Origin of the sequence: Pseudonocardia sp. CA-142604, assembly GCF_050948475.1 — a bacterium.
GTDB lineage: Bacteria > Actinomycetota > Actinomycetes > Mycobacteriales > Pseudonocardiaceae > Pseudonocardia > Pseudonocardia alaniniphila.
Genome location: NZ_CP192045.1, coordinates 56987 through 172329, shown reverse-complemented (window position 1 = coordinate 172329; position 115343 = coordinate 56987). Strand labels below are relative to the sequence as shown.

Below are 115343 nucleotides of genomic sequence, written 5' to 3'. Positions count from 1 at the left end.
GCCACTGGTGGGTAGCGGCACCGGGGGCGCCGCTACCCACCCCTGTGGGCCTCAGGACAGGTGGTGCACCTCCTGAAGTCCGTACACGGGCGTCGGGATGCCTTCGTGGCGGGCCTTCAGCTGCAGAGCCAGATAGAGCGAGTAATGGCGGGACTGGTGCAGGTTGCCCCCGTGGAACCACAGCCCCTCCTGCTGGGTGGGCTTCCACATGTTGCGCTGCTCGCCCTCCCACGGCCCGGGGTCCTTGGTGGTGGCGGAGCCCAGACCCCAGACCTTGCCGACCTTGTCGGCCACCTCCTGGCCGATCAGGTCGGCGGCCCAGCCGTTCATCGAGCCGTAGCCGGTGGCGTAGACCACCAGGTCCGCGGGCAGCTCGGTGCCGTCGTCGAGCACCACGGCGTCCTCCGTCAGCTCACGGACCGTGCCACGCACGAGCTTGATGTCCCCGTTCGCGACGAGGTCACCCGCGCCGACGTCGATGTAGTAGCCCGAGCCGCGCCGCAGGTACTTCATGAACAGGCCCGACTCGTCGTCACCGAAGTCGAGCCAGAAGCCGGCCTTCTCCAGCCGCTCGTAGAAGTCGGCGTCACGCTCGCGGATCGCGTCGTAGATCGGCTTCTGGAACTCGTGCATGATCCGGTACGGCAGCGATGCGAAGATCATGTCCGCCTTCTGCGTCGTGATCCCGCTGGCCACCGCCCGCTCGGAGTACAGGTCGGCCAGTCCCAGCTCCATCAGCGAGTCCGACTTCACGATGTGCGTCGACGAGCGCTGCACCATCGTCACGTCGGTGCCGTGCTCCCACAGCGCCGCACAGATGTCGTGCGCCGAGTTGTTCGAGCCGATCACCACCACGCGCTTGCCCGCGTAGGCGTCCGGCCCGGGGTGCTGGGAGCTGTGGTGCTGCTCGCCGCGGAAGCGGTCCTGGCCGGGGATCGTGGGCACGTTCGCCTTGCCGGACATGCCGGTGGCCAGCACGAGCTGCTTGGGGTGCAGCACCACCTGCTCGCCTGCCCGGTCGAGCACCACGGTCCACTCGCCGGCGGCCTCGTCGTACGACGCGCTGGTGGCGGTCGTGGAGGACCAGTAGTTGATCTCCATGACCTTCGTGTACATCTCCAGCCAGTCGCCGATCTTGTCCTTCGGCGAGAACACCGGCCAGTTCTTCGGGAAGTCGATGTAGGGCAGGTGGTCGTACCAGACCGGGTCGTGCAGGCAGAGCGACTTGTAGCGGCTGCGCCACTGGTCGCCCGGACGCGGGTGGCGGTCCACCACGACGTGCGGGATCCCCAGCTGACGCAACCGCGCACCCAGCGCGATCCCGCCCTGACCGCCCCCGACGACCACCACGTAGGGCTCGGTGGTGCGGCCCATCTCGGCCTGCTCCGCCTCGCGGGTCTCCTTCCAGGTGATCCGGTCGCGGCGGGCCCCGTGCTCCACACCCATGGGCCGCTGTTCGCCCTGGGGCTCCTCGTGGCCCTTCAGCTCGTAGAGCGTGGTGAGGAAGGTCCACGCCCCCTCCTCGACCAGCCGCAGGTGCCCCCGGCCGCGCCCGACGGCCGTCTCGAACTCCAGCCACGCCTCGACGACGCCGCCGGCCTCCGTCGGCTCCTCGGTCGTACGGAAGCCCCGGGGGTCGGTGCGCTCGAGCGTGGTCCGCAGCAGCTCTGCCACGCCCTCGCGGCCCTCGACCGTGGTGATGTTCCAGGTGAACGCGATGAGGTCGCGCCAGAACGAGGTGGTCGCGAACAACCCGGCCGCGCGCTCGGCGTCCCGCGCGGCCAGCGCCGCCTCGAAGTCCGCCAGCCACGTATCGACACGTTCACGCGCCGTCGTGCCGGACGCCGGCTCGAGCGTCTGCGTCATTCTCGCTCCCGTGGTCGTGCGCCCTCCTCGTCGACGGCGCCCTGGTTCGCAGGAAACACGGCGACGGAGCAACACAGCAGGGTTGCAAGGGGTTGCAACCGGTCCCTTGTGCCCCGTATCGCGCGGGTTGCAGGATGGCGGCCGGAGGAACCCATGCCCCGTCCGGAGAGTGCAGTACGGCCCGGTGAGGACCCACGCGAGCGGGCCAGGGTGCTCGGCCGGGTACGGGATGCCGCCCTGAGCGGGGCCGCTCCCCCGGTCTCCCCACGGCCGGTGATCAGCGCATCGTGGCGGCGGGTGCGCGACGCCGGGCTCGACCCACGCGGGTCGGCCGAGCAACCGCTGCTCGACCAGGCCGACCTCGAGCAGCGCCGAGCGGCCAGCGGTCTCGCGCCCCTCCTTCCGTTGTTGCGCGCCCGGCTGCTCCCGGTGGCCGAGGCAGCCGCCCAGATCATGGTCGTGGTCGACGCCGAGGGGCACGTGCTGTGGCGAGAAGGCGGAGCCGCCGTCCGGCGCCGGGCCGACGACCTCCGGTTCGTCGAGGGCTCGGCGTGGGACGAGAACACCGTCGGCACCAACGCGATCGGCACGAGCCTGGTGGTCGAGGAACCGCTGCACGTCTACGCCGGGGAGCACTGGTCGGAGGGCCACCAGCCATGGACCTGCGCGGCAGCGCCCCTGCACGACCCGATCACCGACCGCCTGCTGGGTGCGGTCGACCTGAGCGGGCCAGCCCACACCGTCCACGCCAGCACGGTGGCACTCGTCGACGCCGTCGCCCGGCTCGTCGAACTGGAGCTACGGCTCACGCACGAGCGGGCGGTCGAGCGGCTGCGGGTGGTGGCGGCCCCGGTGCTCGCTCGGCTGTCCGGCCCTGCGCTGGTGGTGAGCCAGGACGGCATCCCCGCTGCGGCGGTCGATCTCCCCGTTCCGGCCAGGGTGGCGATGCCCGACGCACTGGCGGCGGGCGAGGTGTGGCTGCCGGGGCTCGGGCTCTGCAGCGCCGAACCGCTGCCGGGGGGATGGCTGCTTCGCCCCCGGACGGCGGGCGCGGACGGTCCCACCCATCTGCTGGTCGACCTCGCGAGCGTGCCACCTCAGATCCACGTGACCACCGCCAGCGGCTCCTGGCAGCAGACGCTGACCCCGCGCCATGCCGAGGTGCTCCGGGCGCTGGCCCGCAGCCCGGAGGGTCGCTCGGCCGCGCAGCTCGCCGAGGACCTCTTCGGCGAGGGCGGCAGCCGCGTCACCGTGCGCGCCGAGATGTCACGGCTGCGCCGGACGCTCGGCCCGCTGCTGCAGCACCGGCCGTACCGCATCGCCGCAGGGGTGCGCGTCGAGCTGCGGGAGCCGGCGGCGGGAGTCATCCACTCCTCGTGACGTCCGGCGCGACAGGAGCGCGCAGCAGTCGGGGCAAGGCCACGGCGATCAGCACGCCGAGGGCCGCCACCAGCGGAATCGCGCCGACGGCCCATGCCGCGTACACGCCGAAGGTGGCGATGTCGGTGCCGATGCCGGCCACCGAGGTGACCGTGGCACGCGACCGGCTCTCGATCCGCTCCTGCAGGCGTGCGTCCACCACCACGAGAACGCACCGGTACGCGCCGTAGAACGCGGCCAGCGCCGCGATCCCCGCCGGATGGTCGACGAGCCCGGCCGCTCCGAACAGGAGCATCGCAGCGCCGAGCACCACGGCGAGCGACACGGGGCCCAGCAGGCCTGCCCGCCCTGCGAGGGCGGCCCCCACCACCCCGGCCAGCACGATCGGCAGGTCGGCCACCGGGACGAAGGCCGTGGGCACCCCCCAGCCGACGACGATGAGCGGGAAGTACTCCTCCACCGCGTCGAAGGCTGCCAGCACGGCCGTGGCCACCACGACGGCACGGACACCGGGCCGGTTCGCGGCGACGACGAGACCGGCGCGCAGCGTCGCGAGATAGCTCAGCTCGTCCTCGTCCTCGTCGGTGCCGCTCCCACGCGGGGGCTCCGGCAAGCGCGACGCCATCACGGCCGCGGCCAGGCAGACGCCGACGCTCACCCACCCGACCAGCGGAAACCCGCCCACGGCGTACAGCACGGCGGCGGCGAGCGCTGCCGGGACCTGCGCGATCAGCTCCGCTGCGGAGACCCAGCCGTTGACCCGGGCGTACTGCTCCTCGGCTCCTGCGGCGACCAGCCCGTCGTAGAGCAGTGCCTCCTGTGCACCGGACACGAGCACGCCGCCGAGGCCCCAGAGGACGAACCCGAGCGCGAACCCGGCGAAGCTCGGCAACAGAACCCAGGCGCCATAGCCGCAGGCCTGCAGGACCCCAGCGGCAACCAGGCAGGCGCGCCGCGAGAAGCGGTCGGCGAGCGCACCGGACGGGACCTCGGCGACGACCCCGACGGCGGACCAGATCGCGAACAGCGCGGAGATCTCGGCGGCGGACAGGCCGCTGTCGGCGAACAGCAGCGCGTAGAGGGGGTAGAGCGGGATGACATCGGCCAACAGCGCCCACCCGAGCATGCGTCGGGCGAGGGGGCGGGCCGGGGGCGGCAAGGTGCGTCAACCGGGCATAACACCCAAGCTAACGGACCCCCGTCCCCTCGGCCCAACGCTTTTCGACGGGCGGTCGCGACATGGACACGTATCGCCGTCGCGCGCGCCCCGCATTCCGCGTCATGTGTCCACGAGACTGCCCGCGGGGCGGGCCAGCTCCCGTCCCAGGTGCGCCGGCGCCAGTCGGCCCCTGCGGATCAGCCTGCGGAGGTCGGTAGCGTTCTGGTAGCTGAGCTGGAGATGGAAGTAGTTGACGTATTCGGCCACGGCGAAGAGCCACACCGCCGCGGCGAACCACTGCGGAAAACCTCCACCGGTCACGATGTCGGCGACGACCACGACCAGCGTGACACCGAGCACGACGATCAGCCCCACGCGAGCAATGGCGAATGCGCGCAGGTTCGGGGTGCGCGCGAGACCCCGGCTCGCCTTGGCGGCGCGGGCGAACCAATAGCAGGCCCCGACGACGAGCGCCGCGTCGACCGCGACCCAGGCCGCGACGGCGCCCGCCGTCGGGCCGGTCACCCGTAGGAACACCGCGGGCAGCAGCACGGCGCACAAGAGCTCCACCGCACCCTGGACCCGCAACCGTCGTGCCATCGCTTCGCCTGCCACCTGCCAAGCATCTACTGCGCCACCCGGACATCTCGCTACGCCACCCAACAACTGCCTAAGTCGGTCAGATGGGATCATTCGGAGACGATCCTCGACCACCACGAGGCCTCGATGAGCCCGACGGGGCGGGCGAAACGCCAGGCCGACCGCTGAAGGAGCGCATGATGGGCACGATCAAGGTGCACGAGTTCACCACCCTCGACGGGGTGATCGACACACCGACCTGGACCTTCGGCTACGAGTTCACCGCCGGGATGAGCGACGCCCTCGGCACCGTCACGGGTTCGTGCACGGCCATCCTGCTCGGTCGCACCACCTACGAGATGTTCGCCCCGGCCTGGTCCTCCCGCACCGTGGAGGACGACCCCGGCGCCCCGTTCTTCAACGACACCCCCAAGTACGTCGTCTCCTCCACCTTGGAGCAGGCCGACTGGAACAACTCGAGCGTGCTCGGCGGCTACGACGCCGAAGCCATCCGCAAGTTCAAGGATGGCGTGGACGGCGGGATCTACATCAGCGGTAGCGCCACCCTCGTCCGGGCCCTGATCGCCGACGGCCTGGTCGACGAACTCCACCTGTTCGTCTACCCGGTCGCACTCGGCACGGGCCTGCGACTGTTCCCCGAGGGCACACCGAAGACGACGATGACCCTTGTCGGGAGCCAGGCCTTCGACAACGGAGTGGTGCAGTTGACCTACGGCCCGGGCACCTCGGACTGAACCGATCGTCCCGCGTCACGGGTAGGACAACGCCCCCGGAACCCCGTCAGGTTTCGGGGGCGTTTGTCGCTCGTCGAACTCCCGGGCTTGCGCAGGCTCGTGCAGGCCGGCAAGTTGGCCATCCGGGGCGGCGTACTCACCCTGTCCAGCGGAAAGATCGACCTGCTCGCCTGAAGAATTGCCGGCGTGACGGCGAAAGCGACGGAACGCTCGTACGCACCACTGACCGATGCCCACCTTGCACGTCTGTCGGTGATCGCCGACGAGGACCACCGCCACTTCACCCGGAGGCAGGGTCGTCCGGAGTACTCGGCACGCCGGCTCTGCGTGGCGCTCGCGCAGGGAGCTGCACTCCACCGCCTCGATGGCACAACGGGCGTCAAGGACATCGACGTGTGGACGTTCTACGCGGCGATCCCGGGCGAACCGTTCACGTTCGGCCAGCGCAAGCGGCACGTCGACTTCGGGGTGTCGGAGCACGGCCGGAACTCCTACCCCGACCACTTCGAGCACCGCCAGTTGCCGCGATGGTCACGGTTCGCCGGGCGACGAGTCGATCTCATGATCCGAAGCCTTCCCGTCCTTCCCGGGGCATCCTCCGACGCGATCGTCGATGCGCTTCGCCGGTGGCTGACCGCCGGCGCGCAGCGGCGCCGGGCCGACCCGGACGAGCGGATGCCGTCGAACTGGTGGCTCGCACAGAAGGCCGTCGTGCTGATCGATCCCATCACGGATCGCGGGCGGGTCATCTGGCCGGCAGGGCCCACGCCTCCAGATCATGCTTGCACCGGCTTGCTTGGCTGAGCTAATTTCTGTTCGTGCAAGCAAGGACGTTCACCGGGTCGGGCAGGCGAGCCCAAATCGTGACGGCGGCGATCGAGGTGATCGCCGAGGTCGGCTACGCCAAGGCGTCGTTCAGCCGGATCGCGAAGCACGCGGGCCTGTCGAGCACCGGCATGATCAGCTACCACTTCGCGGGCAAGGACGACCTGCTCACGGCGTGTGTCGCCGAGATCGAGCAGGTCACCGGGGCGTTCATGCAGCCGCGCATCGACGCCGCCGACGGCCACGTCGCGCAGCTGCGCACCTACGTCGAGTCGAACCTCGCGCTCGTGGGCGAGCACCCCGCGGCAGTCCGGGCGCTGATCGACATCGTGAAGAACGCCGCCTCCCAGAGCCCCGCCGTCAACGGCCGTCTCGCCGTGTTCGAGGAGCACTTCCGCGCCGGGCAGGCGGCGGGCGTCTTTCGCCCCTTCGACGTGCGGACCGTGGCCATCGCCCTCATCACCGGCCTCGACGCGGTCGTCGTCACCGCGGCCGACACAGCGCCTGAACCCACCGAGCTCGCCCGCCTGGGGCGCGAGCTCGCCGATCTGTACGTGCGGGCGACCGCACTCGATCCCGAGGGGGGATCCGCTTGATGATCGACGAGAAGACCGTGCCCGACGCGGGCCTACGCCGGGTGATCCGCGCCAACGTGATGACCGTCGTGTTCGAGGTGGTCGTGCCGATGGCGCTGTTCTACGGTCTGCGCGCCGCGGGCGTGAGCCAGTGGTGGGCGCTGATGGCCGGCGTCCTCGTGGCCGCGCCCTATGTGGTCTTGACCATCGTCCGCAACCGCCGGGTCGATCTCCCCGCCCTGGTCACGTTGAGCGTCCTGGTGCTCTCCGTCGTGCTCGGCCTGCTGTCGGACGACCCACGCACCCTCGCGATCCGGGAGGGGTGGACCGCCGCGCTGGGCGGCCTTTTCGGCGTGTGGATGCTGGTCACGGTCGTCGTCGGCAGGCCCGCCCAGCTGACGTTGGGCCGCACGATCGCCGAGATCAAGCGCGGCGCCGAGGGTGCGGCCGCGTGGGCGGCCCGCTGGGAGACCGATGCCCGGTTCCGGCGCGGGCTGCGCATCAACACGGCCGTCTGGGGCGCCGTGTTGCTGGCCAACGCCGTGGCGCACGTCGTGCTCGTCTACACGCTGCCCATCGACCTCATCTCCCTGGTCACCACCGTGGTGTGGCTCGCCGCGCTGGCGTGCCTGATCACCTGGCACGTCTGGTACCTCCGTAAGGAACACCTCGACGCCTGACGTCCTGGTGGCGGGCGGCGGACCGACCGGCCTGCCGGCCGCGGCGTGCTCGTGGCGCGTCACTGCCTGTGGGCCGGGCCGACCGCGTCGAAGCCCGTGACGGCCCGGAGCCCCAGCTCGTCCGCCCCGACGGCTACGTGGCGTGGGCAGGCGGACCGGGCCTGGACGCGGCGCTGAGCCGATGGTTCGGCCCCGAACTGCCGTCAGCGCGTGGAGCGATCGTCGGCGTCGGGAAGCCCGGACCGGCCGAGCCCGTCGGGAACCCCGGCCGGTCCTCGACCGGAGAGCAGGTCGGCAGCGCGCTCCGCGATGGCGTAGACCGTGGCGTTGGTGTTGGCGGAGACGATCGAGGGCATCACCGAGGCGTCGGCGACGCGGAGCCCGACGATGCCGTGCACCCTGAGGTCAGGGGCGACGACCGCACCGTCGTCGATCCCGATCCGGCACGTCCCCACACCGTGGAAATACGTCAGCAGGTTCGTGCGGAGGAAGCTACGCATGCCGCGCTCGTCCCGGACCGAAGGATCGGGTAGCACCTCCTCGCCCCGCCAAGGATCCAGCGCGGGAGCCCGGCCGATCTCGCGGGCGATCTCCAGCCCCGCGATCATGACGTCCATGTCTCGCTCGTCCGTGAGATAAGCGGGGTCCACAAGAGGGACGCCGGTGGGAACGGCGCAGTTCAGCCGAACCGTCCCCCTGCTGTGAGGAAGCATGGCCGAGAACCCGATCGAGTAACCGTTCTCGGGCCCGACGAGCACCGGGGCGTGGTGCGGGATCACCGTGAAGAGAAGCTGCAGGTCGGGAACGTCGGCGGCCGAGCTGCTGCGCACCAGGCCGATCGCCTCTGCGTGGTTGTACCGCCCCGGGGGCATCGGCCGCGGCGCGCTGTGGACGACAGTCGATATCGGGTGGTCGTGCAGGTTCGAGCCGACACCCTGAAGGTCCAGCGTCACGGCGATGCCGGCCTCACGGAGGTGGGCCCCCGGGCCGATCCCGGAGAGCAACAACAGCTGCGGCGACCCGACGACGCCCGCCGTGAGCACGACCTCCTCCGAGCAGGCAGCTCTGAGGACCTCGTTTCCGATCGTGTACTCCACGCCGGTGCAGCGACCCCGTTCGACGGTCAGCCGACGGGCCGTCGCCCCTGTCACCACGTCGAGGTTCGTTCGGTGAAGCGCAGGCGCCAAGTACGCGTCCGCAGCACTCTGCCGGGCTCCGTCGACGATGTTCAGATCGGCAAGCCCCACGCCCTCGGTCACGCCGGCACTGACGTCCCTCACGCGCGGAAGGCCGCGTTCAACCGCCCCGTCCAGGAGCGCCACTGTCACCGGATGTGGCTCGTTCGCCGGAGCGACCGTCAACGGTCCACCTCGCCCCCGCAGTCCCGGGGCGCGACCCGTGGTGTTCTCGATGCCCATTGCGTAAGGGAGCAGGTCGAGGAAGCCCCACCCCTTCGCACCGTTCTCGACCCAGGCGTCATAGCTGGAGGGGTGGCCGCGAGTGAAGACCATGCCGTTGATGGCCGAGGACCCTCCGAGACCGCGCCCGCGCGGCCACGGCATCGGAGCCCCGGTGGCCGCGAGCTCAACGGTGCCGGTACCCCAGTCCATCGACGAACTTAGCAGACTGAGCCATTCATGCGGTACAGCGGCACGGTCAAGACCCGGGCCGCCTGCCTCCAGCAGGAGAACACGGACGTTCTCGTCCTCCGACAGCCGGGCCGCGATGACGCACCCCGCGCTACCTCCACCCACGATGACGAAATCGTGAGTCGATGTCCGAGCAGCCAATCCTTTCAACCTTTCGAATTACAAAAGTATGAAATCACGCGAACTACGGCTTTTCGCCGGTGACTTTTGGCGGTACTCACAGAGCGCGCAGGCGGCGTGCTCGATCGGCGATTGCTCGTTGCGAGACATCCGCTCCGCGCGCCAGCACATCGAACGCATGCATGCATCCCGGACGCAGGTGAAGCTCCGTCGGAACGCCGGCATCCGAGAGCTTCCTGGCGAATTCCACGTCCTCGTCGCGGAAGATGTCGAGACCACCGACGTCGATGTAGGTGTCGGGAAGACCGGTGAGATCAGTGGCCCGCGCCGGCGCTGCGTATTGCGAGACCGCATCGGTGCCCGCGACGTTGCCGAGCAGAGCGCTCCAGCCGGTGATGTTGTCGTCGTAAGTCCAGGTGAGAAACGGCAACAGCAGCGGATCCGGCGTGGTCGTCCGGTCGTCGAGCATCGGATGGATCAGAATCTGCTGCGCCACGCGGGGTCCGCCGCGGTCGCGCGCCAGTAGGCAGACGGCAGCCGCGAGGTTGCCGCCTGCGCTGTCGCCCATCACCCCGATCCGTTTCGGGTCCACCCCGAGCGTCTGCGCATGCTCGGCGAGCCAGTTCAGCGCCGCATAGCAATCCTCGACAGGCGTCGGGAACGGGTGCTCGGGCGCGATCCGATAGTCGACGACCAGCATCGGCACGCCCGACGTCGCGACGTAGTTCCGCACCATGAGGTCGAACAGTTCACCGACGTGCTCGAGGCCCAGGATCATTCCGCCGCCGTGCAGGTAGAGCGCGGCGCTGCCGGGGTGTTCCGCTGCGGGCGGGTAGTACCAGTCGAGCGCGAGTGTCGCGCCGTCATCGACGACGAGCTCATGGCGTTCGACGCCGACCGCTTCCGCCGGAGTCCAGTGCTCGGTGACGTAGGCGAACACCTGGCGGGCGTAGCGCCGGCAGCCGTCGACGTCGCCGGCGGCCGGAGGCTCGGATCCGCTGATCGTCTCGAGCAACGGGGCGAGCTCGGCGAGCACCTGAGGGTCGGGTGAGACACGCGTGAAGCTTCCGTAGATGAAGAATTCCGGGGACTCTCGCACCCACCCGCGCCAGCCGAGCGCGGCAAGCTCGGCCTCGAGTTCGTGCGGCACGAAGAAGTTCTTGACGACCGTGTAGCGGCGTCCGTCGTTCATGACGCGGGTTTCGATCTCGTCGGCACCGCTCTGCCGGTGATCGCTCGTGCTGATTCCGCCATCGGGATGCAGGCTATTGTCGATGAAGAAGATCGAGCCGCCGGGCGCCAGCGCATCGGCCAGCATCTTCCAGAAACCGAGCCACTGCGCACGCGGAATGTGCGAGATCCAGAATCCGAAGAAGATGAAGTCGTAACGTTCGCTCGGCCGCCACGAAAAGATATCGGCCTCGAGATAGGTCACGTTGGGCGCATTCACCCGTGCCCGCGCGATGGCCATCGGCTCCTCAGCGGCGTCGAGAGCGAGCAGCTGTTCGACCCGCGGCGCCAGATGCCGCGTCCACAGGCCCGTGCCGCAGGCGATCTCCAGTGCGTTGCCGCGCGGGCCGGCGGCAACCAGCGTCGCTTCCGCGTCGGCCACCTCGCGAAACCACGCAGCATTGCGCTCGACGCCCTGGTCGTAGCGGTTCCTGCGGAACCACCATTCGTCGTACTCGTCGGTGCGGGCGCGGTAATAGCCGATCTGGTCGGCGACGATATCGTCCATGACACTCAGGGGTCCTCTGCCAGCGCAGGTTTACAGTCGGAAGTAACTCGCCGAGATCACCTCACCGGTGGGCCACCACGGCGAACATCGTGACCGAGGCGTGGAACTCGCCTCGGCTCTGAGCGTCCGCCAGCCCGGCGAGGAACTGTTGCCGTTGCTCTGCCGTGATCTCGCCATGAGCGACGGCCAGGTCGATCAACGCCAGCAGCCCGGCGTTCAGGAACATGTCGTACGGCAGGAACATCGTGCGCGCCTCGTGGCCGGTGACCGTCAAGCTCGCTCCTGCCAGCCAGCTTCGCAGCTTCCGGCCCGCCAGCGGCTCTCGGGTATGGAGGCTGCCCGCCAGCATGGACTCCACGGCCCGCAGCACCTCGGGGTCGCCCGGGTACAAGGTCGCGCTGGACCAGTCGCTGTCGATCAACACCACTCGCCCGCCCGGCCGCAGCACTCGCGCGATCTCGGCGACGGCATGCTCGGGCCGGTCCAAGAACTGGAACACCCGTTCACACAGCACCGCGTCGACCGACCCGTCCGCGAACGGGGCCGCATAGACGTCTCCGTGCACGAACCGGGCCGCCGAGTCGGCGCGCCGCGCTCGGTCCTCCGCCACGGCCAACAGTCCCGCGTTCACGTCGAGACCGATCGCCTCTCCGTCCGGACCGACGGCAGCCGCCAGCCGCTGGACCGAGGGGCCCGTACCGCTGCCGACCTCCACCGCACGTTGCCCGGGGCGCACCGCCAAAGCCTCATGCGCCCAGTCCCGTAATTCGCTCACGGCCGACATCGCCGCCTGCCGATCGAGCAACTCGACGAGGTATGAAACCTCCTTTTCGTCGACCCGATCCGACTGGAACGATCGAACCCTCAGTTCTCCATCCGACACACCACAGAAGTTACTTCACGGGATCCCGGCAGCTGACGACGTGAGCATTGTCACCGTGGATCCACCTCCGCTTCGACCTTCCACAAAAGAGACAGACTGCAACTGCAGGTCGCCGGAATCATCATTCCCCATGGTCTGCGAGGCCTCCTGATGTGTCGCCGCGTCACGAGCCTCGAACTGCCCCTCACCGACCGGCAATAACCCTTGGGAGTTATTTATTCAGCTCCCGGGGCACCCTTTTGCGATTGGTGGTGCGGCGCATTGAGGTATGGGTAGCCTCGGCCCATGTCGCAAGCACAAACACCGCTCGTCCGTCTGAACAGCGGCGTCGAGATCCCGCAGATCGGGTTCGGCTCCTGGCCGGTCGAGTCGGCCGTCGTCGTGCGCGACGCGATCGAGGCCGGATACCGGCACATCGACACAGCCGCGGCCTACGGCAACGAGGAGGGCGTGGGTCAGGCCGTCCGCGAGTGCGGGCTGCCGCGCGCAGAGCTGTTCGTCACCACGAAGCTGGCCGACGACCGTCACGGCTATGACAAGGCGATCGCCGCACTCGACGAAAGCCTGCAGCGGCTCGGCCTCGACCAGGTCGACCTCTACCTGATCCACTGGCCGCGCCCGCGGGCGGAACGCATTGTGGAGACCTGGAGGGCTTTCGAGAAGATCGCCTCGGACGGCAAGGCACGCGCGATCGGCGTCTCCAACTTCCGGATCTCCGACCTCGAGCGCCTCGCGGCGGAGACCGACACGCTGCCCGCGCTGAACCAGATCGAGCTGCACCCGTGGCTCCCACAGCGTGAGCTGCGCGCCTACCTCCGGGAGCACGCGATCGCGACCCAGGCCTGGAGCCCGCTTGCCAAGGGCGGCGAGCTGCTCGCGGACCCGACGATCGCCGGGCTCGCGGAGAGGCACGGCAAGTCGCCGGCGCAGATCGTGCTGGCCTGGCATCTCCGGCTCGGCAACATCGTGATCCCCAAGTCGGTGACGCCGTCGCGCATCAGGGAGAACATCGACATCTTCGACATCCGGCTGTCCGACGAGGACATGGCCGCGATCGCAAACCTCGAGAACGGTCGCCGCACCGGCCTCGACCCCGACGTCTTCCCCTGACCGCTCCTCACGCCGCAGGTTCAGCGGCCACCAATACTCGGAACTCGGCAGCCGTCATCACGTGCGCCGTGGTGCGCGCAAGTATTGCAAGTGTCGTGCGGTGGATATCGTCGGCTGACAGGGCACCCTGGCCGACCTCGAGGTAGTCGACCGTTCCCGTCACGTCAGCGAGGAATGCCACGCGATAGTTGTGGAACATCGCATCTCGTGCCGTCGCGTGACAGCAGCACTCGGTGGTCGTCCCGGAAATCACGACGGTGTCGATACCCCACTCGCGCAGTATCAGGTCGAGATCGGTGGCGAAAAATGCACTGTAGCGATGCTTCTTGATCACATGCTCACCCTCGGCCGGCGCGAGGCCAGGGAAGATCTCGGCACCCGGGCTTCCGTCCACCAGCGCGGCGCGCTCGGCGATCTCTGGGATGAGATCGTCGTACATGCCCATGTCCGAGCCGTCACTGCGGTGGACATGCGCGGTGTAGATGACCTTGATACCGGTGGTGCGGCAGAAATCCAAGGTGTCGGACAGCCTCCCGACCATCGCCGAGGCCTGCTTGACTTGCATGGACGCCCCTTCGGCGACGAAATCGTTCTGCATGTCCAGAACAATCATCGCGGTGCGGGACGGGTCGATCCTGTCGATCGCGTACGGCATGACATCTCCCGATCTCCTGGGACTGCAAGGTCGCTCTCAGGGCGCGGGAAAGTCGCGGTATCCCAGCGGCGCGCCGACCCTGCGGCAGTCGACAAACATGGCCTGTTGCCGAATCTGCCAGCACGGGTTCACGATCGGAAGATGACGAAGGTCATAAGTGGATCCAGCCGATGCCGAGCACGGCAGCACGTGATTGCGAATGCACCCCGACTCGGTTGTGGCACATCAATTCCGTATTGCTGCTGTCACTCAGCTCGACCGTCAACCTGGGGGTTGTCGCCACGCTGGTCACACAGCACGACGCGCCCGTGACACGAACCTGGTGCCGGGACGTGACGGAGGAGCGTCAGAGTGGGTTGAGGCGGGTCTTGAGCAGGCAGAACTCGTTGCCTTCGGGGTCGGTCAGGACATGCCACTGCTCCTCCCCCGTCTGACCGATGTCGGCCGGGCGCGCACCGAGCTCCAGAAGGCGTTCGAGTTCAGCGTCCTGATCGCGGTCGGTGGGGTTGACGTCGATGTGCAGCCGGGATTTTCCCTGCTCCGGCTCATCCCTGCGACTGAGGAAGATCGTCGGCTGCGGACCGCCGATCCCTTCACGCGGCCCGATCTCCACCGAGCCGTCGTCCTCGCGATCGAGCACGACGAAGTCCAGGACCTCGCACCAGAACCGGGCCAGCACCTCAGGGTCGCGGCAACCGAGCACGAGCTCACCGATACGACATGCCATCGGCGAAACCTACCCCCGGCCTGGGAACTGCCCGGGAAAGCTCCCGACGCCCGGGAACACCCGGCTTCCACGATCGTCGCCACACCGCTGTATCGCTGCTGCCGGCACACGTGGTGCGGGGGATCGCCGGGGTAACCCCGTGACCTGGCGGAAGCGGAGGGATTTGAACCCCCGGACCCTTGCGGGTCTCTCGCTTTCAAGGCGAGTGCATTCGGCCGCTCTGCCACGCTTCCGGAGAGAGCGTAGCCCGCTGCCGGCACCGCATTGCAGCTCCACCCGAGTCGCGCAACGACCTGGATCGTGAACGGAGGGTGACAGGCGCCCGACCGAGCAGGCGCACCCCCCATCAGGTGTGATGGGATCGGCGCCCGAGCACGGGAGGCTGCGATGCGGTTCGACGAGAACGCTGATCTCGACACCTCGAACATCGACGACCTGAGGGGCGGCGGTGGTGGCGGGGGCGTCGGCGGTCGGGTCGCGGTCGGGGGCGGCGGCCTCGGCATCATCGGGCTGATCCTGTACTTCCTTCTGTCCTCCCTCGGCGGGGGTGGCAGCGGGGGCGGTGGCGGGCTGGGGCTTCCGTCGGGGCTGGGCAGCCTCCCGCAGGGTCAGACGGCCGACACGTCCCAGGCCGCCTCGAGCTGCCGGTCGGGCGCCCAGGCCAACACGGAGCTGGACTGCGAGGTCGTGGCCGTCGTCAACTCGCTCGACGGCTTCTGGAGCGACACGTTCGCCCGGTCCAACATCAGCTTCCAGCCTCCGCGCACCAACTTCTTCAGTGGTTCGGTCAGAACCGGGTGCGGTGGCGCCACCTCCGATGTCGGCCCGTTCTACTGCCCCACCGACAACGAGATCTACATCGACCTCTCGTTCTTCCGCGAGCTGGAGACGCGCTTCGGTGCCGAAGGCGGCCCGTTCGCGCGGGCGTACGTGATCGCCCACGAGTACGGCCACCACGTCCAGGCGCTCCTGGGCACGAACCAGCGTGTGCGGGCGGGGGACGCGGGTCCGACCTCGGGCTCGGTGCGCCTGGAGCTGCAGGCCGACTGCTACGCCGGCGTGTGGGCCAACCACGCGACGTCGGTGCCGACGGCATCCGGACGCCCGCTCATCACCGACGTCACGCAGGAGGACGTCTCCGCCGCGCTCGACACCGCCGCCCGGATCGGCGACGACTACATCCAGAGCCAGCTCGGGGGCGGGCGCGTGGACCGGAGCCAGTTCACCCACGGCACCTCCGCCCAGCGCGAGCGCTGGTACGCAACCGGCTACCAGACCGGCGACCCGAGCCGGTGCGACACGTTCGCCCGAGGCGTCAACCTCGGCTGAATCCCGCAGTGATCGGTTCGAGATCCGCCTGATCGCCCCTCCGAGGGCGGAAAGCCGGATCTCGCGAGGGTGGGCTTCCGTCCAGCAGAACTGACGTGGCTCCGCCGGTCCGCTGATCCGTAGCGTTCGAGCGGACCTGCGACGGCGCAGCGGACGAGAGGACCACCCATGACCTCGACGACGGACCGTGCCCAGGAGCTGAAGGACCCGGGCTCGACGTCCGGCCTCCCGGCCTCCGACGAGTTCTCGATCTTCACCGGTGAGGCGGTGCATTCGCTGCGCGACATGCTCACCGAGGTCACTTTCACCCCAGGCCCCGGCGAGGAGTTCGCCGCGACGTCCATGTTCAACGGACTGCGGTCGCTCGTCCCGTTCTGCCACGCGGGGTCCGAGGGGTTCAGCATCGTGCGCGTCTACCTGGCGCCGAACTACATCCTCCCGGCGCACACGCACGACAGTGACTGCCTCTACTACGTGCTCCAGGGCCAGGCCATCCTCGGCAAGCGCGTGATCGAGCCGGGTGGCGGCTTCTTCGTCCCCGCCGGCAAGGCGTACGGCTACACGGCGGGCTCCGAGGGCGCCGAGGTGCTCGAGTTCCGGCACGCCACCACCACGGACTTCCACGAGACCGAGCGCAGCCCCGCCCGCTGGCAGAAGATCCTCGAGAACGCCGAGCGGAACGACGGCTGGAAGGACGCCGACCTGCCCTACTGAGCGGCGACGCCGAGGAGCGGGCGGCACGCGTCGACCCCCTCGACCCGCAGGGTCCAGGGCGGCCGCACGAACTGCTCGGACGTGACGAGCAGCCGAACGTCCTCCGTGGCCCGCCCGCGACGCACGATCGGCTCGGTGCCGTCAGGGCGATAGCCGAGCCGTTCCGAGACCCGCATCGACGCCGTGTTCTCCCGGAACGCCGAGGACCGGGCGCGCACGGCGCCGAGGTGGTCGAAGGCGAACGCCAGCACGGCGGCGCGCATCTCGGTGCCGATACCGCGGCGCTGGTGGCGCAGGCCGACCCAGGAGCCGGTGACGACCTCGCGCAGGATCCCGAAGTTCGCGCCTTTCAGCCCCTGCATGCCGACCACGCGCCCGTCGAGGCGGACGAGGAAGTTGACCGTCCACTTCTCGGGGGCCAGCTGCGCCCGCTCGGACCAGTAGTACTGCATCGTCTGGTGGCCGATGTTGTCGGTCCACGGGACGAGGAACGGCATCTCCTCGGGCGGGTGCACCCCTCGTTCCGCCTCCGCGACGAGCTCGAGCAGACCCTCGTCGTCGTCGGGACGCAGCACCAGCCGCGGGGTCCGCAAGGTCAGGTGGCGCAGCGGCCAGGGCTCCGGCGTCATGGCGGCACCCTGCCGGATCTGCACGGGTGAACTCGACCGAATAGTTTCGAGGCCATGCATGCGATCACGGTCAGTGCCCCGGGTGGTCCGGAAGTCCTCCAGTGGACCGAGGTCCCCGACCCCGTAGCGGGCCCCGGGGAGGTCGTCATCGACGTCGTGGCCAGCGCGGTCAACCGCGCCGACCTGCTGCAGCGTCAGGGCCACTACCCGCCGCCCCCCGGTGCGTCGGACATCATCGGGCTGGAGTGCTCGGGGCGGATCGCGCAGATCGGCGACGGCGTCGAGGGATGGCAGGTCGGCGACGAGGTGTGCGCGCTGCTCGCAGGCGGCGGCTACGCGGAGAAGGTGGCGGTGCCGGCGGCTCAGCTCCTGCCGGTGCCCTCCGGTGTCGACATCGTGACGGCAGCCGGCCTCCCCGAGGTGGCGTGCACGGTCTGGTCGAACATCGTGGGTGCGGGCCGGCTGAGCGCAGGCGAGACGTTCCTCGTGCAGGGCGGCAGCAGCGGGATCGGGACGCACGCGATCCAGGTGGCGAAGGCGCTCGGTGCGCGGGTCGCGGCCACGGCGGGGGCGCCCGACCGGCTGGAGCGCTGCCGTGAGCTCGGTGCCGACATCGTCATCGACTACCACGACGACATCCCCGCCGAGCTGAAGAAGGCCACCGACGGCTACGGCGCCGACGTCATCCTCGACAACATGGGCGCCAAGGGCCTGGCCGCCAACATCGACGCCCTCGCCCCCGACGGGCGACTGCTGATCATCGGCCTGCAGGGCGGCGCGAAGGGCGAGCTCAACCTCAGCAAGCTGCTGGTCAAGCGGGCCAGCGTCACGGCGATGGGGCTGCGCGGCCGCCCGGTGGACGGCCCCAACGGCAAGGGCGCGGTCGTCGCGGGTGTGCGGGAGCAGGTGTGGCCGATGATCGAGCAGGGGAAGGTGCGCCCGATCACGCACGGCAGCGTCCCGATGCCGGACGCCGGGAAGGCTCACGCGCAGCTGGAGGCCGGAGGTGTGGTCGGGAAGTTGCTGCTGGTGACGCCGGGCAACGACTGACGGTCGAGCACGCGCCTGCCCGTCGCAGTGCGGATACGGTATCGGGAAAACAGGACGTTGACAGTGATGCGGCGGGCATGGCATCTGCTCGCCGGGGAACACGGGGACCAATGAGCCAGCCATCGGAACAGAACGCGAACGACAGCGGCGAGCAGCAGGTCGTGGTCATCGGGCCGGACGGCCGTCCCGTGGGCATGGCGACGCTACCGCGGTCGGGCGAGGACGGTGGCGACCAGCAGGGCGGTATGGAAACCATGGTCGAACAGCCCGGCAAGGTCATGCGGATCGGCACGATGATCAAGCAGTTGCTCGAGGAAGTGCGAGCCGCGCCGCTCGACGAGGCCTCCCGCAACCGGCTCCGCGAGATCCACGAGAACTCGATCAAGGAGCTGGAGGACGGCCTCGCGCCGGAGCTGCGCGAGGAGCTGCACCGCCTCAGCCTGCCCTTCACCAACGACAGCACCCCGTCCGACGCCGAGCTGCGGATTGCACAGGCACAGCTCGTCGGCTGGCTCGAGGGACTGTTCCACGGCATCCAGACGGCGCTGTTCGCCCAGCAGATGGCTGCCCGCCAGCAGTTGGAGCAGATGCGCAGAGGGCTACCGCCCGGTGCCTCTCCGCAGCAGCAGGGCCCAGAGGGTCACCTCGGACGGGGGACGGGCCAGTACCTGTAAGCCGGACGACAACAACCCGTCACCGGAGAGGCGCGATCATGCCTCAAACCGGCGACGACCTCGCGTTGCTGCAATCGGGGCAGGCCCGCACGAGCCACCCACAACTCGTCGGTACCCTCGTCCGGTGGCTCAGACGATGACCACCGGTGACGACCGGGCCGAGGATGCGCCGTCCCTGCCGACGGTCATGCCCGACGCGCCTGCGTCCCGCAGTTGGCGCCGGGCATTCGACGACCTCGGGCAGGGATGGCGGCAGCGTCCGCTGTGGGGATATCTGGGCTGGCAGGACATCAAGCAGCGATACCGCCGCTCGGTGCTCGGGCCGCTCTGGATCAGCATCACCATGGCCGTTGTCGCCACGGCCATGGGCATCCTCTACGGCGCCCTCTTCGGCGAGGACATCCGCACGTTCCTGCCCTATGTCGCCACCGGCCTGCTGATCTGGTACTTCATCAACGGCTGCATCCTCGAGGGCAGCGAGGTCTTCATCGCCAACGAGGGGCTGATCCGGTTCCTGCCGGCGCCGCTGAGTCTCCACGTCTATCGGCTGGTCTGGCGCCAGACGCTGTTCTTCCTGCACAACCTCGTGGTGTGGGGCATCCTCGTCGCGATCTTCCGGCCGCCACTGGGCTGGACGCTCCTGCTGGCGATTCCCGCCTTCGCGCTGCTCATCGTCAACGGCGCGTGGATCTCGGTGGTCACGGGCATCATCGCCACGCGGTTCCGGGACATCCCGCCGATCATCGCCAGCCTCGCGAACCTGCTCTTCTTCGTGACGCCGATCGTGTGGCAGTACAACACGCTGCTCGAGAACCCGGCGGTCGCCGAGCGCGCCAGGATCGCCGAGCTGAACCCCGTCCTGCACTACGTCGAGATCCTCCGCGAGCCGCTGCTGGGCGAGCCGATCGTGTGGCACCACTGGGCCGTGGTCGGCGTCATCACTGTGGCGGGCTGCATCGCAGCGCTCGTCTGTCTCCGCAACTACCGCTCCCGCGTCGCGTACTGGGTCTGAGGACGGAATGGTCAGCATCGATCTCGACGGGGCCGCCGTCGACTTCCCGATCTTCGACGCGAAGACGCGCTCGTTGAAGAAGGCCGTACTCGGTCGCGCAGGCGGCCGGATCGGCACCGACTCGAAGGTGCCCATCATCGAAGCGCTGCGCGACATCACGGTGTCCCTGCGCAAGGGCGACCGCGTCGCGCTCGTCGGGCACAACGGAGCAGGCAAGTCCACGCTGCTGCGGCTCATGTCGGGCATCTACGAACCCACCCGCGGGCGCTCCTCCGTGATCGGCAAGGTGGCGCCGGTCTTCGACCTGGCAGTCGGGATGGACCCGGAGATCTCCGGGCTGGAGAACATCCTCATCCGCGGCCTGTTCCTCGGCATGACGCGCAAGCAGATGGAGGCGCGGGTCGACGACATCGCGGCCTTCACCGAGCTCGGCGACTACCTCAAAATGCCGCTGCGCACCTACTCCACGGGTATGCGCGTGCGGCTCGCGCTCGGCGTCGTCACGAGCATCGATCCCGAGATCCTGCTGCTCGATGAGGGCATCGGCGCCGTCGACGCGGAGTTCCTCGCCAAGGCGCGCGACCGGCTCAACGAGCTGGTGGAGCGTTCCGGAATCCTGGTGTTCGCCTCGCACTCCGACGAGTTCCTCGCCGACCTGTGCGACACGGCCATCTGGATGGACCAGGGCACGATCCGCGAGCACGGCCCTCTCCGCGAGGTGCTGCGCAGCTACAAGGGCCGTGACGTGCTGGCTGAGATCGAAGCGAGCCGGTGAACAACGCGCCGCTCGCGGCCGGCTCGGTCGTCGCGGTGGTGGTCACCCGCCACCGGACCGACATGCTGGTCGACTCGCTCGCAGCGCTCGCCAAACAGACCCACCCGATCGCCCACCTGATCGTCGTGGACAACGGGCCCGACAAGCCTGCTCGTGAGATCGTCGAGGCCTGTGGTCTGCCGGCCACCTGGCTGCCGTCCTGGAACAACCTCGGAGGTGCCGGCGGCTTCGCCCTCGGCATGCTCCATGCGCTCGCCATGGGCGCGGAGTGGATCTGGCTGGGCGACGACGACGGCCGGGCGGCCAACGAGACCGTGCTGGCCACCCTCGTCGATCTCGCGGAGCGCCGCGGGCTGGCCGCGGTGTCGCCCACCGTGGCCGACATGGACCATCCCGACCGCCTCGCGTTCGCGGTGCGCCGCGGCCTCACCTGGCACCGCTCGCGTGCCGCCCTCGCCGCCGACTCCGGGCACGGAGCCGACGACGAGCTGCTTCCCGGCGTCGCCGCGCTGTTCAACGGGGCGCTGTTCCGGGCTCGCACCCTCGACGTCATCGGGGTTCCCGACCTCCGGCTGTTCGTCCGGGGCGACGAGGTGGAGATGCACCGCAGGCTGGTGCGCTCGTGCCTGCCGTTCGGCACGTCGCTCCGCGCCGCCTATCTCCACCCGGCGGGCTCCGAGGACGACAAGCCGATGCTCGGCGGTCGGCTGCACGCCCGCGACCCCGACGACCCCGTGAAGCGCTACTACACCTACCGCAACCGCGGGTACCTCGTGTCCCAGCCGGGGATGCGCAAGGTCGGGCTGCTCGAGGTGCCGCGGTTCGCCTGGTACTTCCTGGTCACCAAACGCAGCCCGCGCCAGTTCGTGCAGTGGGTGCGCCTGGTGCGCCAGGGACGTGCGGAGCGTTTCCACCGCGCCTGACCCTCAGCGGGGCCGTCACAACTCGCCACAAGGCACTACACGATCGTGTGTGATGAGGATCACGACAAATTTATCGTATCTTTTTCTGCTGTTAGTCGTGCAGACGGTTGAACGTTAACGAAATGCGTCTAGTATCTCCAATACAGGCCTCCGACCTGCGGAGAAGCTCCGACTCGACCGATCAAGGTTAAACCCTCGTTAACACCTCTAACCACCACTCCAGGTGATCGCTGTCCGTACCCCGCTGCTAATTTCGTCCCTCGATAGTGGTCAGAATCGGGGGAAAACGATGTGGGATTGGCTCCGCTTTCTGGAGCACTGGCAGCTCTTCTTGCCGGTCGGCATCATCGGCGGGATCTCGTGGTCGGTATGGCTGATCCGCAAGGTCATGTCAGCCGGATATCGCCCCCTCGTCAACGACTTCCGGACCACCACCTCAGTGGTCGTCCCGTCGTTCCGTGAGGACCCCGACGTCCTGATGCGCTGCCTCGACACCTGGCTCGCTCAGGGACCCACCGAGGTGATCATCGTTCTCGACGTGGAGGACCTCGAAGCCCGCGACCGGCTCATGGCGCGCCACGACCGGCGCATCCACGTCATGATGTTCGCCCACGAAGGCAAGCGCTCCGCTCTCGGTGTCGGCATCCGCGCCGCCCGCCACGAAGTCCTCGTCCTCACCGACTCCGACACCGCATGGGAACCGGGTCTGCTCGCCGCCGTGCAGATGCCCTTCGCCAACCCCAAGGTCGGTGCCGTCGGCACCCGGCAGAACGTCCACGAGCCGCGCAGCAGCGTCTGGCGCCGCGTGGCCGACTGGATCATCGACCTGCGGTACATGGACTACGTGCCCGCCACGGCCCGCCGCGGCGGCGTCGTCTGCGTCTCCGGACGCACCGCGGCCTACCGCCGCGCGGCAGTGATGCCGGTGCTGGCGAACCTCGAGCACGAATACTTCCTCGGCAGGCGTTGTGTCGCGGGCGACGACGGCCGGCTGACCTGGCTGGTACTCGCGCAGGGCTACCGCACCGAGCACCAGGACTCCGCACGGGCCCTGTCGATGTTCCCCTCGACGTTCAAGGCGTTCTGCAAACAGCGCGTCCGCTGGAGCCGCAACTCCTACCGCTGCTACCTCACCGCTCTCTACAAGGGCTGGCTCTGGCGAGTCCCGGTGATCTCCCAGCTCACCGTGTTCCAGATCCTCTTCACGCCGGTCACCATGTTCGCGACGGTGTACTACCTCGTCGCGGCCTGGTTCAGCCCCCAGCGTGAGCTCGCTGTGATCCTCGGGCTCGCGTGGCTGTTCCTCGGGCGCGCCATCCGCAGCTTCTCCCACCTGCGCCGCACCCCGTCCGACATCGTCATCCTGCCGCTGGTCACCCTCGTGATCATGTTCGTCGCCCTGCCCATCAAGACCTGGGCGTTCCTGACCATGAACAAGCAGGGATGGCTCACCCGCCGCGCCGACCTCGTTGGCGGCGAGGGCCAGGACGAGGCCAGCCTGACGGAGGACAGCCGTGGCGCAGCCTGATCCAGCCGGTCCACGCACCGGCCGCAAGTGGTTCGTGCGGCTCGCAGCACTCGCCGTCGTCGGTGGCATCGCCGTGGCCGCCGTCCAGACGGGGATGGTCGAGCGGGTGCTCGGCCCCGACCTGTCCGACACCGGCAGCATGCTCGACGACGCCGAGGAGGCCGGAGTCGTCGAGGCGCCCACCGACGCCGAGGACACCAGCGCCCCCACCACCGAGGCGCAGCACCACCAGGCCACCCTCGTGGAGGCCGAGGACGACCGGCTCTTCGCGATCGTCAGCGACCGGCCGCCGTCCGATGTCCCCTACGAGGTGCCGGCCGCCGCCGGCCAGACCGTGTCGACCATGGTCCTCACCCCCCGCCCCCAGCCCTACGACATGCCGTCGTTGGAGCGCCTCGGCGCAGCGGCCCGGCTCCCCGACGGATCGTGGCTGCTGAACCGCTCCGTGGTGGTCGGACGCGGCGCGGAGCTGCGGGTCCAGGAGCCTGGTGCGACGCTCCGGATGGCCAGCGGCCCGAACGGGTTCGCCGCGCTGGTCGCGTTCAAGGGGACCTTGACGCTCTCCGGCGGCCCGGACGCACCGCTCACCGTCACGAGCTGGGATCCCGCGGCGAACGCGGCCGACACCGAGCGCAACGACGGCCGTGCCTACCTGCGTGCGGTCGGGGCCCGGATGGACCTCACCGAGGTCAACGCGGCCGACCTGGGGTTCTGGAGCGGCCGCACCGGCGGCGTGGCCTGGACCGGTAGCGCGGGCGCCCCGGCCACCGGCTCGGCCAACCACGTGAGCGTCGAACGCGGCCACTACGGGATCTTCACCAGCCGGGTCAACGACGTCGTCCTCAACGACGCGACGCTGCGCGACAACGAGCTCGACGGGCTGCTGCTGCACCGGGAGACGGGCGGCGTCGTCGCCACCGACGTCACGAGCACCGGGAACGGACGCGACGGCGTGACGGCCACCCGTGGGGCCGAGCGCATCACCCTCACCGAGGTAACCGCGGCGGACAACAAGGGCAACGGGTTCCGGATCGACGGCTCCCCGCTGGCCGCAGAAGCCACCGCCGGCGGGGCGAGCACAGCGCAGGGCGCCGGCTACACGATCGAACGCTCGACCGCCACGGGCAACGCCGAGGTGGGGATCCTCGCCGTCGAGGCGGGCGGGCTCGTCGTGCGCGACAACACCGTCTCGGGCAACCGCGACGGGATCGTGGTGCGGGGCGCCACAGAGCGGCCTGCGATCACGGGCAACACCGTGGACGCCACGGAGTTCGGCATCGCGGTGCGCGGCGGCATCCGAAACGCGCAGGTCACCGCCAACCGGGTCGGCTCCGCGGTCATCGCGGTGCAGGTCACCGACGCATCGGCGGCCGTCGAGCAGAACGAGGTGCGCGCCGCGTCCAGGTACGCCGTCTCGCTGGTCGGTGACGTCACCGGGTCGTCCGTCACCACCAACAAGCTCGGTGGCCGCGGCCTGGCGGCGCTCGACATCAACCGTGTCGGCATCACGGCCACCGTCGGCATCACGGCCAACGACGAGTCCCGGTGGACGGTCGACCGGGACGAGCTGCGCTACTGGCGCGACTACGCCGCCGACCACCCGCTGCTGCTGTTGTGGCTGCTCATCCTCCTGCTCCCGATCGCCGCCCGGGTGTGGCACAAGCGCCGTCGGCGGCTACGCGACGACCACGTGCACCCCTACGTCAACGTGCCGCCCGGCCCTCCGGTCCCGGGCAACAACAACGTGATCACCTCGGTCGGCCGGCCCGCCCCGGCCGCACCGCGGCCGATGCCACGCCCCGGCCCGCGGCCCCCCGTCCCGCCCCGCCCGGGGCCGGAGGAGGCGTCCGCCACCGTGGCGCTGCCGGTCACCCGCGTCACGGTCGTTTCCGGGAAGGGGGCGCGCAAGTGACGCCGGGGAACCGTTCCGGACGTCGGCTGGCGAGGCTGGCCGGCGGTCTGGCCGCCGCGGTGGTGCTGGCAGGGGTCGCCGCGTGCGGCGGCAGCCCAGGCCCGGCACCACCCTCGCCGCCACCGGCTCCCGCTCCGGCGCCCACGGCCGGATCCGCCTGCACCCAGAAGCCCACCACCGAGATCCGCACCTCGGACGAGCTCGTCGAAGCACTCGCGGGGGCCCACCCGGGCTCGGTGATCGCCATGGCTCCCGGCACCTACCCCGGCACGTTCGTGGCCGGTGCTCAGGGCACCCCCGACAAGCCGATCGCCCTCTGCGGTTCGCGCGAGGCGATCCTCGACGGCGGGGCCATCGACGGGGACTACACGTTCCATCTCGACGGAGCGGCCTACTGGCAGCTGAGCGGTTTCACCGTCCGGGGCGGCCAGAAGGGCGTCATGGCCGACCGTGCGCAGGGCAACCTCATCGAGGGTCTTCTCGTCGAGGGCACCGGCGACGAGGCCATCCACCTGAGGCAGAACAGCACCGACAACGTGGTGCGCGACAACACCGTGCGACGCACCGGGCTGCGCAACGGCAAGTACGGCGAGGGCATCTACATCGGCAGCGCCGAAAGCAACTGGTGCGACCAGACCAACTGTGAGCCGGACCGCAGTGATCGCAACGTGATCGAGGGAAACACCATCTCCGAGACCACGTCGGAGTCGGTGGACATCAAGGAAGGCACCACGGGCGGGACGCTGCGCGGCAACACGTTCTCGGGCATCGGGATGACCGACGCCGACTCCTGGGTGGACGTCAAGGGGAACGGCTGGCAGATCACCGGCAACGTCGGCACCGACAGCCCGGAGGACGGATTCCAGGTGCACGAGATTCTCGACGGCTGGGGCCTGGACAACACCTTCGAGAACAACAGCGCCACGGTCAACGCCGGTGGCTATGCGATCAACGTCACCAAGAACAAGGAGCGGAACCGAGTCGGCTGCGACAACCGCAGCGTCGACGCCGGCCGGGGGCTGAGCCCCGAGGACTGCGGCTGAGCCGCCACGACCTCTCCAGACCATCCGAATCGAATCGAGAGGAGCCGATGTGTTCGCTCGACGGATCGCCGTCATCGGCACCGGCTACGTAGGACTGACCACCGGCGCTTGTCTGGCCTCGCTGGGCCACCACGTGGTGTGCGCCGACATCGACCCCGACAAGATCGACCGCCTCAGACAGGGCGAGATCGACATCCTCGAGCCCGGGCTTCCCGAGCTCGTCTCCGAGGGGGTCGCCGCCGGCCGCCTCCAGTTCGTCCTCGGCGCCCGCAATGCGATCGTGCGCCCCGATGAGCCCGCCGTCGAGGTGGTGTTCCTCTGCGTCCCGACTCCGATGGGCGAGGGAGGCGCCGCCGACCTCCGTGCCGTGGAGGCGGTGGCCAACGAGGTGCGCCACCTGCTGCCGAAGGGCTGCGTGGTGGTCAACAAGTCGACGGTGCCGGTCGGCACCGCCGAGGCCACCCGGAAGATGCTGGGCCGCCGCGACGTGTCCGTCGTGAGCAACCCGGAGTTCCTCCGGGAGGGCAGCGCGGTGCATGACTTCCTCCACCCCGACCGGATCGTGGTCGGCAGCGACGCCCAGGACGCCGCGGAGCGCGTGGCCGCCCTGTACTCCAAGCTCGGCGCCCCCACCCAGCTCACCGACGCGGCCAGCGCCGAGATGGTGAAGTACGCCGCGAACTGCTTCCTGGCGATGAAGCTGTCCTACGTCAACGCGCTCGCCGACCTGTGCGAGCGGCTCGGTGCCGACGTCATCGAGGTCACCGAGGGCATGGGCTACGACCGACGTATCGGGCAGACCTTCCTCTCGCCCGGGCCGGGCTGGGGAGGCTCCTGCTTCCCGAAGGACACCCACGCCCTGCTGCAGATCGCCGCGGCCGCGGGGATGGACTTCGAGCTGGTCGGGGCGAGCCTGCGGACCAACGAGACCACCCAGCGGCGCGTGGTCGACAAGGTCCGCGCCGCCGTGGGGGGCCAGCTCGCCGGGAAGCGGATCGGGTTGCTCGGCCTCACGTTCAAGGCGGGCACCGACGACCTGCGCGACTCACCGTCGCTCGCCGTCGCGAAGCTGCTGCGCGACGAGGGGGCCGAGCTCTCCGGTTACGACCCGGCCTGCCCGCACGACGTGCCGGGGGTGACCAGCGGGATCACCGTCGTCGACGACCCGCTGGACGCCTCGAAGGACGCGGCGGCGCTGGTGGTTCTCACCGAGTGGCCGCAGTTCCGGTCGCTGGACTGGAATGCGCTGGGCGGCGTGATCGGGTCTCCCGTGGTGATCGACACCCGCAACCTGCTGGACCCCGACGTCCTCCGCCGGGCCGGTTTCGCGTGGATCGGGCTGGGCCGCAGCTGACGCACCACCGGTCCGGCGGCCGTGAGCCGCCGGACCGGAAACCGCGGGCCTAGTGTCGGAAGACGACCGTGCGGAGCATCACGAAGTTGATGGCCGTGGCCGTGCCCTGGGCGATCACCCAGGCGATGCTCACCCGCAGCGGGATGGCAGGCAGCACGGCGAGCATGAGCGCGTTCATCCCGATGTTCAGGGCGAACGTGGTGCCGTAGAGCAGTACGAAGCCCGCGAACCTGGCACGGCCCGCGCCGTCGACCGTGAACGTGAAGCGCCGGTTGAGCAGGTACGCGGTGGTGGTGCCGAGGATGAAGCTGATGGCCTTGGCGACGTGCACATAGGTGCCCAGCGCGAGGAGCCCCTGGTAGCTGCCGAAGTCGACCAGCGCGGACAGCACGCCGATGGCGACGAACCGGCTCAGCTGCGCAACCAGGCCGAGCTCGGCCGGTGCGGGGCGGGTCGCGGTCACAAGAGCAGAGTATCGGCCGGGTCCGCCCGCCCGGTCCCTCCCCCGGATGGGCCGGGTGCGCAGATCGCGCCGGAACGGCACGATCACCGGGTGACCACAGAGACCGTTGCCGGCACTCCCACCGGGGTGCGCACGCTCGCCGACGACTACGTGCGGCGCCTCTCCGACCTCGACCCCAGGGTCGCCACCATGCTGGGCTCCCACCCCGGCGACGACCGGGTGCCCGACCTTTCGCCCAGTGGCCAGGAGGCGCTCGACGAGCTCCACCGCTCCGTGCTGGCCGCCCTCCCCACCGCCGAGGTCGCCGGTGACGAGGACCGCCGCTGTGCCCGTCTGCTGCGCGAGCGCCTCGAGGCCCAGCTCGCGGCGAGCGAGGCCGGCGAGCATCTGCGGGCCGTCAGCAACATCATCGGTCCGCACGTCGAGGTCCGGCAGTTGTTCGAGCTGATGCCGACCGCCACCCCCGACGACTGGGCTGTGGTCGCCGGCCGGATGGCGGCGGTGCCACAGGCCTACGCGGGATACGTCGCGTCGCTCGACGAGGGGGCGCGCCGGGGTCTGTACGCGGCACCACGACAGGTCGAGACGGCAGTCGGTCAGCTCGACGAGTGGCTCGACGGCGCCCAAGGCTCCTGGTTCCACACGTTCGTGAGGCAGGCCCCGGAGGACACCGAACCGTCGGTACGGGCCGCGCTCGAGAAGGCTGCCGGAGCTGCGGCTGCCGCTGCTGCGGACCTGCGGGACCACCTCACGCGCGTCTATCTCCCCGCTGCCCAGGGCACACCCGATGCCGTCGGCGCCGAGCGCTACCGGCTCGGCGCCCGGCTGAACACGGGCTCGGACCTCGACCTCGCCGAGGCCTACGAATGGGGCTGGGACGAGTTCCGCCGCCTCGATGCCGAGATGCGCCACGAGGCCGAGAAGGTGCTGCCCGGGGCCACGCCGATCGCCGCAATGCGTCATCTCGACGAGAAAGGCGCCGCGGTCGACGGCGTCGAGGAGATCCGCATCTGGCTGCAGAAGATGATGGACACGGCGATGGACGAGCTGGACGGCACCCATTTCGACATCCCTGCTCCCGTCCGCGCCGTCGAGGCCATGATCGCCCCTGTGGGCAGCGCGGCAGCGCCGTACTACACGTTCCCGTCGCTCGACTTCTCCCGGCCCGGCCGCACCTGGCTACCGACACTCGGGGCGTCCCGCTTCCCGCTGTGGAACCTGGTCAGCACCTGGTACCACGAGGGCGTTCCCGGCCACCATCTGCAGCTGGCCCAGTGGACCTACCTCGCCGACAAGCTCTCGACCTTCCAGACCACGGTCGGGGCCGTGTCGGCCAACATGGAGGGCTGGGCGCTCTACGCCGAGCGGCTCATGGACGAGCTGGGATACCTCACGCTGCCCGGCACACGGCTCGGGTACCTCGACTGCCAGCAGATGCGCGCGATCCGAGTGGTGATCGACATCGGGATGCACCTGCAACTGGAGGTCCCCGCGAACTCGCCCGTCCACCCGGGGAAGTCCTGGACGCCGGAGGTCGCGCGTGAGTTCTTCGGTGCCTTCTGCGGACGACCCAGCGCGTTCCTCGACAGCGAGATCGTGCGCTACCTGAGCTGGCCGGGCCAGGCGATCAGCTACAAGCTCGGCGAACGCGCCTGGCTCGCGGGCCGGGACGCAGCCAGAGCCGCCCGCGGAGCGGACTTCGACCTGAAGTCCTGGCACGCCGCCGCACTGTCGCTGGGCAGCCTCGGCCTGGACGACCTCACGGACGAGCTCGCCCGACTCTGACTGTCCCGGTCCATACCCCGACGGGCCGGATGCGGAGATCGCCCCGGCCCGGCACGATCATCGGGTGACCACAGTGACCCCTGACGGCACCCCCACCGGGGTGCGTGCCCTCGCCGACGACTACGTCAGACGCCTCGCGGACCTCGACACGAGGGTTGCGACCTCGCTGGGCACCCACCTCGGCGACGACCGGGTGCCCGACCTCTCCCCCGACGGCCAGCAGGCCGTCGACGATCTCGCGAACACGGCGCTGGCGGGGCTGCCGACGGCCGCGGTGGCCGGTGAGGACGACCGGCGTTGCGCACGGCTGCTCCGCGAGCGCCTCGAGGCGCAGCTCGCCGTGAGCGACGCGGGTGAGCACCTGCGGCAGGTGCGCAACATCTTCGGGCCACACCAGCAGGTCCGGCAGCTGTTCGAACTGATGCCCACAGTCACGCCGGACGACTGGGCCGTGGTGGCGCGCCGGATGGCGAAGGTGCCGCAGGCGTATGCGGGGTACATCGCGTCGCTCACCGAGGGGTCACGTCGGGGCCTCCACGCTGCGCCGCGACAGGTCGAGACGGCCGTCGGCCAGCTCGACGCGTGGCTCGCCGATCCACGGGGTTCCTGGTTCCACGGCTTCGTCGCGGATGCGCCCGACGACGTCGCGCCCGCGGTGCGCACCGCGCTGGACGAGGCGGCCGGAGCCGCCGCAACCGCCGCCACCGAGCTGCGCGACCACCTCGCCCGCGTGTACCTCCCGGCGGCGCAGGGCACGCCGGACGCCGTCGGCGCCGAGCGCTACCGGCTCGGCGCCCGGCTGAGCACGGGCTCGGACCTGGACCTCGCCGAGGCCTACGAGTGGGGCTGGGACGAGTTCCGTCGCCTCGACGAGGAGATGCGCCGCGAGGCGGACACGATCCTGCCGGGGGCCGGGCCGATCGCCGTGATGCGCCACCTCGACGAGCACGGTGAGGCCGTCGACGGTGTGGAGGAGATCCGCATCTGGCTGCAGAAGATGATGGACACGGCGATGGACGAGCTCGCCGGCACCCACTTCGACATCCCCGCTCCGGTCCGCACGGTCGAGGCCATGATCGCTCCGGCCGGCAGCGCCGCCGCGCCGTACTACACGCGTCCGTCGCTCGACTTCTCCCGGCCCGGCCGCACCTGGCTACCGACACTCGGCGCGACCCGGTTCCCGCTCTGGGGCCTGGTCAGCACCTGGTACCACGAGGGCGTTCCCGGCCATCACCTGCAGCTCGCCCAGTGGGCGCATCTCGCCGACCAGCTCTCGACGTTCCAGACCACCATCGGGTCGGTGTCGGGCAACACCGAGGGCTGGGCCCTCTACGCCGAGCGGCTGGCCGACGAGCTCGGCTACCTGACCCTGCCCGGAACGCGCCTCGGCTACCTCGACGCGCAGCAGATGCGGGCGATCCGGGTCGTGATCGACATCGGGATGCACCTGCAGCTGGAGGTTCCGGCGAACTCGCCCGTCCACGCAGGCAGGACCTGGACGCCCGAGGTCGCGCGTGAGTTCTTCGGTGCCTTCTGCGGACGACCCAGCGCGTTCCTCGACAGCGAGATCGTGCGCTACCTCGGCTGGCCGGGCCAGGCGATCAGCTACAAGCTCGGCGAACGCGCCTGGCTCGCCGGGCGCGATGCAGCCAGAGCCGCACGGGGCGCGGACTTCGACCTGAAGTCCTGGCACGCCGCCGCACTGTCGCTGGGCAGCCTCGGCCTGGACGACCTCACGGACGAGCTCGCCCGGCTCTGACCGCTCGGCGGGTCAGAAGTAGTGGCCCGCCAGCCGGTAGCGCCTGCGCACCGTCACCGAGCCCATCCCGGCCCGGCCGTGCACCACGAAGTGGGGCACGCCGGGCCGCCGGATGGACGGGACGCTGCTCTTGACCGTGCCCATCGTGGCCACGACGCGATCGATGTCGGCGGTGGCCTCGTCGGGCACGAGGAGCCGAGCAGAGCCCGCACCGAGATCCACCTCGATGTCGATCACCGGGTGGCGCAGCGTTGTGTCGCAGAAGTCGAGGACCACCGAGCCCATCGCGCTCTGCAGGCGCAGCCGGGCCGGCACGTCCCAGGCGCCACGACGCTTGATGGTGGACGCTCCGGTGCGCAGCACCACAGCAGGCGCATCAGGCGCCTCGAGGGGCCGGGACGCGGCGATCGCCGCCTGGTGCGCTCCCGGTAGGTCGGCCAGAGGCGGGCGGAGATCCGCCTCGTATCTGGCCGCGTACACCACCGTGAGTCGCTCCTCCAGCTCCGAGACGGTGATCCGGCCCTCGGCGAGAGCCTGGTGGAGCAGGGCGGCCGCGCGCTCCCGGTCGGCGTCGGAGATCCTGAGTCCCGGCGGGTCCGGCGGCGTGCTCACCACAGCAGGATAGTGCTGACACCACGCCGGGTACTGATTACTCCCGGTGCGCAGATGCTGCTCCGCTGCCCGAGGGGCGGTCGGGCGTTCCACGGGGTGGAGCGGCGGCCGCGATCTCTACGGGGAGTAGCCTGACGCGGATGTCCGGAACGGCGAGTCTCCGCGGCTGGGGACGCACCGCGCCCACGATGGCGCAGGTGCTGACACCCAGGTCCATCGACGACGTCAGCGCTGCGGTCACGGCGGCGGGTCCACGCGGGATCATCGCCCGCGGCCTCGGGCGCTCCTACGGTGATCCCGCACAGAACGCCGGCGGCGTCGTGCTCGACATGACCGGTCTCGCCACCATCCACTCGATCGACGCCGGCAGCGGAATCGTCGACCTCGACGCCGGGGTCAGCCTCGACACCCTGATGCGCGCCGCGCTCCCGCACGGGCTGTGGGTCCCGGTGCTCCCCGGCACCCGGCAGGTCACGATCGGTGGGGCGATCGGGGCCGACGTCCACGGCAAGAACCACCACACCAAGGGCAGCTTCGGCAACCACGTCCTGTCGCTCGACCTGATCACCGGCGACGGATCGCTCCGCACGCTCACCCCGGACGGCCCGGACGCCGAGCTGTTCTGGGCCACCGTCGGCGGCATGGGCCTCACCGGCGTGGTCGTGCGCGCCAGTGTGCAGCTGCACCGCACGGAGTCGGCGTACTTCGTGGTCGACACCGACCGCACCGCCGACCTCGACGAGCTGATGGCGCTGCTCACCGACGGCTCCGACGACACGTACGGCTACTCCGCCGCCTGGTTCGACACCACCACCACCGGCGCCCAGCTCGGCCGGGCCGTGCTCACGCGCGGCTCGCTCGCCACCGTCGACCAGCTGCCGGTGAAGCTACGCAACGACCCCCTGAAGTTCGACGCGCCGCAGCTGCTGTCGTTCCCGGACATCTTCCCCAACGGCCTCGCCAACCGCTTCACGCTGCGGGCGTTCAGCGAGCTCTGGTACCGCAAGGCTCCCAAGCGCCAGCACGGCTCGATCCAGAACATCACGACCTTCTACCAGGTGCTCGACCTGTTCGGGGACTGGAACCGGGTCTACGGCTCGCGCGGCTTCCTGCAGTACCAGTTCCTGGTGCCGTTCGGCGAGGAGCCGACGTTCCGCCGGATCGTCGAGCGGATCGCCGGCTCGCCGCACGCGTCCGGACTCAACGTGCTCAAGCGGTTCGGCGAGGGCAACGCCGCACCGCTGTCGTTCCCGCAGCCGGGCTGGACGATCACCGTGGACTTCCCGATCGCCCGCGGCCTGCACCACTTCTGCGACGGGCTCGACGAACTCGTGCTCGCTGCAGGCGGGCGGCTCTACCTCGCCAAGGAGTCCCGGGCGAGCGCGGAGACGATCCGGCGTGGCTACCCGCGCTTCGACGAGTGGCGCAAGGTGCGCGACAACGCCGACCCCTCCGGGGTCTTCACATCCGACATGGCCAGGCGGCTGGAGCTGACGAACTGATGATCGACGCCGTGGGCAACCCCCAGAGCGTGCTGCTGATGGGCGGAACCTCGGAGATCGGGCTGGCCGTCGTGGAGGCCTTCGCCTCCGACCGGCCGCTGCGGGTGGTGCTCGCCGCCCGGCCGTCCGAGAGGCTGGACGCCGCGCGAGCCCGGCTGGAGAAGCTCGGCTGCGCCGTCGAGACGCTCCCGTTCGACGCCGTTGCCCTCGACACCCACGCGGACGTGGTGCGCAAGGCCTTCACCGGCGGCGACATCGACGTCGCGCTCGTCGCGTTCGGGCTGCTCGGCGACAACGAGCAGGCGTGGACCGACGTCGACACCGCCGTCGAGCTGGCGCAGGTCAACTACACGGCGGCGGTCTCGGTGGGTGTCGCGCTCGCCGAGCGGCTGCGCGCCCAGGGCCACGGTTCGCTGGTGGCGTTCTCCTCGGTCGCCGGTGAGCGCGCCCGCCGCTCGAACTTCGTCTACGGCTCCACGAAGGCCGGGATGGACGCCTTCTACTCCGGCCTCACCGAGGCCCTGCGCCCGTCCGGTGTGGTCGTCACGGTCGTGCGGCCGGGCTTCGTGCACACGAAGATGACCGAGGGCCGCAAGCCCGCCCCGCTGTCCACCACCCCCGGGGCCGTCGCCGCCGTGGTGGTCGACGCGGTGCGCAACCGTCACGAGCTCGTCTGGGCTCCCGCCCCGCTCCGCGTGCTGATGAGCGTGCTGCGCCACCTGCCTCGCGCCGTTTTCCGCCGCCTGCCGGGCTGACGCGTACACCCGCTCCGGGGGCCGAAGAGTTAACACTTGCCCGCGGCATGTGCGACTATCGCACATATGCAGGCGGTCCAGGGGTGGCCAGAGGTCGGGGAACGCGTACGCGATATGCGGCTTGCCCGCGGGCTCAGCCAGGCTGCGCTCGCGGAGGAACTCGGTATCGACCGCACCGCCGTCGTCCGCATCGAAGCCGGTGAACGCCAGGTCTCGGCCCTGGAGCTCGGGCATCTCTCGGATGTTCTTCGCGTCCCGATCGCTCACTTCGTGACCCAACCACCGGCCGCCGTCACCACGTATCGCACTCTGCTCGCCGACGACCCTGACCAGGGCTCGAGAGACCGGGTTCTGTTGGATGTGGATCTCGAAGCGCACGCGCGGGACGCCGAGTGGCTCAAGGACCAAGGTCTGCTCGACAGGGCCCAGTACCTCATCACACCTGGCCCGGTCGGCGATGCGGAAGCGGCGGTCGAACTGGCTCGTGACGTTCGGAGACAGATCGGCATCACGTCGGGCCCCTTGGGCCCGTTGGCGGAGGTCGGGGAACTCTTCGGGCTCTACATCGTCGTGGTCGACCGCGACGTGTCCGGAGCCTCACTCCAGCTGGAGCCAGGATTCGGTGTTGCCGTCATCGGTGGCCACGCACAACCGGGTCGGAGACGCTGGACCGCTGCACACGAGATCGGCCACCACCTCACAGGCGATGCGTACCACTCCGACGTGGGTGTGGCGGCGAGCGACGCCGAGAAGGAGAAGGTCATCGACGCCTTCGTCGGCGAGTTCCTGCTGCCGACCGACGACGTCCGAGCAGCATGGTCGAATGCAGCACGGGACGAGCCGTACTTACAGCTCGTCCGTATCGCTGCGGAGTACAGACTCTCCTGGTCGTCGACCATAGCTTCGGCCAGTGGGGCCGGCGTGATCGAGCGCCGGGACGTACAGGGTCTTCGTGCACGCACACCCACCCGTGGCGATTTTCTGGAGATCGTCGGGTACGAACCGCTCGCCGACCTCACCCCCGGGACAACGGGTCCTGGGTGGAAGAGGGCGGTGTTCGCTGCATGGCGGAACGGCCGCATTTCTGCCGAGCGCGCTGTCCAACTTGTTCACAACACGCTGACCGTCGGAGATCTGCCGCAGCTAGAGGTCTTCGACAGGCAATGACGTCATCTCGAGAGGCGGGCCCCAAGGCGCTGACCTGTGTGTGGGACACGTCTGCGCTCCTGCATGCGGCCAGGGCGAGCCGACTGGACGTCCTAGGCGATCTCGTGAAAGGAACATCCGAGCACCCGTGGAATCATTACATCCCGGCGACTGTCGCTGAGGAACCGGCCCAGTTGGGGGCCGCGCCCCCTGACTGGGCGAGCGTTGTCCATGTCGATGGGTTGAATGAGATCGTTGCTTTCGGTCAGTGGAGCCAGCGATTGGTTGCCGGACCGCATCATCGAGGCGAGGCTGCTGTTGCTGCATGGGCCCAGAGCCATGTGGCAACGGCGGTGATCGACGACAAGGATGCTCGCTTGGTCGCGCAACAGTACGGATTGGATGCGCACGGAAGCATCTGGGTGCTCTGCCAAGCGATCAGCTGTGCCGTCATCAGCGTGTATACCGCCACCAGCTATTGCGACGCGGTGATCAGCCATGGTGCCCGAATGCCGTTCGAGGTCGGAGGATTCGAGGCATGGGTCCGCCGACAAGGTTTGATCCGCTGACGAGGGCATCCCGTCACGGGACCGCCTGAACGCTAGTGCCCGGTCGGCCGGATTCGCTCGGCCGGCCATGACGGCGGTTCGGGCTCGCTCGCGTCGCCGGTCACCGGCTTCGCGTGGGGCACGACACCGTCCCAGAAGTACTCGATCCTGGCGACCCTCCCGGCTTCGGCGCCCGGGTCGTCCACGGGGTCGTAGAAGAGCGACTCGGTGTAGACGGGCAGGCGGGTCTTCGGGTCGACGTAGTAGACGGCCTCCACCTGGTTGGTGGCAACACCCGCATTGCCCGGCATGAGTACGTGCGACTTCCACCTCGCCCCGATTTCCCGGAACGACCAGATCAGGCGCATCATCCCGTCCTGGTTCCCGTCGCGGTCGAGAGACCGCAGGACGAACGGCGTCCGGACGTACTGCCGGCCGTCGCGCTCGACCAGCGAGAGCTTTCCGACGCCGAGGTAGTCCGGGTATTCCGTGTGGATCGCGCCCACGAACGCCGTCGCCTCGTCCGGTGTGAGGCCTGCGGTCAGCACCCCGTCGCTCACGGTGCCGATGATCTGGAGGGTGCTGCTCGCGTTACCGAACACGCCGTCGGTGCTGATCGCGCAGCTGCGATCCACCTCGGACCACGTCGCGTCGATCGTATCCAGCAGGTAGATCTCGCCGCCCTCGCAGATGGTGTTGAAGCCGTCCAGCTCGTGATAAGCGAAGTCGTTGGTGCGGAAGTCGATGCCACCGTCGCTGACCGCGGCACGGTAGTCGCCGCCGGTCATGTACAACGGCAGGTCCGCCGTGGTCTCCATCCGGACGTGCAGCACGGGTTGGGTGAGCAGGGCGACCATGCTCTCGTCGAGAAGCTGCCCCGCACTCACCTTGGCGAGATCGGCGTCGGTCAGTGACTCGGCCCCGTCCAGCGGGCCCGCCGTAGGGTGCACCAGGTCGACCGGCGCGGCCTGCCCGGGCACTTTCCTCTCCCACACGGAGCACGCAGTCGTGCTGCCGGCAACGAGAAGTGCCGCGATCAGCAGGACGAGCGGGCGGGCCCGTCCGCGGTTCCGAGGCGGGCGTCGCATATCGCCCATGCCCTTGCCGTCCTCCCGCGCCCGTGCAAACCCCACAAATGGATCTTGCGCTTCGGGTGAGGCGGTTATCGCACGGGGGTCGGAAGTTCAGGGACGGACCGATGTCGAGAACGTGGCGCCGCCTACGACCTGTTCGCGACGGTGCCCGCCCGGGCGGCCGCGATCCGGAGGAGTCGACCCGTGAAGTACATGCTGATCATGCAGGTGAACGCCGCGGCGCTCGATGCGCTGACCGAGGAGCAGCGTGAGCAGGTGATGACCGGCCACGGCACGTTCATGGAGACGATCAGGGCGTCCGGCGAGATGGTGGAGACGCACGCCCTCGCCGATCCCGCCCAGAGCGTCGTGGTGGGCGGGCGAGGCGGCGTGCCGGTGGTGACAGACGGCCCGTTCCTGGAGACCAAGGAGTTCATGGGCGGCTTCTACGTCGTGGAGTGCGCGACCCGTGAGCGGGCGATCGAGCTCGCCGGCCTGATTCCGGACTCCGCGGTCGACGGACTGGGCGTCGAGGTGCGGCCGATCGTGTTCTCGGCCGGTCCGCAGTAGCTGCGACGGTACCGGCCTCCTGCCCGCGGCACATCGGGCAGGAGGCCGGCTGCTCAGCCCCCCGCGTTCAGATATCCCCCGCGCACGTAGAGGGCACGTTCGTACTCGTCGACGTTCGCCGGCGCCCGCCGCTGGGCGTTGATCAGCGCGGCGGCCAGCACCCCGTTCCGGGTGCCCAGGGCGGGTCGGCGCGGCACGGCGAACTCGGCTGACTCTGCCGCCTTCTCGGCGGGGCGGATCTCGCTGTCCGTGCGGGCGGCGAGTGTGCGGCGCGCGGCCGCTATACGGGCGGCGGTAGCCGTCTGGTGGCCCACGCTGGGCCAGCCTGCGGCGGACCCACCGACGGCACGATGGCGTGGGGCCTTCGACGCCGATTCCACCTCGGCAGGCACCAGCTTGCGCATCCGCCGCCGAGCGGGCTCCTCCACCGCGTGGTAAGCGAGCGCCGCCACCGCGATGGTCGAGACGAGCACGAGCGCCCCGGCGACGTAGGCGAGGACGGTGTCCGGTCCGAGAATCGAGAACTTCCGCAGTGCCAGCCAGTAGATCTCGAACATCGGGATGTGCACGAGGTAGAGGCTGTAGGAGATGCGGCCGCCGTAGACGGCCCACGGGGCCGACAGCGCCAACGCCGGACCCCGGTCGGCCAGGGCCATCGCGCCTACCAGCAACGGGAACAGCAGGATCACCGCGCCGCCCCTGCCGGGACCGATCAGCTCGCCGAGCAGGAGCCCTCCCGCGATCATCAGCGGCAGTATCACCGCGAACGTCGACGCGCTGCGCCGTGCCCTCGACGACGTCCGGCGCGTCCGCCGGACGGCCAGGTACATCAGCGCCCCCGCGCTGAACCCGCAGAGGATGCGCACCACCCAGCTCCACGGGTAGTACGGGCTGCCGGTGGAGAGGTACGCCCACGCGATCGGAGCCATCAGCGCCACGGCTGCGACGCCGAGCACCGCGGCGGGGAGGTTGCGCAGCCGGAAGAGCACGAGCACGCCGATGGGGAAGAGCAGGTAGGCCAGCCACTCGGCGCTGATGGACCAGGTGGGCCCCACCCACGACGCCCCGTCGAAGAACGCGTTGTCCCAGAGCTGGACCATGAATAGCTGCTGGATGTACTGCCCGACCCCGAGCTCGGGCTGCACGGCCTGGAACGCGATCTCGGAGTCCGAGCCGAACACCATGCGGGCCATCAGCCACAAGCCGAACAGGTGGAACACCACCGCGTACACGGGCCAGATGCGGCAGGCCCGCGCCCAGACGAACCGCGCGGTGGCGCCGATGCGCAGCGCAGGCCCCAGCTTGTCCATGTACGTGTAGGCGATCACGAACCCGCTGAGGACGAAGAACAGGTCGACGCCGAGGGCGCCCGCTGTGACCAACGGCCCGAGCGTCGCCGCGACCTCGGCCACTCCCGGCAGCGGGGTGAAATGGAAGTGGAACAGCACGACCCAGATCGCTGCGACGATCCGCAGCCCCGTCAGACCCTTGAGCTCGCCGGTGAGAACACTGCGACTGCCGCACGGGGTGGTGACCTGCTGGCCTGCTCTCGTCACGCTGAGAAAACGAGGCCTTTCGTCGCAGCGGTTCGCCTACCAGCCAGAACGTACCGTGTTGGCCCGGGCTGTCACTGCGTGCTGGCGTGTCGTAGGGCCGACCGGGTGGCAGAACGGGGCCCTGTTCAGCACACTGTGCAACCGGCGACCACTCTCCGCTACCACCGGTCCATGTGCAGAACGGTATCCAGCGGCTCGCGTGTCGCGGGCTTGAACGTGTCGCCGGTGTAGTAGGCGGTGGGCAGGAGGACGCCCTGCCGCACGTTCGGCGGGATCCCGAGCAGCTCGGAGATCTCCTTCTCGTAGCGCAGATGCAGGGTGGTCCAGGCGCTCCCGAGCCCACGGGCGCGGGCGGCGAGCTGGAAGCTCCACGCGGCCGGGAGCAGCGAGCCCCACAGGCCCGCCTGGTTGCTCGCCGGCAGCTCCTCTCCCGCCTCGATGCAAGCGATGACGTGCACGGGGACATCGCCCATCCGCTCCGCGAGGTACTCGGCGGAGCTCGTCACCCTGGCCTGCACGGCGCGGCGCTCGTCGCTGTGCTGGGAAACGTCACCGCCGTAGGTCGGGGAGTTGCGGTAGCGATCGAACGCCTGCTGGTAGTACTTGCCGATCTCGGCCCGCAGCCCGGGGTCGGTGACGACCATCCAGTGCCAGCTCTGCCGGTTGCCGCCGGTGGGGGCCTGGACGGCGATGTCCACGCACTCCCGCACGAGCTCGATCGGCACCGGCCGGTCCAGATCGAGGCGCTTGCGGACGGAGCGCGTGGAGCTGAGGAGTTCGTCGGGAGACAGCGGCAGAGTCATGTGCCGATCATGCCTCCGCACCGTGCGGACCGTCAGCGTCATTCGGCTACGCGGCACTCCGCGGCAGCGCGTGGGTCGCGGGAGTACCGGTAGGACGTGCGCTCCCACGCCCCGGTCAGGTTGTCCCAAAACCGCTGTGCGGTGAGCGGAGCCCGCACCGAGTCGAGCAGTTCCTGCGTGCGCGGACACGCGAGGGCGGCGCGGGCCGCGGCGACACCGCCGGGGTCGACGAACCCGGTGTCGCCGGTGATGCCGCTGTCGGCGAGGAACCACTCGGGCGGTAGGTCCTTGTCGTGACCGATGCGCCCGTCCGGCAGGCCGGTGGCGTGCGCGGCGATCGGGTTGGTGAGTCCCACGCCGTCGAGCACGGTGGTGGACAGCGGCGCGAGCTCGCCCGTGACGCCGAGGTTCAGCCAGACGATCGTGTCGCGGGCCTGGTCGGCCGGTTTCGGGAACAGCCACCAGCGGAGCCCGTCGTCACCCGGCCCGGCCACTCCCAGCGATGGCGCAGACGCATCGCGAAGAGCTGCGACTCCCTCGGGTGCCACGGGGTGGTCGAGGAAGTCCTCGCTGGTCACGGGGTTGGGGTTGCCGACCAGCACCACGTAGTAGAGGCGTTCGTTGGCGATCCAGTTGGGACCGAGCGTGTCGTAGGCGGGCCGCATGCCCAGCACACAGGCCAGCGCCCACACCGCCATCCCGATCGCGGGGAGCGCGGTCCACCGGGTGAACGGCAGCGCCATGACCGGCAGCACCAGGCAGAACAGGGCTGGGAGCAACATCCGGCCGTGCATGAAGTCGCCGCCCACCCTTGTGACGTAGAGGGCGAGCAGCGCAGCGCCCAGCACGGGCACGACCAGCACCAGGACGGTGGCGAGGCGCATCCGGCCCGAGGGCCGCGGCACAGCACCCCGACGCCCGCACAGCACCGCCACCACACCGACGAGCAGCACCAGCAACGGGATCCAGAGGCGATACGGCTCGATCAGGTCGAGCAGGTAGTACACGCCCTGCTGCCAGCGAGCCACGCTCGCTTCCTTGGCCAGTGCCGTGGACGGCACCAGCAGTCCGTAGAAGCCCGCCCGGAACACCTCGTAGGCCAACGGCACCACGACGGCCACCGCCGCGAGCCCGATGAGGCGACGCCACCCCCGCCGGATCTCCAGCGCCACCAGCGCGACCGCCACGAGCAGCCCGAACAGCGCGAGGTCGGGGCGCACGAGCGGCGCGAGCCCCAGCACGAGGGCGAGCGGCCATGCCCGGCCCGCGTTCCCGGTGCGCGCGGCGACGAGGCGACCGACGAGCAACCACCACGTGAAACCGAGCCACCCGACGATCAGGCCGGTCTCCAGCCCCGACGTGCCGAAGTCCCAGAACGGCGGCAGGGAGACCACGACGAGTGCCCCGAACGGGATCATCAGCCGCCCGCCGGCGAAGAGCCTCCGCGATGCGTCGAGCCCGAAGCCGACGCCGGCGACCGACAGCAGCAGCCCGAGGACCACCGCGGCCCAGTTGAGCGACAGCCACGGCACCATGCCCGGGATCGCCAGGATCGCCGTCCACAGCGTGGAGGTGTTCGCCTCGACACGCTCGCCGACGTTGAAGACCGGTCCCTCGCCCGCGACCAGCTGGCGGACGGTCCGCAGGACGATCAGCCCGTCGTCACTCATCCAGCGGCGGTGCCAGATCAGCGTGGCGAAGACCAGCAGCGTCACGCCGAACAGCGCAAACGTCCACGGGGACCGGGCGGAGGGAATCGGCCTGGGGCTCGGTTCGGCGGCCGCTGGGCCTGCCTGCAGGACGGCGCTCATCGCTCGCCCTCGCTGCGCTCGGCCGACCCATCGGGAGACATCACCGTGCGCGGGCGCTGTGACGTTGGTTCGCTCGCAAGCTCGCTCACCCGGACTCCCCCCACGCGCCCTGATGCCCGACGCTCACCGAAAGCGGACATCGACATGGTGCCGGGCACCACTGGGAGGGGAACGTCCGGGTCAGGACGAAGCAGGAGCCTCCAGGACGAAGACGGACGATTCGCCGGATCCCGGGCGGAGGAAGAGGCGCCCGGCCAGGAACTGTGCGAGCGCCGGCACGGCGTGCAGCCCCGCGTCGACGAGCTTCGGGAGCTTGCCGTACGGCACGTTCCACAGCCCGTCGCTGCCCTCACGCACCACGGTGAAGCCCGCGTCGGCGAGGACCGTGCGCCACTCCCCGTGGGGCTTGAGGTTGACGTGCGTGGGGTCGCGGTAGCCGTTCCAGCCGTCACCGGCCAGGGCGCGGCCCTTGCCGGCAGGGTCAGGCATGACGACCAGCGCCCGCCCGCCCGGCACCAGCACCCGCCGCCAGCACGCAAGCACCGCCGCGACCGTCTCGTCGTCGAGGTGCTCCAGCACGTGAACGGCCGTGAGGCCACGGAAGGCGCCGCCCGGGATCGCGTCGAGCGTGGTGTGCACGTCGCATCCCGGCGCGGTCTCCCGGGCCATGCGGGCCGAGTAGGCCGAGATCTCGAAGCCGGACGCCGGTCCGTGCGCGGCGAGCCTGCGCAGTAGATGGCCGGTGCCGCAGCCGAAGTCGAGGTAGGGGCCCTGGCCGACGTAGCGCCGGACCATCCGGACGTACCAACGCAGCGCAGGCCGGTCGCCCGCCTGGCCGTTGTTGTCGTAGTAGTCCGCGTCGTAGTGGTCGGGCGAGCCGGCGACTGGCTCGAACTCCGTGCTCATCGGGTGCTCCTGAGGTGGTGTGCCGCCTTGTCGATCAGGACCTCGTAGCCGTCGAGCACTGCGGAGACCGAGAACGCGCGGTGTGCCTGTGCCGCTCCTGCCGTCCGGTCGGGCGGGTTGGCCTGGAAGGCCCGCAGCGCGCGGGTGATCGCCGCGGAGTCTCCGGGCGGGACGACGGTACCGAAACCGGTCTGCGCCACCGGCTGCCGGACGCCCGGGATGTCGCTGGAGAGCACGGGGACACCGGCCAGCATCGCGACGGCCTGCACGATGCCGAACGCCTCGAAGGCGTTGACCGACGGCAACGTGAAGACGTCCAGCGACGCGTAGAAGTCACCGATCCGCTGCTCGGGGACGAACCCCATCAGCCGGATCCGGTGGTCGTCGCCGATCGCCTCCCGCACCTGGTCGACGACGCTGCCGCCGGCGACGTGGGTGAAGTCGCCGCCGATCAGCAGGCGGGCGTCGGGATCGGGTAGCGCGCGGAAGCCACGGACCAGGTACTCGAGGCCCTTCTCACGCACGATCCGGCCCAGGAAGCCGACGTGCAGCCCGTCGGTCTCGCGGTAGCTCGGCTCGCCCGTGGGCGGCGGTGAGCACGGTGGCGGGACGACGACCATCGACGGCTCGATCGACGGCCACATGCGGCTGTTCCGGGCGTAGTCCTCGCTGGTGACGGTCACGACGGCCGAGCGGGACATCGCGAGCCGGTTCGACGCGTCGACGACGAGCCGCTGCGCGGTGTTGACCGGACCAGGCGGCAACGTCACGTCGCAGTGGTAGGTCGACACGATCGGGGTGCGCATCCCGGCGGCGATCGCCCCGGCCTCCAGCATGGGCAGCTGGAGCGAGCCCACGGCGGCCCTTCCCATCGCGGCGCGGGCCAGGCGCACGAACTGCGGGCTGATCACTCCGCGGCCGAGCCGGACGAGCACCGGGGCACGCAGCACGCGCACCCCGTTGATCTCCTCCTCGCGCGGCAGCGACGTGTCGTAGCGGCTGGTGACCACGGTGACCCGCTTGCCGCGGGCGGCGAGGCCCTCGGCGATGTCCCGCGCCATGTTCGTGAGGCCCGAGACGTACGGGGCGTAGTAGGTCAGCGCGATGACGAGGTCGTCGCGGCGCATGCCGACGCGGCGACCGGGGCGGTCTCGATGCGGCTCCTCAGGCGACACTCTGCAGCTCCCGTTCCCGTCGGCCGCTCAGCACCAGCGCGGTGGCCACGAGCCACCCCACGAGGGATCCGAGCAGGAAGGCCAGTTCGGCACGCAACAGCAGGTCCGGCACCAGCGCGAGCACCACCCCGGCGACGAGCAGGCCGGACAGCCAGCTCCACGCCACCAGCTTGTGTCGCACGGACGCGACGAGCACCTGCGTGACGAGCACCAGCCCGATGTAGGTCGCGACCCCTACGGCGAGCAGGGCGATGTGCGATCCGGGCAGGACGTACGAGGCACCGAAGATCAGCTGGACGAGCCACGGCCCGAGCAGGTACCCCAGCCCGAAAGCGGCTGCAGCCAGCACGAGCAACCCCAGCGAGAGCCTGCGGACCAGGCGGTGGAGCGCGACGCGGTCGCCCGAGTGCAGGATCGAGGTGAACATCGGCAGCAACGCGGTCTGCAGCGGCACCACCAGGAACAACGGAATGCGGGCGAGCGTGAACGCCGCCAGGAACTGGCCGGCGCGCGTGACGTCCACCTGGTTCTGCGCGAGCACCGGCACGAGCACCGGCGGCCCGTTGAGCAGCAGCTGCGCGCAGAGCGATCCCATCAGCAACGGCGCGACCGCGCCCCAGATCGTCCGGGGAGTGAGCCAGCCGGCGGCGGGGTCGGGTTCGGTGGCGGCACGGGTACGGCGGCGCAGCAGGGAGAGGAGCTGCGGGGCGTGCGCCAGCCCGATGGCCACCACCAGCGTCCACGCGAAGGCGGGGCTGCCCGGGGTGGCCACCAGCGACGCGACGAGCGCGGCCAGGCCGACCCTCAGTGCGGAGTCGAGGAGCATGATCGCCGCGTGCCGGCCCATCCGGTCCATCCCGATGAGCGCGCCGCGCACCACGAACTGACCGGCCGACACGAGGCACAGCACGCCCATCGCCACGACGGTGACGGCCTGGCCGCCGAACGCCCTCGACAGCACCGGCCAGCCGAGCGCGACCACCGCGAGCATGGCGACCGCCATGGTCGCCGCCGTGAGCAGAACGGCGCGGAGCACACCGAGCGGCCTGCCGGGCGTCTGCAGCAGGCGGGCGGTCTCCTGCTCGATGGACAGGAACATGCCGAACCCGGCCACCTGCGCGAGCGACCAGAAAGCGCCGAAATAGGCGTACTCGGCGGCCGTGAGACTGCGCGCGACGATCGCGAGATAGACATTGAGGAGCAGACCGGACGCCACGATCCCGAGGACGACGAGCCCGACAGACCGAAAACGGGTGCCGGGTGCGCTGGCCAGGACCGGAACCTTCCGCTCGAAGTCGTCAGGAGGCCTGATTATGCAACTTCCATCGGCGTGTTGCGGGTTCAGGCTCGGGGCCCCGGTCACCGTCGGGTCGCCGGTTGGGCCGGTCAGGGGTGGCTGCGCCGATGAGGCGGGCCGCTCACGTCCGCCTCGCCCGACCCGGTGACCGGAGGGGGCACCATCCGGGCGACGACGCGTCAACCGGGCACGCACCGCGTCCGGCAGGAGATCAACCACGCCGGAACTGTAGAGGCGTCAATCATCCAACCGGGCGGGGCCCGGTCCGGCCGCACAGATCGTCAGAACAGCGGCCATGGCCGTTCACCACCCGTTCGGGCGCCGTCCAACGCCCTGATTGCACCACCTTCGTGTGCATCTTGTTGCCAGAACGTGGCTTCCCCGCAATCGGCCCCGTTCGTGTTCATGCGGGAGCTCCTGACAGCATGCGGCTGTGACTGACGTGTCCGGTGCCGTCCGGGAGGACGACACGGCGCCGGCCGGAGAGGCGGTCGACCACGCCGGCCCCTCCGGTCCCCCGCAGCCCGCCCCCCGCAGGGGGCGGGGCACCGCCCTTCTGGCCGGCCTCGCCGCACTTGTCGCCGTCGTGTGCGCGGCACTGCTGCCGTTCGCTCCCGTCTCCGTCTCCGAACCCACGGTGAGCTGGCCGGTCGATCCGACGCACCCCGAGTCGACGCTGCTGTCGCTGACGGCGTACCGGCCGCTGACCCTCGACGTGCGGTTCAGCTGCGACGCCGTGCGCGCCGCGGAGGCAGACGGCGGGGTCGTGCTGTCGACCGCGGCGCCGGAGTCACCGGTGGCCGGCACCACCGGGATGATCGTGACGGTTCGCGAGGGCCGCGTGCGGGTGGGCGCGTTCGACCGGCTCCTGCTGGACGACCCACTACCAGCCGGCCCGTGCGAGTACCGGATCGCAGGCGACAGCCGGGGGCTCCCCCCGTTCGTCCGGGACGACCCCGACCCCGCCGACCCGGACGCCCCGGACCTCTCCTCCTTCGCCCACCGCGACAACGCCGAGCTCACCATCAGCCGCGACGGCACCGAGCTCGTACGCACCCCCGCGGAGGAGCTGCCCGACGTCGACGTGCTCGCCACCGACGCGACAGTGCTGCCCTCCGGCGGGCTCACCGTCTCGATGCGGGCGGACGACGAGTTCACCAGCAGTCCCACCGCCGTCAAGAGCGCGCTGATCTGGACACTGATCGCGGCCCTGCTCATCACCGCCGTGCTGTTGCTGCGCCTGGACCGGATGACTCCGCGGGTGCCGCGCGTGTGGCGGCTGGGATGGCCGCGGATCGTCGACTTCCTGGTGCCCGCGGTGATCGTCTTCTGGATGTTCGTGGCCCCGGCCACCGACGACGACGGCTACTACGCGGCGATGGCCCGCAACTCGGTGCTGTCCGGCGACGTCGGCAACTACTTCCAGCTCTACGACCAGAACTTCACTCCGTTCACCTGGTTCTACCAGTCGCTGGGCTGGTGGCAGCAGTTCGCCGGCAACGCACCGGTGATGCAGCGCATCCCGGCTGCGGTGTTCGGGATCCTCACGTGGTTCGCGCTGCGGCGGTTCGTCGCCGCCGCGATGAACGACTGGGCACCGCACCGGCGCGGGGTGCGGATGATCGCCCACGCGGTGCTCGCGGTGACGTTCCTGTCATGGTGGGTGCCGCAGGACATGGGCGTGCGCCCCGAGACGGTCGTGGCGCTGTGCGGCGCGGCCACGATGCTCGCCGTGCTCGCCGCGAGCCGCAGGCGCCGGCTCTGGTTCGCCTGGCTCGCCTTTGCGCTGGCCGGGCTCGGCTTCGCGACCCACCCCACGGGGTTCACACTTCTCGCCCCGCTGATCGCGGGGCTGCCGCTGCTCTGGCCGGTCGTCCGCGTGGCGGGCGACCGCATCGGCACGGCCCTGCGTGTCCTGGCCGTCGCCGCCGGCGGCATGGTCGCCCCGTTGCTGGCCTTCGCCGACGGCGGTCTGCGGGACTTCATCCGCGGGCAGACGATCTTCCTCTCGCTGCAGGGGCAGGAGAACTGGACCACCGAGATCCAGCGCTACACCTTCCTGTTCTCGCAGATCGCGATGGGCAACTACGCCAAGCGTGCCGCCGTACTGGTGTGCATCGTCGCGCTCGTCTGGTTCGCGGTGCTCGCCGTCGCGGCCCGGGCCCGCCGGGTCACCGTGCCGACGCCGCTGTGGCTGTCCGCCTCCACCACCGCGCTCGCGTTCGCCGCGCTGTGGCTCACCCCGTCGAAGTGGACCCACCACTTCGGTGCGCTCGCCGGCGTCGGTGCGGCGTTCCTGGCGCTGTTCCTGGTGATGTCGGTGCCGCTCACGCGGCGGGTGCTGCAGGGTTCGAGGCTGTCGATCGGCGTGCTGGTGGCGGCGGCCGCCACGTTCGTCGTCACGATCACGCTGGCCTGGCACGGCCCGAACCAGTGGGCGTACGCCTGGCTCGAGGGTGCCCACCGGCCGGAGCTGCCGCCCGCGGTGAAGAACATCTCGCTGGACCGTCCGCTGCTCTGGGCACTGGTCATGGTCGTCGCGGCGCTGATCGGCGGGCTGGCCGCGCGCCTGCTCGGCAGAGGCGACGTCCGGCTCGGGGTGCTGCGCGCGGTTCCCGCAGTCGTGCTGATCTCCCTGTTCGGCACCACCGTCTACACCGTCGGCACGTTCGGCGAGGCCGCCGTGATGGGCGTCCCCCGGGAGTCGATCTGGGCGCAGGGCTTCGCCGACCCCGCAGGCAAGCACTGCGGGGCGGCAGGCGCCGTGCGTGTGCTCGACCCCTCGACGGCGTCGACGCTGCCGGTCGCGGCCGGGCTGCCTGCACCCCCACCCCCCAACGGCTTCGAGCCCGGTGGCGGCTTCTACGTCGGCGACCCGCCGCAGGGGCCCGCCGGCGCGGAGATCTGGGGCAGTCTCCTCTTCCGCAACGGCCACGGCGCCGAGCGCAACTTCGGCGACATGACCACCTCCTGGTACTCGCTCCCCTCCGGACTGGAGGGCGGTGCTGCCACCACCGTGCTGGCGGCAGGCAGGCTCGAGGAGGGCAACAGCCTCACCGCGGTGTACGGCCGCAGCGCCGGATCAGAGGTCACCCGGGTCGGCGAGCAGGAGCTCACCGACACCGCGACCGAGTCGTCGTGGCGCACGTTCGTCCTGCAGCCGCCGCCGGAAGCCGATGTGGTGCGGCTCGAGGCGGTCGACGCGACCGGGATGGTCAACGGCTTCGTGGCCTTCAGCGCCCCGGCCGTCCAGCAGCCGACCGTGCTCTCGGACTACCTGCCGGCCGACGCTCCGGTGGCACTGGCGTGGCCGCTCGCGTTCGCGTATCCCTGCCAGCGCCAGCCGGCCATGGTCGACGGCATCACAGAGGCGCCCGAGTACGCCGTGCTGTGGGGCGACGGGGGCGCGCTCTCGGGCTTCGCGGACGGCACCTGGGTGCCCTCCCGCGGCGGCGCGTTCGCGCAGGTGCCACGCACCCAGGGCGTGCAGCAGCTGGCCGTGGTGGGCGGGGCCGACCCGCACATCCAGGTGTACGCGTTCAGCACCCCGCTCGCCCGCGCCGCGTACACCGTGACGAAGACGACCCGCACCGTGTCCGGGGCGTCCACGGCCACCGGGACCGGCCCTGCCCCGCAAGAGTGAGCCGGCATCCCCCGGCCTGGAACGGTAACCGGCTCCCCATAGGCTGCCCACGTGCTCACGCCCGCACGGTCGGTGACACCGCCCGAGCCGGACAGTTCTCGGAAACCGCAACCCGGCGGTCGTGGCAGTCATGACGTGACCCCACCCCTGCGCACATCGCGCGGGCCGCGCCGCGCCGTGTTCGTCCTGGGATTGATCGCCGTGCTGGCCGCTGTGGCGTTCCCGTTCGCGCCGGTGCACCAACCGGACGTCCGCTACAGCTGGACGGCATCGGACGGGCCTGCCGCGATCCCGCTCATGCCGTACCAGCCGGTCGATCTCACCGCCACGGTGAGCTGCGCAGTGGCACGCGTCGGCGGTGGCCCCGGCGGCCCCCCGGTGAGCCGGGAGCTGCTCTCCACGGTGCCTCTGCGACCCGACTCCACGGCGGAGCCGCTCTACGGCCTGCGACTCACCGCCTCCGGCGACGAGGTGCGGGTCATGAGCGCGGGCGTGGATCTCGGTGCCGTGCCCCTCCCGCGGGGCGCGTGCACCCTCACCGTCCACTCCGACCCGGAACGCACAGAAGTACTGGTCGACGGCACTCCGGCACTCACCCGCACCGGCGACGTGCGACCCGACGTGGCCGGTGCGTTCAGCGACGTGCAGACCGGCGTCACCTTGTCGCTGCGCACCGACACCCGCTTCCAGACCACCATCTCCGCGATCAAGGCCGCGCTGGCCGTGGTGTGCGTACTCGCGCTGCTCGGCATGCTCGTGGCGCTGCGCCGCGCCGACCGCGCGGTCACCCCGCCGGTGCGGTTGCTCCCACCGCGCTGGTGGCGGCCGCGCCCGGTCGACGCCGTGGTCGTCGCAGTGCTCGGGATCTGGTGGCTCGTGGGCGCGATCACCGTGGACGACGGCTATATCGCGGGCATCGTCCGCAGCATCGGAAGCAACGGGTTCATCGGCAACGTCTACCGCTGGCTGAACGCGCCGGAGGCCCCGTTCAGCTGGTTCTACGACGTCTATTACGCCTGGTCGCTCATCTCGCCCTCCACGTTGTGGATGCGGCTGCCGTCGGTCCTGCTCGGGCTGCTGTGCTGGTGGCTCCTCTCCCGGCTCGTGCTCCCCCGCCTGGGCCGCTTCGCCGCAGGCCGAGCCGCGCCGTGGCTCGCCGCGCTGGCGCTCGCCACCTGGTGGGTGCCGCTCAACCTCGGGCTGCGCCCGGAGCCGTGGGTCGCCGTCGGCACGCTCGCAGTGTTCCTGGCCGTCGAACGGGCGGTGGCCTGCCGCAGGATCACGCCGCTCGTCGTCGGCCTCCTCCTCGCCGGCGTCACCACCGCGGTGACGCCCGCCGGACTGATGGCGTTCACGCCGTTCCTCGCCGGCGCGCTGCCCGTGCTGCGGCTGTTGCGCGCCCGCCGCGACCTGCACGTCCTGCCGGTGCTCACCGCGATCGTGGCCGCTCCGGCCGCCGCGGTGCTGCTGATGGTGACCGACCAGAGCCTCGCCGGGATGCTCGAGGCCACGAGGGTCCGCACGCTGATCGGCGGCGGGATGCCGTGGTACCAGGAGTACGAGCGCTACTCCGCGCTGCTGGCGCCGGGCTCGTTCGAGGGCTCGATCGGGCGGCGCGCCGCGGTGCTCCTCACCCTGCTCGCAGCGGCGGGCGTGCTGTGGGCGCTGCGCGGATCGCGCACCGGCATCGCCACCGGCCCGGCGCGTCGGCTCGTGCTCGGCTTTCTGCTCTCCCTGGCCACGCTGACCGTCAGCCCGACGAAGTGGACCCAGCACTTCGGCGACCTCGCCGGCTACGGGGCGGCAGTGCTGGTGCTCGGGATGGTGGCGTGGTCGGCAGCAGCAGCGCGGCGAGCGAGCGTGGAGCGCCCATCCGCTGCGCAGGCGTGGGTACCGCGAGGACTGCTGGTGCAGCGCCCGGTCACCCTGCGCGAGCAGCCACACCGGATGCTCACCGCGCTCGGTGCGGTGACGGTGGTCGGGGCGTTGGTGCTGGCCGGCTACAACATCTGGCCGTACGCGAGCAACTGGTTCACGCCGAGCTTCTCCACCACGCCCCCGCAGCTGGCGAACATCCCGGTGGCCACGATCGCCCTCATTGCAGGCGGCGTGGGTGTGGGTGTGCTGATCGTGCGGTCGGCGTGGCTACGCGCCGGCGGGGCCACCGGTGTCGCCGTGCCGCGCTGGGTGCCCGGTCCCACGCCGCTGGTCGCCTTCCTCCTCGTGGTCGTGCTGGCGCTGCAGGTGCTGAGCTTCGTCCGGGTGGCCGTGGCACACCGCGACAGCTACACGCTCGCCTCCGACAGCCTCGCCACGCTGCGCGGCGAACCCTGCGGGCTGCAGCGCCTGCTGTCCGTCGAGACCGACCCCGTGGACGGGCTGCTGCCGATCGCCACCGGCTCACCGACCGGCCGCACCCTGCCCGTCGACGTCGGGGGGAGCACGATGCCCGGCATCGCGGTTGCCGGCCGCATGACCACGGCCTGGTTCCGCCTCGATCCACAACAGCGTTCCGGCGCCCTCCCCGTCGTCGTCACGACCTCGGGTGAGACCCAGCCGGGCGACGTACTCACCGTCGAGTTCGGGGTGGGCGACCGGGTGATCGAGGGCCGGCCCGTCACCGCCGACAGCCTCGGCCCGACCGACGACCGCCAGATGGCGCCGCCCGAGGCCGATACGGTGCGGCTCGCTGTGAACGCACCCAACGCGGGCCCGCGCTCTCCTGCCGTCGCGTCCCTCCCGCGGGTGCCCCGGCTCACCCCGATGACCGACGTCCTGCCGCCGGGTACCAGCGCGATCCTCGACTGGCCGATCGCGTTCCTCTTCCCCTGTCTCACCCCCGAACCGTTGCCACTCGGCACCGCCGGGCTCGCGCAGTGGCGCGTCGGGACACCCGCGTCCGATCCGTCCGCGGGAATCACCTATTCGGCTGGTTTCGGCGGTCCATTCGCAGCACCCCGGCTCCTCGTCACCGAGCAGCGGATGCCCACCTACCTGCAGGGCGATCCCACCCGCGACGCCGCGCAGCTCTACCGGTGGAATGTCGAGGAACCGCTGGCCAGGCCCGTACCGGTCATCACCGACCGCACGGTGGCGGGGTGGGAGCGCAACGGTCACGCGCGGGTGCCCGGACTCGATCCTGTGGGCTGACCCCCGTCGGGTCCGGCCCTCCGCTTGCTCCACAATGAGCCCACCAGCAACGCCCCCGACCGAGGACGAGGACGGCCGACTCCATGCTTCGGATACCGGAAATCACGGACACGGCGGTGCCACTGCACCCCGACGCCGAGCACGCGGAACCGGAGTCGACGGCCGACGGTCTACGGTCACGCCTCGTCGCCCAGCGCGGACTGTTCTTCGGTCCCTCGGCCCGGGTCCCGGAGGACCTGTACTCGGTCGTCGACAAGGGCGCCGCCCGTCGCGAGCGCACCCGCGTCACGCTAGAACCGAACACCCGTGTCAGCACCAACACCTACTTCGGCCGGCTCCACGCCACCTACTGGCAGCGGTGGACGGACGTCCGCGAGATCGAGGTCCAGGCGGTCGTCAGCGGCACGGGCCGGGTGCGCCTGATGGCCTCCGACACCAACAAGGTGTGGCGCATCGTCGAGGCCCAGGAGGTCCAGGACGCCGACGAGCGCACGATCCAGCTGACGGGGCCCGTCGACCGGTTCATCGACGGCGGCGGCATGTGGCTGGAGCTCACCACCGAGACCGGTCAGCTGACGGTGTCGGACGTCCGGTGGACCGTTCCCGACGCCCGCCCCGGTCTGCGCACCGACGTCGTGATCTGCACGTACAACCGGGTGGAGGACTGCCTCAACACGCTGGCGGCCATGGCCTCCGACCCGCAGGCCCTGAGCTGCGTGGGCGCCGTGCAGGTCGTCGACCAGGGCAGCGACCCACTGGAGTCCCGGCCCCGGTTCGCGGAGATCGCCGAGGCGCTCGGCGAGCGGCTGCGCTACGTGCGCCAGCCCAACCTCGGCGGTGCAGGCGGGTTCACCCGCGGGCTGTTCGACGCCACGAAGGGTGACCCGGAGGATCACGCGGACGTCCTGCTCATGGACGACGACGTGCTGCTCGACCCCGAGATCATCGTCCGGCTCACCGCGTTCGCGGCCAACACCCGCCACCCCACGATCGTGGGCGGGCAGATGCTCAACCTGCTGCACCCCGCCCACCTGCACATCTCCGCCGAGTACGCCGATCCGGAGCTGCTGCAGGTCGGCATGCCCGTCCCGGGCGCGCTCCGCGAGGCGTACCTGCTCGGGATCGACGAGCGGCAGCTGCCGATCAACCAGGAACGCCGCGTCGACACCGAGTACAACGGCTGGTGGTCGTGCCTGATCCCGGCCGAGATCGTGCGGACGATCGGCTACCCGCTGCCGCTGTTCTTCCAGTGGGACGACATCGAGTACGGCTATCGTGCCCGCTCCCACGGCTTCCCGACCGTCGCCCTGCCCGGCGCCGGCGTGTGGCACGCCGACTTCGGGTGGAAGGACTGGGACGAGTGGCACCGGTACTTCAACATGCGCAACGGCCTCATCACCGCGGCGCTGCACACCGACTTCTCGATCCGGCGCATTACCAGGCGCCTCGGGCAGCTGCTCTCGCAGTACGTGATCAGCATGCAGTACGGGCTGTCGGCCACACTGCTGCAGGCCGTGGAGGACTTCCTCGACGGCCCCGAGATCCTGCGCGACGGCTCGGCTGCCGCGGCCGCCGAGATCCGGCGGATCCGGGCCCAGTACGAGGAGACCGCCATGCGCCCGGTCTCGGAGGTACCTGACGACTTCCGCGAGCTGCAAGTCATTCGCGCCGCCAACCCGCCCGGCAGCGAGCGCCTCACGTGGATCAAGCGGGCCGCGTACCTGCTCACCGACCGGTCGGTGCACCGCACCGGGTTCGTCCCGGCGGGCGACGCGCACTGGTGGCACGTCTCCACGTTCGAGCGCGCCGTGGTCACGGACATGTCCGAGCAGGGCATCCGGGTACGCACTCGCGACAAGGAGCTGGCCCTGCAGCTCACGAAGCGTGCTGCGCGCACCTTCCGCCGCTTCGTGAAGGAGGGCCCCACGGCCGCGCGGCGCTACCGCGCGGAGATGGGCAACCTCACCAGCAGGGCGAACTGGGCGCGGCTCTACGGCCTCGACGACTGAGCACCTGACCAGCGTGGTCCGGACAGCCGGTGGCTGTCCGGACCACGCCGGCGTTCAGCGGTCGAAGACCTCGCGCTTCCAGGCATCGCGGCTGGTGAGCTCCGGCAACGCGGCCCGGTAGCGCCGGCGCAGCTCCGGCCACGCCTTGGCGATCTCTCGGTGCTGTGCCACCGCGTGCTTGATCATCGAACGGAACAGCTCCGGGTTGCGGCGCCGGAACGTCACCCCGCGTCCGTCGGGCGTGGAGACGGTGGCCGAGTCGAGCTGGGACAGCACGAACCACTGCGCCTGCCGGGACGGGATGTTGCGCTGGGGCACCATCTGGTGCTCCGGGTTCGGAGCCCGCAGGTTGTGCAGGACGCTCCGCGCGAGGCCCTTGGCGATCGGGATCTTGCGTGTGGGCGGTGGCGGGAACACCTGCGCCGCGAGCGCGTCGAGCTCCGAGAGCGGCACCTGGGTGGCCGAGTCCAGTGGCCTGCCGTCGTCGTACCTGGCGCGCTCGGCACGCACCTCGCCCAGCACCGTCGACAGCGTCGGGAACAACGCCTCCGGACCGGCCAGGAAGTCACGCAGGGCCATCGCCTGCAGTGCGACCGCCGAGTACTCCATCAGCAACAGGTGGCGCAGCGTGCGCTTGAGCGTGTCGCGCAGCAGCGCCTTGGGGCTGTCGGGCCCGTGCAGCGCGGCGGCGACCAAGCGGTTGCGGTAGTGGAAGTAGGCCTGCCAGTCGCTCGTGTCGTCCTTCTCGAGGAACGACATGTGCCAGATCGCGATACCCGGCACCGTGGCCGTGCGATAGCCGCGGCCGCGGGCCCGCAGGCCGTACTCGGCGTCGTCCCACTTGATGAACAGCGGGAGCGGCATCCCGAGGTCCTCGGCCACCACGCGCGGGATCAGGCACATCCACCAGGCGTTGTAGTCGACGTCCGTGCGCCGATGCAGCCAGGGCGTCTGGCGCAACGGGTACTCGGCCAGGTCGTGGTGCGGCTCGGTGCCGGGCGCGTTGCGCCAGAGGAAGGCGTTGCGGTCGACGACCTCACCCATGGTGGACAGCTGCGAGCGGGCCTGCAGCGACAGCATCTGCCCGCCGACGAGCATCGGCTCGCGGGAGAAGCGGGAGAACGCTATGGCCCGCAGCACCGAGTCGGGTTCGAGCAGGATGTCGTCGTCCATGAAGAGGATCTGCTCGCAGTCGGTGTCGAGCGCCTCGTACATCGCGCGCGCGTAACCGCCGGACCCACCGAGGTTGGGCTGGTCGATGATCCGCAGCTTCTCGCCGAGCACCGCCGCGGCAGCCTCGAAGCCGGGCTCGTCGCGCACCTTCTGCGTACCCTGGTCGGCCAGGATCACCGCGGTGACGGCCTCGAGCACCAGGGGGTCCTCACCGATGGCGGTGAGGGTGGCGACGCAGTCGGCGGGCCGGTTGAACGTCGGCATGCCGATCGTGACCGCGGCCCGGCCGGCGGCCTTCTCCGCCGCGTACCACCCGCCCGAGTGCAGCGTGAGGTCGTCGGTGTCGGTGGTGAGGTCGAACCAGTACCACCCACCGTCCTCGAACGGGCGCAGATCCAGGTCGAGGTCCAGCTCCTGGCGCCTCGGCCCGGTGATGACGACGCCGCGCACGAAGATCTGCGAGCCGTCGGCCTTCGTCCGGTAGACGTCGACCCTGCCGCTGCCCTCGACCTCGAGGCGCAGGTGCACCTCGGTGAGCCGGCTCCAGCGCCGCCAGTAACCGGCGGCGAAGGCGTTGAAGTAGGCCCCGAACGACACCTCGCTCTGCTCCGGCACCGTCAACGAGGTGCGCGAGACGACCCGTAGCCGCCGCGCGCTCACCGCCGATCCGGTGAGGTCCACCTTCCGGGTGGGCGCCGCTCCGATCGGCCCGGGCTGGGTGGTCAGGCGGATCCCGGTGCGTTCGTCCATGTATAGCGAGCGGACGCTCATCGGGTCGCCGGAGCGCGGCATGATCACCCGCTGCAGCAGGCTGCCTGCGGCCGCCTCCCCGCTGGGCGTGGCGATCTCCTCGGCGGTCACGATCGTCTGGGTCATCGGTTCGGGCCCTGCATGCTCGTCGTCAGTCCTCAGTGCTCTCGGTGCCGGCAAGCGCCCGGCCGTCGGTGAAGTAAGGAGCGATGCGGTTGTCGAACATGGTGAGCGCCGACCCGATCGCCATGTGCATGTCGAGGTACTTGTACGTACCGAGCCGCCCACCGAACAGCACGTTCGCGTTGGCGGTCTCCTTGCGTGCGAGGTCGCGGTAGCGCTGCAGCTTGAGCCGGTTGTCCGGCGTGTTGATCGGGTAGTACGGCTCGTCACCGGACTCGGCGGACCGGGAGTACTCCCGCACGATCACCGTCTTGTCCGTGGGGTAGTCCCGCTCCGGGTGGAAATGGCGGAACTCGTGGATCCGCGTGAACGGAACGTCCTCGTCGTTGTAGTTCATGACCGAGGTGCCCTGGAAATCGCCGGTGTCGTGGAGGACCTCCTGCTCGAAGTCCAACGTGCGCCAGCCGAGCTCGCCCTCGGAGTAGTCGAAGTAACGGTCCAACGCTCCTGTGTAGACGACAGGGGTGCCGGCCGGGATCTGATCACGAACATCGAAGAAGTCGACGTCGAGCCGCACCTCGATGTTCGGGTGGTCGGCCATCTTCTCCAGCCATGCCGTGTATCCGTCGACCGGCAGGCCCTCGTACGTGTCGTTGAAGTACCGGTTGTTGAACGTGTAGCGCACCGGTAGCCGAGTAATGATCGAGGGATCGAGCTGCGTGGGATCCGTCTGCCATTGCTTCGCCGTGTAGCCCTTGACGAACGCCTCGTAGAGCGGCCGCCCGACCAGCGAGATCGCCTTCTCCTCGAGGTTCGTCACGTTCTTCGGGTCGATCTCACCGGCCTGCTCCGCGATGAGCGCGCGGGCCTCGTCCGGCGTGTGCGACTTGCCGAAGAACTGGTTGATCAGCGCCAGGTTCATCGGGAACGCGTAAACCTGATCACTCACACGTGCGAACACGCGGTGCTGGTAGCCGGTGAAGTCGGTGAAGCGGTTGACGTAATCCCAGACGCGCTCGTTCGACGTGTGGAACAGATGTGCTCCGTAGCGGTGGATCTCAATGCCCGTCTCCGGCTCGGGCTCGGAGTAGGCGTTTCCACCGATGTGCGAACGCCGCTCGAGCATCAGGACGCGCTTGTCCAGCTCAGAGGCGACCCGCTCGGCCACGGTCAGGCCGAAAAAGCCCGATCCGACGATGACGAGGTCGTATCCCGCGTAACTCACGACTGCCGAGGGTAGCGGCGACCACACATGCGACGGGCGCCACCCTGCCCGCTGTGTGTCCGCCGCAGACACGCTGCTCCCGGCCTCGCGCCCATGCGTACCCATACCTGCCCGCTCCCTGACGGCCGGGCCGACTCGCCGTAACCGCGTATGACCTCGGTCACTCACGACGAGTGCTGGGAAGGCACCTCAGGCGTACACCGCGAGGACGAGGGTGCCCACCCAGAGCAGCGCCAGCACCTGCAGAACACGGTCGGCGAGCGCGATCTCCTCCGGCTCGCCGCCGTTGCCCGAGTCGACGTCCACCGAGTAGCGCAGCACGGCGATCACGAACGGCACGATCGAGATCACCGACCAGACCGTGTTGTGCTGCTCCTCGCGGATCTCGAAGGCCCACAGGGAGTACGTCGTGATCAGCACGGTGGCCGACAACGCCCAGACGAACCGCAAGTACGACGAGGAGTAGCTCTCCAGCGACTTGCGGATCTTCGCGCCTGTGCGCTCCGCCAGCATCATCTCCGCGTAGCGCTTGCCGGCCACCATGAACAACGACCCGAACCCGGCAACCAGCAGGAACCACTGCGAGAGCGCGATACCGGTGGCCGCACCACCCGCGATCGCCCTGAGCAAGAAGCCCGACGCGACGATGCAGATGTCGAGCACCGGCTGGTGCTTGAGCCAGTAGCAGTACGCCAGCTGCACGGCGATGTAGACGGCGAGCACGATCACCAGCTGCACGCTGGCCAGGAAGCTCAACGCCAGCGCGCCCAGCAGCAGCACGACGGCCACCGACTGCGCGAGCCGGGGAGCCACGATCCCCGCGGCGATCGGCCGGTTGCGCTTGGTCGGGTGCGCCCGGTCGGCGGCCACATCGTTGGCATCGTTGACGAGGTAGATGCCCGATGCGGCGATCGAGAAGGCCACGAACGCGATTGCGAGGTGGATCGCGATGCCCGTGGTGAACAGGTCGCCACCGACGAAGGGCGCCGCAAGCACCAGGACGTTCTTCACCCACTGGCGCGGCCGCATCGTCTTGAGCACACCGCGGGTGACGCTCACCGGCGTGCGCGGCGGTACGGCCTGCTGCTCGGTCGGCGCGTCGGTGCTCGTCATCGGTTTCCCTTCCGGGGACGCTGTGCGGTGGAGCGGTTCGCCAGACGCCGGACGCCGACCGCCACCGCGGCGCCTAGCACGGACCCCGCCACGACGTCGGTGGGGTAATGCACGCCGAGCACCATCCGGGACAGTGCCATCGGTGGCACCAGCGCTGCCACGAGCGGCTTGCGTAGCAGCGCCCCGAACACCACGGCCGCCGCTGTGGTGGACGTGGCGTGCGCCGACGGGAAGCTCAGCCTGCTGGGCGTGCCGACGAGCACCCTCACCCGAGGGTGCTGCGGGCGAGGCCTGCGCACCACCCGCTTCACTCCGACGGACGCGCCGTGCGCGAGCGCGACGGCGGCGGTGGCCGTCACCCAGTCGCGGCGCCTGCGGCGGTCGAGCACCGCGCCCACGGCGCCGAACAGGAGCCATCCAGCGGCGTGCTCGCCGAACAGCGACATGCCGCGCGCGACCCGCACGACCGGCGGGCTGGCGATGTTGTCCTGCACGGCCTCCAGCAGGCGCACCTCGAATGCGGCGGGTGGGACGTCGTCGGTACCCCCGGGGATGACGGCCGGGGGGCGCGTCGGGCCGGGGCGGTCGAGGAGCTCGGCCACGGGCGGGGGGCCTCCAGTGCGGCGTGGCGGGGCGTGGCCCGCGCCGGGTCAGTGCGTGTGACGGCGGCGCGGGGGTGGGCCGCCGATGCACAGGTGTGATGCGCTATCAGAGGCTGATGCTACGCCCGGTCACCTGGCGTAGCCGGGTGCGGTGTCCTCGGAGTGTCCTCGCTGCCGTCTCCCGCGCTCAGAACCAGCGCTCCAGCACGAGCGCCAGGCCGTCGTCGCGGTTGCTCGCGGTGACCTCGTCCGCAATCTCCAGCAGTGCTGGGTGCGCGTTCCCCATGGCCACGCCGTGCCCGGCCCAGCGCAGCATATCCAGGTCGTTCGGCATGTCACCGAACGCGATGACGTTCGCCGCATCGACTGCGTCACGCTGCGCCACCTCTGCCAGCCCGGTGGCCTTGGTGACGTTCGGTGACGAAATCTCGACGAGCCCTCGCGGATGCGAGTAGGTGAGGTCGGCCGCATCGCCCACCACCGGGGCGAGCGCGGCGACCATGGCGTCGCTGGAGAGGCCCGGGCAGCGGACGAGCATCTTCACCGCAGGCCGCGAGACCACTTCCGACCGCGTGACCACCGCGGCGTCGGACTCCGGCCAGGCGTGGCGGTACTCGGGCTCGGCGACGAACGCCGAGGGCTCGTCGAATCCGGTGGCCCCGACCCGCTCGACCGCCAGCCCGCAACCCGGCAGGGCCACCGTGACCACCTCCGCGAGGTGCGCGAGCGCATCCGGGCCGAGGGCGCGTGACCAGACCACGCGGTCCTCGGCGGCGTCGTAGAGCACGCCTCCGTTGGAGCACACCGCGAGACACGCCACCCCGAGCTCCGCCACGACCGGCGGGATCCAGCGCGGCGGCCGCCCGGTGACCAGTACGAAGCCGACTCCGTCCGCCACCAGCCGCTTGATCACGGCGACGGCGCGCGGCGAGACCCGATCGTCGGGATCCAGCAGCGTGCCGTCGACGTCGGTTGCGACCAGTCGGGGAGCCTGCACAACGTCCAGGGTACGGACACGGCGCCCACCGATCCCACAATCAGCCACGGGAGCGCGGAAGGCGCAGACGGGGTGGAGGAGGTCAGACCGGCCCCAGGTCCGCCGCGGTCACGACCGCACCGGCATCAGCAGCGACACCGACCGCGGCGAGCGGACCACCAGCGGGCTGATCGGGCCGTCCAGCGAGAGCAGGAGCTGCCCCTCGCCGCCCGCGTCGAGCGCCTCCAGCAGGAACTCGCGGTTCACGGCGACGCCCTCCCCGTCGGCGCCGACCGCGATCCCGTCGGGGCCGACGCTGAGCACTGCGACCTCGTACTCCACGCCGTCCGCATCGCGGCGCAGTGTGCGTGTCGGAGCGGCGGCGAGGGCAGCACGCAGGGAGGCGTCGACCGGCACCGACCGGTCGTTCTCGGGGACGAGGCGGCGGTAGTCGGGGAACGCGTCGGGGATCAGGTGGCCGGTCAGCTCCTCGGCACCGGCCCGCACACCGATCGTCGCGCCGTCCACGGTGATCACGACGGTCCCGGTCTCCGGGAACCGGTCGGAGAACGGAGCTGGGACGACGGCACCGACGGCAGGCCCGTCGAGCGCGATGAGGGGCACGGAGGCGATGGCCAGCCGGTAGCGGTCGGTCGCCACGAGGGTCACGGCGTCGGCGGCGACGTCCAGCAGCACACCGCCCAGCACGGGAAGCTCGGGATCCGAGCCGACGGCGAACCGGACGGCGCGCAGCGCAGCCGCCAGCTCGGGGCCTGCGACGGTGACGGTGGTCGGGGACATGGGTCGCTCCTCCTGCTCGATCAGTGATCGGACCGAGGAGAGCGCGCGGCGGGCGTCGACGAGCCCCTGCTCCAGCTGGTGCAGGTGCGCGGCGAGCAGTTCGTCGACACCGGCGGGATCGTGCCGGCGGGCCAGCAGCTCGCGGATCCCGGCGATCGGCATCCCCACCCGGCGCAGCACCGCGACCAGCCGGGCGACGAGCACCTGCTCGGGTGCGTAGGAGCGGTAGCCGGTCCGCGGATCGACGTGGGCCGGCACGAGCACCCCGGCGCCGTCGTAGAACCGCAGGGCACTGACGCTGAGGCCGCTCTCCCGGGCCATCCGCCCGATCCCGCGCAAGCTCTCCACGATCAGTGACCCTCGTGTCTCGACATGGTCGAGAGTCAACCGCGGATTCTCTCTGCCGCCACGGTGGCGGGGGAGCTCAAGAGCTCGTGGTGTCGAGAAGCCCTCTCATCGGATCGGTCCGAGGTCGTCCGTCGTCTCTCCGGCGAGCCGCGCGAGATCGGCGCGCAGCCCCGGATCGGCCTGGGCACGGCGCAGTCTGGCCACCAGGTCGTCACGCCTGATCCAGGATCGCCGGGCGCGCTCGAGCGGCACCAGCTCGGCCACCGCTCTGCCGTCGACCGTGATCGTCGGCCGCTCTCCCGCCTCGACCCGGCGCAGCAGACCTGCGGTGTCGCTCCGCAGCTCGCCAGAGGCCACCACGTCGCCAGGCATGCGTCGAGTGTCGCACTCGCGTAGTCGCATGTAGCCGGACGTCAGGGGGTACGCCGGGGTCGTGAGCGACGCCCGTGCCACCGTCCGTGCGCTGCTCGATCGCGCGGGCACCACCTACGCCGAGGAGGCCGGGATCCGGCTGCACGACACCCCGGCGCCGCTCTACCGGCTCCTGGTCCTCTCGGTGCTGCTCTCCACCCGGATCCGGGCGGACATCGCCATCAAGGCTGCCCGCGAGCTCGCCGGCGCCGGGATGGGAACGCCGGAGAGGATGCTCGCCGCGTCCTGGAAGCAACGGGTGGACGCACTCGGGAGCGCGGGCTACAAGCGCTACGACGAGAGCACCGCCACGGCCCTCGGGAAAGGTGCGGAGCTGGTGCAGTCGGAGTACCGGGGCGACCTGCGGCGGCTGCGCGACGCAGCGGAGGGCGATCCGGCGCGCGTCCGCACGGCCCTCACGGCGTTCCCCCGGCTCGGGCCGGTCGGCGCCGACATCTTCTGCCGGGAGGCACAGGACGTCTGGCCGTCGCTGCGGCCCGCCCTCGACGGGAAGGTGCTCGACGGGGCACGCACGCTCGGCCTGCCCACCGACCCGGATGAGCTCTCCCGGCTCGCACCGGGCGCGGCGCTCGCGCCGCTCGCCGCGGCGCTCGTGCGGGTGGCGCTCCATCGGGAGCTCGCCGAGGAGATCACCCGGGCGACCTGAGAACCGCCGAGGGGACTCGCGGGGTCAGAGGATCGCTACCGCCACCACCAGGCCCAGCGCGAGGTGCGCGGCACCCACCACGTACGCCTGGGGGCTCATGCGGTCGGCCGCCAGCACCGCGCCGATGTCGATGCCCGTGATCCACTCCAGCAGCCGCACCCCGCCGACCTGGGCGATGATGCCCACCAGCCCGAAGATCAGCGATGCGAGCAGCCCCTCGACCAGCAGGCCGGAGGACGTGTAGATCGCGACCACCACGATGAACGCCATGCTCACCATGCCTGCGGCGGTGACGATCACCGCGTTCGGCTTGCCGTCACGCACGAGGCGGTTGAGCTTGCCCGGCGTGGTGATGTCCACGCCCCAGAAACCGACGAGCATGAGCAGCACGCCGATCACCGCATATAGCAAGATCGCGCCGATCCCCCGTCCGACCACCGAGAAGAACCCCGGATCGATCTGGGCCAGCGTCACGAGAACCTCCAGGGAGCGTCAGGATTCGGGGATGCGGTGCGGGACGAACGCGGCCCCGTCGTCGGTCACCAGACCGACGGTCTCTCGGATGCCGAGCCCGGCCGCGGAATCGCCGACGATCCAGGCACCCAGCGCGGGCCGGAAACCGTCGAACTCGGGGAGCGGGTCGAAGAGCTGGTAGACGTAGCCTTCCTCGCCGTACACGCCGCCTGTCTGGTGTTCCATGCCCGGCGCGACGATCGAGATGTTGGCGCCCTCACGGCCGAGGCGGGGCTTGCGGACGTACTCGGTGAGAAGGCCCGGCTGGTCGAGGTATGCCGGCAACAGGTTGGGGTGCCCGGGGTACATCTCCCACAGCACGGCGAGCAGTGCCTTGTTCGAGAGCAGCGTCTTCCACAGGGGCTCGACCCAGAGCGTCTCGGGGAGGCTGCGCAGCACGTGCTTGCCGAACTGGTCGGAGAGCACCCACTCCCAGGGGTAGAGCTTGAACACCGCCCCCATCGGCGATTCCTCGAGGTCGACGAAGCGGTCGAGCGCGACGTCCCAGCCGATGTCCTCGATCGCGAGTCCGACCGTGTCCAGACCCGCCTCGGCGGCCGTCTCCTGCAGGTAGCCGACCGTGACGTGGTCCTCGCCCGTCGAGTCGCCACTCGACCAGGTGAAGTACACGTCGTCGGCGGGCAGGCGGCTCTTGATCATGCCCCAGCGCTCCACGAGCTTCTCGTGCAGCGAGTTCCACTGGTCGTCGCCCTCGTGGGTGTCCTTCAGCCAGTTCCACTGCAGGATCGACGCCTCGAGGAGCGTGGTGGGGGTGTCGGCGTTGTACTCCAGCAGCTTCGCCGGGCCGCCGCCGTCGTAGCGGAGATCGAACCGGCCGTAGACGTGCGGGTCGCTGCGCTTCCACGACGCCGCGACGCCCTCCCACGCCCACTCGGGCAGCGCGAAGTCGCGGAACCGCTCCGTGGTGACGACGTGGTCGACCGCCTCGAGGCACATCGAGTGCATGACCTCGACGTCGGCCTCGAGGGAGAGGATCTCGTCCATCGAGAAGACGTAGTGCACCGACTCGTCCCAGTACGCCCGGGGCGCGCCGCCCTCGCCGCGGCCGGGCGTGCCGTACACCATCCCCTGGTCGCGGACCGTGGTCTCCCAGTCCGGCCGCGGCTTCCCCCTGCGCCGTTCCATGTGCGTCCGTTTCCGCCTATGAGCCGCTCGAGCCGCGGTTCGAGACGCCGAAGCCGCCGCGTGACACCGAATCGCTCCCCGAACCGGCAACGGTCTTCCCGGACGGCGTGGAGATCCGGGTGCCCGACTTCGGCACCGTCGCGGTGCCGCCGCTCACCGGTTGGCCGATGTTGCCGGTACCGCCGTAGTTGTAGCGGTACTGGCGGCCGCCGCCGCCGATGAAGATCGGGTACGGGATGATCCCGCCCCCGGCGTGGTAGTTGGTGCCGGAACTCGCCGGCGTCACGCAGTTGGCGTCGTCGACGACGACGTTCGTCTCCTCGTCGACGCAACGGGCCTGCACGTCCTCGTCCGGCTGTGCGACCTGGTAGCCGATCGCGATCAGCGCGACGATCCCGACGGTCGCCCCCGCCCCGATGAGGATGCGTTTGCGCTTCTTGCGCGAGCGCTCGGCCTCCTCGGCCTTGCGGCGCTCGGCCTCCTCCGCACGCCGCGCGGCCTGCTCGCGCGCGCGGCGCTCGGCCAGCGTGGGTTCGCGGGGAGTGGTGGACTCGTCCTGGAAGCGCATGCGCCCGGTGGGTCGCTCGGCTGACTCCTCGGAGCGCTCGGGTGACTTGTCGGAGCGGTCGTCGGGCACGTCGCCGCCGGAACTGTTGTCATTCGTCGACATGCGGTCCCCCTCGGCCGTATTAGTCCGCCGTTCACAGTCTCCCCTGCGGGCGCACCGTACCGGGACCGCGCTCACCGGCAAACGTTGACGTTCGCAGCACGCCACCGACCGATGGTCGCGCAGTGCCTTACGAGCTCTTGGTGTCACCAGAGGTAACGGCATGATGACGCCCGACATGGACCGACTCCTCGCCGCTCCCCACCGGCCCACGAACCATGGCGCCGGCGCCGTGCGTCCCGCGCCCCCCCGTACCAACGGTGGGCCGCGCGTCGCACCTTCGTGGAACCCGGGCCGACCCACTGTCCCCGCCCCGGGCGCAGGCGTTCCCCCGCGCGCTGTCCCCGGCCCGGCCGTCGGCGCTCCCCCGCGCGCCGTCCCCGGCCCGGCCGTCGGCGCTCCCCCGCGCGCCGTCCCTGCCCCGGGCATCGGTGCTCCCCCGCGCGCCGCTCGCCACGTCTTCCCCCCGCCGCCGCCCCCCGTGCCCGCCGACCGGCGGCCGCCCCGCACACCGGCCGATCGGCCGCCGCTGCCCGCGGCGAACGCCTCCCGCCCCTTGAAGCAGCTGCCGGCACGCCGGATCGTGATGGGCGTCCTGATCGGCGCGCTCACCATGTTCGGGGTGGCCACTTTGGACACCTTCGCCGGCGCCACGGTGCCCGTCCTCGGCACTCTCGCGGCGCTGCCCGGGGTCGCGGGCGACCGGGACATCGTGGAGGTGCCCGCCCCGCCTTCCACCCCGGGCACCTGCCTGATGTGGACCCGCTCGGACGCCGCCGACACCAAGGTCGTCGACTGCGCCCAGCCGCACCTCTTCGAGCAGGCGGGCTCGGTCGCTCTCGTCGACCAGGCCACGCTGCCCGACGACCGGCAGTGGCGTCAGCTCGTCAACGAGCGGTGCACCCAGCTCGTGCTCGACTACATGGGCGGGAAGTTCGATCCCGACGGCCGTTACCGGGTGGGGGCTCTCAAGCCGTCCCCCACGAAGTGGGCCGAGGGCGACCGCGAGCTGCGTTGCGGGCTGCAGAGCTCCTCGCGCTCCGGTGCGCTCTACCCCCTGGCCGGCCGGGCCGCCGCGTCGGACCAGTCCGCGGTGCACGACCCCGGCACCTGCCTGGCCATCGACGGCCGCACGATCGGCGACCCTGTCGACTGCGCCGGGCCGCACGCGGTGGAGACGGTCGGCATCGTCGACCTCTCCCAGAAGTTCCCCGACGCCTTCCCCGCCGTGGGCGACCAGGACGCGTTCCTGCAGCCGGAGTGCGGGCGGATCGCCAACGAGTACGCCGGCAGCGCCGACGTCATCGCGGCGAAGAAGCTCACCGTGTACTGGGACAACCTCACCGAGGACTCCTGGAAGGCCGGCACCCGCAAGGTCAACTGCAACCTGGCAGCCCTGTTGCCCGACCGCAGCGGTTTCGCACCCGTCACCGGTCCGGTCCGGGGCGAGGTGGTGGTCGGCGAGAATCCCGCTCCGCCGGCATCCCAGGTCCCCGGTCCCGGAGTTCCGGCGCCCAGCACCACGGTCCCGGTCGAGCCGCCCATCGACGGGCCGCCCAACGAGCAGCCGCCGCCCAACGGCGAGCCCAGCGACGAGCAGCCGCCCGTCAGCCAGCCGCAGGTACCGCCGCAGCCATCCGAGCAGCCCGACGTGGATACGCCGGCCCCGCCGTCCCCACCGAGGATCGACACGCCGACCCCGCCGGTTCCGACCACTCGGCCCGGCACGGGGGCGTGAGGCCCACACCCGGATGGAGATGACGCGCCGGCGGTTCGAGGAAGCGGTCGCCGACGCGCTGGACTCCATTCCGCCACAGCTGACCGCCGCGATGGACAACGTCGTGGTGCTGGTGGAGGACCGCAACCCCGAGGAGCCCGAACTGCTGGGGCTCTACGAGGGTGTGGCGCTCACCGAGCGCACCTCCTCGTACGGCGGGGTGCTGCCGGATCGGATCACGATCTACCGGGACGCGATCCTTGACGTCTGTGACGACGTCGACGAGGTGGTGCACGAGGTGGCGGTCACCGTGGTGCACGAGGTCGCCCACCACTTCGGGATCGACGACGAGACGCTGCGCGAGCTCGGCTGGGGCTGACCTGCCCGGCCCGCGCGACGAGCGAGCTTGCGAGCTTGCGAGCGAATCAGTGTCACAGCGCCTTCGCGAAGCGCCGACCGAGCGCAACGAGGGCGTGCGACGAGCGTCAGCGGGGCGTGCCGCCCGCGGTGACGTCGCCCGGCACGGGCGGGGCGCTGTCCCAGTGGTCCAGCGCCCAGCCCCCGGGCATCGCAGGGTCGGGGACCAGCACCACGAGGCCTGTGTTCGGGACGTACAACGTCTCCGCCGTGTCGCCGAGAAGCGCCGCGGCCGCCAGCCGGATCGCCGCGCCATGGCTCACGAGCACGACGTCACCGTGTGCGCCGTCGGTGATCCGCTCGACGACCGGCAGGTACCGGGTCCGCAGATCATGGGCCGACTCGCCGCCGGGCAGACGCGCGTCCAGGTCGCCCTTCCACCACGCGCCGTAGACGACGTCGAACTGCTCGCGGGCCTCCCGGTCCGACCGGCCCTCGAGGTCGCCGATGAAGACCTCGTGCACGCCGTCGTGGACCACGACGTCGAGACCGTGCGCGGCTGCGATCGGGGCGGCGGTCTGCTGGGCGCGAGTGGCGCGCGAGGCGTGCACGGCGGTGACCGGATGCGTCGCGAGCCGCTCCCCCGCCGCCTGGGCCTGGCTCAGGCCGAGGTCGTTGAGCGGCGCTCCCGGAGGCACTGAGTCGAGCTCGCGGCGGACGTTGGCGTCGGTCTGCCCGTGCCGGACGAGCACGAGGCGTAGGGGGCCGGGGTTCACGCCACGTTCCCGGCGCGCAGACCGGCGAGCCAGCTCTCGGCGGCGGCGAAGGCCGCGGGGTCCGCCTCCCCCACAGGTCCGGGTGGTGAGGTGGAGGCCTGCGTGGAGTTGCCGTTGGCCGCCCGCGGGTAGGAGCCGAGGAAGCGAACCTGGTCGCACCGGCGGTGCAGTGCGGCGAGCGCCTCGCCCATGGCCGGCTCGGCGACGTGCCCGGAACAGTCGAGGTGGAACCAGTACTCGGCGTGCCGGTGCTTGATCGGCCGCGACTCGATCCTGGTCAGGTCGATGCCCCGCACGGCCAGCTCGGTGAGCAGCCCCAGCAGCGCACCGGGCCGGTTCTGGGTGGTGGCCGCCAGCGTGGTGCGGTCGCGACCGGTGGGGGCGGGCGGTGGGCCCGGGGGCGCGACCAGCGCGAACCTGGTGACGGCACCGGGGTTGTCGGCGATGTCGTCGGCGAGCACTTCGAGCCCGTGCTGCTCCGCCGCGATCGGGGCGGCCACGGCCGCATCGAACTCCCCGCGGGCCACCTGCGCGGCAGCCTCGGCGGTGGAGGTGGACAGGAGCACCTCGGCGTCGGGCAGGTTCGCGGCGATCCACCCGCGCGTCTGAGCGATGCCATGGGTGTGGGAGGCGACGGTGCGGATGTCGCCTGCCTTCGTGCCCGAACGCACCATCAGTGCGAACCGGACCTCGACCAGCGCCTCCCGGACGATCACCAGCGGCGGGTCGACGACCAGGCCGTCCAGCACTGCGGGCACAGCGCCTTCGACGGTGTTCTCGATCGGGACGCAGCCGGCGTCGACGGAGCCGTCGCGAACGGCTGCGAGGACGGCCGGACTTCCGGCGCAGGGCACCAGCTCGGCGCCGACGGACTCAGGAAGTGACCGCAATGCCTGTTCGGTGAAGGTGGCGTGCGGTCCGAGGAACGCGAGTCGGGGCACGAGAGACCACCCTACTGTCATTACGTGGGTGGGATCACGCCTGCCCGGTGCCGATCAGGCCAACAGGCCGAGACCGGCAAGCTGCACTCCGGGCACCGGTTCCGGGTCGGCCCCGCAGCGCCACAACAGCCCGCGCACAGCAGAGACGGACTTCTCCGACAGACCGCCGACCTCACCCGCGAGCGCGTCACCGTCGGTGCTCTCCAGCGCCGCACGGACGTCGCCACCGGCCAGCGCCCTGGCGACCGCGGCAACGAGGTTGAGCAGTCCGTGCTCGGCGGGGGTCGTCTCGCTGCGGACGACGTGCCGCACGCCGAGAGCGGTGAACCCGCGCCCCGTGTCGACCACGACGCGCACGAACTCCTCGATATCGGAGACGGACGGGATGTCGGAGGCGCGCGGTCCGCCGCAGCGCAGCTTCGGCGCGCAGCCGTGGGTAGCCACCCGGCGCACGGCGGTCAGCCACGCCCCGGTGCCCACCGGCTCGGCCACCGACGGCCGGCGCGGCTCGACGACCGCGACGACATCCTCCGGCACGAACTCGGCCACGCGCTCCAGCCAGATCGCGTCGACGTCGGGCGGCGCGGCCGTCTCGACGGTGCGCGGGGTGAGCAGGCTCGACCGGGAGAAGACCGTGGACAAGGCCTTCGGAACCGCGCCGAGCCCGGTGTCCACCACCAGTGACAGCTCAACGGGTCGAGAGGGGGCCGATCGCGCCAGCTCTGCGACGAGCGCAGAAAGTCGGGAGACCGGGCAGACCAGCTGCCCGACGAGCCCTCCGTAGCGACCATCCCTGGCACTCAGGTACCGCGACACCACCTCGTCGACACCGGGGGCAACCGACCGTGGCTGCAGAAGACTGGTGTCGTCGACGAGCTGGGCGAAGAGCGGTGGGATGGCCCATGGGGTAACACCAGCCGCCGTCGTCACGGGCACAGACGCTAACGGGTCGCCTCTCACGGCTTCACAACGGCTGCCGGTTCGCGCCTGCTGGACATCCACAACTCGCGGACGCTAGCTTAGCCTCACCTAACTCGGAGGTGACTTCGTTGGTATCCACCCGGCTGCGACGCCCACCGGCCCCCACCGATGCCGAGCGCGCTCGCAGCGTGGTCGCCCGCGGTGGCGTGGCCTTCCTCGTCGGCACCGGTGCACCGGAGACCGCACCCCTCGTGCACCACGTGCGCGCCGACGGATCCGCCGTGCTGCTGCTGCGCGACGACGACCCGGTGCTCGACCGGATCCGGGAGGCGCCCAGCGGGGAGAGCCCGGCGATGCTCGAACTCGCCGACCACGCGCCGGTCGACCTCCGGGAGCCGGTGCGCGCACTGCTCTGGATCACGGGACGGCTCCGGCTGCCGGATCCCTACTCGGCCCGCCGGATCGCGCTGCAGGTCGCCGACACACGCCCGCATCCCGACCTCCTGCTCCTCGGCCACGGCGCCACTCTGGTGCGGCTCGATCCCGGCTCCGCCGTCCTGTCCGACGCCGAGGGCAGCGCCGCGCTTGCCCCCGTCCAGCTGGCCGGAGCCCGCCCCGACCCGTTCTGTCGCTACGAGCGGCACTGGCTCGTCCACCTCGAGGAAGCGCATCCCGAGGTGCTCGCGATGCTCGCCCGTCACCTGCCGCCCTGGTTGCGCGACCTGCGCAGCTCGCGGCTCCGTCCGCTCGGGGTGGATCGCTGTGGCCTGCGGCTGCGCGTGGAGACCTCCGAGGACAACAGCCGCAGATCCGACCACGACGTCCGCCTGGCGTGGCGGGAAGAAGCCAAGACCGTGGACGACCTTCGTGTGCAGATGGGGTTGCTGATCAGCTGCCCGTTGCACGGCGACACGGACGCCGGCGCTAGCTGACCGGCGAACGGCCCACCCGCACGCGCTGGGTGACCCGGTGCTCCGCAACGAACGAGGCGAACGGGATGGTGCCGGCCACGAGAATGAGCAGCGCGTCGAGCGGCTTCCACCGGCACCGCTCCGCCAGCAGCAGCGTCAGGACGATGTAGGCCATGTAGAAGAAGCCGTGCATCATGCCGACCACCGCGACGAGCTGCGGCTGACCGAAGAAGTACTTGAGCGGCATCGCGATGAGCACGAGCACGAGCAGTCCGACGCCCGTGACCCACGCGGCCACCCGGTAGTTCCGTAGAGCGGTCTCGATCGACACGAACGTCCTTCGTCAGTGGGGGTCAGTCGCCCGCGTCGCGGGCGGCCAGCTGAGCCAGCATCTGGTTGTACTCGGCCAACGCGCGGTCGTCCCGCTCGTCGTCCTCCGTGACCACGGGCGGGGGCACCGACGCGGGTCTCGGCGTGAACGGCGAGGGGCCGTCGGGGATGACGGGCCGGGGCTCGGAGCTGCGGAGCGCTGCGGCGTCGGGAACGACGGCGCGCTGCTCCTCGGGAACGGCTGGGGCGGTGGGGCCTTCCTCGGCCTCCTGCAGCCTCGCGGCCTCCATCTTGAGCATCCGCCACCACATTGCCCCGAAGAAAAGGGCGAACACCGGCCACTGCAACCCGTAGCCGACGTTGAGCGCCGAGCCCATCGCCGAACCGGCGCGATGCCATTGCCAGGCCGAGAGGAACCCGCACGTGACCATGGCGCCCAGCGTGAGCACGTGCCACAGCATCCAGCGGGGGGAGAGAGCCAGCTGTCGCACGCAGGTCAGCTTACTCGCCGGGTACCGTCCGCCATCGTGTCCAGCCTCAGCTCGACGGCAGCCGGGCGGTGGCTCTCGCCGCCGTCGCCGGTGACCGTGCCGATCACCGACCCGCGGCTGCGCCGCCTTGTCGGCACCGAGGTGCTTGTCGTCCTCACCGTGACGCTCGGGCTGTCCGCGCTTCGCAGTGCGTTGAGCCTGATCGACGCGGTGTTGCAGCCGGTGCCACTCAGTCAGCAAGAGGTGGCGCTGAACGCGCCGCAGGCCCAGGCCGGGCTCGTCGATCTCGCGCTGCAGCTCACGCGGGTGCTGCAGCTCGTGGGCTGGGGAGCGCTGGGCGCCTACCTGTTGATCCGGGCAGGCGTCGCACTCCGCGACGTCGGGCTGGACCGCCGCCGACCAGGACGGGACGCGCTCGGTGCCGCCGGGCTGGCCGCACTGATCGGCGTTCCCGGCCTGGGTCTGTACCTCGTGGCGCGCGCGATCGGGGTGAGCCTCACCGTCGAGCCGTCCACGCTCGGCGACACGTGGTGGCGGCTGCCCGTGCTGGTCCTCTCGGCCGCCGCGAACGCGTGGGCCGAGGAGGTGGTCATGATCGGCTACCTCATCACGCGGCTGCGCCAGCTCGGCTGGTCGGAGAATCGCTCGCTCGTGGCCCAGGCGCTGCTGCGCGGCAGCTACCACCTCTACCAGGGGCTCGGCGGCTTCATCGGCAACATCGTCATGGGCCTGGTTTTCGGCCGGATCTGGCAGCGCACCAACCGGCTCTGGATGCAGATCGGTGCGCACACCCTGATCGACGTGGTCGCCTTCATCGGCTACGCCGCGCTGGCCGGCAGAGTGGGCTGGCTGCCGTGACGGCTAGGAGGGCGCGCTCCTAGCGCAGGGTGACCTGCTTGCCGGCCAGCGCGTCGCGGGCCCGGCGCTCGGCGTCGGTCAGCGGCGTCTCGTCGGCGAGCGCCTCGTCGAGCCGGACGGCGAACGCGGCCGTGGGCGCCGCCCACTCCTTGGGGTGCAGCTCCCGATCGAGGTCCCACACCGGCACGAGGATCCCGTGGGCACGGAAGACGCCGGCGAAGCGCGCGTCCTCGGTGAGGGCGAGCTCGCCGCGGGCGTGCAACCTGGCCATGGCCGCGAGCAGCTTCTCCTCGGGCTCCGGACGCACCCAGCGCAGGTGGGCCTTCGACCCGGTGTCCACCCAGTAGGCGGAGCGCACGCCGTCGGCGACGACCGCCTCCGTCGGCATGATGACCGAGTTGGCCCGCTCGAGTGCGGCCGTCACGTCGGCTGCCGGCTCCGTGCCGTCCTCGGACGGGACGACCCACCACCCGAAGTCGGTGTGCAGCGTGAGGTCGAGGGTGGCCTCGGGGTCGAGCAGATCCTGGAGCCGGACGAGCTCGCCGTCGCCGAGCCCGGGACCGACGACCGGGAGCGCACTGCCCGGCTCGGCGGTCTGCGCCCAGCGCAGCGCCTTGCCGAGGTCGGCCGACAGGTCGCCCGAGCGGGTCTGCACCTGCATGCCCAGCATGATCGTGCCGTCCGGACGGACCAGCGCGGCCGACGCACCCGGCAGAACCGTCGTGAGCGTCACTGTGACGTCGGACGTCTCCCGCAGCGGCAGCGGCGCCGTGGCCGACGGCAGGAACTCCCGCATCGCCACCAGGTCGCACTCCGCAGCCAAGCCGTCGAACGGCCGCAGGACGATCACGTCGTCCCCGGCGCCGTGACATGCCTTGTAGCGCTTCCCGGAGCCGCAGGGGCAGGGACGGCGCGGGTTCTCGCCCGCCGGCGCGTCGGTGTTGTGCTGCGTGGTGCCCTCGCGAGAACGGGCACGTGTCTTCTTGGCCATGGTCCCCCTGACGCTAGCGAATACGCCCCGCGCTGTCCGTTCGCCGTGCCGTCGCCGACGCTGCCACGGGTGGACGGTCATCGGCCACGCGATAGCTTCTCGCGCGACGGCGGATCGCCGTCCGCCGGGGCCGACTGGGAGGTTCTGCTGCATCCGTTCGATCCGGGCGACCCGCGCTTCCTGGCCGACCCGTACCCGGTCTTCGCGACGCTGCGCGCGCTCAGTCCTGTGCACGCCCATCCGCTGCTCGGCATGCCCGTCGCCGTCTCGCACGCCGCATGCTCGGAGCTCCTACGCAGCCGCAACCTCGGGCGCATCTGGGTCGACGCCAAGCCTGCCGCGGATTTCCCGGCCTTCAACCTGCTGCACCGCAACTCGCTGCTCGAGCGGGAGGGCCCGGCCCACGACCGGCTCCGCACCCTCGTGGCGAGTGCGTTCAACCGCGGCCACACGGCCCGGCTCGAGCCGTGGGTGCGTGAGCTGGCCCACCGGCTGGTGGGTGAGCTCGCGGAACGCATCGCAGCCGACGGCAGCGCGGACCTCATGTCGGGTGTCGCCGCCGCGCTCCCGGTCGAGGTGATCGCCGAGCTGCTCGGGGTGCCGGAACCGGAGCGCGGGGCGCTGCGGGGCTGGTCGAACGCGATCGTCACGATGTACGAGCCGGATCCGGGACAGCAGCGCAGGATGGCCGCGGAGCAGGCCGCCGCCGACTTCGTCGACGCCTTGCGCGGGCTGGTCGCGCACCGCCGCACACATCCGGGCGACGACCTCGTCACCGACCTCGTCGAGGCGGACGTCGACGCGGACGAGCTGGTGGGCACCGCGGCGTTGCTGCTCATGGCGGGCCACGAGGCAACCGTCAACGTGATCGGCAACGGGGTGTCGGCGCTGCTGCGTCACCCGGCACAGTGGCAGCGGCTGCGGGAGGACCCAGGGCTCGATGCGACGGCCGTGGAGGAGCTGATCCGCTACGACCCGCCACTGCAGCTGTTCGAGCGCACGGCGGTGGTCGACACGACCGTGGCCGGGCATCCCGTGCCTGCCGGCACCAAGATCGCCGCCCTGCTGGGGGCGGCGGCGCGTGATCCGCAGGCGTTCGACCGGCCCGACGAGCTGGACGTGGGCAGGCGACGCAACCCGCACCTGGGCTTCGGCGCCGGGGTGCACTACTGCCTCGGTGCCCCGCTGGCCAGGTTGGAGGTGATCGCCGCGCTCGACGCGCTCCGGGCGCGGCTTCCCGGTATGCAACTCGCGAGCGAACCGGTGCGCCGCCCGGACTTCGTCATGCGCGGGCTGCGGGAGCTGCGGCTGACGGCCTGACGCTCAGCACGAGCTCCCGGCGCCGGGGCCGGACCGGCGACAGCAGCCGCGTCAGCCTGGTGACGAGCCGGGCCGTGACGGCGGCGGTGACCGCGGCCAGCACGTCGAGCACGGCGTGCAGCACGACCCCGTCGGCACGGGCCTGAACACCGCTGCGCAGCGACCACAGCAGCACCACGGCGGACAGCACGACACTGCCCACCCAGAGGGCCCACCAGGCCAGCAGGAGCCGCGACGGGCGCGGGCGCAGGTCGGCGGGCAGCTCCAGCGCGCTGTGCTCGATCTCGCTGAGCACCGAGCCCGGCACCGAGAGATTGATCCCGGGAATGAGCCAGCCGAGCACGATCGCCCTGGTCGAACGGGACGGGCGCACGCCGGCTCGTTCGGCGGCGGCCTGCGAGGCCCGCACCGACCAGAGAATGAGCAGGGCGCCTGCCACCACGGTGAGGATCGGCGCAACGGTGCCCGCGGACCCGACGAACGCGTCGGAGGCCGCTACGGCGTCCGCGGAGAGCGCCTCGTTCCGGCTGGCCAGCAACAGGATGTAGCGCCACACCTCGGCGCCCGCCGCGAGCAGCGCCACCGCGACGGTGGCCCACAGCAGCGGCACGAGGGTGCCGAACGCCGAGCGGGCGCGCTGCAAGGGCTCGGGCCGCGGCGGCGTGGCAGGCACCGGCGGTTCCCACCTCCGCGGAGGGAATCCCCAGCGCGGCAACGACCGGTAGCGCGGTGGCCCGGAATAGCGCGCGGGGATACGCGCGGGCGGAGGAGGCGCGGCGGAAGCCGGCGGCTCGGCCACCCAACGCAACGCGGCGAGATAACGACCGCAGTACGGACAGAACGGGCCGTCCCCCGCCGGCGCCCGGCGGCCGCACCGCGGGCACGGCGGCCCGAGTGCCTGTGGGGGCGCGGACGGAGGCACGGGGCTAGATGATCTCGGGATTGCCGTTGTCGGAGACGATCGTGCGACCCTGCGCCGCCCAGGACTGCATGCCGCCGTCGACGTTGACCACGGGGTAGCCCTGCCCCGCCAGATAGGCGACCACGCGGGAGGAGCGGCCGCCCGAGCGGCACACGACGTAGAGCGGGTCGTCGTCGGGCAACTCGTTGATGCGGGCCGTGAGCTCGGACATCGGCAGGTGCCGCGCGCCGGGCGCGTGCCCGGCAGCCCATTCGTCGTTCTCCCGGACGTCGAGCAGCGCGGCGTCGACGGGGAGATCCGCCACCGAGACCGCCGGGACGGCTGGACCAGTCATGACCTCATCCTGCCACGCGCGGCGTGACGATCCGGTCAGGCGAACGGGACGAGGATGGCCCGATCGGGTGCGCGCACCCACTACGGTCGGATCTCGTGGAATACGCCGGTGTAACCGGGCAATGGGCGGTGTCCGTGGCGCGTCGCGTCCACCGCCGTGGCACCGGGGCATCCCCGCTGATCATCGAGGAGACCTGGGTCGGCACCGACCTCGCGCTCTATCTCCGGTACCGAGTGGACACCCACAAGCTCGGGGCACGGTTCCGCCTGGATCTCGATCCCGGCACGGGCACCCACCCCACCGACGCCGATCACCTGGCGTCCGCGGTGTTCGAGGCGCTACCCGATGAACCTCAGGCGGAGGCGTTCGTCGACGAGCTGGGCTACCGCTGGTGGAGCACGGCCGTTCCGCACAGCGGGTGGACCGCCGCGGTGCGCTCACTGAGGATCGTCACGATCTGCTGACACGCGGACGGGGCGGGCCTGAAGGCCCGCCCCGTCCGGTACTGCTGGGAGGAACGCCCGGCGCCAGGAGCGCGCTCCTAGTGCGAGATCGCCTTCTCGGAGCCGGCGCCGGTGAGCGACCGGACCTCCATCTCCGCGAACTTGCCCTCTTCCACGCGTCGGCCACCCACGTAGGTGCCGATGATGCCCAGGAGGAACGACGCCGGGATCGAGACCAGGCCCGGGTTGTCCAGCGGGAACCAGTGGAAGTCCACGCCCTGGAGCATCGACGCGCTCCGGCCGGTGGCAGCGTTGACCGGCTTGCCGGACACGGCGGGTGAGAACACGATCAGAATGATGCAGATCGCCAGACCGCCGTAGATGCTGAACAGCGCACCGGTGGTGTTGAACTTCTTCCAGAACAGGGAGTACAGGATCGTCGGCAGGTTCGCCGAGGCCGCCACCGCGAACGCCAGGGCCACCAGGAAGGCGATGTTCTGCCCGTTCGCGACGATGCCGCCCGCGATGGCGACGACCCCGATCACCAGTGCGGTCATGCGGGCGACCCGGACCTCGGAGTCCGGAGTGGCCTGACCGCGCTTGATCACGTTGGCGTACACGTCGTGTGCGAACGACGCCGACGCGGTGATCGTCAGGCCGGCGACCACCGCCAGGATCGTCGCGAACGCGATGGCCGAGATGATGCCGAGCAGAACCTCGCCGCCGAGCTGGTACGCCAGGAGCGGCGCCGCGTTGTTCTGGTTGGCGCTCGTGATGGTGCCCGGGGGCAGCAGCGCCGCGGCGCCGTAACCCAGCACGAGCGTGAACAGGTAGAACAACCCGATCAGCCAGATCGCCCACACCACGGAGCGACGGGCCTCCTTGGCCGTGGGCACCGTGTAGAACCGCATCAGGATGTGCGGCAGGCCCGCGGTGCCGAGCACCAGCGCAAGGCCGAGCGACACGAAGTCGATCGGGTTGGTGTACTGCAGGCCGGGGGCCAGCACGGCCTCGCCCTTGGGGCTGGCCGCGGCGGCGTCTCCGAGCAGCGACGACAGGTTGAAGCCCGCGATCCCGAGCACCCACACCGTCATCACCGCGGCGCCGATGATCAGCAGCACCGCCTTGATGATCTGGACGTACGTGGTGCCCTTCATGCCGCCGACCAGCACGTAGACGATCATCAGAATGCCGACGACGGCGATCACGGCGCCCTGGCCGAACGTGTTGCTGGTGGGGATCTGCAGTAACAGCGCGATCAGGCCACCGGCGCCCGCCATCTGCGCGAGCAGGTAGAAGAACGAGACGACGAGCGTGGACGTCGCCGCCGCCGCGCGCACGGGACGCTGCCGCATCCGGAACGCGAGGACGTCGCCCATCGTGAACTTGCCGGTGTTGCGGAGCAGCTCGGCCACGAGCAGCAGCGCGACGAGCCACGCCACCAGGAAGCCGATGGAGTAGAGGAAGCCGTCGTACCCGTTGAGCGCGATGGCACCGGCGATCCCGAGGAACGACGCGGCGGAGAGGTAGTCACCCGCGATCGCCACGCCGTTCTGCGGACCCGTGAAGGCACGGCCTGCGGCGTAGTAGTCGGATGCGGTCCGGTTGGTGCGGCTCGCCCGGTAGACGAACACGAGCGTCACGGCCACGAACGCCAGGAAGATCCCGATGTTCAGGCCGACGTCACCGACGGCAGTCGCAGCGGGCGGCGTAGGCGCCTGGGCGAGGACGGTCATTCAGCACCCTCGATCTGCTGACGGAGTTTCTCGGCCGCCGGGTCGAGGTGCTTGTTGGCGTACCGAACGTAGATGGTGGTGATAGCGAAGGTGCTGACGAACTGCAGCAGGCCGATGATCAGCCCGACGTTGATGTTGCCGAACACCTTGATCGCCATGAACCCCGGCGCGTACGAGGCCAGCACCACGTAGAGCAGGTACCAAGCCAGGAACAACACACTCATCGGGAACACGAATCGCCGTAGTCTTGAACGTAGGTCGGCGAACTCGGGACTTGCCTGCACCTGTTCGTATATGGTGTTTGTAGATCGCTCGCCTGTCGTGCTCACGGCGTCCTCCCCGCTCGTTTCCGGTTGCGCACCGCGTACCGTCACGCCACCCGGTTCCACAACGCAGCGAACGATAGATCAGTCACACTCTCCCGTCGGAATACTCCGGTGGGGTGAACGCGGGCGTCGCTCAACCCGCGCGACAAGGCCTCGATCAGCGGTCATTTCACCGGGACGAGCGGTCTACGAACGGTCGTCCAGCGACCGAGAGTCACCAACGTGACCTTGGGGAGACATCGCCGTTAGAGCTTTGGTATGTGTGTCGTCAACCACTTGCGCGTTTCACGCGCTCCTCGAGCCGGTCGCGGGTGAGCCCGAGCCGCTCCGGGGCGTGCAGCCGGAGCAGCAACTGGTCGACGTCGGCGGGCCGGTGCTTCTCGGTCAGCTTGCTCACCACGACCATCGTGATGAACGCCGCAGGCACGGTGACCAGCGCAGGCCGGTAGAGGAGCACGCCGATCGCGCCCGATCCGCCGTAGCCGGACAGGCTCACGGCAACCGCGCCCGCCGACGACAACCCGCCCACGAGCACACCCGCGATCGCGCCGACGTCGGTCAGCCCGCGCCACCAGACGCCCAGCACGAGCAGCGGGCAGAACGTCGACGCGGCCACCGCGAACACCAGCGCGACGGCCTCGGAGAAGTCGAGGCGCGTGACGGCGACGGAGAGCGCCAGCGGTACCGCCCCCGCCACCACGGCGGACATCCGGAAGTCGCGCACCCTACTGCTGCCGAGGATGTCGGTGGAGAGCACGCCGGCAACACTGACCACGAGCCCGGACGACGTGGACAGGAAGGCGGCCCACGCGCCCGCCGCCACCAGACCGCCGAGCAGGGCTCCTGCCCAGCCGCTGCCCAGCACCGCCGTGGGCAGGAGCAGGACCGCGGCGTCGGTGTCACCGCTCACCAGGAGCTGCGGGGTGTACAGCCGCGACAGCGCCCCAAGCAACGTCACGACCGCGTAGAACCCGCCGAGCAGGGCCAGCACGACCACCGCGCTGCGCCGCGCCGCGCGGCCGTCGGGGTTGGTGTAGAAGCGCACGAGCACGTGTGGCAGGCCCATCGTGCCCAGGAACAGCGCGATGATCAGCGAGTACGTGCCCAGCAACCCGTCGTCGCGGCCCTCCGGGAACGGAGTGAGCCAGCTCGAGTCGGACGCGGGAGCACCCGACGCCACCGGTACCGGCGACCCGGCCGGGAACTCGAGTTTCGTGCCGGCTTCCACGGTGTGGGTGCCGACTTCCCACCGGACGGGGGCGTCCCGCACGACAACCCCGTCGACCTCGCCGTCGGCGGTGAAGGTGACCGGCGAGGCGACGGTCAGCACGACGTCGGTACGGACGTCGACCGTGGTGCGGTCGGGGAACTGGGGCGGGGCGGGGCGGTCGAAGGTGTGATCGTCGCTGAAGAAGAAGATCAGGGCGATGATGGCCGGCAACGCCAGCGCGGTGAGCTTGAGCCAGTACTGGAACGCCTGCACGAAGGTGATCGAGCGCATCCCGCCCAGCACCACCGTGGCGACGACGACCACCGCCGCGACGACGACCCCGATCCAGGAGGGCAGTCCTGTGACCGTGGTGACGGTCAGCCCGGCGCCCTGCAGCTGGGGCAGGAGGTAGAGCCAGCCGATGACGACCACGAAGATCGTGCAGACCTTGCGCAGCGCCGGGGAGCGCAGCCTGGCCTCCGCGAAGTCCGGCACCGTGTAGGCGCCCGACCTGCGCAGCGGCGCCGACACGAACAGCACCAGCGCGAGGTATCCCGCAGTGAAGCCGACCGGGTACCACAGCGCGTCCACGCCGTCGCGCAGGATCAGCCCCGCGATCCCCAGGAACGACGCTGCGGACAGGTACTCACCCGAGATCGCGCCGGCGTTCGCGGCGGCACCGACGGTGCGGGAAGCCACGAGGAAGTCGGAGGTGCTGCGGACGACCCGGACGCCGAGCGAACCGATCACGGCTGACGCCACTGCCACAAGGCCCATTGCGAAGAGCGCGATCAGGCCGGTGGTTGTCACGCGCACCACTATGTCAACGGGTCGACTGCACTACCACATCGGCCGCGGCGCGCCGCGCACCGCATCGCGTGGCGCGTCGGGAGATCGCCCGGCTGTGAACCCCGTACGTCCCAACGGCCACATATCGGACCCGGCCTGCATCTCTCGGGATGCATCGGGATCCACCGCAGTGGCCACGATCGGGATGTCCCCCGGCGCTCCGCGAACTCAGTGAGCTCCGCGCGCGGAGCAAGCCGGGGGAACACCACCTCCACGACGACCTCGTCGTGGTCCGACGCCGTGGTGGTCACCCCTCGAATAGGGCTCGGTCGCCGGCACCGAACGCCGATCGCCCGAGCCCTCGATCACCACGGACTCATCGAGCAGGGCAGCGAACAGGCATTACTCGGAGGTGGGGTCGGCGTGCGCCAGGCTGCAGCGAGCTCGCTCGCTGATAGGGCGAACGTCACTGACTTCACCGGGCCTAAAGTAATCCGAACACTGATGATCACCGCGCGAACGCGACGACGGTCACATCCGGCGTCAGGGGATCAGTCGTCGATCAGGCTCTCCCAATGCTCCGTCAGCCGCAGAAGGCGCTTCAGCATGGCATCGGTCTCCGCGGCGTCATAGCCCTCCATGAGCAGGAGGTGGAGCTCGCCTGCCTTGCGGCTGACCTCTCGGCGCGCCGCCTCGCCCGCCGTGGTGAGGCGCAGGAGCCGCTTGCGGCCGTCCTCCGGTGGCGTCTCGCGGGTGATCAGCCCCCTGTCCTCCAGACGGCGGGCGACGCTCGCCATCGTGGAGCGGTCGAGCGAGACAGCGCGGGCCAGCGAGCCCTGATCGACGCCGGGATAGGCGTGGATCGCGACGAGCACGGCGCTCTGTGGCCCGGTCAGCACCGGGTCGACGCGCCGGACCCACGCGGCGACGTAGGCCTGGTGGAGTCGGCGGATCACGTAGCCGGGCGCGCCGAGGAGCTCCGGTGGCGCGGGTAGCGGCGGCGTGCCCGCTGCCCCTGCCGCCTGACCCATGACCTCAATTTGACCACACCAGCGCGCCGGCACCGGCGTAAGTGGCGCTGCCATTTCGCGCCGGCGTCAGGGCCCCCGCTGGAGCCGGTCGCGAGTGAGCCCGAGCCGTTCCGGAGCGTGCAGGCGCAGCAACGCGTCGTCCACATCCGGCGGGATCTCCGCACGGGTCAGTTTGCTCACCAGCACCATCGTGAGGAACGCGGCCGGCACCGTGGCCGCCGCCGGCCGGTACATCAGCACTTCCATCCACCCGCCCGGCGCCGCCCCGATCATCGTGAAGCCGACGGCGACGCCGGACAGCCCGCCGCCGACCAGGACGCCGGCGACGGCCCCGCGGGCCGTGAGCCCACGCCACCAGATCCCGAGCACGAGCAGAGGGCAGAACGTCGACGCGGCAACAGCGAACACCAGCGGCACCGTCAGCGCGAAGTCCAGGCGGGTCACGAACAGGGCGAACGGCAACGGCACCACGGACGCCAGCAGTGCGGCCAACCGGAAGTCGCTGAACCGCCCGCGGAGGATGTCGGTGAAGAGCACCCCGGCCAGACTCACCACGAGCCCGGACGAGGTGGAGAGGAACGCCGCGGCCGCGCCCGCCGCCACCAGTCCGCCCAGCAGCCACCCGGTCCACCCGTTGCCGAGCGCCGCCGTCGGCACCAGCAGCACCGCGGCGTCGGTCTGGCCGTTCACCAGCAGCTGCGGCGTGTACAGCCGGGACACCAGGCCGATGAAGGTCACCAGCACGTAGAACGACCCGATCATCGCGAGCACGACCACGGTGGTCCGCCGGGCGGCCCGGCCGTCCGGGTTCGTGTAGAAGCGCACCAGCACGTGCGGCAAGCCCATCGTGCCGAGGAAGCCCGCGAGAAGGATCGAGTAGATCTCCAGGAGTTGGTTGGAGGCATCACCTGACATCGGTTCCAGCCATGCCCGGTCGGTGGGCGGGGTGCCGACCGCGGTCGGCACCGGCGAGCCGGCCGTGAAGGTCAGCGTGGTGTCCGCGGCGACCTCGTGCCGACCCGGTTCCCAGGTGATGCGGCCCTGCACCGCCTGGCCGTCCACCTCACCGTCGGCCTCGAAGCGGACCCGCGCCGTGACCTCCAGGACCACGCCCGTGCGCACCTGGACCGTGGTGTTGTCCGCGAAGTTCGGCGGGGCGGGCCGGTCGAACGAGCGGGCGTCGGACAGGAACAGCCCCAGCACGACGAACGCGGGAACGGCGAGTGCGGTGAACTTGAGCCAGTACTGGAACGCCTGCACGAAGGTGATCGACCGCATGCCGCCGCCGAGCACCGTGAGCAGCACGATCACCCCCGCTGCGGCCACGCCGGACCACGCGGGCAGCGCCGTGAGCGTGGTGAGCGCCAGGCCCGCTCCCTGCAACTGCGGGAGCAGGTACAACCAGCCGATCACCAGCACGAACGCGGTGCAGATGCGGCGCAGCGCCGGCGAGAAGAGCCGGGCCTCGGCGAAGTCCGGCACGGTGTACGCCCCGGACCTGCGCAGCGGAGCGGCGACGAACAGCACCAGCGCCAGGTACCCCGCCGCGAATGCGATCGGGTACCAGAGCGCGTCCGCCCCCTCCCGCAGGATCAGGCCGGCGATGCCCAGGAAGGACGCCGCGGACAGGTACTCCCCCGAGATCGCGCTGGCGTTGGCCACCGAACCGACGGTGCGCGACGCGACGAGGAAATCCGACGTACTGCGCGCGACCCGGACACCGAGCGAGCCGATCACGGCGGACGCGATGCCGACGAGCGCGATCGCGACGAGCGCGACTAGCGCAGGGGTGTCCAACGTGCGTGCTCAGTCCTGCACGTGGTCGGCGAAGTTCTGCTCCACCCGCTCGGCCGTGCGCGTGTGCCACAGCCCGATCCCGAACAGGAACGGGTAGACCAAAACACCGAGGAGCAACCACGGCAGGCGAAGCCCGAACACCTCGATCCGACCGATCTCGGGGAACATGGCGAACAGCAGCGGGAGCACCCCGAGAGTGATCCCGGCCACGACGGCGAAGCGGAGTGCGACGGCGAGCTGGGAGCCGATGAGGTTGCTGCGCAGCAGCTCACCGACGCCCGTGCCCTCCTGGATGTCCACGACAGTGCGCACCGGCCGGGCCACACCCTTGCGCTCCGCCAGCACGACCCGGACCCGTCTGCTCTCGACGTCGTCCTGTAGGCCCGCGGCCGCTTCCTCCGCGTCGCGGGCGTCGGGCGGCAACGTCGTCGAACGGGTGCGGGATCCGGGCGCCGGGGTACGCGCGGTGAACAGCGGGTCGCCCGACAGCGAGGGATCGGGTTCGAGCACCGGGGACGTGGGATCCGTGGCGGGCGTGGGCTCCGCGGGGGTCGTGGGGGACTCGATCACGGCGGGTGCCACGATAGGGGTGGTGGCAGTTGTCGTTGCAACGATGGACGGCGCAGGCGGTGTGTCGGCGCGCAGCTCCACCCTGGCCGGAAGTTCAGGCAGCGCCGCTGGAAGGGCAGCGTCGGCATCCGCCGCGGGCGGTTCGGGTTCCGGATCGGCCGTCTCGGCCTGCTGTGGTCGTGACCAGGCCGGCGGCGCGAACGGCGGCTCGGCACCGGTGCGCTCCTGCCGGAGCAGGCCGCTGGGCCGCGGCCCGACGGCACCGATCGGTGGACCCGGCCGTGGCGCCCCGGGACCGGGCGTGGCCACGGAATGTCGGGGCACGTACCCCCAGGAGATGGTGGAGTCCACGCTCTCCCGGCGTGCGTGCCGGCCGCCGCTCGTGGAGTTGCCCTCGGCAATCCGGCGCTGGATCTCGTCGCGCAACCAGCCGGGGCCGGCATCCGTCCCGTCGTCCGCGTCGTCTTCTTCGCAGTGCTCCGCGGACTCCTCGACGACGTGGTCGGGAGCGTCGTCCTCGACGGACGCGTCCTCCTCGACCGGCGCAGCCTCCGGTGCGGGGGAACCGGTCCCGTTCCCCGGGTTCACCGACGGCTGGACGCCGTCGGTGAATGTGGTCACCGCTGGCTCCACGCCTGCTTCGTCGCCCGGACGAGCCGGTCCTTCAGCTCACGGGTGTGGCGGCGGCTGACGGGTAGCTCCGCGCAGTCGGGGCCGTTGCCGACTCGGACGACGTAGCCCGACCCGGACAGCCGCAGCTCGGTGACGAGCGGGAGCGACACCAGGAACGAGCGGTGGATACGCACGAAGCCGGCGTCGCGCCAACGGTCCTCGAGCACCGACAGCGGGATCCGGACGAGGTGGCTGCCCTCGTGGGTGTGCAGACGGGCGTAGTCGCCCTGCGCCTCGACGTAGCGCACGGCCGAGCGCGGCACGAGCTTGGTGGTGCCGGCGAGCTCGACGGGGATCACCTCGTCCTCGCCACCCTCCTCGCGCACCGGCTCCGGGGCTCCGGCGGCGCGGTTGGCGAGGATGCGGTCGATCGACGCGGCGAGCCGCTCGGCGCGCAGCGGCTTGAGCAGGTAGTCCACCGCGCCCACCTCGTAGGCGTCGACGGCACGGTCGTCGTGGGCCGTGACGAACACGACCGACGGCGGCACCGCCATCGACGAGAACACGCGCGCCAACTCCAGACCGTCGAGGCCCGGCATGCGGATGTCGAGGAAGACGACCTCGACGTCGGTGCGCTCCGCCACACGCGTGCCGGTCATCGGGTTGGAGAGGCCGCGGCTCATCTGGCCGGCGGTGGCTGCCTCACGCACGCCTTGTCTGCTGTTGAGGATCCGCAATGCGTCGGTGGCGTCGGAGGCCTTGAGCACGATCCCGACGCGTGAGTCTTCGCTCAGCAGGTAGGCGAGTTCTTCGAGAGCCGGCTCCTCGTCGTCCACCGCGAGAACGACCAGGCCGCCGGAGCTGTCGTTGCTGTCCACGATCTCCTCATCCTGCGTGTCCGGGACTCGCGCCGGGGCCGGGACGACCACGCCCCGGCTCCGCCGACCATGGTGACGGCGATTCCGTGTGAGTGCCAGGGGCCAGCACCAATCGGGATCGACCGGTCACACCGTGCTACAAACCGTACCGTGCCCATGTGGCCCGAATCTCGGCCGCCTGTGTGATGCCCAGCAGCTGATCAGCACCGAGCACCGAAGCGGCCGCCGGTGCGGGTCCGATGCCCAGCCGCGCGAGCAGAGGTCTACGCCCTTCGACGGCCACCAGCTCGGCATCGGGGAAGCGCTTGCCGAGCACCCCGCGTGCCGTGCCGAGGCCATCGACGAGCCCGATCTCGACCGCTCGCGCACCTGTCCACACCTCGCCCGTGAACGGTTCCGCCTCGACCTTGAGGCGGTCGCCACGCCGCTCGGATACCCACTTCTTGAACATCTCGTGCAACTCGCCCTGAAGATCGTGCAACCAGTCGACGTCCTCCTGCTTCTCCGGCAGGAACGGGTCGAGCCGGGCCTTCGAGGTGCCCGCGGTGTAGAGCCTGCGCTGCACGCCGAATCGCTCGATCAGGCCATCCAGCCCGAAGCCCTGACTGATCACCCCGATCGATCCGACGATCGACGTGGCATGGGCGTAGATCTCGTCGGCAGCGCACGCCAGCCAGTACCCACCGGACGCGGCGACGTCCTCGCAGAAGGCGAGGACCGGCACGCCCTTCTCCTCCGCGAGACCGCGGATCCGGTCGGCCACCAACGCCGACTGGGTGGGTGCGCCGCCCGGCGAGTTGACCAGCAGCGCGACCGCGGCCAGCCGATCCGGGGCGAACGCCCGCTCGAGGGTCTTCTCGATGGCGTTCGCATTGATCACCGATCTGGGCACAGGACCGACGGTCGCCGTGATGACGCCGTGGAGCCGGACCATCGAGACCACGGGCTGCTCAGTGCGCTCGCCGAGCCGCCCGGGCAGGCGGGAGGCGAACCGGTCGGGGAGGCGCAGCGCGTCCATACCGTTACGTTACGCGGTGGCCGCAACCCCCGCCGAACAAGATCCACAACTCCGCGGTGCGGCGCTCCGTCAGACGCGGATACCGGCGCGGAACTTCGGCACGCGCAGCGTGATCTTCATCCCCGCGCCCGGTGCGGTGTCCACCACCAGCCCGAAGTCGTCGCCGAAGGTGGAGCGCATCCGGTCGTCGACGTTGCCGAGCCCCACGTGCGCGCCGGACTGGTGCGCGTCGTCGAGGTCGTCGGTGAGCCGCGCAGGGTCCATGCCGATGCCGTCGTCCTCGACGATGATCACGCACTCGGCTCCGGCGTTCTCCGCCGTGATCGTGATGGTGCCGCCGTTGGGCTTGCTCGCCAGCCCGTGCCGCACGGCGTTCTCGACCAGCGGCTGCAGCGCGAGGAACGGCAGCACGACGGTGAGCACCTCGGGAGCGATCTGCAGCTTGATGTTGAGCCGGTTGCCGAAGCGGGCCTTCTCCAGCCGGATGTAGCGCTCGATGTTGGTGAGCTCGTCCGACAGGGTCGTGTACTCCCCCGCGGTACGGAACGAGTACCGGGTGAAGTCGGCGAACTCGATGAGCAGCTCACGGGCGCGCACGGGGTCGGTGCGGATGAACGACGCGATCGTGGTGAGCGCGTTGTAGACGAAGTGCGGGGAGATCTGCGCCCGCAACGCGCGTACCTCGGCGCGGTTGAGCCGGGCGCGCGACTCGTCGAGCTCGGCGAGCTCCAGCTGGCTCGAGACGTAGCGCGCGACCTCGGCGGTGGCGCGCAGGAGCACCGGCCCCGCCGTGGACGTGGTGAGCGCGGCCAGGGTGCCGACGATCGCACCGTCGGTCTCCAGCGGGACGACGACGATGCCGCGGACCACACAGTCGGGGTGGTCACAGATGATCGCCGTGTGCGACAGCACCTGCTGGCGCCCGGTGGAGATCACCTGGTCGGCGAGCGAGCGGACGTCGGGTTCGTGCTGGTCGGCATCGCCGTCCCAGGCGAGCGTCTGACCGCGGTTGTCGGTCATCGTCAGCGCGCAGGTGTCGAGCAGTTGGCGCAGGTAGGGCAGCGCGAACGCCGCCGAGTTGTGCGACAGGCCCTCGCGCAGGGCAGGCGCGGCCAGCGCGACGGTGTGCAGGGTGGCGAAGGTGGCCCGCTCCAGCGGGGTGGCGAAGGTGTTGCGGCGGTTGCGCAGGATCAGCACGACGACCAGCACGATCATCACCACGATCACGCCGCCGGCGATGAGCAGCGCCGTGGAGCTGCCGAGCAGCTCGGTCACGTCCAAATTTTCCTACCTCACCAGCCGCGACAGCCGCCGGTCGGCGAGGGGCTTGCCGCCGGTCTGGCAGCCGGGACAGTACTGGAAGGACTTGCTGGCGAACGACACTTCCCGCACGGTGTCGCCGCAGACGGGGCACGGCAGGCCGGTGCGGGCGTGCACGCGCAGGCCAGAGCGCTTCTCCCCCTTGAGCTGTGCCGCACCCTGACCCACCGAACGATCGACGGCGTCGGTGAGCACGGAGCGCATCGCCGCGTACAGCTCGTCGATCTGCTCGGCCTTCAGCCGGCCCGAGGCGGCGTAGGGCGAGAGCTTCGCGGTGTGCAGGATCTCGTCGCTGTAGGCGTTGCCGATGCCGGCGATCGCCTGCTGTTCCACGAGCAGCGTCTTGAGCCGCTCGCTTCGCCCGGTGAGCACCGCCGCGAACTCCTCACGTGTGAGCGCGAGCGCGTCCGGGCCGAGCCGCGCGATACCGGGGACCTCCTGGGGGTCGTGCACGAGGTAGACCGAGAGCCGCTTCTGGGTGCCGGCCTCGGTGAGGTCGAACCCCGGGCCGCCCACGGCGTCGAGGTGCAGACGCAGCTCGAGTGGCCCGCGGCCCGGCTTGGGCGGGGTGGTGGACGCGGAGTCGTGCCAGCGCATCCAGCCCGCCCGGGAGAGGTGCACCACGAGGTGCAGAGGGTCGTCCGGCCGGTCCTGGAACTCGACGGCGAGGAACTTCCCGTACCGGGCCGCACCCGTGACAACGCGTCCGACCAGCGCCGACACCGGAGGGTCGAAGGTCTTGACCGCGCTCATGCTCGCCACGTCCACGCGGGCGACGGGCCGGTAGAGCGCGTGCTCGCGCAGGTGGTGAGCCAGCGCCTCGACCTCGGGCAGCTCGGGCATCCGCTGGCTCCCGGAGGCCTAGTTCACCGGTTGCAGAGGGCTGTCGGCGTGCGCGGGCGTGCCCTGCATGCGCAGCCTGCGCACCACGATGCGCAGCTCCTCCTTGGCCTTCGACCCACCCCGCACGAGCCCCGTCCACTTCTCGGCGGGGAGGTCGTAGTTGCCGGCCGTCTCGGCGACGACCGTCCACGGCCTGCGGAGATACCACCGCACCGGGAAGAACCCCACCACGAGGAGGGCGACCGCCCACAGGAACCAGGGGATGTGCACCTGTGCGGGAGCCCACACGATGACGACCACCCAGAAGAAGAACAATGCCGACAAGATGAGGACCGCGGCACCCCGGCCGCCGTCGACGTCGTGCTCGAAGTCGTCGCCTGTGGCCGGAAGCGACCACTCGATGTTGCGGCGTACGGACCACATTCGCCCGTCGACACCCGCCACCGTCCTGCTCCCCATGTTCCCCGCCGTCGTGAGTCGGGCCCGTGCAACGTCCACTTTCCCACAACTTGGGGCCCCGGTGTTGTCCCTCAGCAGGCGGGTGCGACGGGGGTCTGTGATGGCGCGCCCGGGGCTAGCAGGCTGGTGACCATCAGCTCCGCGGGGACGCGCCCGTCGTTGCGGATGAGATGGGGCTGGCCGTCGGGGAAGAACACGGCCTCGCCCGGTGAGTAGCGGGTCGGCTCGCAGTCGTCCTCACGCAGCACCGTGATCTCGCCCGAGCGCACGGCCGTCAACTCCGGGCCGTCATGACGGTGCCATCCCGTGGACTCGCCGGGACGCAGCACGATGGTCGCCACGGCGTACTCGGCCGGTGCGGTGGTTCGGATGTTCACCCGCTCCTCGACGCGCCCACTACCGATCAGAACCGGGCCCGTGGGTGGCGGCGGCATCACCGGAGCTGACGGGGCCGCGAGCACGGTCGCAAGGGGCTCGGGGCCCGGGTGGCCCAGCTGCCCCGGTTGAGCGCAGCCGGTCAGCACCACGGCGGCCAGCCCCACCACCGCCGCGAGACGGGGCCCAGTTCTGCTCACCCACAGAGGGTATCGGCGGGACGAAAGGGACCTACCAGCGCAGTGGGAGGCTGGTGAGCCCGTTGATGAAGTTCGAGACCAGCCTGCGCGGCTCGCCGTCGAGCTCGACCTGCGGCAATCGCAGGAACTCGCTGAAGAACTCACGCATCTGCAACCGGGCGAACGCAGCGCCGAGGCACTGGTGCGGACCCTGTCCGAACGCAAGGTGATCGTTGTCGTCGCGCTCGATGTCGAACCGGAACGGATCGGGGAACCGGCGCTCGTCGAAGTTCGCCGAGACGTGATAGACGACCACCTTGTCGCCCGCCGCGATCCGGCGGCCGGACAGCTCCTGGTCACGGCCGGCCGTACGCCGGAACGTCAGCACCGGCGGATGCACCCGCAACATCTCCTCGATCGCCGAGGGCAGCAACGACGGATCGGCCCGCAACCGCCGGTACGCCTCCGGATTGCGCACCAGCGCGAGCACCCCGCCGGGAAGCGCGCTGCGCACGGTGTCGTTCCCCGCGATCACCAGGAGGAAGAAGAACATCTTCAGCTCGGCGTCGGTCAGCCGCTCGCCCTCGACCTCGGCCTGCACCAGCGCCGTCATCACGTCATCGGCCGGCTCCCGGCGCTTGCGCTCGGCCAGTTCCTCCGCGTAGCCGAACATGTCGGCGAGCATCGCCGGTGAGCGCGGGTTGATCGGACGCCCATCCGCATCCGTGACCACGTGCCCGTGCTCCGGATCCTGGTAGCCGATCACGCGGTTGGTCCACTCGAGCAGCAGCGCCCGATCCGCGGCCGGCACGCCGAGCAGATCTGCGAGGTTCTGCAACGGCAGGTCGTCGGTGACCTCCCGGGGCAGGTCGCAGCGGCCCCGCTCGGCCACCGCACCCAGCAGCGCCGCGGCCCGCGCCCGAACCACCTCGGCCTGCTGCTCCAACCTGCGCCGGGTGAACGCACCGGTGACCAATCGGCGCAGGCGCAGCTGCTCGGGCGGGTCCATGTTGAGGATCATCTGACGGATGAACGGCAGGTCCGCGGGGTCGGGGTCGCGGATCTGGGTGGCGCCCAGCGACGAGGAGAAGTGCGCGGGAGAGCGCAGAACGTGCCGCACGTCCGCGTAACGGGTGACGGCCCAGTACCCCGGACCCGACGGCCAGACGCCGACCTCCGGCTCGTCCTGCCAGCTCACCGGGTCGGTGTCCCGCAACAGCTGCAGATCCTTGTGGGGCACCCCACGCGCGAACGTCCGAGGGTCGAACACGTCGGCCATGGGTATCTGGATACACCGGTCGGGCGAGGCATGACCCACCAGAGCAGCACGGCCTGGACAGCTCGGCCGCTGCTTCATACCCGCGCCCACATCCGCAGGGAGGCCGTGGTGTGCGGAATCACGGCAGCAGACCCGATATCGACTTGCCGATCTCGATCCGCCCGCGCATGCTTGGCCCAAGCAAGTTGTTGCTTGTTACAAACAACGCTTGGTAAAGCCGAGACAAACAGAAGGTCGAGGGCACGTGATGGGCGAGGAGGACCTCCTTGTCGCCGACCGCATCGCCCAGGAGGTCGGCGAGCTGAGCCGGATCGTCACCTCGCTGCGCAGGCACCGCGGTGACATCGCAGTGACTCATGTCCTCGTCCACCTGATCGAGCAGGGCCCGCAACGAGTGAGCGCCATCGCCGACGCCGTGGGCACGGACCAGTCGACGGTGAGCCGCAAGGTCGCGGAGCTCGTGGCCGCAGGCCTCGTCGAGCGACGTCCCGACCCCCTCGACGGCCGCGCCCACCTGCTGGCAGTGACGCCGGCAGGGGCTCAGCTCTGTGAGCACGGACGACGCAAGCGCGTCGAGCTCGTCGCGTCGGTGCTGGCCGGCTGGCCGGTGGAGTCCCGCCGACGCCTCGCCGAGCTACTCGGCCGCTTCGCCGACGACGTATTGGATGCGGGCCGGCGGGTCAGCCGCCGCCCAGGAGGAGAGAACTGATGTCCACCCAAGTTGCCGCCGAGCCCGTCCCCAGGGCCGAAACGGCACCATCGGGCGAGCTGAGTCACCGCCAGGTGCTGACGATCCTCACAGGCCTCGCCCTGGGGATGTTCCTGGCCGCCCTGGACCAGACGGTCGTCTCGACCGCGATCCGCACCATCGCCGACGACCTCGGCGGGCTGAGCCTCCAGGCGTGGGCAACCACCGCGTTCCTGATCACCAGCACGATCACCACGCCGCTGTACGGGAAGCTGTCGGACATCTACGGCCGCAAGCCGCTGTTCCTGACCGCCATCACGATCTTCATCGTCGGCTCGGTGATGTGCACCTTCGCCGGGTCGATGTACCAGCTCGCGGCCTTCCGCGCGGTGCAGGGCCTCGGCGCGGGCGGTCTCTTCTCGCTGGCGCTGACGATCCTCGGCGACATCGTGCCGCCCCGGGCACGGGCCCGCTACCAGGGCTACATCCTCGCCGTGTTCGGCACGTCCAGCGTGCTCGGACCGGTGATCGGCGGCCTGTTCTCGGGCCAGGCCATGATCGCCGGAATCGACGGGTGGCGCTGGATCTTCCTGGTGAACGTGCCGATCGGTGCCATCGCGCTGATCGTCGTCGCGCGGGTGCTGACCATGCCGCACACGCCGCGCCCGCACCGGATCGACTGGCCTGGCGCCGTGCTGCTCGCGGTCTTCCTCGTGCCGCTGCTCATCGTCGCCGAGCAGGGTCGCGAGTGGGGCTGGGCCTCCACTGACGCGCTCGTCTGCTACCTGATCGGCGTCGTCGGTCTCGTCCTGCTCCTCGTGGCCGAGCGGCACTACGGCGACGACGCGCTGCTTCCGCTGCGGCTGTTCCGCAACAACGTCTTCGCGTTGTCGAACATCGCCGGTGTCGTGATCGGCGCGGGCATGTTCGGCGGCATCTCGCTGCTGCCGCAGTTCCTGCAGATCGTGCGCGGGGCCAGCCCCACCGAGGCCGGCTTCCTCATGCTCCCGCTCGTCGGCGGGATCATGGTCTCGTCCATCGTCTCCGGCCAGATCACCTCGCGCACGGGGCGCTACAAGATCTTCCCGATCATCGGCACCGCGCTGATGGTCGGCGCCACGGTGCTCCTGCACTTCCGCATCAGCGTCGACATCCCGCTGTGGGAGTTCGACCTCTACATGTTGATGTTCGGCCTCGGGCTCGGCCTGTCGATGCAGACCCTGGTGCTCGCGGTGCAGAACGCGGTGCCCCCGCGGGACATGGGCGTCGCAACCGCCTCCACCACGTTCTTCCGCCAGATGGGCGGCACGGTCGGTGTGGCGGTCTTCCTGTCGGTCGTGTTCAGCACGGTCACCGGCAACATCGCCGACCAGTTCCGCAAGGCCGCCGGGACGCCGGAGTTCCAGCAGGCGCTCACCGATCCCGCTGTGCGCGCCAACCCGGCCAACGCCCCGGTGATCGCCTCGCTGACCGGCGGCGGTGACGGCGGAGCGTCGAACGTCCTTGCCGACTCCTCGTTCCTGCAGACCATCGACCCGCGGCTGGCCCGGCCGTTCCTCGCCGGTTTCGCCGACTCGATGGCCTTCACCTTCATCATCGTCGCGATCGTGCTGGCCATCGCCTTCTTCATCGTGTTGTTCGTCAAGGAGCTTCCGTTGCGCACGATGTCCGGTGCACAGGCCAGGGCGATGGAGGACGCGGCGCTGGCCGAGGCGGGGCCGGCCGCGGCTCCCCTGACCGCCGACGCTGCGCAGGAGCTGAACGAGAACCTCACCACCACCGCCGCCCGGAACGGGGGCGGCGGGCGGCACGCCCTGCTGACGCAGGAGACCACCCCGCTCGCCGCCGTCGTCGCCGCGAACGGCAACGGCAACGGTCACGCGCAGCCCAACGGACACCACGCCGCTGACCCGCTGCCGCGCCGCGAGCCCGCGGTCTCCGCCTACCCCGCTGCCTACCCGGCCGCGGCTCCCGCCGAGCGTCCGGCCTACACCGCCGACAACGGCCCCGCCGTGTACGGCACGGTCGCCCGCGCCGACGGGATGGGTCTGCCGCAGGTCGTCGTGACCGTCGCCGACCCCGCCGGCCGTCAGGAGGCACGCACCACGACGGGCCAGGACGGGTACTACCGCGTGGACCTGCGCACCGGCGGCACCTTCCTCGTGGTCGCCGCGGGCGGCACCTACCAGCCGCACGCGGCCATGGTCGCCGTCGGCGGCACGCCGACCCGCCACGACGTGGCGCTCAGCGGCGCCAGCGCCGTGGTCGGCACCGTGAGCACCCCCGACCCGGCCACGGGCAGCCGCATGGTGGCCGGAGCGGCGGTCACGCTGATCGACGTGCGCGGCGACGTGGCCGCGGCGCGGGTCACCGACGCCGACGGCCGCTTCCAGCTGATCGGCGTTCCCGACGGCAGCTACACGCTGACGGCCGCGAGCCCCGGCCACCAGCCGGTCGCAGTGAGCGTGCGTCTCGACGTGGGTGCGACGGTGGAGTGCGACCTCGAGCTACCGCGACGTTCACGCCTACTCGGCACCGTCACCGCGGCGAGCAACGGGCGCGGCGTGCCCGAGGCGATCGCCACGCTCGTGGACGGCTCCGGCATGGTCGTCGGCTCGACGGTGACCGGTCCCGACGGCTCGTTCGTGTTCGAGGACCTCGCCGAGGGCGTCTACACCCTCACCGCGAGCGGTTACGCGCCGGTCGCGCAGATGGTGCAGGTCACGGCGGGCACGCAGGCCTCCACGGTGGTGGAGCTCGGTGCTCCGAACCCGGCCGCCACCCCGCAGGCGACCCCGCCAGCCGAGCCGCTCTTCGAGCCCTTCGACGCGGGTGGTGTGAGGTGAGCACGGTGACGGGTCAGCTGACCACCCTCGACGGCTGGCCGGTGGCCGGTGGCACGCTCACAGCGGTCGACGCGGGCGGTGTGCAGCGCGCTCGGGGCACGAGCGGCCCTGACGGGCGGATCGTCCTCGACGGGGTGCCTGCCGGGCCGTACACGCTGATCGTGGCCGCGCCGGGGCACGACCCGCTGGCCCGCACCGTCTCCGTCGGGGCCGAGCCGGTCACCGCGCTCGGGGTCCTGGAGCTCAACCGAGCGGGGCTGGCGGTCCTGCCCGCCCCGGGCACGTGGGTGATCGACCCTGTGCACTCGAGCATCCAGGCCACCGCGCTGCACATCGGAATGAGCCGGATTCACGGTCGGCTGCGCCGCTTCAGCGGTCAGGTGCAGATCGCCGACCCGCTCGAGAACAGCTCGGTCGAGGTGCTCATCGACCCCACGGGCGTGGACACCGCCGACGAGATGCGCGACGAGCACCTGCGCAGCGCCGACTTCCTCGACGCGCTGCGCTACCCGGAGATCCGCTACAAGAGCGACGGTCTGCGGCGGGTCGACCACACGCACTGGATCGTCGACGGTGTGCTCACGATCAAGGGCGTGAGCGCGCCGGTGCCACTGCAGGTCGAGTTCCACGGCACGGGGCCCGACCTCATGGGCGGCGTGCGCGCGGCGTTCTCGGCGACCGCCGAGGTGTCGCGCGACGACTTCGCCATCGACTGGAACCAGTCGGTGCTCGCCGGGCTGCTGGCCGTTGGCCGCACGCTGCGGATCGACATCGACATCCAGGCAGTACGCAGCTGAGCGGGGCTCACCCCGGCCCGAAGTCGAGGGCCGGGGTGAGCACCCCCTCCAGCGCAAGCAGCCATTCCTTGGTGGCCCGGCCGCCGCCGAAGCCGCCCAGGGAGTCCGACCCGAGCACCCGGTGACACGGCACCACCACCGGCAGCGGGTTCGACCCCATGATCGACCCGACACCCCGAGCGGCCGTGTACCCCTGCCCGCCGCTCCGTGAGGCCAATTCCCCGTAGGTCACCGTGCTGCCGAACCGCACGGTCTCGTACAACGTCTGCAACACCTGCCGCTGCCACCCGCGGGTGAGGCTCCAGTCCAGCGGCACGTCGAACGTCCGCCGGCTCCCGGCGAGGTACTCGGTGAGCTGGTCGGCCGCCGGACCCCCGTCGCCGTCCACCACCGGTTCCCCGAGCCGGGCAGCCATCCGCTCCACCGTCTCCGGATGATCGCCGAACACCACCACGGCGAGACCGGCCGTGGTGACGCCGAGCGTGAGCGCGCCGATCGGCCCGGGCGCGGGGACGGTGCTGCGGACAACGGCCATGACGTCAGTGTGGCACCGGCTCCGCAGCGACCGCGGGGAAGAGATCGGCCGCCAGGTGCAGGCACACCCACTCCGCCCAGTCCGGGGGCGCCCAGCCCTGCCCCACCACGAGCAGCCCGTAGGTCTCCGGCGACAGCAACGCGGCGATCACGTCGGTTGCCCGCTGCAGCGAGATCCGGTCGGTGAAGCCCGGCTTCTCGGCGAGCTCGTCGACAGCCTGCGCATGCTGGGCGAGCACCGCGCGCCGCGTGCGGCCGAGCAGCTCGGCCAGCTCCGGGTCGGCAGCCGCGGCACGCAACACCACGTCGAGTGGGTGTCGCCGCTCGATGACCGCCACCGTGGCCGCCACGTAGTGCCCCAGCGCGACGATCCCGTCGGGCTCGGCCCGAAGCAGCTCCACGGACTCGGCGGGCGGGTCCTCGGGCCCGAAGCCCAACGCCGCCTCCAAGACGGCCACCTTGCTGCCGAAGGACAGGTACAGCGTCTGCACCGCCACGCCGGCCGCACGAGCGATGCCCGCCATCGTGGTCTCGAGGTAGCCGTCGCGGACGAACAGCGGGCCTGCCGCCTCGACGACGCGCGAACGGGTTGCCATCGCCCGCTCGGCACGGACTGCGTTACGCCTGCGTGTAACGATGGAATCCTCCACTGGAACGTCGTTCCAGTGAGACGTTACAACATCAAGTTAACTCGCCTCGTGATCGTTCCCAGATCCGGGTTTACGCCCTCGCAAGGGCGCATAGGCAGATCTCGCGGCGATCTTGCCCGCTACCGGGTGGGAGGAAGCTCCACGTCGGGCCGGTCGCTGAGACACACACCCGTGCCACCGATGCCGCAGTAGCCGTCGGGAACCTTGGCGAGGTACTGCTGGTGGTAGTCCTCGGCGTAGTAGAACTGCATGAGCGGAGCGATCTCGGTGGTGATCTCCCCGTAGCGGGAGGCCTTGAGGGCGCCGCCGTACGCCTCGGCGGTGCTCTCGGCGAGCTCACGCTGTGCGTCGTCCACGTAGTAGAGGGCGGAGCGGTACTGCGTGCCACGGTCGTTGCCCTGCCGCATGCCCTGTGTGGGGTTGTGGCCCTCCCAGAACAGCTTGAGCAGCGTCTCGTAGCTGATCTGGGCGGGGTCGAACACGACGAGCACGACCTCGGCGTGCCCGGTGAGGCCCGAGCACACCTCCTCGTACGTCGGGTTCTCGGTGAACCCACCCGCGTACCCGACGGCCGTGGAGTACACGCCGGGTGTCTGCCAGAAGATGCGCTCCGCGCCCCAGAAACAACCCATGCCGAACACCGCCGTCCGCAGGCCGTCCGGGAACGGTTGCTGGATGCGATGGCCGTTCACGAAGTGCTCCGTCGGCACGCGCAACGGTGTGGAGCGGCCCTGCAACGCCTGGTCGGCGGTGATCATCTGTGACTTGTCACGTCCGAACAGGGCCATGTGGTCCAGATTACGCCCGGATGCGACCGCCGGACCGCGCCGAATGTCAGGCTCGGCTGTTCCGATCGAACTCGTCCTGTGTGGACAGAATCTCGACCGCGTGCTCCCGGATCCACCCGAACATGCTCGCGAGAGGCTCGCTGGTGCCCCGCCCGAGCGGGGTCAGCCCGTACGTCACGCGAGGTGGTGTGGACGGCTCCACGGCCCGCCAGAGCAAGCCGTCGCGGACGAGGGTGCGCAGCGTCTGCGAGAGCATCTTCTCGCTGACGCCCTCGATGCGCTCACGCAGCTCGTAGAACCGCAGATCCTTCTCGCGCAGGGCCATCAGGACCCACACGCCCCAGCGGCTGGTGACGTGGTCGAGCACGGTGCGCGCCGGGCAGTCGGAGTGGAACACGTCACTCAGCGCGTACGCCGACCAGTCCGCGACCTGCTTTCCACCCTCCACGTCGGGAGCTTACGTTCAGGTACGTCCTTACCGGAAGTAAGTCTCTTTCCTAGCGTTCGTCTCCGCAGTTCCGGAACGAGCAGGAGAAGAACATGATCGTGGTGACGGGAGCGACCGGAAACGTCGGGCGGCCCCTCGTGGGAATGCTCGCCGCGGCGGGTGAGCAGGTGACCGCCGTGTCGCGGCGACCTGCGGAGCTGCCGAAGGGCGTGGCACACAGGCAGGCCGACCTGGCCGAGCCGGAGAGCCTGCGCCCGGTGCTCGACGGCGCCGAGGCGCTCTTCCTCCTCGTCGCAGGCAGCGGCGAGAAGATCGACCCGCATGCGATCGTCGACGTCGCGAAAGCAGCCGGCGTCCGTCGCGTCGTGCTGCTGTCCTCACAGGGCGCCGGGACGCGTCCGGAGTCGGTGGCGCATTCCCACCTCCGGGCGTTCGAGGACGTCGTCCGGGCATCGAGCATGGCCTCCACCGTCCTGCGGCCGGGAGGCTTCGCCTCGAACGCCTTTGCATGGGCGGCGACGGTCCGCGCGGAACGCGCTCTCGACGCGCCGTTCGGCGACGTCGGGCTGCCCGTGATCGACCCGGCCGACATCGCCGAGGTCGCGGCGGTGGCACTGCGCGACCGGAGCCATGCCGGCCGGACGTACGAGCTCACCGGACCGGCACCGGTCTCGCCGCGGCAGGCCGCTCAGGCGATCGGCGCCGCGCTGGGCGTGCCGGTGCGGTTCGCCGAGCAGAGCCGGGACGAGGCACGGGCGCAGATGCTGCGGTTCATGCCCGAGGTGGTGGTGGACGCCACCCTCTCGATCCTGGGCGAACCGTCGCCGGCCGAGCAGCAGGTGAGCCCGGCCGTCGAGCAGGTGCTCGGCCGCGCGCCCCGCACCTTCGCGGAATGGGCGGTGCGGAACGCCGCGGCCTTCAGGTGATCGCCCGGCGGGTCAGAACGCCGCCGCGGCGCCGACCCCGCTGCGGCGGTCGCCACCGGCACGCATCAACGGCCCGTCGCCCCGGCCGACCGCGCACATCCGGCCCAACGCCCACTCGCCCGCGTCGGTGATGACGTGGCCGCGGCGACGTAGCTCCTCCAGGGTGTCTTCCCCGAGCCGCGACTCGACGGAGATCCCGCCCGGCTGCCAGCCCCGAGGCGCGAACGACGACGGGAACGACGTGGTGTGCCACGCCGGGGAGTCGATCGCGGCCTGCAGGTCGAGACCACCGACGGTGTGCGCGAGCCAGAAGCACAGCTGCCACTGGTCCTGCTGGTCGCCACCGGGCGTGCCGAACGCGAGCCGCGGCTCACCGTCGCGCAAGCCGAGGGACGGGCTGAGCGTCGTGCGCGGCCGCTTTCCGGGCACGAGCGACGACGGCAGGCCGTCCTCCAGCCAGAACATCTGCGCCCGCGTGCCGAGGCAGAACCCGAGTGCGGGGATGGTGGGCGAGGACTGCAGCCACCCGCCGGACGGCGTCGCGGAGATCATGTTGCCCGCGGCGTCGACGACGTCGACGTGCACGGTGTCGCCGCGCATGACGCCCTCGCGGCTGACCGTCGGCTCGCCGAGCCCTGCCCAGCTGGTGCCGTCACCGGACCGGCCGCCGGGCTGCGCCGCGTAGTGCGCGAGACGCGGCTCGAGCCCGTCCGGTGAGCCGGGGCGCAGCTCGAGCGACGCTTTGTCGTCGATCAGAGCCCGCCGGGCGGCGGCGTACTCGGCGGACACCAGCGTCTCCAGCGGGACGGGCGCGCTGTCGCCGTACCACGCCTCGCGGTCGGCGAACGCGAGCTTGATCGCCTCGACCGCCTGGTGCACCGTCTCGGCCGAGGCCACGCCGTCGACGTAGCGCAGCTCGCTGTCGCGAAGCAGCTGCAACGTCTGCGGCAGCACCGGACCCTGCGACCACGGGCCTACCTTCGCCACCGTCCAGCCGCCGCCGACCTCCACGGTGAGGGCGTCCTCGTAAGTGGCCGACCAGCGGGCGAGGTCGTCGGCCGTGAGCAGCCCTGCGTGGTCGTGACCGGTCTCGTCGCGCACCGGCGTGCGGGAGAACGCCTCGATCTCCTCGGCGACGAAGCCGCGGTACCAGGCGTCCCGGGCGGCGTCGATCTGGCGTTCACGGTTGCCGCCCGCTGCCGAGGCTGCGTCGAGGAGCCGCTGCCAGGTGGCGGCGAGGGCCGGCAGGCGATGGACGGACGTGGGCACCTGGCCACCGGGCATCCAGGTGGCGGCCGAGGTCGGCCAGAACTCCCGGAAGTGGTTGGCGATCGTCGCGATAGTGGTGGGGATCCGCGGCACCAGCGGGAACCCGGACGCCGCATATCCCAGCGCGGGTTCGAGCACCTCGGCCAGCGACATCGTGCCGTGGTCGCGAAGCAGGAGGAGCCATCCGTCCCACGACCCGGGCACGCACGGGGCCAGCAGCCCGGTGCCCGGGACGATCGTCAGGCCCAGCTCGTCGCGCAGATGTGCGGTGGTGGCGGCGGCCGGCGCGACGCCCTGCGCGCACAGCACGCGGGGCGTGGTGTCGCCCGCGGTGACGAAGACCGCGGGAAGGTCGCCTCCCGGTCCGCACAGGTGCGGCTCGACGACCTGCAGCACGAAGCCTGCGGCGACCGCCGCGTCGAACGCATTGCCGCCGCGCGCGAGCACGGCCATCGCTGTGGCCGTGCCGAGGTAGTGGGTGCTGGACGCGGCGCCGTTGGCGCCTCTCTGCTCGTGCTTGATCGGCGACATGTCTGAATCATCGCTCGTGTGACGCGATGACGGGTGCCGGGAGCGGCGGGGATCACGCCCGCAGCATGATCGTGGCTGGTCAGAGCTCCGACGCGAGCGGAACTTCATTTATCGCCGGGGACGTCATCCACTCCCGCAGAGCGCGGGTGGCGGCCACGTCGTCGGCGTTGTACTCGAGAAGCCGCCTGCGCTGGCCCTCGTCGGGGGGTGCGCCGTCCATGCCCACGGCGTCGCGGTACCAGCGCATCGAGTTCTCCCCGCCGGCTTCGGGATCGCGCCACGCGAAGCCCGCCGCCGGGGCGATGCGCTTGAGGCCCTTGCCGTGGGCGCAGAGGAACCACTCGCTCACCACCGCGAACAGATCGACCCAGCACGGGTCGGCGATGAACGCCTCGACCTCGGCGACCGGGGGGATGCCGGGCATCCCGGCGAACCGCCGCGCGGATGCCAGCAGCCAGCGGTTCTCGGCCTGCTCGTTGTAGCAGTAGGCGGCGAAGCTGCGGCCGCTCTCGCGGGCGGCGGCCCGGACCCCGGTGAGCCAGGCCCAGAACTCCGCGAAGGAACGGGCCTCGTCGTCGGTGGGCACGGGCTCCCAGGTGGCGAAGGCGCGGTAGCCCGCGGGCTCGTCGCCGGGTAACGCGCCGCCGGGATGGTGGAGCAGCGCACCCCACAGGTAAGCCCCCGACTCGCCGAAGCTCTCCATGTCGACGTCGACCTCGACGTCGGCGCGCGGCACCGGCGTCTGCAGCACCCGCCGCACCACCGACAGCCCGCGCTGGCGCGCCCGAGCCAGGGCGATCATGTCGGCGAAGGTGACACCGACGGGCGGGATCGGCGGCTCGGCGGAAGGATCGAGCGCGGCGAGATCCCCGACGGTGCGCACGCCCAGGTGGCGCAGGGCGACAGCCGGCTCCCCGCGCACCACCAGGCTGACGTCCTCGGTGCGCTCCAGTTCGGCCTCGCAGGTGGGCCACCAGGGGCAGTGGCGGCACTCCGTGACGCGGGACGGGGCGGCCAGCGCGGGTGCGCCGGTGGCCGCGGCCACGGCGACGGCCATGCGGTCGCCGAAGCGGGCGTCGTACTCGGCCAGGGTGGAACGGCCACCGGGCCAGTGGCCCGCCCGGAGGTCGTGCCAGACGACGACGTCGGCGTCCATGCCGATCACGCCGCCGTGGTCGTGGTGGAGCAGTTCGGGCGCCGGCGCCCAGCCCGCGGCGTGCAGCATGCGGTTGAGGTGGGCGAGCCGGAGCAGGTCGCGCGGCTGGGACCGCACCTTGCGCTCCTGGTCGAGCCTGGCCCGCCGGGGTGTGGGCTCGTGGAGCGGGGTGGTGAGCGCACCGCTGCCAGGGTCGGTGATGCGGTGGCGGACCACGATGACCGGCACGTAACCGCCGCCGGGCACGCGGACGAGCAGTTCGGCGCCACCACGGCGACCTGCCGCGCCGACGTCGGACAGCACGGCACCCCAGATGAACGGGGCCTCCATGGCGACGGCCGCGGCGGTGGCCGCGATCCGCTCCCGCGTGGACGCCGGCGCAGGCACCGCGTGCCAGGCCGCCCCGGCCGCGGCCGCGAGCTCCTCACCGATGCGGTTGCGGTGGGCGACCGCGTCGGCCCGGCGCTGCTCCAGCGACGGATCGGGCAGGGATCGCGGCGACCCGACCGCGGTGGGGTCGTGGTCGAGGTGCACACGCCGACGGCAACGCGTGGTGACGGCAGCGTCGAGAGACACCCCGCCGATGGGCGTTCCATCGGCGGGCACCGGAGAAAGCCGGTTCTCGATTGCCGTCACGAGGTTGAGGGTAGTGACCGCCACCGACAGTCGACGGATCCACCACGACCACCCGAACCGGTGATCCTCTTCCGGACGCGCCGGGTGGCACGGCGGAGCGGGTGCAGACGGCGAGCCCTAAGCTGCTGGCCACCGCCTTCTGATCACTCGGGCGGGCACGAGGAGGGTGAGCGGATGGGGCTCCGGCGACGGTCCGGTGACGATGCGCGCTCCGCGGACCCCACGGCGACACCGGTCCCGGACGAGGAAGCAGCGGCTCCCGCGAAGGCGAAGAAGGAAAAGGAGAAAGGACGGCGGCGCAAGGCGAAGGACGACGAGGCCGAGGTGGACCACGGCCGCCGCCCCCTGACCGCCGCGCGGGCCAAGCGGCTCATCGGCGTCGGCAAGGCCGTCGCCCCGCTCCTGGCCCCCTACGCGCTCGCCATTGCCGGAGTGGCGAGGGCCCGTTGGGACGCCCACCGCGCCGCACGGCTCGGGGTCGATCCGGGCCAGCTGTCCGCCTATGCCGGTCCGGGTGGCGCTCTGCACGCCCGGCTGTCGCGCGTGGCGGAGGCGCTGAACGAGCTCGAGTCGTCGTCGCAGCTGCACCCCACGCCTGCGGCCCGCACGTTCGCCGCGGAGACCCGCCCCCGGCTGGCCGATCTGTCCGTCGCCGTGCGAGCCGCCGAACAGATGCCCTCCGCACGCCGGCGCACCGCCTACCGGGCCATCGCAGGCGAGCTCGACCGTATCGAGACCGACCTGCTCACCCACCTGGGCATCACAACCTGACGCAGGGCGGGCTACGGTCCGTACCCATGAGCGGCGGGACTGCGGGCACGCGCCGTCCGGTGCGCGGCGCGGCGCTGGCCGTGCTGAGCACGCTGCTCACCGCAGTCGGGCACGTCGCGGGCGGCGGCACCGTGCCCGACCTCGCGCTGCTCGTGGTGCTGTTCCCGCTGCTGGCGGCCGTGTTCATGTCGGTGGCCGAGCGCGGGCGCAGCATCATCGGCACGGTCACCACGCTCGCCGCAGGCCAGCTGGTCCTGCACCAGCTGATGGTGCTGCTGCATCCGGGCCAGCTCCCCATGGGGCCGGCCACGGTGTCGGGCATGGGGATGTTCGGCATGCACGCGGCGGTCACAGCCGTCCTGACCGCCGTGCTGGTGTACGCGGACGCGGCGTCGGCCGGGCTCGTCGCCGCAGTGCGGCGCGTGGTGCCCCGGCACCTCCGCCCGCTCCCGGCCGACCGGCCGTTGCCCGCGCGGCCGGTGCCCGGCCCCGCGGTTCCCGCACGGCTTGCCCGTGCCCTCTCCGTCACGCATGTCCGGCGCGGTCCTCCGGTGGGGTGCGCAGCAGCCCCTTCACCGAACCCACACCGGAGACACCCATGTCCTCGTCCACCCGCCGGTCCGCGCTGCGTGCCGGCACCATCACCGCGGTAGCCGCGGCCGCCATCGTCGTCGGCGCCGCACCCGCGTTCGCCCACGTCACCGCCCAGCCCGGTCAGGCCGAGCAGGGCAGCTACAGCGTCATCTCCCTACGCGTGCCCAACGAGTCCGACACCGCGGGCACCGTGAAGCTCGAGGTGACCCTGCCCGCCGACCACCCGATCACCTCGGTTCGCACCACACCGACGCCCGGGTGGACGGCCACGATGACCAAGGCCCCGGTGAACCCGCCCGTCGAGAGCCACGGGCGGTCGATCACCGAGGCCGTCCGGACGGTCACGTGGACCGCTGACCCGGGCGTCCGGATCGCGCCGGGCGAGTTCGTCGACTTCCCCCTGTCGCTCGGCCCGTTGCCGACGAACATCGACCAGCTCGTGCTCCCCGCCGTGCAGACCTACGACAACGGCGAGGTCGTCGCGTGGGACCAGCCACCGGCCGCTGACGGGTCGGAGCCGGAACGACCCGCTCCCTCCGTCACGTTGACGCCCGCGTCCGGCGAGGGTGGCCCGACCAGCGCCGCCGCGGGCACGGCCGCAGGCCCACCGGCGTCGGGCACCGACACCACGGCCCGCTGGCTGGGCGGCGCGGGCCTGCTCGTCGGGGCGCTCGGCCTCGGCGTCGGTGCCGGCGCCGTCCTGCGATCGCGGCGGACGACAGGAGGAGACCGATGACCTCACGGACGCTGCGCGCGGTGGCCCTCACCGTGCTGTGCGGGCTCGCGCTGCTGCTCGGGGCGGGCCAGGCGTTCGCCCACACCCGGCTGGAGAGCAGCGACCCGGCGGACGGCACAAGCCTCGCCGCACCGCCCCAGCGCGTGTCCCTGACGTTCAACGAGCCGATGCAGGCCGGTTTCACCGCGCTGACCGTGGTCGGGCCGGACCAGGCGCAGTACCAGACGGGGGATGTCACCGCGAACGGCGGCACGGTGAGCATCGACGTGCGCCCGCTCGGCCCGGCGGGGCGGTACGAGATCGGCTACCGGGTGGTGTCCGAGGACGGCCACCCGGTGAGCGGCAGCGTCGCCTTCACCCTCACCACGCCCGGTCCCGGCGGTGCCGCGGTCGCCACCCCGTCGCCTCCCGGCGGCGCCCCGACCGCACCGAGCCCGACGCCTGCCGCGGCCGAGAGCGCCCCGAACCCGCCGGACGATGGCGGCGGCATGCCGGTGTGGCCGTGGATCGTCGGCGCGGTCGTGCTCGTCGGTGGCGGTGTGTTCGCGGCGATGCGGCTGGCCAAGGGATGAGACCACCGGCCGTGGGTCCCCGCGAGGGCGGCCGGCAGCTGCTGCCGGCCGCCTGGGCGGGGCTCGCGGTCGCGGCGGCGGTCCTGGCCAGCGTGCTGTCCGGGGCCCTCGCCGGCTCCACGCTGTCGTTGGTGGTCGGCACGTCCGTCACGCGCTCCGGCATGGACGTCGTGGGGGTGGCGTGCGTGGGCCTGACCTTGCTCGGCACGCTCCTTCCACAGCCTCGGGCCGTGCCGGGGGCCGCGCTGCGCGACCTGTCCCGGGTGCACGCCACGGCCGACCGGTGGCTCGTGCCGCTGGCCGGAGCCTGGCTCGTGCTCGTCATCCTCGGGATCATGTTCCGGGTCGCGTCCGCCTTCGGCCGTCCGGTGTCGCAGCTGAACTCCGCCGAGCTCGTGGAATGGTCCACGGACCTCGCCGCGGGCCGGGGGATGCTGCTGACCGTCGGCTGCGCCGCCGCCGTCCTCGTCTGCGGCGTCATCCGGCTGTACGACCCTGATCGCATCGAGGTGCGGATCCCCATGATCGCCGCGCTGCTCGGCATGATCACCCCGGCGGTGACGGGCCACGCAGGCTCCGCCCCCGACCACCAGCTCGCGATCATCACGGTGGGGGCGCACGTGGGCGCGGCGGCACTGTGGGTCGGCGGGCTCGCCGCGATGCTGGTGCTCGTGGCGCGCCACCGCGCCCTGCTGGAGGTGGTGCTCCCGCGGTTCTCGCGGCTGGCCACCGGATGCCTCATCGCGATCACGCTGACCGGCGTGGTGACCGCGCAGATCCGGCTGCAGAGCTGGGACGCGCTCGTCACCACCGGTTACGGCTGGCTCGTCCTCGCCAAGACCGCCTGCCTGGTGGGGCTCGCCTGCCTCGGCGGCCTGGCCAGGCGCCGGCTCGCGGCCGGGCGCACCCCGGTGCTGCGATGGGCCGGGTTCGAGACGGCGCTGATGGCCGCGACCCTCGGGATCGCCGCTGCCCTTTCCCAGTCGGCCTGACCTCAGGTCGGCGTGCGGTAGGCCTCCAGCAGACGCAGCCACACCTCACTGATCGTCGGGAACGACGGCACAGCGTGCCAGAGCCGGTCCATCGGCACCTCGCCCACGATCGCGATCGTCGCAGAGTGGACCAACTCGGCCACGTCCTGACCCACGAACGTCGCACCGACCACAACGCGCCTGGTCTCGTCGACCACGAGCTGCGCCTCGCCGTCGTAGCCGTCGGCGTGCAAGGCCGCGCCCGATACGGCGATCGGGATGTCGACCACGCGGATGTTCAGCCCGGCCGCGCGGGCTTGCGACTCCGTGCGCCCCACGAACGCCACCTCGGGATCGGTGAACACCACCTGGGGCACCGCCACGTGGTCGGCGGTGGTGACGTGCTCACCCCACGGCCGGGTGTCGAGCTCCTCGCCGATGGAGCGCGCCGCGATCACGCCTCCGACGATTCGCGCCTGGTACTTGCCCTGGTGGGTGAGCAGCACCCGGCCGGTGACATCGCCCACGGCGTAGAGCCACTCCCCGTCGACGCCCTCGACCAGCCCGGTGTCGTCCACCGCGAGCGGCTTGCCCGGCTCGAGCCCGACGGTCTCGACCCCCACCGACCCGCTGTTCGGGCGACGGCCGGTGGCGAGAAGCAGCTCGTCGACGGTGATCGAGTCGCCCCCGACGTGCATCGTGATCGCGTCGCCCGCGGGGGAGACCGAGTCGAGCGGTTGACTCAGACGCACGTCGACACCCTCGCTGCGCAGCGCCGCCGCCACCCGCTCCCCGGCGAACGGCTCGGCGGCCGGCAGCAGCCGGGGCCCCCGCTGCACGAGCGTGACCTGCGAGCCGAGCCGCTGGAACGCCTGCGCGATCTCGGTGCCGACGACACCGCCGCCGAGCACGCCGAGGCGGGCCGGGATCTCCTTGGCCGCCGTCGCGTCACGGGAGCTCCACGTGCGGACGGCGTCCAGGCCCGGAACGGGTGGCCTGATCGGGACGCTCCCGGTGCACACCACCACGGCACGGCGAGCGGTGAGCGTCTCCGGGCCGGCGGGTGCATCGTCGATCACGACCGTCTTCTCGCCGGCGAGCCGGCCGTGTCCGCGCAGGACGGCGATGCCGGCGCTTCTGGCCCACGCCAGCTGGCCCTCGTCGTTCCAGTTGCTGGTGAAGTAGTCGCGGCGGGCGAGCACGGCGGCCGGGTCGAAGTCGACGGTGGTGCCGGGCAGGCGCCGGACGGCTGCCACCGCGTTACCGGTGCGCAGCAGAGTCTTGGACGGAACGCAGGCCCAGTACGAGCACTCTCCCCCGAGCAGCTCACCCTCCACGATCACGGTCGAGAGCCCGTGCTGCATGGCGAAGTCGGCGACGTTCTCACCGACCGGTCCACCGCCGATGACGACGACGTCGAAGGTCGAGCTCACCGGGACACCGCCGCCACGGCCTCGTGCACCTCGTCCTCGCCCTCGCGCAACTCCAGCACCTTCCCGACGCTGCCCGGGGAATCGAGCAGCGCCGCCAGCACGGCGGCGGTGTCGTCGCGCGTGACGTCAGCGCGCTCGACCGGCGGTGGGGCGAGCAGCACCCGCCCGGTGCCCGGGTCGTCGGTCAACCGGCCGGGCCGCAGGATCGTCCAGTCGAGATCCGTGGCGCGCAGCGCCTCCTCGGCGGCCTTCTTGGCCTTCACGTACGCCGCCCACACCTCGTCCCTCCCGGGATCGAGCGGCTCGTCCACCCCGGTCGAGGAGACGAGCAGGTAGCGCCGCACCTCGGCCAACCGCGCGGCCTCGGCCAGCAGCTCTGCAGCCGCTCTGTCGACGGTGTCCTTGCGGGCCACACCGCTCCCCGGCCCCGCGCCTGCCGTGAACACCACGGCGTCCGCGTCGGTCAGGTGAACGGCGAGCTCCTCGGCGGTGGCGGACTCCAGGTCGACCACGGCGACGGTGCCACCCGCCTGCTCGACATCGCCGCGGTGATCCGGGTTGCGCACCACCCCCGTCACCACGTCGCCGCGGCCGGCCAGCAAGGCCACGAGCCGCAGTCCGATCTTGCCGTGTGCTCCTGCGATCACCACCTGCACCGCGGAGACGGTAGTCGCGACGAACCGCGGCTGCCCGGCGAGTGCCCCGTCCCGGGGACCGAGCCACCCCGTTCGGCCCTCTAGTGTCGCGGAAACGGGGTTTCTTGCCCGGATCCCGGTGTCCAGACGCAGTGTCCCTGCGGGACACCCGCACCCGGGCAATCGCAAGGCGGAGGAGGCGCCGATACCGCTGTTGTATCGGGGCCGACGACAACGCCGCGAGGCGCCGTCTGGGCGCCGGAGGCGGGTAAGACGACCCCGTTTCCTCGGCACTAGAAGTGGTTCGCCTGCCGGTTCGGGCGCAAGGTCCAGACCACGGACAAGTGTGTGGTCTCACGGCCGTCGGCGTCGGTGATCACGACGGACACCGTGAACTCCGGCCGCGTGCCGGCGTCGAGCTCGGCGAGGACATCGGCCTCGGGTCGCCCGAGCACGGCCGTGGCGGTGAGCGGACCGCGGGCCAGCCGCAGGTAGCGGATCTCGCTGCTGACGACGAGCGGCGTCGCGCGCTCCAGGAGCGCACCGAATGCCGCCATCGTGATCGCACCGGAGGCGGTCTCGCCCAGCCCGAAGATCATCGCGGCGTGCGGTCCGCCCACGTGGTTGTGTACGGCGGCGTCGTCCGGAAGGCGCACCACCGCACGCTTCGGGGTGACCTCTCCGAACTCCAGGTTCATGCTGCGGACCCACGGGACCGTCTGCGCCATCGCCCGGCCGACCCAGCTCGTGTCCGTCGCCACGGCGATCACCCTACTCGCCGGTAGCCCCACCGGACAGGTGGTGTCCGACGGCACGCCGGGCGAGGCGTCCCGCCGCCTCCACCCCAGGTCAACCCGGCCATCCGCTCACCGAACCGCGTCCGAGGTGTCCGTTTTATCGCTCCGTGGAATAGGGGTGGTTGTGACGGCCACTACCCCGGATTGGAATCGAGATGCGGGCTGGATTTCGAGGACAGACACCCCACGGAGGTATGCCGGTGAAGGCCGTCCGGGTACACGAGTACCACGTCGATCCGTCGATCGACGACATCCCCGAACCGAAGCTCGCGGGACCGCTCGACGTGATCGTGAAGATCGGTGGGGCCGGGGTCTGCCGCACCGACCTGCACATCCTCGAGGGTCAGTGGGCCGAGGCCATGAACCCCGCGCTCCCCTACGTCATCGGCCACGAGAACGCGGGCTGGGTCCACGAGGTGGGCGAGGGCGTCACGAACGTCGCCGTCGGCGACACGGTGATCCTGCACCCGCAGCCCTCCTGCGGGTTGTGCCTGGCCTGCCGGGCGGGCCGGGACATGCAGTGCGAGAACGCGTTCTTCCCCGGTCTGTCCGACAACGACGGTGGCATGGCCGAGTACCTGCGCACCACCGCTCGGGCATGCGTGAAGCTCAACCCCGACACGAACCCCGCCGACGTCGCCGCGCTCGCCGACGCCGGCATCACCGCCTACCACGCCGTGCGCAAGGCCGTCCCGTCCCTCTACCCGGGCACGACGGCCGTGGTGCAGGGCGCAGGCGGGCTCGGTCACATCGGCATCCAGGCGCTGGCGGCGCTCACTGCCACCCGCATCATCGTGGTCGACCGCAACCCCGACGCGCTGGCGCTGGCCAAGCAGATCGGCGCCGACGAGACCGTGCAGGCCGACGGCAACCACGTCAACGCGGTCAAGGACCTCACCGACGGCAAGGGCGCGGACGTCGTGTTCGACTTCGTGGCCGAGCAGGGCGCCGAGAACGACGCGTGGCAGATGACCGCACCCGCGGGTTCGCAGTACATCATCGGCTACGGCGGTGAGGTGCGAATTCCGACACTGGACTTCGTGGCCGGCGAGAAGAACATCATCGGAAACATCGTCGGCACCTACAACGACCTGGCCGAGCTGATGGTCCTGGCGCAGGCCGGAAAGGTCACGCTGCACACCAAGCAGTACCCCCTCGACGCAGCTCTCGACGCCCTCCACGATCTCGACGCCGGCCGAGTACGCGGCCGCGCGATTCTCGTCCCGTAGTACCGATTTCCAGCTGGTTCCGCACCGACGCGAAAGAGGCCACCACATGTACGAGAAGGACGGCGAGAAATACTTCATCGTCGATTCACACAGCCATTTCTGGGATGCGAGTCGGGAGAACTGGAAGCCGGGAGCCGAGGAGTACGCGAAGGGTTGGATCGACTGCTTCTACGGCTACCACCAGCTCGGCCCGCCCGAGACCCACTGGGACTACGAGAAGTACCTGAAGGTCACGCCCGAGGACTTCGAGCGCGACATGTTCACCGAGGGGCACGTCGACTACGCGATCTTCCAGTCGACGTACCTCAAGGAGTGGTACACCACCGGCTTCAACACCGCGGCGAAGAATGCCGAGCTGCTCGAACGGTGGGGTGACCGGCTCATCGTGAACGGCCGTTTCGACCCGCGCGACGGCGACGCCGGCATGGCCGAGCTCGAGGCCGACGCCGAGAAGTACAACCTCAAGGGCGTGAAGCTCTACACCGCGGAGTGGAACGGGGCCTCCCGGGGCTGGAAGCTCACCGACCCCGAGTCGTACCGGTTCCTGGAGAAGTGCCAGGAGCTCGGCATCAAGAACATCCATGTCCACAAGGGCCCCACGATCTGGCCGCTCAACAAGGACGCGTTCGACGTCGCCGACGTGGACCAGACCGCCACCGACTTCACCGACCTGAACTTCATCGTGGAGCACGTCGGCCTGCCGCGTATCGAGGACTTCTGCTTCATGGCGGTGCAGGAGCCCAACGTCTACGCGGGTCTGTCCGTGGTGATCGGCGGCCTGATGCACGCCCGGCCGAAGTTCTTCGCCAAGGTCATCGGTGAGCTCATGTTCTGGGTCGGCGAGGACAAGATGCTCTTCGGCGGCGACTACAACATCTGGGTGCCGAAGTGGCAGGTCGAAGGTTTCGTCGACTGGCAGATGCCGGACGACGAAGCATTCACCGACTACGCGAAGCTCACCACGGAGACGAAGAAGAAGATCCTCGGGCTCAACGCGGCGAAGCTCTACGACATCCCGGTTCCCGAGGAGCTCCAGATCCGCACCACGGCGGGAGCCGACCTTCAGCCCGGCGAGGAGCTCGTCAAGGACGCCGCGGGGGCGCAGGCGTGATGCAGAGCCCACCCGGTTCCGAGCTTCGGGACGCGGTGTGGGCCGCGCTGGGGACGGTGCTCGACCCGGAGCTGGACGAGCCCATCACCGAGCTCGACTTCGTCGAGTCGTGCACCGTCTCCGAGAGCGGCGCCACCGGCGCTGCCGAAGTCGTGGCGACCGTCGTCCTGCGGCTGCCCACCTTCTTCTGCGCGCCGAACTTCTCGTTCCTGATGGTCGCCGACGCCTTCGACGCCGTCTCCGCGGTGCCGGGGGTCACGCGGGCCGACGTGACGCTGGCCGACCACCACGCCTCAGCGGAGATCAACAGCGGGGTGGCCGCCCAGGCGGGGTTCGTCGGGTCGTTCGGGGAGGAGGCGGGCGCGGAACTCGACGAGCTGCGCGCACAGTTCCTCCGCAAGGCCGCGCTCGCAGGCCAGGACCGCGTCGCCCGGCCGCTGGTCGACGCCGGCGCCGGTCCCGACGAGCTCGCCGAGCTGACCCTCGGCTCGGTGCCGCCGTCGGCGGAGCTGGACCGGCTCCGTGAGCGGCGGGCGGCGATCGGGATGGCGCACGGCGACGATGCGCCACTGCTCGTCCACGCCGACGGCAGCCGGGTCACCACCGCCGAGGTGCCGCTGCACCTGCGGCGGGCGCGGCTGCAGCGGATCGGGATCGAGACCAACGGCGAGTACTGCAAGAGCCTGCTCAAGACGAGGTACGCCGACGCAGTCCGCTAGCTCGAGCGGCTGCTCAGCGGGGTGACACCACCGACGTACGACGTCGGGGGGTCACCCCGCTCTCGTCGCGCCTCCACCCCCGCGGGTGGCGGGTGGCGGGAGGTCAGCTCACCTTCACCCGCAGCGTCCGGAAGCCGCGAAGGATGTTGTGCAGAACGGGCTCGGCCTCCAGGATCTCGAACCGCTGCACCCGCTCCGCCAGTGCGGTGAACAACGCGAGCATCTCGATACGGGCGAGGTTCATGCCGACGCACGCATGCGGGCCCGCCCCGAACGCGAGGTGGTCGCCGGGGCGGCGCCGCACGTCGAACCGGTCGGGATCCGGGTATTTGCGCTCGTCGCGGTTGCCCGACCCGTAGAACACGATGGCCCGCGAACCTTCGGGTAGCACCACGCCGTCCATGTCCACATCGCGCGCCACATATCGGGAGAAATCCTGGATCGGCGATTCCATCCGCAGCACCTCGCTCATCGCGCTGGCCATCAATCGCGGTTCCTTGCGCACCAGGTCCCACTGGTCCGGATTCGTGGCGAACAGGTACACCGCGCTACTGATGGCGAAGATCGTGGTATCCAGACTCGGCCCCATGTAGTCGATCATCAGGACCGGGCACACCTCGGCGGGCACCTCGCCACGCTCGACCGCGTCGTGGATTCCCTCCGCCCAACTGCCGGGCTTCACCCTGCCGGGCACCGCCTCGTTGGTGGCGTACCCCACCATCTCCTTGAGGACCGGAAAGGAACGGGCCGTGCGGTCGTTCATCGGACCGAAGCAGTTGAACATCTCCTCGGCCCACACCAGCATCCGTTCCCGGCCCGCCTCCGGAAGCCCGATCAGCTCGGAGACGACGGTCACCGGGAGATGGCTCGCCAGTTCGGACGCCGCGTCGAAGGTGCCCTGCGCCACCAGCCGATCCACCACGCTTCCGGCTTCCGCCGTGATCTGCGCCCGGGCATCTCGCAGCGCTCCAGGCATCAACGGGCGGATGAGCACGTCCCGCAGCGCCCTGTGCTCGGGACCGTCGGTGCACAGCGTGTTCCCGCGCAGGACCTCGTTCATGTCGTCGTTCATCATCACGCCGTAGCGCGACGGAAAGGTCTCCCAGTCCTCGAGCGCCCGCCGCACGGATTCGTACCGCGCGAGCGCGAACATCTCGTAGCGGGGCAGCCAGACGGCAGGACCCGCATTGCGTAGTTCCCGATACCCGGACCATGGATCCAGCAGGGCTTCGTCGCTGTAAGGATCGTAGTCCGACCACGGGGCGGATAAGATCAGGCTCCTGTTCAACACGCGCGTTCTCCTCATCGCCGGGTTCATGGCGACGATATTTGCAGCAATAGATCGAAACTATCCATGGAACGCGGAAGGCAGGCCAGAAAACGCGACCGAACAACGGCGAACCTCAGCACGGTCGCTGATGGCCGTTCAGGGCAATACCGTATAGACCCGGAACAAGTTCTCCAGCCGATACCTGTCGTCGGCCAGGCGGTGGCACGCGAGCCGATCGAGGAGGGCCCGGCGGACCGCGTCGGGGCCGGCGGCGGCTGCCGCTCGCCGTCCGATCCCCGAGCCGAGCACGGGAACGACCAGCTCGTCGGCATCGGCGTAGTCGAACGGGCACACCACCTCGTGCAGCGCAGCGACCCGCAGGCCCGCCAGCGTGACGAGCTTCCGCAGCCGGTCGGGGTCGGTCAGCGGCGGCGGACCACCCGCGGCGCGGCGCGGCGGGAGCCATTGAGCAAGGGCCTCGCCGAACGCGCGAACGTCACACTCCTCGTCACGTCCCCACACCGTGACCACGACCGTGGTGCCGACCGACGCAGCCCTCCGCAGCACCAGGACCGGGTTGGTGACGTGTGAGAGCAACTGCACGGCGGCGACGACGTCGAACGGACCTGGCGGCGGGTCGTGGGCGTCGCCGAAACGGAACTCGGCCTTGGGCACGGCAGCGGCCGCAACCGAGACGGCAGAGCGGTCCGAGTCGATCCCCGTGACGAGCGCACCCCGCTCGACGGCCGCCCTCGCGAACTCGCCGGATCCGCAGCCGAGCTCCAGCAGGGTGGTGCCGGGACCGGCCCCGGCCGCGTCGAGCACCCGCTCGTACAGCGGCCGGGCCCACCCTCTGGGGCCGTCGTCCACCGTGGCGACCCTAGCGTCGGCGCGTCCCTACCGACAGCACGCGGCTCGGCCGCGCCGGGCCATAGTCTCGCTCCGTGGACGTTCATGCTCTTGTGTTCGATGTGTTCGGCACCGTCGTCGACTGGCGCACCGGGGTGGCACGCGAGGTGAGCCGGCTGCTCGGTGACGCCGTCGACGCCGAGGCCTTCGCCGACGCCTGGCGCGGGCGCTACGTCCCGTCCATGAACCGGGTGCGCAGCGGGGAGCAGCCCTGGACGAACCTGGACGAGCTGCATCGGGCTTCTCTCGACGAGCTGCTCACCGAGTTCTGGGTGCCGGACACCCCGTCCGACGTGCGTACTGAGCTGGTGCAGGCCTGGCACCGGCTCGACCCCTGGCCCGACTCCGTCGAGGGTCTGACGCGCCTGAAGCGACAGCACGTGATCGCGACGCTCTCGAACGGGAACGTCGCGCTCCTCGTCGACATGGCCAAGCACGGCGGCCTGCCGTGGGACACCGTGCTCTCCGCCGAGCTGTTCCGGCACTACAAGCCGGACGCCGAGGCGTACCTCGGCGCGGCGCAGTTGCTGGACCTGCCGCCCGAGCAGGTGCTGATGGTCGCCGCCCACCTCGACGACCTGGCGGCTGCTCGCGCGGCCGGCCTGCGCACGGCGTACGTCCACCGGCCGCGCGAACGCGGCGACGAGGCCCCGCCACCTGCGGCCACGGACCCGGCGGCGGACCTCACCGTGGATTCGCTGACGGAGCTGGCCGAGCGCCTCGGGGCGTGACCTGCGCCTGGATCAGCCCCAGACGTCCTGCGCCACCTGGACGATCAGGCGCAGCTTCGCCACCTGCTCCTCCTGCGTGATGGCGTTGCCCTCCACTGTGGAGGAGAAGCCGCACTGCGGGGACAGGCAGAGCTGCTCGAGCGGCACGTACTTCGCCGCCTCGTCGATGCGGCGCTTGAGGTCGTCGGCGTTCTCGAGCTTGCCGGTCTTGGTGGTGACGAGCCCGAGCACCACCTGCTTGCCCGGCGGCACGAACCGCAGGGGCGCGAACCCGCCGGAGCGCTCGTCGTCGAACTCGCAGAAGAACCCGTCGACGTCGAGCTCGCCGAACAGGGCCTCGGCCACGAAGTCGTAGCCGCCCTCCGCCGCCCAGGACGAGCGGAAGTTGCCACGGCACATGTGCGTGGTGATCTTCATGTCGGCCGGTCGCCCCGAGATGGCCGCATTGATCTGCTTGATGTAGCGCAGGTGCTGGTGGTCGGCGTCCTCGCCCTTGGCGGTCATCTCCGCCCGCTGCGCGGGGTCGTTGAGGTACGCGAGGCTGGTGTCGTCCAGCTGGAGGTAGCGGCAGCCGAGGTCGGCGAGCGCGCGCACCTCGTCGGCGTAGGCCGCGGAGAGGTCCGCCCAGAACTCCTCGACGTCCGGGTAGATGCCCTTGTCGATCGCCGCCGTGCCGCCGCGGTAGTGCACCATGCTCGGCGACGGGATCGTCAGCTTCGGCACGGCGTTGGTGGTCTGCTCCGCCAGGAAGCGGTAGGCGTCGGCGAAGATCGGCTTTTCGAGCCGCACCTTGCCGGTGACGGCGAGGCCCGCCGAGGTGAAGGCCCCCTCGCCCTCCGCGTTGATCATCCGCACACGGATCTGCTCGTCGGTCTTCGTGACGCCGCCGAGCTGGTAGATGAAGTCCATGTGCCACGACGTGCGGCGGTACTCGCCGTCGGTGGCCGCCTGCAGGCCGATCTCCTCCTGCATGGCCACGGCGTCGCGGATGGCGTTGTCCTCGACCTCGCGCAACCCGTCGGCATCCAGGGCACCCGCCGCGAAGCGTTCCCGCGCCTCGAGCAGGGCTTTGGGGCGGAGCAGGCTCCCGACGTGGTCGGCGCGGAACGGCGGCTCACTACGTCGATGCATGGTCGGCAA

At 70.8% G+C, this 115343-nt stretch carries 109 protein-coding genes, 1 tRNA gene and 2 pseudogenes (1 of these 112 cut by a window edge); 50 read left to right on the top strand and 62 right to left on the bottom strand.

Annotation, left to right across the window (positions count from 1 at the left end; all coding sequences use genetic code 11):
* Window positions 1–15 carry the 3' portion of an oxygenase MpaB family protein gene (locus tag ACQPZQ_RS00840; RefSeq protein WP_241042395.1) on the top strand. Its footprint begins 846 nt before the window's first position, so the window shows 15 of its 861 coding nt (coding positions 847–861); its start codon lies beyond the left edge, outside the window; its stop codon occupies window positions 13–15.
* A gap of 36 nt (window positions 16–51) precedes the next feature.
* Here ACQPZQ_RS00840 and ACQPZQ_RS00835 read toward each other — a convergent pair whose 3' ends face one another.
* Entirely contained in the window at window positions 52–1866 is a 1815-nt protein-coding gene (locus tag ACQPZQ_RS00835) for an NAD(P)-binding domain-containing protein (RefSeq protein ID WP_433290975.1), read from the bottom strand.
* A gap of 153 nt (window positions 1867–2019) precedes the next feature.
* Here ACQPZQ_RS00835 and ACQPZQ_RS00830 point away from each other — a divergent pair, with 153 nt between their 5' ends.
* On the top strand, window positions 2020–3246 hold the full coding sequence (locus tag ACQPZQ_RS00830; protein ID WP_433290973.1) for a GAF domain-containing protein: 1227 nt from the start codon (window positions 2020–2022) through the stop codon (window positions 3244–3246).
* Here ACQPZQ_RS00830 and ACQPZQ_RS00825 read toward each other — a convergent pair.
* Window positions 3230–4354, bottom strand: coding sequence for an MFS transporter (locus ACQPZQ_RS00825; protein ID WP_433290971.1), 1125 nt, complete (start codon window positions 4352–4354; stop codon window positions 3230–3232). The two genes, ACQPZQ_RS00830 and ACQPZQ_RS00825, sit on opposite strands and share 17 nt — an antisense overlap.
* Before the next feature lie 171 nt (window positions 4355–4525).
* A complete protein-coding gene (locus tag ACQPZQ_RS00820) occupies window positions 4526–5020 on the bottom strand; it encodes a hypothetical protein (protein WP_433290969.1) in 495 nt (164 codons plus the stop codon).
* A gap of 161 nt (window positions 5021–5181) precedes the next feature.
* Here ACQPZQ_RS00820 and ACQPZQ_RS00815 point away from each other — a divergent pair, with 161 nt between their 5' ends.
* From ACQPZQ_RS00815 to ACQPZQ_RS00795, 5 genes and pseudogenes are all read left to right on the top strand, one after another.
* Window positions 5182–5739, top strand: a complete 558-nt coding sequence (locus ACQPZQ_RS00815; protein ID WP_433290967.1) for a dihydrofolate reductase family protein — start codon at window positions 5182–5184, stop codon at window positions 5737–5739.
* A 186-nt stretch (window positions 5740–5925) separates the two neighbouring features.
* Window positions 5926–6543 (top strand): hypothetical protein, encoded by a 618-nt coding sequence (locus ACQPZQ_RS00810; protein WP_433290965.1) that lies wholly within the window; start codon window positions 5926–5928, stop codon window positions 6541–6543.
* A 14-nt stretch (window positions 6544–6557) separates the two neighbouring features.
* Window positions 6558–7160, top strand: coding sequence for a TetR/AcrR family transcriptional regulator (locus ACQPZQ_RS00805; RefSeq protein ID WP_433290963.1), 603 nt, complete (start codon window positions 6558–6560; stop codon window positions 7158–7160).
* Window positions 7157–7819, top strand: coding sequence for a VC0807 family protein (locus ACQPZQ_RS00800; protein ID WP_433290961.1), 663 nt, complete (start codon window positions 7157–7159; stop codon window positions 7817–7819). Before ACQPZQ_RS00805 ends, ACQPZQ_RS00800 begins: the two co-directional genes overlap by 4 nt.
* Window positions 7820–7887: 68 nt before the next feature.
* Window positions 7888–7962: pseudogene (locus tag ACQPZQ_RS00795) on the top strand (hypothetical protein); the annotation flags it as partial.
* Between the two features lie 60 nt (window positions 7963–8022).
* On the opposite strand, the gene ACQPZQ_RS00790 reads toward ACQPZQ_RS00795, so the two are convergent.
* The 3 genes from ACQPZQ_RS00790 to ACQPZQ_RS00780 all read right to left on the bottom strand — a co-directional run bounded on the left by ACQPZQ_RS00790 (window position 8023) and on the right by ACQPZQ_RS00780 (window position 12209).
* Window positions 8023–9573 carry a GMC family oxidoreductase gene (locus ACQPZQ_RS00790; protein WP_433290959.1) on the bottom strand — a complete coding sequence of 517 codons (1551 nt, stop codon included), beginning with the start codon at window positions 9571–9573 and terminating at the stop codon, window positions 8023–8025.
* 112 nt (window positions 9574–9685) lie between these two features.
* Window positions 9686–11326 carry an alpha/beta hydrolase fold domain-containing protein gene (locus tag ACQPZQ_RS00785; RefSeq protein WP_433290957.1) on the bottom strand — a complete coding sequence of 547 codons (1641 nt, stop codon included), beginning with the start codon at window positions 11324–11326 and terminating at the stop codon, window positions 9686–9688.
* 61 nt (window positions 11327–11387) lie between these two features.
* The gene (locus ACQPZQ_RS00780) at window positions 11388–12209 is read right to left on the bottom strand and encodes a methyltransferase domain-containing protein (RefSeq protein WP_433290955.1); all 822 of its coding nucleotides are present in this window, start codon (window positions 12207–12209) and stop codon (window positions 11388–11390) included.
* A 285-nt stretch (window positions 12210–12494) separates the two neighbouring features.
* On the opposite strand from ACQPZQ_RS00780, the gene ACQPZQ_RS00775 reads away from it, so the two are divergent.
* A complete protein-coding gene (locus tag ACQPZQ_RS00775) occupies window positions 12495–13319 on the top strand; it encodes an aldo/keto reductase (RefSeq protein WP_433290953.1) in 825 nt (274 codons plus the stop codon).
* 7 nt (window positions 13320–13326) lie between these two features.
* Here the strand turns inward: ACQPZQ_RS00775 and ACQPZQ_RS00770 are convergent, their stop codons facing one another.
* The 3 genes from ACQPZQ_RS00770 to ACQPZQ_RS00760 all read right to left on the bottom strand — a co-directional run bounded on the left by ACQPZQ_RS00770 (window position 13327) and on the right by ACQPZQ_RS00760 (window position 14934).
* Window positions 13327–13974, bottom strand: coding sequence for a cysteine hydrolase family protein (locus tag ACQPZQ_RS00770; protein WP_433290951.1), 648 nt, complete (start codon window positions 13972–13974; stop codon window positions 13327–13329).
* A 346-nt stretch (window positions 13975–14320) separates the two neighbouring features.
* The gene (locus ACQPZQ_RS00765) at window positions 14321–14701 is read right to left on the bottom strand and encodes a VOC family protein (RefSeq protein WP_433290949.1); all 381 of its coding nucleotides are present in this window, start codon (window positions 14699–14701) and stop codon (window positions 14321–14323) included.
* A gap of 145 nt (window positions 14702–14846) precedes the next feature.
* Window positions 14847–14934 (bottom strand) — tRNA-Ser (locus ACQPZQ_RS00760).
* A 154-nt stretch (window positions 14935–15088) separates the two neighbouring features.
* Here ACQPZQ_RS00760 and ypfJ point away from each other — a divergent pair.
* Together ypfJ and ACQPZQ_RS00750 are read left to right on the top strand one after the other, a co-directional pair.
* On the top strand, window positions 15089–16030 hold the full coding sequence (ypfJ, locus tag ACQPZQ_RS00755; RefSeq protein ID WP_433290947.1) for a KPN_02809 family neutral zinc metallopeptidase: 942 nt from the start codon (window positions 15089–15091) through the stop codon (window positions 16028–16030).
* 168 nt (window positions 16031–16198) lie between these two features.
* A complete protein-coding gene (locus ACQPZQ_RS00750) occupies window positions 16199–16744 on the top strand; it encodes a cupin domain-containing protein (protein ID WP_433290945.1) in 546 nt (181 codons plus the stop codon).
* Here the strand turns inward: ACQPZQ_RS00750 and ACQPZQ_RS00745 are convergent.
* Window positions 16738–17373: a GNAT family N-acetyltransferase gene (locus ACQPZQ_RS00745; protein WP_433290943.1), complete on the bottom strand. Its 636-nt coding sequence runs from the start codon at window positions 17371–17373 to the stop codon at window positions 16738–16740. The genes ACQPZQ_RS00750 and ACQPZQ_RS00745 overlap by 7 nt on opposite strands.
* A gap of 54 nt (window positions 17374–17427) precedes the next feature.
* On the opposite strand from ACQPZQ_RS00745, the gene ACQPZQ_RS00740 reads away from it, so the two are divergent.
* The 9 genes from ACQPZQ_RS00740 (at window position 17428) to ACQPZQ_RS00700 (ending at window position 27644) form a co-directional block, all read left to right on the top strand.
* Window positions 17428–18423 carry an NAD(P)H-quinone oxidoreductase gene (locus ACQPZQ_RS00740; RefSeq protein ID WP_433290941.1) on the top strand — a complete coding sequence of 332 codons (996 nt, stop codon included), beginning with the start codon at window positions 17428–17430 and terminating at the stop codon, window positions 18421–18423.
* Window positions 18424–18533: 110 nt separating this feature from the next.
* A complete protein-coding gene (locus tag ACQPZQ_RS00735) occupies window positions 18534–19097 on the top strand; it encodes a bacterial proteasome activator family protein (protein WP_379660341.1) in 564 nt (187 codons plus the stop codon).
* Between the two features lie 187 nt (window positions 19098–19284).
* On the top strand, window positions 19285–20109 hold the full coding sequence (gene wzm / locus ACQPZQ_RS00730; protein WP_241042440.1) for a galactan export ABC transporter permease subunit Wzm/RfbD: 825 nt from the start codon (window positions 19285–19287) through the stop codon (window positions 20107–20109).
* A 7-nt stretch (window positions 20110–20116) separates the two neighbouring features.
* Window positions 20117–20884: a galactan export ABC transporter ATP-binding subunit Wzt/RfbE gene (wzt, locus tag ACQPZQ_RS00725; protein WP_433290939.1), complete on the top strand. Its 768-nt coding sequence runs from the start codon at window positions 20117–20119 to the stop codon at window positions 20882–20884.
* Window positions 20881–21807, top strand: a complete 927-nt coding sequence (gene glfT1 / locus ACQPZQ_RS00720; protein ID WP_433290937.1) for a galactofuranosyltransferase GlfT1 — start codon at window positions 20881–20883, stop codon at window positions 21805–21807. The genes wzt and glfT1 overlap by 4 nt, the downstream gene beginning before the upstream one ends.
* 289 nt (window positions 21808–22096) lie before the next feature.
* Window positions 22097–23335 (top strand): glycosyltransferase, encoded by a 1239-nt coding sequence (locus tag ACQPZQ_RS00715; RefSeq protein ID WP_433290935.1) that lies wholly within the window; start codon window positions 22097–22099, stop codon window positions 23333–23335.
* Entirely contained in the window at window positions 23322–25247 is a 1926-nt protein-coding gene (locus tag ACQPZQ_RS00710) for a right-handed parallel beta-helix repeat-containing protein (RefSeq protein WP_433290933.1), read from the top strand. Before ACQPZQ_RS00715 ends, ACQPZQ_RS00710 begins: the two co-directional genes overlap by 14 nt.
* A complete protein-coding gene (locus ACQPZQ_RS00705) occupies window positions 25244–26290 on the top strand; it encodes a hypothetical protein (RefSeq protein WP_433290931.1) in 1047 nt (348 codons plus the stop codon). The genes ACQPZQ_RS00710 and ACQPZQ_RS00705 overlap by 4 nt, the downstream gene beginning before the upstream one ends.
* Before the next feature lie 49 nt (window positions 26291–26339).
* The gene (locus ACQPZQ_RS00700; protein ID WP_433290929.1) at window positions 26340–27644 is read left to right on the top strand and encodes a UDP-glucose dehydrogenase family protein; all 1305 of its coding nucleotides are present in this window, start codon (window positions 26340–26342) and stop codon (window positions 27642–27644) included.
* A gap of 49 nt (window positions 27645–27693) precedes the next feature.
* On the opposite strand, the gene ACQPZQ_RS00695 is transcribed toward ACQPZQ_RS00700, so the two are convergent.
* Window positions 27694–28107, bottom strand: a complete 414-nt coding sequence (locus ACQPZQ_RS00695) for a GtrA family protein (protein WP_241042420.1) — start codon at window positions 28105–28107, stop codon at window positions 27694–27696.
* Window positions 28108–28197: 90 nt separating this feature from the next.
* On the opposite strand from ACQPZQ_RS00695, the gene ACQPZQ_RS00690 reads away from it, so the two are divergent.
* Together ACQPZQ_RS00690 and ACQPZQ_RS00685 are read left to right on the top strand one after the other, a co-directional pair.
* Window positions 28198–29892, top strand: a complete 1695-nt coding sequence (locus ACQPZQ_RS00690) for a DUF885 domain-containing protein (RefSeq protein ID WP_433290927.1) — start codon at window positions 28198–28200, stop codon at window positions 29890–29892.
* A 64-nt stretch (window positions 29893–29956) separates the two neighbouring features.
* Window positions 29957–31651 carry a DUF885 domain-containing protein gene (locus tag ACQPZQ_RS00685; protein ID WP_433290925.1) on the top strand — a complete coding sequence of 565 codons (1695 nt, stop codon included), beginning with the start codon at window positions 29957–29959 and terminating at the stop codon, window positions 31649–31651.
* A 12-nt stretch (window positions 31652–31663) separates the two neighbouring features.
* On the opposite strand, the gene ACQPZQ_RS00680 is transcribed toward ACQPZQ_RS00685, so the two are convergent.
* Window positions 31664–32263, bottom strand: coding sequence for a DUF1707 SHOCT-like domain-containing protein (locus ACQPZQ_RS00680; protein ID WP_433290923.1), 600 nt, complete (start codon window positions 32261–32263; stop codon window positions 31664–31666).
* Between the two features lie 140 nt (window positions 32264–32403).
* Between ACQPZQ_RS00680 and ACQPZQ_RS00675 the strand changes: the two genes are divergently transcribed.
* The 5 genes and pseudogenes from ACQPZQ_RS00675 to ACQPZQ_RS00655 all read left to right on the top strand — a co-directional run bounded on the left by ACQPZQ_RS00675 (window position 32404) and on the right by ACQPZQ_RS00655 (window position 36235).
* Window positions 32404–33765, top strand: a complete 1362-nt coding sequence (locus tag ACQPZQ_RS00675) for an FAD-binding protein (protein WP_433290921.1) — start codon at window positions 32404–32406, stop codon at window positions 33763–33765.
* Entirely contained in the window at window positions 33765–34520 is a 756-nt protein-coding gene (locus tag ACQPZQ_RS00670) for a decaprenylphospho-beta-D-erythro-pentofuranosid-2-ulose 2-reductase (protein ID WP_433290919.1), read from the top strand. Before ACQPZQ_RS00675 ends, ACQPZQ_RS00670 begins: the two co-directional genes overlap by 1 nt.
* A 66-nt stretch (window positions 34521–34586) precedes the next feature.
* Window positions 34587–34775: pseudogene (locus tag ACQPZQ_RS00665) on the top strand (helix-turn-helix domain-containing protein); the annotation flags it as partial.
* Between the two features lie 105 nt (window positions 34776–34880).
* A complete protein-coding gene (locus tag ACQPZQ_RS00660; RefSeq protein WP_433299706.1) occupies window positions 34881–35687 on the top strand; it encodes an ImmA/IrrE family metallo-endopeptidase in 807 nt (268 codons plus the stop codon).
* A 104-nt stretch (window positions 35688–35791) separates the two neighbouring features.
* Window positions 35792–36235, top strand: a complete 444-nt coding sequence (locus tag ACQPZQ_RS00655; protein WP_433290917.1) for a hypothetical protein — start codon at window positions 35792–35794, stop codon at window positions 36233–36235.
* A 32-nt stretch (window positions 36236–36267) separates the two neighbouring features.
* Here ACQPZQ_RS00655 and ACQPZQ_RS00650 read toward each other — a convergent pair whose 3' ends face one another.
* A complete protein-coding gene (locus ACQPZQ_RS00650) occupies window positions 36268–37347 on the bottom strand; it encodes a hypothetical protein (protein WP_433290915.1) in 1080 nt (359 codons plus the stop codon).
* 144 nt (window positions 37348–37491) lie between these two features.
* On the opposite strand from ACQPZQ_RS00650, the gene ACQPZQ_RS00645 reads away from it, so the two are divergent.
* Entirely contained in the window at window positions 37492–37857 is a 366-nt protein-coding gene (locus ACQPZQ_RS00645; protein WP_433290914.1) for a YciI family protein, read from the top strand.
* A gap of 53 nt (window positions 37858–37910) precedes the next feature.
* On the opposite strand, the gene ACQPZQ_RS00640 is transcribed toward ACQPZQ_RS00645, so the two are convergent.
* The 6 genes from ACQPZQ_RS00640 to ACQPZQ_RS00615 form a co-directional block, all read right to left on the bottom strand.
* On the bottom strand, window positions 37911–39413 hold the full coding sequence (locus ACQPZQ_RS00640) for an acyltransferase family protein (RefSeq protein ID WP_433290913.1): 1503 nt from the start codon (window positions 39411–39413) through the stop codon (window positions 37911–37913).
* Between the two features lie 158 nt (window positions 39414–39571).
* Window positions 39572–40216, bottom strand: coding sequence for a nitroreductase family protein (locus tag ACQPZQ_RS00635; protein WP_433290912.1), 645 nt, complete (start codon window positions 40214–40216; stop codon window positions 39572–39574).
* 38 nt (window positions 40217–40254) lie between these two features.
* A complete protein-coding gene (locus ACQPZQ_RS00630) occupies window positions 40255–42027 on the bottom strand; it encodes a hypothetical protein (RefSeq protein ID WP_433290910.1) in 1773 nt (590 codons plus the stop codon).
* A gap of 180 nt (window positions 42028–42207) precedes the next feature.
* On the bottom strand, window positions 42208–42933 hold the full coding sequence (locus ACQPZQ_RS00625; protein ID WP_433290908.1) for a class I SAM-dependent methyltransferase: 726 nt from the start codon (window positions 42931–42933) through the stop codon (window positions 42208–42210).
* A complete protein-coding gene (locus ACQPZQ_RS00620; protein ID WP_433290906.1) occupies window positions 42930–44108 on the bottom strand; it encodes a glycosyltransferase family 4 protein in 1179 nt (392 codons plus the stop codon). Before ACQPZQ_RS00620 ends, ACQPZQ_RS00625 begins: the two co-directional genes overlap by 4 nt.
* Window positions 44098–45324, bottom strand: a complete 1227-nt coding sequence (locus tag ACQPZQ_RS00615) for a lipopolysaccharide biosynthesis protein (RefSeq protein ID WP_241042432.1) — start codon at window positions 45322–45324, stop codon at window positions 44098–44100. The genes ACQPZQ_RS00620 and ACQPZQ_RS00615 overlap by 11 nt, the downstream gene beginning before the upstream one ends.
* Window positions 45325–45838: 514 nt before the next feature.
* Between ACQPZQ_RS00615 and ACQPZQ_RS00610 the strand changes: the two genes are divergently transcribed.
* The 3 genes from ACQPZQ_RS00610 to ACQPZQ_RS00600 all read left to right on the top strand — a co-directional run bounded on the left by ACQPZQ_RS00610 (window position 45839) and on the right by ACQPZQ_RS00600 (window position 54207).
* On the top strand, window positions 45839–49048 hold the full coding sequence (locus tag ACQPZQ_RS00610) for an arabinosyltransferase domain-containing protein (protein ID WP_433290903.1): 3210 nt from the start codon (window positions 45839–45841) through the stop codon (window positions 49046–49048).
* 135 nt (window positions 49049–49183) lie between these two features.
* Window positions 49184–52198, top strand: coding sequence for an arabinosyltransferase domain-containing protein (locus ACQPZQ_RS00605; protein ID WP_433290901.1), 3015 nt, complete (start codon window positions 49184–49186; stop codon window positions 52196–52198).
* 116 nt (window positions 52199–52314) lie between these two features.
* Window positions 52315–54207, top strand: a complete 1893-nt coding sequence (locus ACQPZQ_RS00600; RefSeq protein ID WP_433290899.1) for a glycosyltransferase — start codon at window positions 52315–52317, stop codon at window positions 54205–54207.
* Between the two features lie 54 nt (window positions 54208–54261).
* Here ACQPZQ_RS00600 and ACQPZQ_RS00595 read toward each other — a convergent pair whose 3' ends face one another.
* From ACQPZQ_RS00595 to ACQPZQ_RS00565, 7 genes are all read right to left on the bottom strand, one after another.
* Window positions 54262–56256: a glycosyltransferase gene (locus tag ACQPZQ_RS00595; RefSeq protein WP_433290897.1), complete on the bottom strand. Its 1995-nt coding sequence runs from the start codon at window positions 56254–56256 to the stop codon at window positions 54262–54264.
* Between the two features lie 25 nt (window positions 56257–56281).
* Window positions 56282–57478: a UDP-galactopyranose mutase gene (glf, locus tag ACQPZQ_RS00590; RefSeq protein WP_433290895.1), complete on the bottom strand. Its 1197-nt coding sequence runs from the start codon at window positions 57476–57478 to the stop codon at window positions 56282–56284.
* A gap of 189 nt (window positions 57479–57667) precedes the next feature.
* Window positions 57668–58591 carry a decaprenyl-phosphate phosphoribosyltransferase gene (locus tag ACQPZQ_RS00585; RefSeq protein ID WP_433290893.1) on the bottom strand — a complete coding sequence of 308 codons (924 nt, stop codon included), beginning with the start codon at window positions 58589–58591 and terminating at the stop codon, window positions 57668–57670.
* Complete coding sequence (locus ACQPZQ_RS00580; RefSeq protein ID WP_433290891.1) at window positions 58588–59193, bottom strand: phosphatase PAP2 family protein; 606 nt, start codon at window positions 59191–59193, stop codon at window positions 58588–58590. Before ACQPZQ_RS00580 ends, ACQPZQ_RS00585 begins: the two co-directional genes overlap by 4 nt.
* Before the next feature lie 187 nt (window positions 59194–59380).
* The gene (locus ACQPZQ_RS00575) at window positions 59381–60190 is read right to left on the bottom strand and encodes an HAD family hydrolase (protein ID WP_433290889.1); all 810 of its coding nucleotides are present in this window, start codon (window positions 60188–60190) and stop codon (window positions 59381–59383) included.
* 108 nt (window positions 60191–60298) lie between these two features.
* A complete protein-coding gene (locus ACQPZQ_RS00570; protein WP_433290887.1) occupies window positions 60299–61357 on the bottom strand; it encodes a MerR family transcriptional regulator in 1059 nt (352 codons plus the stop codon).
* A gap of 66 nt (window positions 61358–61423) precedes the next feature.
* Entirely contained in the window at window positions 61424–61690 is a 267-nt protein-coding gene (locus tag ACQPZQ_RS00565; protein WP_433290885.1) for a type II toxin-antitoxin system Phd/YefM family antitoxin, read from the bottom strand.
* Window positions 61691–61751: 61 nt separating this feature from the next.
* On the opposite strand from ACQPZQ_RS00565, the gene ACQPZQ_RS00560 reads away from it, so the two are divergent.
* Window positions 61752–62396: an endonuclease gene (locus ACQPZQ_RS00560; protein ID WP_433290883.1), complete on the top strand. Its 645-nt coding sequence runs from the start codon at window positions 61752–61754 to the stop codon at window positions 62394–62396.
* Between the two features lie 24 nt (window positions 62397–62420).
* Here ACQPZQ_RS00560 and ACQPZQ_RS00555 read toward each other — a convergent pair whose 3' ends face one another.
* From ACQPZQ_RS00555 to ACQPZQ_RS00545, 3 genes are read right to left on the bottom strand one after another with little or no spacing between them, the layout of a single operon-like run.
* Complete coding sequence (locus tag ACQPZQ_RS00555) at window positions 62421–62870, bottom strand: DUF350 domain-containing protein (RefSeq protein WP_433290881.1); 450 nt, start codon at window positions 62868–62870, stop codon at window positions 62421–62423.
* A gap of 18 nt (window positions 62871–62888) precedes the next feature.
* A complete protein-coding gene (locus ACQPZQ_RS00550; protein ID WP_433290879.1) occupies window positions 62889–64055 on the bottom strand; it encodes a glutathionylspermidine synthase family protein in 1167 nt (388 codons plus the stop codon).
* Window positions 64056–64071: 16 nt separating this feature from the next.
* Window positions 64072–64725 carry a hypothetical protein gene (locus ACQPZQ_RS00545; RefSeq protein ID WP_433290877.1) on the bottom strand — a complete coding sequence of 218 codons (654 nt, stop codon included), beginning with the start codon at window positions 64723–64725 and terminating at the stop codon, window positions 64072–64074.
* A gap of 160 nt (window positions 64726–64885) precedes the next feature.
* On the opposite strand from ACQPZQ_RS00545, the gene ACQPZQ_RS00540 reads away from it, so the two are divergent.
* Together ACQPZQ_RS00540 and ACQPZQ_RS00535 are read left to right on the top strand one after the other, a co-directional pair.
* Window positions 64886–66460 carry a septum formation family protein gene (locus ACQPZQ_RS00540; RefSeq protein ID WP_433290875.1) on the top strand — a complete coding sequence of 525 codons (1575 nt, stop codon included), beginning with the start codon at window positions 64886–64888 and terminating at the stop codon, window positions 66458–66460.
* Between the two features lie 13 nt (window positions 66461–66473).
* The gene (locus ACQPZQ_RS00535) at window positions 66474–66818 is read left to right on the top strand and encodes a metallopeptidase family protein (protein ID WP_433290873.1); all 345 of its coding nucleotides are present in this window, start codon (window positions 66474–66476) and stop codon (window positions 66816–66818) included.
* A 106-nt stretch (window positions 66819–66924) separates the two neighbouring features.
* Here the strand turns inward: ACQPZQ_RS00535 and ACQPZQ_RS00530 are convergent, their stop codons facing one another.
* The 3 genes from ACQPZQ_RS00530 to ACQPZQ_RS00520 are packed head-to-tail and all read right to left on the bottom strand — an operon-like array spanning window position 66925 to window position 69443.
* A complete protein-coding gene (locus ACQPZQ_RS00530; protein ID WP_433290871.1) occupies window positions 66925–67572 on the bottom strand; it encodes a histidine phosphatase family protein in 648 nt (215 codons plus the stop codon).
* Window positions 67569–68513 carry a prephenate dehydratase gene (gene pheA, locus ACQPZQ_RS00525; RefSeq protein ID WP_433290869.1) on the bottom strand — a complete coding sequence of 315 codons (945 nt, stop codon included), beginning with the start codon at window positions 68511–68513 and terminating at the stop codon, window positions 67569–67571. Before pheA ends, ACQPZQ_RS00530 begins: the two co-directional genes overlap by 4 nt.
* Before the next feature lie 54 nt (window positions 68514–68567).
* The gene (locus ACQPZQ_RS00520) at window positions 68568–69443 is read right to left on the bottom strand and encodes a hypothetical protein (RefSeq protein ID WP_433290867.1); all 876 of its coding nucleotides are present in this window, start codon (window positions 69441–69443) and stop codon (window positions 68568–68570) included.
* 110 nt (window positions 69444–69553) lie between these two features.
* Between ACQPZQ_RS00520 and ACQPZQ_RS00515 the strand changes: the two genes are divergently transcribed.
* Entirely contained in the window at window positions 69554–70366 is an 813-nt protein-coding gene (locus ACQPZQ_RS00515; RefSeq protein ID WP_433290865.1) for a DUF2470 domain-containing protein, read from the top strand.
* On the opposite strand, the gene ACQPZQ_RS00510 is transcribed toward ACQPZQ_RS00515, so the two are convergent.
* Complete coding sequence (locus tag ACQPZQ_RS00510) at window positions 70359–70676, bottom strand: DUF3817 domain-containing protein (RefSeq protein WP_241041525.1); 318 nt, start codon at window positions 70674–70676, stop codon at window positions 70359–70361. The two genes, ACQPZQ_RS00515 and ACQPZQ_RS00510, sit on opposite strands and share 8 nt — an antisense overlap.
* A gap of 22 nt (window positions 70677–70698) precedes the next feature.
* A complete protein-coding gene (locus ACQPZQ_RS00505; protein WP_433290863.1) occupies window positions 70699–71166 on the bottom strand; it encodes a hypothetical protein in 468 nt (155 codons plus the stop codon).
* A gap of 36 nt (window positions 71167–71202) precedes the next feature.
* Between ACQPZQ_RS00505 and ACQPZQ_RS00500 the strand changes: the two genes are divergently transcribed.
* Entirely contained in the window at window positions 71203–72024 is an 822-nt protein-coding gene (locus tag ACQPZQ_RS00500; RefSeq protein ID WP_433290861.1) for a CPBP family intramembrane glutamic endopeptidase, read from the top strand.
* A gap of 19 nt (window positions 72025–72043) precedes the next feature.
* Here the strand turns inward: ACQPZQ_RS00500 and ACQPZQ_RS00495 are convergent, their stop codons facing one another.
* Window positions 72044–73015, bottom strand: coding sequence for a DUF5926 family protein (locus tag ACQPZQ_RS00495; RefSeq protein ID WP_433290859.1), 972 nt, complete (start codon window positions 73013–73015; stop codon window positions 72044–72046).
* 147 nt (window positions 73016–73162) lie between these two features.
* Between ACQPZQ_RS00495 and ACQPZQ_RS00490 the strand changes: the two genes are divergently transcribed.
* Complete coding sequence (locus tag ACQPZQ_RS00490; RefSeq protein WP_433299704.1) at window positions 73163–74335, top strand: cytochrome P450; 1173 nt, start codon at window positions 73163–73165, stop codon at window positions 74333–74335.
* Here the strand turns inward: ACQPZQ_RS00490 and ACQPZQ_RS00485 are convergent.
* A complete protein-coding gene (locus ACQPZQ_RS00485) occupies window positions 74298–75008 on the bottom strand; it encodes a DUF4328 domain-containing protein (RefSeq protein WP_433290857.1) in 711 nt (236 codons plus the stop codon). The two genes, ACQPZQ_RS00490 and ACQPZQ_RS00485, sit on opposite strands and share 38 nt — an antisense overlap.
* A gap of 253 nt (window positions 75009–75261) precedes the next feature.
* On the bottom strand, window positions 75262–75591 hold the full coding sequence (locus ACQPZQ_RS00480; RefSeq protein WP_433290855.1) for a rhodanese-like domain-containing protein: 330 nt from the start codon (window positions 75589–75591) through the stop codon (window positions 75262–75264).
* 95 nt (window positions 75592–75686) lie between these two features.
* On the opposite strand from ACQPZQ_RS00480, the gene ACQPZQ_RS00475 reads away from it, so the two are divergent.
* On the top strand, window positions 75687–76055 hold the full coding sequence (locus ACQPZQ_RS00475) for a hypothetical protein (RefSeq protein ID WP_433290853.1): 369 nt from the start codon (window positions 75687–75689) through the stop codon (window positions 76053–76055).
* Window positions 76056–76132: 77 nt separating this feature from the next.
* On the opposite strand, the gene ACQPZQ_RS00470 is transcribed toward ACQPZQ_RS00475, so the two are convergent.
* The 13 genes from ACQPZQ_RS00470 to ACQPZQ_RS00410 all read right to left on the bottom strand — a co-directional run bounded on the left by ACQPZQ_RS00470 (window position 76133) and on the right by ACQPZQ_RS00410 (window position 90456).
* A complete protein-coding gene (locus ACQPZQ_RS00470; protein ID WP_433290851.1) occupies window positions 76133–77770 on the bottom strand; it encodes a solute symporter family protein in 1638 nt (545 codons plus the stop codon).
* Window positions 77767–78099, bottom strand: a complete 333-nt coding sequence (locus tag ACQPZQ_RS00465; protein WP_433290849.1) for a DUF485 domain-containing protein — start codon at window positions 78097–78099, stop codon at window positions 77767–77769. The genes ACQPZQ_RS00470 and ACQPZQ_RS00465 overlap by 4 nt, the downstream gene beginning before the upstream one ends.
* Window positions 78100–78364: 265 nt before the next feature.
* Complete coding sequence (locus ACQPZQ_RS00460) at window positions 78365–80116, bottom strand: cation acetate symporter (protein ID WP_433290847.1); 1752 nt, start codon at window positions 80114–80116, stop codon at window positions 78365–78367.
* Window positions 80117–80646: 530 nt separating this feature from the next.
* Window positions 80647–81126, bottom strand: coding sequence for a MarR family winged helix-turn-helix transcriptional regulator (locus tag ACQPZQ_RS00455; protein WP_433290845.1), 480 nt, complete (start codon window positions 81124–81126; stop codon window positions 80647–80649).
* Between the two features lie 66 nt (window positions 81127–81192).
* Window positions 81193–82923: a cation acetate symporter gene (locus ACQPZQ_RS00450; protein WP_433290843.1), complete on the bottom strand. Its 1731-nt coding sequence runs from the start codon at window positions 82921–82923 to the stop codon at window positions 81193–81195.
* Between the two features lie 9 nt (window positions 82924–82932).
* A complete protein-coding gene (locus ACQPZQ_RS00445; protein WP_433290841.1) occupies window positions 82933–84114 on the bottom strand; it encodes a hypothetical protein in 1182 nt (393 codons plus the stop codon).
* Window positions 84111–84983: a LytR/AlgR family response regulator transcription factor gene (locus ACQPZQ_RS00440; RefSeq protein ID WP_241041538.1), complete on the bottom strand. Its 873-nt coding sequence runs from the start codon at window positions 84981–84983 to the stop codon at window positions 84111–84113. Before ACQPZQ_RS00440 ends, ACQPZQ_RS00445 begins: the two co-directional genes overlap by 4 nt.
* A gap of 136 nt (window positions 84984–85119) precedes the next feature.
* Entirely contained in the window at window positions 85120–85992 is an 873-nt protein-coding gene (locus ACQPZQ_RS00435) for a S49 family peptidase (RefSeq protein ID WP_433299702.1), read from the bottom strand.
* A gap of 78 nt (window positions 85993–86070) precedes the next feature.
* Complete coding sequence (locus ACQPZQ_RS00430; protein WP_241041539.1) at window positions 86071–87276, bottom strand: sensor histidine kinase; 1206 nt, start codon at window positions 87274–87276, stop codon at window positions 86071–86073.
* Window positions 87277–87288: 12 nt separating this feature from the next.
* Complete coding sequence (locus ACQPZQ_RS00425; protein WP_433290838.1) at window positions 87289–88164, bottom strand: Fpg/Nei family DNA glycosylase; 876 nt, start codon at window positions 88162–88164, stop codon at window positions 87289–87291.
* 18 nt (window positions 88165–88182) lie between these two features.
* Complete coding sequence (locus ACQPZQ_RS00420) at window positions 88183–88623, bottom strand: hypothetical protein (RefSeq protein ID WP_433290836.1); 441 nt, start codon at window positions 88621–88623, stop codon at window positions 88183–88185.
* Window positions 88624–88694: 71 nt separating this feature from the next.
* The gene (locus ACQPZQ_RS00415; protein ID WP_433290834.1) at window positions 88695–89198 is read right to left on the bottom strand and encodes a cupin domain-containing protein; all 504 of its coding nucleotides are present in this window, start codon (window positions 89196–89198) and stop codon (window positions 88695–88697) included.
* A 31-nt stretch (window positions 89199–89229) separates the two neighbouring features.
* Window positions 89230–90456, bottom strand: coding sequence for a cytochrome P450 (locus ACQPZQ_RS00410; protein ID WP_433290832.1), 1227 nt, complete (start codon window positions 90454–90456; stop codon window positions 89230–89232).
* Between the two features lie 247 nt (window positions 90457–90703).
* On the opposite strand from ACQPZQ_RS00410, the gene ACQPZQ_RS00405 reads away from it, so the two are divergent.
* The 3 genes from ACQPZQ_RS00405 to ACQPZQ_RS00395 are packed head-to-tail and all read left to right on the top strand — an operon-like array spanning window position 90704 to window position 94787.
* On the top strand, window positions 90704–91165 hold the full coding sequence (locus ACQPZQ_RS00405) for a MarR family winged helix-turn-helix transcriptional regulator (protein WP_433290830.1): 462 nt from the start codon (window positions 90704–90706) through the stop codon (window positions 91163–91165).
* Window positions 91165–93990, top strand: a complete 2826-nt coding sequence (locus tag ACQPZQ_RS00400) for an MFS transporter (RefSeq protein WP_433290828.1) — start codon at window positions 91165–91167, stop codon at window positions 93988–93990. The genes ACQPZQ_RS00405 and ACQPZQ_RS00400 overlap by 1 nt, the downstream gene beginning before the upstream one ends.
* A gap of 5 nt (window positions 93991–93995) precedes the next feature.
* Complete coding sequence (locus tag ACQPZQ_RS00395) at window positions 93996–94787, top strand: YceI family protein (protein ID WP_433290826.1); 792 nt, start codon at window positions 93996–93998, stop codon at window positions 94785–94787.
* Window positions 94788–94794: 7 nt separating this feature from the next.
* On the opposite strand, the gene ACQPZQ_RS00390 is transcribed toward ACQPZQ_RS00395, so the two are convergent.
* The 4 genes from ACQPZQ_RS00390 to ACQPZQ_RS00375 form a co-directional block, all read right to left on the bottom strand.
* Window positions 94795–95322, bottom strand: coding sequence for a methylated-DNA--[protein]-cysteine S-methyltransferase (locus tag ACQPZQ_RS00390; RefSeq protein ID WP_433290824.1), 528 nt, complete (start codon window positions 95320–95322; stop codon window positions 94795–94797).
* Window positions 95323–95326: 4 nt separating this feature from the next.
* On the bottom strand, window positions 95327–95917 hold the full coding sequence (locus ACQPZQ_RS00385; protein ID WP_433290822.1) for a TetR/AcrR family transcriptional regulator: 591 nt from the start codon (window positions 95915–95917) through the stop codon (window positions 95327–95329).
* Between the two features lie 173 nt (window positions 95918–96090).
* Window positions 96091–96759: a peptide-methionine (S)-S-oxide reductase MsrA gene (gene msrA, locus ACQPZQ_RS00380; RefSeq protein ID WP_433290820.1), complete on the bottom strand. Its 669-nt coding sequence runs from the start codon at window positions 96757–96759 to the stop codon at window positions 96091–96093.
* Between the two features lie 46 nt (window positions 96760–96805).
* Window positions 96806–97207 (bottom strand): winged helix-turn-helix transcriptional regulator, encoded by a 402-nt coding sequence (locus ACQPZQ_RS00375; RefSeq protein ID WP_433290818.1) that lies wholly within the window; start codon window positions 97205–97207, stop codon window positions 96806–96808.
* Window positions 97208–97299: 92 nt separating this feature from the next.
* Here ACQPZQ_RS00375 and ACQPZQ_RS00370 point away from each other — a divergent pair, with 92 nt between their 5' ends.
* The gene (locus tag ACQPZQ_RS00370) at window positions 97300–98133 is read left to right on the top strand and encodes an NAD(P)H-binding protein (protein WP_433290816.1); all 834 of its coding nucleotides are present in this window, start codon (window positions 97300–97302) and stop codon (window positions 98131–98133) included.
* Window positions 98134–98145: 12 nt separating this feature from the next.
* Here ACQPZQ_RS00370 and ACQPZQ_RS00365 read toward each other — a convergent pair whose 3' ends face one another.
* Complete coding sequence (locus ACQPZQ_RS00365; RefSeq protein WP_433290814.1) at window positions 98146–99933, bottom strand: gamma-glutamyltransferase family protein; 1788 nt, start codon at window positions 99931–99933, stop codon at window positions 98146–98148.
* Between the two features lie 79 nt (window positions 99934–100012).
* Window positions 100013–101725, bottom strand: a complete 1713-nt coding sequence (locus ACQPZQ_RS00360; RefSeq protein WP_433290812.1) for a TM0106 family RecB-like putative nuclease — start codon at window positions 101723–101725, stop codon at window positions 100013–100015.
* A gap of 174 nt (window positions 101726–101899) precedes the next feature.
* Here ACQPZQ_RS00360 and ACQPZQ_RS00355 point away from each other — a divergent pair, with 174 nt between their 5' ends.
* From ACQPZQ_RS00355 to ACQPZQ_RS00335, 5 genes are read left to right on the top strand one after another with little or no spacing between them, the layout of a single operon-like run.
* Window positions 101900–102496 (top strand): DUF6474 family protein, encoded by a 597-nt coding sequence (locus ACQPZQ_RS00355; RefSeq protein WP_433290810.1) that lies wholly within the window; start codon window positions 101900–101902, stop codon window positions 102494–102496.
* Window positions 102497–102522: 26 nt separating this feature from the next.
* Entirely contained in the window at window positions 102523–103149 is a 627-nt protein-coding gene (locus ACQPZQ_RS00350) for a hypothetical protein (protein WP_433290808.1), read from the top strand.
* Window positions 103095–103826: a YcnI family copper-binding membrane protein gene (locus ACQPZQ_RS00345; protein WP_433290806.1), complete on the top strand. Its 732-nt coding sequence runs from the start codon at window positions 103095–103097 to the stop codon at window positions 103824–103826. Before ACQPZQ_RS00350 ends, ACQPZQ_RS00345 begins: the two co-directional genes overlap by 55 nt.
* On the top strand, window positions 103823–104398 hold the full coding sequence (locus ACQPZQ_RS00340) for a copper resistance CopC family protein (protein WP_433290804.1): 576 nt from the start codon (window positions 103823–103825) through the stop codon (window positions 104396–104398). The genes ACQPZQ_RS00345 and ACQPZQ_RS00340 overlap by 4 nt, the downstream gene beginning before the upstream one ends.
* Window positions 104399–104409: 11 nt before the next feature.
* The gene (locus tag ACQPZQ_RS00335) at window positions 104410–105390 is read left to right on the top strand and encodes a copper resistance D family protein (RefSeq protein ID WP_433290802.1); all 981 of its coding nucleotides are present in this window, start codon (window positions 104410–104412) and stop codon (window positions 105388–105390) included.
* A gap of 2 nt (window positions 105391–105392) precedes the next feature.
* On the opposite strand, the gene ACQPZQ_RS00330 is transcribed toward ACQPZQ_RS00335, so the two are convergent.
* The 3 genes from ACQPZQ_RS00330 to ACQPZQ_RS00320 form a co-directional block, all read right to left on the bottom strand.
* Window positions 105393–106802, bottom strand: a complete 1410-nt coding sequence (locus ACQPZQ_RS00330) for a dihydrolipoyl dehydrogenase family protein (protein WP_433290800.1) — start codon at window positions 106800–106802, stop codon at window positions 105393–105395.
* Window positions 106799–107458 carry an NAD(P)-binding oxidoreductase gene (locus ACQPZQ_RS00325; protein ID WP_433290798.1) on the bottom strand — a complete coding sequence of 220 codons (660 nt, stop codon included), beginning with the start codon at window positions 107456–107458 and terminating at the stop codon, window positions 106799–106801. The genes ACQPZQ_RS00330 and ACQPZQ_RS00325 overlap by 4 nt, the downstream gene beginning before the upstream one ends.
* 272 nt (window positions 107459–107730) lie before the next feature.
* Window positions 107731–108198, bottom strand: a complete 468-nt coding sequence (locus tag ACQPZQ_RS00320) for a DUF4442 domain-containing protein (protein ID WP_433290796.1) — start codon at window positions 108196–108198, stop codon at window positions 107731–107733.
* Between the two features lie 236 nt (window positions 108199–108434).
* Between ACQPZQ_RS00320 and ACQPZQ_RS00315 the strand changes: the two genes are divergently transcribed.
* From ACQPZQ_RS00315 to ACQPZQ_RS00305, 3 genes are read left to right on the top strand one after another with little or no spacing between them, the layout of a single operon-like run.
* Complete coding sequence (locus ACQPZQ_RS00315) at window positions 108435–109463, top strand: NAD(P)-dependent alcohol dehydrogenase (protein WP_433290794.1); 1029 nt, start codon at window positions 108435–108437, stop codon at window positions 109461–109463.
* A 46-nt stretch (window positions 109464–109509) separates the two neighbouring features.
* The gene (locus ACQPZQ_RS00310) at window positions 109510–110574 is read left to right on the top strand and encodes an amidohydrolase family protein (protein WP_433290792.1); all 1065 of its coding nucleotides are present in this window, start codon (window positions 109510–109512) and stop codon (window positions 110572–110574) included.
* A complete protein-coding gene (locus ACQPZQ_RS00305; RefSeq protein WP_433290790.1) occupies window positions 110574–111293 on the top strand; it encodes an iron-sulfur cluster assembly protein in 720 nt (239 codons plus the stop codon). The genes ACQPZQ_RS00310 and ACQPZQ_RS00305 overlap by 1 nt, the downstream gene beginning before the upstream one ends.
* 103 nt (window positions 111294–111396) lie before the next feature.
* On the opposite strand, the gene ACQPZQ_RS00300 is transcribed toward ACQPZQ_RS00305, so the two are convergent.
* Entirely contained in the window at window positions 111397–112584 is a 1188-nt protein-coding gene (locus tag ACQPZQ_RS00300) for a cytochrome P450 (RefSeq protein WP_433290788.1), read from the bottom strand.
* A 135-nt stretch (window positions 112585–112719) separates the two neighbouring features.
* Entirely contained in the window at window positions 112720–113433 is a 714-nt protein-coding gene (locus tag ACQPZQ_RS00295) for a class I SAM-dependent methyltransferase (RefSeq protein ID WP_433290786.1), read from the bottom strand.
* Between the two features lie 74 nt (window positions 113434–113507).
* Between ACQPZQ_RS00295 and ACQPZQ_RS00290 the strand changes: the two genes are divergently transcribed.
* Window positions 113508–114203, top strand: coding sequence for a haloacid dehalogenase type II (locus ACQPZQ_RS00290; RefSeq protein ID WP_433290784.1), 696 nt, complete (start codon window positions 113508–113510; stop codon window positions 114201–114203).
* A gap of 12 nt (window positions 114204–114215) precedes the next feature.
* Here the strand turns inward: ACQPZQ_RS00290 and ACQPZQ_RS00285 are convergent, their stop codons facing one another.
* Window positions 114216–115334 carry a 5-methyltetrahydropteroyltriglutamate--homocysteine S-methyltransferase gene (locus ACQPZQ_RS00285; RefSeq protein ID WP_433290782.1) on the bottom strand — a complete coding sequence of 373 codons (1119 nt, stop codon included), beginning with the start codon at window positions 115332–115334 and terminating at the stop codon, window positions 114216–114218.
* Window positions 115335–115343: the final 9 nt, after the last annotated feature.

Coding starts and splice junctions, on each gene's coding strand:
- ACQPZQ_RS00740 (WP_433290941.1), top strand. CDS start 17,428: ATGCATGCGATCACGGTCAGTGCCCCGGGTGGTCCGGAAGTCCTCCAG.
- ACQPZQ_RS00410 (WP_433290832.1), bottom strand. CDS start 90,456: ATGGCCGACGTGTTCGACCCTCGGACGTTCGCGCGTGGGGTGCCCCAC.
- ACQPZQ_RS00355 (WP_433290810.1), top strand. CDS start 101,900: ATGGGGCTCCGGCGACGGTCCGGTGACGATGCGCGCTCCGCGGACCCC.
- wzm (WP_241042440.1), top strand. CDS start 19,285: ATGCCCGACGCGCCTGCGTCCCGCAGTTGGCGCCGGGCATTCGACGAC.
- ACQPZQ_RS00455 (WP_433290845.1), bottom strand. CDS start 81,126: ATGGGTCAGGCGGCAGGGGCAGCGGGCACGCCGCCGCTACCCGCGCCA.
- ACQPZQ_RS00830 (WP_433290973.1), top strand. CDS start 2,020: ATGCCCCGTCCGGAGAGTGCAGTACGGCCCGGTGAGGACCCACGCGAG.
- ACQPZQ_RS00385 (WP_433290822.1), bottom strand. CDS start 95,917: ATGGCAACCCGTTCGCGCGTCGTCGAGGCGGCAGGCCCGCTGTTCGTC.
- ACQPZQ_RS00565 (WP_433290885.1), bottom strand. CDS start 61,690: ATGCCTGGCGACGTGGTGGCCTCTGGCGAGCTGCGGAGCGACACCGCA.
- ACQPZQ_RS00785 (WP_433290957.1), bottom strand. CDS start 11,326: ATGGACGATATCGTCGCCGACCAGATCGGCTATTACCGCGCCCGCACC.
- ACQPZQ_RS00670 (WP_433290919.1), top strand. CDS start 33,765: ATGATCGACGCCGTGGGCAACCCCCAGAGCGTGCTGCTGATGGGCGGA.
- msrA (WP_433290820.1), bottom strand. CDS start 96,759: ATGGCCCTGTTCGGACGTGACAAGTCACAGATGATCACCGCCGACCAG.
- ACQPZQ_RS00545 (WP_433290877.1), bottom strand. CDS start 64,725: ATGTCGACGAATGACAACAGTTCCGGCGGCGACGTGCCCGACGACCGC.
- ACQPZQ_RS00470 (WP_433290851.1), bottom strand. CDS start 77,770: ATGACCGTCCTCGCCCAGGCGCCTACGCCGCCCGCTGCGACTGCCGTC.
- ACQPZQ_RS00350 (WP_433290808.1), top strand. CDS start 102,523: ATGAGCGGCGGGACTGCGGGCACGCGCCGTCCGGTGCGCGGCGCGGCG.
- ypfJ (WP_433290947.1), top strand. CDS start 15,089: ATGCGGTTCGACGAGAACGCTGATCTCGACACCTCGAACATCGACGAC.
- ACQPZQ_RS00480 (WP_433290855.1), bottom strand. CDS start 75,591: ATGACTGGTCCAGCCGTCCCGGCGGTCTCGGTGGCGGATCTCCCCGTC.
- wzt (WP_433290939.1), top strand. CDS start 20,117: ATGGTCAGCATCGATCTCGACGGGGCCGCCGTCGACTTCCCGATCTTC.
- ACQPZQ_RS00495 (WP_433290859.1), bottom strand. CDS start 73,015: ATGGCCAAGAAGACACGTGCCCGTTCTCGCGAGGGCACCACGCAGCAC.
- ACQPZQ_RS00735 (WP_379660341.1), top strand. CDS start 18,534: ATGAGCCAGCCATCGGAACAGAACGCGAACGACAGCGGCGAGCAGCAG.
- ACQPZQ_RS00815 (WP_433290967.1), top strand. CDS start 5,182: ATGATGGGCACGATCAAGGTGCACGAGTTCACCACCCTCGACGGGGTG.
- ACQPZQ_RS00585 (WP_433290893.1), bottom strand. CDS start 58,591: ATGACGAGCACCGACGCGCCGACCGAGCAGCAGGCCGTACCGCCGCGC.
- ACQPZQ_RS00765 (WP_433290949.1), bottom strand. CDS start 14,701: ATGGCATGTCGTATCGGTGAGCTCGTGCTCGGTTGCCGCGACCCTGAG.
- ACQPZQ_RS00405 (WP_433290830.1), top strand. CDS start 90,704: ATGGGCGAGGAGGACCTCCTTGTCGCCGACCGCATCGCCCAGGAGGTC.
- ACQPZQ_RS00595 (WP_433290897.1), bottom strand. CDS start 56,256: ATGACCCAGACGATCGTGACCGCCGAGGAGATCGCCACGCCCAGCGGG.
- ACQPZQ_RS00400 (WP_433290828.1), top strand. CDS start 91,165: ATGTCCACCCAAGTTGCCGCCGAGCCCGTCCCCAGGGCCGAAACGGCA.
- ACQPZQ_RS00630 (WP_433290910.1), bottom strand. CDS start 42,027: ATGAGCGCCGTCCTGCAGGCAGGCCCAGCGGCCGCCGAACCGAGCCCC.
- ACQPZQ_RS00285 (WP_433290782.1), bottom strand. CDS start 115,334: ATGCATCGACGTAGTGAGCCGCCGTTCCGCGCCGACCACGTCGGGAGC.
- ACQPZQ_RS00770 (WP_433290951.1), bottom strand. CDS start 13,974: ATGCCGTACGCGATCGACAGGATCGACCCGTCCCGCACCGCGATGATT.
- ACQPZQ_RS00535 (WP_433290873.1), top strand. CDS start 66,474: ATGGAGATGACGCGCCGGCGGTTCGAGGAAGCGGTCGCCGACGCGCTG.
- ACQPZQ_RS00345 (WP_433290806.1), top strand. CDS start 103,095: ATGTCCTCGTCCACCCGCCGGTCCGCGCTGCGTGCCGGCACCATCACC.
- ACQPZQ_RS00310 (WP_433290792.1), top strand. CDS start 109,510: ATGTACGAGAAGGACGGCGAGAAATACTTCATCGTCGATTCACACAGC.
- ACQPZQ_RS00835 (WP_433290975.1), bottom strand. CDS start 1,866: ATGACGCAGACGCTCGAGCCGGCGTCCGGCACGACGGCGCGTGAACGT.
- ACQPZQ_RS00745 (WP_433290943.1), bottom strand. CDS start 17,373: ATGACGCCGGAGCCCTGGCCGCTGCGCCACCTGACCTTGCGGACCCCG.
- ACQPZQ_RS00550 (WP_433290879.1), bottom strand. CDS start 64,055: ATGGAACGGCGCAGGGGGAAGCCGCGGCCGGACTGGGAGACCACGGTC.
- ACQPZQ_RS00340 (WP_433290804.1), top strand. CDS start 103,823: ATGACCTCACGGACGCTGCGCGCGGTGGCCCTCACCGTGCTGTGCGGG.
- ACQPZQ_RS00635 (WP_433290912.1), bottom strand. CDS start 40,216: ATGACTCTGCCGCTGTCTCCCGACGAACTCCTCAGCTCCACGCGCTCC.
- ACQPZQ_RS00365 (WP_433290814.1), bottom strand. CDS start 99,933: ATGTCGCCGATCAAGCACGAGCAGAGAGGCGCCAACGGCGCCGCGTCC.
- ACQPZQ_RS00625 (WP_433290908.1), bottom strand. CDS start 42,933: ATGAGCACGGAGTTCGAGCCAGTCGCCGGCTCGCCCGACCACTACGAC.
- ACQPZQ_RS00775 (WP_433290953.1), top strand. CDS start 12,495: ATGTCGCAAGCACAAACACCGCTCGTCCGTCTGAACAGCGGCGTCGAG.
- ACQPZQ_RS00715 (WP_433290935.1), top strand. CDS start 22,097: ATGTGGGATTGGCTCCGCTTTCTGGAGCACTGGCAGCTCTTCTTGCCG.
- ACQPZQ_RS00675 (WP_433290921.1), top strand. CDS start 32,404: ATGTCCGGAACGGCGAGTCTCCGCGGCTGGGGACGCACCGCGCCCACG.
- ACQPZQ_RS00750 (WP_433290945.1), top strand. CDS start 16,199: ATGACCTCGACGACGGACCGTGCCCAGGAGCTGAAGGACCCGGGCTCG.
- ACQPZQ_RS00540 (WP_433290875.1), top strand. CDS start 64,886: ATGATGACGCCCGACATGGACCGACTCCTCGCCGCTCCCCACCGGCCC.
- ACQPZQ_RS00305 (WP_433290790.1), top strand. CDS start 110,574: ATGCAGAGCCCACCCGGTTCCGAGCTTCGGGACGCGGTGTGGGCCGCG.
- ACQPZQ_RS00370 (WP_433290816.1), top strand. CDS start 97,300: ATGATCGTGGTGACGGGAGCGACCGGAAACGTCGGGCGGCCCCTCGTG.
- ACQPZQ_RS00420 (WP_433290836.1), bottom strand. CDS start 88,623: ATGGGGAGCAGGACGGTGGCGGGTGTCGACGGGCGAATGTGGTCCGTA.
- ACQPZQ_RS00425 (WP_433290838.1), bottom strand. CDS start 88,164: ATGCCCGAGCTGCCCGAGGTCGAGGCGCTGGCTCACCACCTGCGCGAG.
- ACQPZQ_RS00390 (WP_433290824.1), bottom strand. CDS start 95,322: ATGGCCGTTGTCCGCAGCACCGTCCCCGCGCCCGGGCCGATCGGCGCG.